Below are 110,000 nucleotides of genomic sequence, written 5' to 3'. Positions count from 1 at the left end.
CGTCCGGGCGCCGGTCGCGGTAGAAGGCCCACTGCTGCCGCACGGTGTCGATCAGGTCGAAGTCCAGGTCGCGTACGACGAGCTCCTCGGCCTTGTCGCTGGCCACCTCGCCGACGAACTGGCCGCGCGGGTCGACGAAGTAGCTCGTGCCGTAGAAGTCGTTGTCGCCGTACTCCTCCTCGCCGACACGGTTGATCGCGGCGATGAAGTACTCGTTCGCCACGGCCGCGGCCGGCTGTTCGAGCTGCCAGAGGTAGCTGGAGAGGCCGCGCGAGGTCGCCGAGGGGTTGTAGACCAACTGGGCACCCTGGAGGCCCAGTTGCCGCCAGCCCTCCGGGAAGTGGCGGTCGTAGCAGATGTAGACACCGACCTTGCCGACCGCGGTCTCGAAGACGGGCCAGCCGGCGTTTCCGGGCCTGAAGTAGTACTTCTCCCAGAATCCCTTGACCTGAGGAATATGGTGCTTACGGTATTTGCCCAGGTAGGAGCCGTCGGCATCGATCACGGCGGCGGTGTTGTAGTAGAAGCCCGCGCCCTCGATCTCGAAGACCGGGACCACGATGACCATGCCGGTCTCGCGGGCCAGCTCCTGCATCCGGCGGACGGTGGGACCGTCCGGGACGGGCTCGGCCCAGCGGTAGTGCTCCGGGTCCTGGACCTGGCAGAAGTACGGGGCGTTGAAGACCTCTTGGAATCCGATGACCTTGGCGCCCTGACGGGCCGCTTCCCGGGCATGTTCCTCGTGTTTGGCAATCATGGATTCGGTGTCGCCGGTCCAGGTCGCCTGGACGAGTGCGGCGCGTACGACAGTGGCCATGAGCTGCTCCTTCGGCCGAACGGCAGAGGGCCTCTACGCACGTAGACGAATGCGTAGATGGAGAACGTAAGCCCCGTCACACACTGGGGCAAGACCATCGTCGTCAACCCGCAGAGTCGATCGTGTTTCGCACCCGAGCGGTCGACACCGTACGGGTCAGGCGCCGAGGTGGCCCGAGACACGTAAGGCGTGGACAAGATCGCGCTCATGGGACGCGGATCCGGCACGGGCCGCGGCGAGCAGACGGGGGACGAGACGGGCGGGGTTCCGGTCGGCGATTCTCGCCGTGTCGGCGGGGGTGTGCAGCTGGAGGTAGGCGATGAGGAGCGCGAGCGCCTCGGGGGCACGGCCGTCCTCGTCGAGGGAGAGCACGGCGGCCGCGATCTCGTCGGCCGGGCGGGTCACGCCCTGGCGCAGGAGCTGGTGACCGTCCTGGGCGCGGCCGGCGCCGGTGAGGGCTCCGGCGATCGCCGCGAGCCGCAGCACGGGCTGCGAGGCGGCCTCCCACAGCAGCGTGGCCCAGTCGGCCTCCAGCCCGGCGCGGTGGAGCTCGGCGGCGAGCACGGGCAACCAGGTGGCGGGCAGGGTGGCGGCCTCGCAGAGCAGGGCATGGGCCTCTCCGCTGCGGCCCTCCGCACGCAGCCGCCCGAGGGTGCGCACGGTCTCGCGCGCGGCGCGCAGGGCGTCGTCGGGGTCGGCGAGGACGGGCTGCTCCTGTTCGGGATCCGCGCCCGCGCCGCCGTACCGTGCCCCGCGGGGCAGATCCCCGCCGACGGGGAGTTCGGGCACGGCGACGGCCTCCACGTCCTCCTCCATGCCGGCGAACCGGGCGCCGCGCGGGCGCCGGCGCTTGTCCTTCGTCTTGCCGCCGTCCTTGCTCCTGCCCTGGCCCACATCGGGCCAGGCGGGTCCGCCGGACGGCCCGGGCGGGTCCGCGTGCGGACCGCGCCGAGGTCCTTCCTGTGCCGGATGGGGCCACTGCGCAGGGTCCGGCCCGGACGCCTGCCGCGGCACACGCTCCGATGGTCCCGGGACGCCGGCCCGGCCGTGTTCCGGCGGGGGCAGGGCGGCCAGGCGCCGACGCAGTTCCGCGATCCTCGCGGTGGCCCGCGCATGGTCGTCCCGGACCCACTCCAGCTCGTACGCCAGCTGTTCCGCCGTCTCCGTGCCCTCCGGCTCGGAGACGATCAGCCGGATGAGCTCCTCGTTGCGACCGGAGGCGTGGATCAGTTCGCGCCGCATCAGCTCCAGGCGCTCCACAAGAGCCTCACGGCCGCCCGGCCGGCGGTCGTGGGCGGCGACCGAGGCCGTGTGCAGCTGTTTGGCCCGGAGCTGTTCCTGCTCCACGAACTCCCGTCCGCGCACCGCCGCGAGATCCTGGAGCAGCGATCCGACGACGTCCCACGGCGGGACCTCGAAGCCGTCCAGGCACGCCTGCATGCCCTGCGGGTCGCGGTGCAGGAAGACCGCGTACCAGCCGCCGTCACGGTCCAGCAGCGCGGCCAGCCCCTTGAGGTACCGCGCGAACACACCGGTCTGTGCCGGTACTTGATGCACCGCCATCACTGTCCCGCCCCACCCTCGACTGGGTGGCATTGGACATCAGGCGTGTTACGGCATTGCTACGCGCTGTTTTCAGACGGTTACCGCAATGCCGGTGTGCGGGCGCTTGCCGAGCCGCACCAGCGTGGCCGGCCAGTCGACCAGCCAGAACTGCCAGGTGTACTTGCGGGCCAGAAGTTTGCGGATCCGTGCGGTCGCCGCCGCGTCGAGGAGCTCGGCCGTCCCCTCGGCGGTGGGGGCGCCCTCGGCGATCCGGCCGCGCACGTCGCACACGCTCACCACGACGCGCGGGTCGTTGCGCAGCCGCTTGACCTTCCACGAGTCGGTCCGAGTCCAGGCGTACAGCTTTCCGCCGTCCTCGGCGAACCAGACGGGGGTGGCAACACCCGTTCCGTTCTTACGGAACGTGGTCACGCTGATGTACTTGGCGGCGGCGAAGTCCTCGGCAGTCACGTTCGCGAGACTACGCCGTGTCCGGGGCTCCCGGCGCGGCCGGTCCGGCTAGCCGCGCCCGTGTTCCGGGTCCGCATCCCTGGCCGCGACGAGCTCGGGCCGGTGCGTACGCGCCCAGTCGCACGCCGTGTTCATCGGCTGGAGGGCCGACCGGCCGAGCGCGGTGAGTTCGTACTCGACCCGTGGCGGATTCTCGTCGTACGACGTCCGCTTCACGAAGCCGTCGCGCTCCATCGCGCGCAGCGTCTCGGTGAGCACCTTCGGGGTCACCCGGTGCAGCGCGACGCGCAGTTCGGAGAAGCGGCGCCGTCCGTCCTCCAGACAGCGCATCACCATCCCGGACCACTTGTCGCCGAACCGGAACGCCTGCAACCCGGCCGAGCAGTCGGGATCGGCGAACATGTCCGGCCTCAGCGGCTCCGGCTTCGTCTCCATGCCCTCCATCCTGCGTCCTCCCCCGGGCCGGCTCGGTACCTTTGCAGTAACCGGCCACCTCCGTTCTACCGTCCGGGACATGAGCCACATCATGGTGTTCGGAGCAGGCGGACGGGTCGGCAGAGCGGCGGTGTCGGAGGCGGCGGCGCGCGGCCACAAGGTGACGGCGGTGGTGCGCGATCCCGGCAGACACCCGGATCTCGCGGCGGACGGCGTGACGGTCGTACCCGGCGACGCGACGGACGGAGCAGCGGTCGCCCGGCTCGCGGCGGGCCACGAGGCAGCGGTCAACGCGGCGGCGCGGCTGGACGTCCCGGCGGAGGAGTTCTTCGTGAGCGCGGCCGAGGCGATGGCTGCCGGGCTGACCGAGGCCGGCGTGCGCCGCTTCCTGACGCTGGGCATCGCCTCGACGCTGGAGACGTCACCGGGGGTACGGGTGATGGACGATCCGGGCTTCCCGGGGGCGTACCGGGCGTTCTCGCAGGGGCATGTCGCGGAGTTCGACGTCCTGCGCCGGGCGCCGGAGGCGCTGGACTGGCTGATGGTCGTCCCGCCGATGGACCTGGACGGGGAAGCTCCGCGCACGGGCCGCTACCGGACGGCGCAGGGACAGCTCATCGACGGCGGCGGCCGGATCGCGCACGGCGACCTGGCCGTGGCCCTGCTGGACGAGATCGAGCGGCCACGCCACCGCCGCATCCAGCTCGCGGTGGCGGGCTGAGGGCTGTCCCGTGGACTCCGTCAGGCCGCCGGCACCAGCGCGCAGCGCACCACCAGTTCGTCCATCGACAGACCGAGCACCCGCGCGAGTGCGGCGACCGTGAAGAACGCGGGCGTCGGGGCCCGGCCCGTCTCGATCTTGCGCAGGGTCTCGGCCGAGAGGCCGGCGGCCGCGGCGATCTCCACCATGCTGCGGTCGCCGCGGGCGACGCGCAGGATCCGGCCGAGCCGTTCGCCGCGTTCGCGCTCTTCGGGGGTGAGAGGGGTGCGCACCATGGCGGTATTCTAATGCTGGTATTCCAATACCGGTAGGACCGGTATAGTAATTGGCATGGTAGAGATCAAGACGGATGCCTCCATCGAGGCGATGCGCGAGGCCGGCCGCCTCGTGGCGCAGGCACTCACAGCGGCCCGCGAGACCGCGGCCGTGGGCGTCAGCCTGCTGGAACTGGACCGTGCCGCACGCTCGGTGCTGGACGAGGCCGGGGCGGGATCACCGTTCCTGGACTATCACCCCTCCTGGGCGCCCATCCCCTTCCCTGCCGTCATCTGCGCCTCCGTCAATGACGCGATCGTGCACGGCATCCCGGACGGATACCGCCTGCGGGACGGCGATCTGGTGAGCCTCGACTGCGGGGCGATCCGGGACGGCTGGGTGGGCGACTCGGCCGTCAGCTTCACGGTCGGGCGCGCCCGGCCCGAGGACCTGCGGCTGATCACCACCGCCGAGGAGGCCCTGGAGGCCGGCATCGCGGCCGCCGTCGTCGGCAACCGCATCGGCGACATCGCCCATGCCGTCGGCCGCGTGTGCCGGACGGCCGGGTACGGCATCCCGGACGGCTTCGGAGGTCATGGCGTGGGGCGCAGCATGCACGAGGACCCGGGCGTCCCGAACGAGGGACGCCCGGGCCGGGGCATGCCGTTGCGCCACGGGATGGTGCTGGCGATCGAGCCGATGGTGATCGGCGGCGGCACCGACGGCCACCACACGGCGGGCGACGGCTGGACGGTCCGCACGCTCGACGGCAGCCGCGCCTCGCACGCGGAGCACACGGTGGCGATCACGGACGACGGACCCCGCATCCTCACCGCACTCTGACCGCGCCCTCGCGGGCCGGGCCCCGCTGTCGGAACCCGGCGACGAACTGCTTGGCGAGCGTCTCGCCGAGGGTCACCGCCGCCTCGTGGTTCTCGATCGGCAGCACCGTGGTGTTGGGGAAGAAGATGTATGTGACCCCGGCGGCGGTGCCGCCCGTCGACGGGTCCGGGTCGATGCCCAGCGCCCGGGCGGTGGCGTAGGACGCCTCGCCGATGATCTGGCTGGGGCCGGTGTCCCCGACGACCGCGTACTGCACCTGGTTGTTGTGGATGACGGCGACCACCCCGCCGCCCTTGATGCCGGCGCTCGCGTAGTTCCAGATGGCACTGCTGGTCGGTACGACGACGTACGGCAGCCGCTCGGCGTCGAGGGCCCGGCCGTCGGACTGGTGGAAGGCCGTCGCGGCCTGGAACCAGGGGTCGGTACCGGTGTTGCACGCGCTCGTGACCTGGCCGTCGCAGTCGATGTCCATGTCGGCCGTCCAGTACACGACGCCGTCCTTGCCGCAGACCGGGATCGTCGCCGGGGCCTCGCTGTCCGTCCGGTACAGCCCGTTCGAGATCTGCGGACAGCCCGTCACCTTGGCGAGCAGGTCGGCCGCGGCGACCGTGCCTTCGCGGAAGGCACCGGTGCCGGTCGCCGCGGAACTCGCCGTGGCGGGCAGCGCGACCGCCGCGAGGAGGGCGGCGCCGGAGACGGCGAGCGCGAGTGTGCGAGTGCGCATGGGGGGTGTCGCCTTTCTGTAAGGAAAGCGTCCTTACCCGCTCACGCGCCCATCCGATCGCCCCAACCCGGCGCCCGCCGGCCCCCGGACGGCCAACGTCCGCCGCCCGTCCGGGGTTTGGGGCCCCGGACGGGCGGCGGACGTTGCGCCGTTCGGTCAGCGGCCGTACGGATCACCGCTGGGGCGGACGACCATGGCCGATCCGCCGCCCCTGCGGACCTTTTCGGCAGCGGCGAGCCAGCGGCCGTCGGGCAGCCGCTCGATGCCCGTCGCCGCGCCGATCTCCGGGTTCTGCCGGAAGGCGTGCCCGATCTTCTCCAGCTGTCCGCGGAGCGGGCTGTTCCACAGCGCCGGCTCGATCTCCGTCGTCGTCTGGTTGCGCTGGCTGGCGCGCGGCGCGGCGATCGCGTCCACCAGGGGCAGATCCCGGTCCAGACGGCCCGTCAGAGACTGGAGGACGGTGGTGATGATGGTCGCCCCGCCCGGGGAGCCGAGTGCGAGGACGGGACGGCCGTCGTCGAGGACGATCGTCGGCGAGATCGACGAACGCGGCCGCTTGCCCGGACCCGGCAGGTTCGGGTCGTGCACCGCCGGGCTCGCCGGTGCGAACGAGAAGTCCGTGAGCTCGTTGTTGAGCAGGAAGCCCCGGTCGGGCACGGTGATGCCGCTGCCGCCGGTCGACTCGATGGTGAGCGTGTAGGCGACGACATTGCCCCACTTGTCGGCCGCCGTCAGATGCGTGGTGTTCTCTCCCTCGAACGTGGTCGGGGCCGCCGTGCCCGATCCTCCGCACGCCGCCGGCCGGTTCGGATCGCCCGGCGCCAGCGGGCTGGTGAGCACCGCGTCGTCCTTGATCAGGCATCCGCGCGAGTCGGCGAACCGCTGCGACAGGAGCCCCTTCGTCGGCACCTTCTCGAACGCCGGGTCACCGACCCAGCGCCCTCGGTCCGCGAACGCGATCCGGCTCGCCTCGATGAAGCGGTGCAGATACTGCGTCTGCGTGGCCTTCGACAGGTTGCTCCGCTCCAGGATGTTGAGCGCCTCGCCGACGCTGGTGCCGCCGGAGGAGACCGGAGCCATGCCGTAGACGTCCAGGCCGCGGTAGGAGACCTTGGTGGGCGCCCGCCGGATCGTCTCGTACGCGCGCAGGTCGCTCGTGGTCAGATCGCCGGGCCGCACGACCCGGGTGACGCCCTTGGCCACCGGAGGCGTGCGGACGGTGCGCACGATGTCCCGGGCGAGGTCGCCGCGGTACAGCGTGCCGACGCCCTTGCGGGCGATCTCCTTGTACGTACGCGCCAGATCCGGGTTCTTGAAGACCGAGCCGACGACCGGCAGCTGCCCGCCGGGCAGGAAGAGCTCTGCCGAGGCGGGGAAGTCCGCGAAGCGGGCCTGGTTGGACTGGGTCTGCGAGCGGAAGGTGGCGTCGACGGTGAAGCCGTCCTTCGCCAGGCGTTCGGCCGGCTGCAACAGCTGCCCGAGCGGCCTGCTCCCCCAGGCGTCCAGCGCCGACTCCCAGGTCGCCGGGGTGCCGGGGGTGCCGACGCCCAGACCGCTCGTCACGCCCTCCTCGAAGGGGATGGGCTTGCCGTTCTCCAGGAAGAGGGAGGCGTCGGCCGAGCGGGGCGCTGTCTCGCGGCCGTCGATGGTGTGGACCGTGCGGGACTTGGCGTTGTAGTAGACGAAGAAGCCGCCACCGCCGATGCCGGCGGAGTACGGCTCGGTGACGCCGAGCGCGGCGGCCGTCGCGACGGCGGCGTCCACGGCGTTGCCGCCGCGGCGCAGCACCTCGATGCCCGCGGCCGATGCGTCCGCGTCGACACTGGCGACGGCGCCGCCGTAGCCCACGGCGACCGGTTTCTTGACCGGCGCCCCGCCCGGCGGCGAGGGGCTGGGCGGGGCCGCCGCCCCGATCGAGATGACGGCCGCGGTCACGGCCAGGGCCGACACATTCCGTGCGACGGAGCGACGCATCCGTACCTCCAGTCAATGTACGTCCGCGCAGCGTAACTTCACCGCGCACGTCTCGTCAGGACCGTCTCGAACAATGTCGCGACAACCCCGCTACCATGCGCGCCCATGACTGACGACGTACGCAACATCGTGCTCGGCGTGGTGGCCGCCGGCATCAGCGCCACGCTCGGCTGGCTCGCGCGCACGTATCTGTGGCGCCGCAAACTCCGTCGCAAGCAGGCATTCTTCGGTCTGCCCACGAACTCCGAGTCGCTGCTCGTGGTGAACCGCGAGGCCGGCCGGGACGGCTCCGTGCACCGTTTCGACGTCTTCGCCCTGCTGGAGCTCTCCGCGCTGATCAAGGGCTGCGGCGCGCACGCCCAGATCGTCTGGCACGACACGGCCCAGCAGGGCTTCGGCGAGCGCACCGAGTTCTGTGTGGGCGGACCCTTCTCGAACCGGCGGATGGCGGCGCATCTGCATTCGCTGCTGCCCGGTGTGCGGATCAACACCGATCCGGAGCCGGGGCCGGACCAGGGGGCGTTCCAGATCGGGTCGGAGCGCTACCGGATGGAGCCCGGCGTCGCCGAGTACGTGTTCCTCGCCCGGCTCACCGCGGGCCAGGACGCCCGGCCCGTGTTCCTCTTCTGCGGCCAGCGAGCGATAACCAACCAGGCGGCGACCCGCTATCTCGCCCGCAACCACGAGAAGCTCACCCGCAAGCACGGCGCCTCGTCGTTCTGCCTGCTGCTCAAGGTGGTCAACTCGCAGGCATACGGGCCGGACGTGGTCGAGCTGGTCGCGGACGTCACCCGTGCGGCACAGGCACCGCTGCCCACCCCGCGGCCCTCGGCCCAGGCAGCGAGCTAGACCAGGGCACGCGAGCCCCGGCAGGACCCGGACGACAGGCACTGGGACGGCGCTCGCGCCCGTCAGGACCGTCCCGTACGCACCGTGGTCCCCTGCGGGGCGTGCCGGGCGATCGCGTCGAGCAGATCGGCCGCCTCCAGGTCGAAGACGCGGGTCTCGAAGCAGAGCCCCTGACCGCCTGCGGGCCGTCCCAGGTCGGCCGCGCGTCTGCGGTACGCGGCCCGTGGCCGGCAGGTCGGCGGCAGGCCCCCGACGGGTGCGGCGCAGTCGACGACGACATGGTCCGGCGGGGCGCTCACGCCGGTGATCCGGGACCAGGGGACGGTCCTGGCCGGCCAGAGCGGCAGCCGTACCTCCAGCCCGTCGGCGTCGACGGTGAGGCGCATCGGCCGCACCAGATGCGCCGCGCAACTGACGGCGAACACGGCCACCGGGACTCCGACGACCGCGAGCGCGATGCCTCCGGAGGTGCCGTTGGGCCCGTCGACGATCGACGCCGTGGCGATGCCCCAGAGAACGAGCAGCACGATCGCGGCGAGCGGTACCCACTCGGCCCGCCGCCTCAGCCTCAGTCGCAGGATCGTTCCTGCCGGTGCCGGATCCATCAGGCGAGAGTGCCTGACGACCGGACAGAACACCAGGGGTCACGGCCCGCAGGGGGTCGTGGCGAGACCCCGGGCCCGGGTCTCGCCGTGGACCAAACGTCTCTTTCCCTGCGTTTCTCGTCACACCGGAGTTAGAGGGAAATCCGGGAAATTCCGGAACCTGCGACACCGGAGCGGACTCTCACTGCGCGACGAAGACCGCAACGGAGGTTTTGCCTTGAGCCGCACACGACCGCGCTTCCCGCTCGGCCGCCGACCCGTCCGACCCGTCGTGTCCGTCGGCGGCGCGGTGCTTGCCGTGCTGCTCACCGGATGTTCCGGCGGCACGGCGGATGCCGATGCCGACGGCAAGGACGGTCCCGCGATCTCGGTGACCCCGACAGGCAAGCAGGCCGCCGGCGAGCCCGTGCGGGTGACGCTCGCCGAGGGGAAGCTGAAGGAGGTCACGGTCACCGACGCCAAGGGCGGACGGCTGGACGGACGCATCGCCGAGGACGGCAGGAGCTGGACGTCGGTGCGCCCCGCGACCCCGGGCGCCCGGTACTCGATCGCGGCGAAGGACACCCGTGGAGGCGCCTCCACGGCGGCTTTCGCCACCGCCGCCCCCGCCAAGGTCAACAAGCTCGCGATGGCTCCGGGCAAGAACGCCACGGTCGGCGTCGCGCACCCCCTGTCGATCGTGTTCGACCACCCGGTGAAGAACAGGGCCGCGGTGGAGAAGCAGCTCAAGGTCACCACCTCGAACAACACCGAGGGCTCCTGGGGCTGGATGCGGGACTGGTCGGGCAGGGACAGGGTCGACTGGCGGCCCAAGGAGCACTGGCAGCCGGGCACGAGGGTCTCGCTCGACGCGAAGCTGAGCGGCATCGACTCGGGAGCGGGCGGGTGGTTCGTCCGCGACTACGCGACGACCTACACCATCGGCAGGAGCCAGTCGGTCGCGGTGGATCTGGACCGGCACCGCCTGACGCTCGTGCGCGACGGCCGCGCGGTCGGGGCGGTGCCGATGTCCGCGGGCACCCCGGGCGGCGAGAAGGCGTCCTGGCGGGGCAGGACCGTTCTGATGGCGAAGGAGGGCACGATCAACATGCGTTCCGAGACCGTGGGCCTCGGTGACGCCTACAACAAGATGGTCGACTACTCGATGCGGCTGACATGGTCGGGCATGTACGCGCACGCCGCGCCCTGGAACGCCGGCTACTTCGGGAACGCCAACCGGAGTTCCGGCTGCATCGGCATGAGCGACGCGGACGCCAAATGGGTCTACGGCCAGGTCCAGGTGGGCGATCCGTTCGAGGTCACGGGCAACGAGGCGAAGGGCACGCAGGCCCTCAACAACGGCTACGGCGAGTGGAATCTGCCGTGGGACGCCTGGCGGACGAAGAGCGCCCTGTACTGACGCGACGTCCAACAATCTTTACTCACACGTAACTTACCGAGGAGTTACCTCGCGTAAGTCGCTGACGTTACCGTCGGGTCACTTTCCCGTGACACGTGTGAGGAGTGACCTGTGGGACAGCCGCGCAAGGTTCTGCGTACCACCGCCATCGGCACCGTCTCCGCCGCGCTCCTCGCCGGGCCGGCCGCCGGTGTCGCGCCCGCCGCACCGGTCGCGGGAGTCACCGCACCGATCGGCGCCGAACAGCAGACCGGGGTACCCGGCGTACGTTTCGTCGACATCAAGGGCGACGGCGGCACGGTGCTCAAGTCGAACGTGGTCACCCCGGCCGGCGCGGACGGCAGCCGCACCTATCCCGTACTGATCCTGCCCACCAGCTGGGCGCTGCCCCAGATCGAGTACCTCGCACAGGCCAAGAAGCTCGCCGACGCCGGCTATGTGGTGGTCACCTACAACGCCCGTGGTTTCTGGCAGTCGGGCGGCTACATCGAGGTGGCGGGGCCGCCCGACATCGCCGACGCGTCCAAGGTCATCGACTGGGCGCTCGCCAACACCCCGGCCGATCCGAGCCGGATCGGCATGGCCGGTGTCTCCTACGCGGCCGGGATCAGCCTGCTGGCCGCCGCCCATGACAAGCGGATCAAGGCCGTGGCCGCCCTCAGCGGCTGGGCCGACCTGGTCGATTCCATCTACCGCGGCCGCACCCAGAACCGGCAGGCCGCTCTGCTTCTCAGCGGTGCCGGCTATCTCACCGGCCGGCCCAGCCCCGAATTCCAGCAGTTCACCCATGACTTCCTCGGCTCCCATCTCGACAAGGAGCAGGAGATGGTCGACTGGGGGAAGAAGCGCTCACCGGCCGCCTTCGTGGACCGGATCAACGCCAACGGAACAGCCGTCATGCTGGGCAACGCCTGGGGCGACACGGTCTTCCCGCCGAACCAGACCGCGGACTTCTACGAGAAGCTGACCGTCCCCAAGCGGCTGGAGTTCCGCCCGGGCGACCACGCCACCCCCGAGATCGGCGGTCTGCTCGGGCTGCCCAACGACACCTGGACCAGCACCCACCGCTGGCTCGACCACTACCTCAAGGGCGACGACAACGGCGTGGACCGCGAGCAGCCGGTCCGTCTCAAGTCCCGTTCCACCGGCGCGTACGAGAGCTACCCCGACTGGAAGTCGGTCGCGGCGGACCGGCGCAAGCTGAACCTCGACCGTACGAAGAAGATCTGGGCCAACGTCGACTCGGGCGCCAACGGCGGGCTCATCCTGCTGTCCAGCATGCTCGACCAGTTCGTGAAACTTCCCCCGATCGCGTCGATCCCGCTGCTGCCGCGGCCGTTCGCCGCGGTGTGGCAGTCGGAGCGGTACGACTCGACGCAGCAGATCCGGGGAACCGCGAAGCTGCACACCACACTCACCGGTACCAAGGAGAGCGGCACCCTCGTCGCGTACCTCTACGACGTGGGCCCGCTCGGCCTCGGCAAGCTGGTCAGCAATGCGCCGTACACCTTCCACGACAAGACGCCCGGCACGCCGTTCGCCGTCGACCTGGAACTGTTCTCCACGGCCTACGACGTACCGGCGGGCCACCGTCTCGCCCTGGTCGTCGACACTGTCGACCCGCTCTACATCGAGCACAACCCGTTCGGCGCGCAGCTGACCTTCTCCTCGTCCGCAGCCGACCCGTCGTATCTGTCGGTCCCGCTGCGCCAGAAGTGATCACCGGCTGCTGCCAGGGGCCCCCGCCCAGCGCGGGGAATTGGGTTGTGCCCCATGAGCTGCTGTCCTGTCCTCCGCACCTATCGAGGCTCGGGAGGACCCCCGGGCAGCAGCGTCCCTGGTTGGGCCGGGGCGATGTCCACGGCCTCTGTTCTCGGATTGCGCCGCTGTCGCCTGGCCATCCAGTTGGCGAACCAGGAGAGCAGCATGCACATCCCGATGTAGATCGGCGAAATCACCATCACCACAGGGATGAACGGCAAATCGTAGTCGAGATTCGACGCGATGAGCTTGCCCGCGTGGAGGAATTCCTCATAGGTGATGAGATAGCCGAGTGAGGTGTCCTTGAGGGCGACCACCAGCTGACTGATGATCGTCGGCAGCATCGCACGCACGGCCTGCGGCATCAGAACGTGGGCCATGACCTGTGTCTTGCGCATGCCCAGTGCGTACGAGGCCTCCCGCTGGCCCTTCTCCACGGAGTTGATGCCGGCCCGGAACACCTCGGCGAGCACCGAGCCGTTGTAGAGCGTCAGTCCGGCCACCAGGGCGGGCAGCGGCTGCACCTTCAGCGCCACGAAGATGAAGAAGATCATCACCAGCACGGGCATCGCCCGGAAGAACTCCACGAGCACCGTGGCCGGCCAGCGCAGGGCCCGGTGTTCGGAGAGCCGGCCGACGGCGAGGATCCCGCCGAGGAGGAGCGAGAGCACGGCGGCGCAGGCGAACGCCTTGAGGGTGTTGCCGAGCCCTCGCAGGAGCAGTTCCTGGATGCCCTTGTACTCGAAGGGGGTCCACTTGGCCGCGGTGAACTGGCCGGTGTCGAACAGCAGATAGACGATCCAGCCGACCAGGGCGAGGACGGCGACGGTGGAGATGACGCCGTAGAGCCGGTGCCGCCTGCGGGTGTGGGGTCCGGGGACGTCGTAGAGGGCGGTGGAAGTCATCGGGCGACTCCGAAGCGCTTCTCGAGCACGTTGAACAGCGCACTGATGGTCAGGGTGATGATCAGGTAGCCGACAGCGATCCAGACGAAGGACCAGATGATGCTGTAGCCCATCTCGCTCAGGGGCTTGTAGACGCCGAGGAGTTCGGTGACGCTGAACGCGCCCGCGATCGCGGAGTTCTTGGCGAGGGCGATGAGCGTGGAGCCGACCGGTGGGATGACGCTGCGGAACGCCTGGGGCAGCACCACGGTGTTCAGGGTCTGGCCGAAGCTCATCCCGAGACTGCGGGCCGCCTCGCCCTGCCCCGTCGGCACGGTGTTGATGCCGGAGCGCAGCGCCTCGCAGATGAACGCCGAGGTGTAGCAGCCCAGCGCGATCACCGCGAAGACCTGGAAGGGCAGGACCAGCCCGAAGCGCGGGAGTCCGAGCAGGACGGCGAAGAACAGCAGGGTGAGCGGGGTGTTGCGCAGCACGGTCACCCACACCGTGCCGACGACGCGCAGCGAGCCGACGGGGGCGGCGCGGAAGGACGCCATGACGAAGCCGAGGACCAGGGCGAGGAGCGAGGCGTACACCGTGAGTTCGACGGTGCCGAGAAAGCCCTTGCCGTACAGGGAGAAGTTGTCGGTCAGTACGTTCACAGGTGCCTCGCTCAGGACGCCGGATAGCGGTCGATCGGGGGCGGCTCCGGGGCCGGTACCCCGGACAGGCCGAGCGTCGCTGCGTAGGCCTTCTTCCAGTTCCCGTTCTTCTCGTTGGCCGCGAGCGCGTCGTCGATCGCGAAGCGCAGGGCGTTGTCGTTGCGGGGGACGCCGATGCCGTACGGCTCCTGGGAGAACGGCTTGCCGACGACCTTGAGTTCGTCGGGCACCTTGGCCGCGTAGCCGGTGAGGATCGCGTCGTCGGTGGTCACGGCGTCGACCTGATAGGTGAGGAGGTTGTCGACGCAGACGGAGTAGGTGTCGTACGCGACGAGGTCGGCCTTCGGGTAGTCCGTCTCGATGCGCTGGTAGGGGGTCGAACCGGCGGCCGAGCAGACGCGTTTGCCGTCGAGGTCCTGCGGGCCCTTGATGTCGTTCTCGTCCGCCCGTACGAGCAGCGACTGGCCGGCGAGATAGTACGGGCCCGCGAAGCCGACGAGCTTCTTGCGGTTGTCGTTGATGGTGTAGGTGCCGACGTAGTAGTCGATCTGGCCGTTCTGCAGGGCGGTTTCGCGGTTCGCGGAGGCGATCGTCCGGAACGTGATGGTCCGGGGGTCGAACCCCAGATAGGCGCCGACCATTTTGGCGATCTCGATGTCGAACCCGGTGTACAGGCCGGTGGCCGGGTCCTTCTCGCCGACGTACGGCTGGTCCTCCTTCGCCCCGACGACGAGGTGGCCGCGCTTCTTGGCCTTGCGCCAGGTCGGCGAATCGGGCAGCTGGAAGCCCTTGTTCACCTGGTAGTCCGGCAGTTGGTCGGCCTGCGGCCCCTTGACCGGTGGGCTGCCTTCCTTGCCGCAGGCCGTGACGGCCACGGCTGCCAGGACGAGCGTCAGCGCCGCCAGGGCGCGCCTCGTACGCATCATCGGTACTGCACCCCCCGTCAGTGCTTGAGGATCTTGGACAGGAAGTCCTTGGCGCGGTCGCTCTCCGGGTGGGTGAAGAAGTCCTCCGGGGCACGGTCCTCGATGATGCAGCCGTCGGACATGAACACCACACGGTTGGCGGCGGAGCGGGCGAAGCCCATTTCGTGGGTGACGACGACCATGGTCATCCCCTCGCGGGCGAGCTGCTGCATCACCTCCAGCACCTCGTTGATCATTTCCGGATCGAGGGCGGACGTCGGCTCGTCGAAGAGCATGACCTTGGGGTCCATCGCGAGCGCGCGGGCGATGGCGACGCGCTGCTGCTGGCCGCCGGAGAGCTGGGCGGGGTACTTGTCGGCCTGGGAGGCGAGTCCGACGCGGTCGAGAAGCTCATGGGCGCGTCGGTGCGCGTCGCCCTTCGAGCGGCCGCGGACCTTGACCGGTGCGAGGGCGACATTGGCCAGCACGGTCTTGTGCGCGAAGAGGTTGAAGGACTGGAAGACCATGCCGACGTCGGCGCGGAGTTTCGCCAGTCCCTTCCCCTCCTCCGGGAGGGGTTGACCGTCGATGGTGATGCTGCCGGATTCGATGGTCTCGAGTCTGTTCACGGTCCGGCAGAGGGTCGATTTGCCGGAGCCCGAGGGGCCGATGACCACCACCACCTCCCCGCGCCCGACGGTGAGGTTGATGTCCTGGAGGACGTGCAACTGTCCGTAGTACTTGTTGACGTCGCGCAGCTCGATCAACGGATCAACGGCCATAGACTGCCCTACCCACCCATCGCTGTGTCGAGGTCAGCGCAAACTATCCAGCCCGATAAGGGACTTCACACCCGACACGCATAAATGGGGCATAAGCCGTATTTACCAACTTCAGGCTTCGGCGGCCTCCGCGTAGACCTGGGAAAGCTCCGGCGAACCGTTGACGGCCCAGTCCAGACCGGCCTCCACGACGCTGATCTCACGGCCGGAGACGAGGCGCACCACCGGGCTGCCGCCCGGCCAGATGTGCCAGCTGGCGCCCGGGACGGTACGGACGATCACCGTGCCGAGGTAGAGCCCCGCGTCGTTGCCGAGCCAGGGCAGCTCCTCGGGGTCGTCGCGCCAGCGTGGCGGCAGCTGGTCGAGGGCGCTCAAGGATGCCGGTGAGTCGTCCAGTTCGAGCCCGGCCTGGCCCACTCGGACACGCAGCAGCTCGCACTCCGAGAGCAGCTCGGCGATGGCGGCCGCGCGCTCGGGGTCCTTCTCGGCGGCCGCGAAGTCACTCTCACCGGTGTCGGCGCTGTGCCGCTTGAGCCAGTTGTCCAAGAAAGGGATGTTCATACCGCTCAGCCTCGCATCTCGGCAGCCTGACGCACCACAGGGCACGCGTCGGCAGTCGTCAGATGTCCAGATCCACCACCACCGGCGCATGGTCCGACGCGCCCTTGCCCTTGCGCTCCTCACGGTCCACGAAGCTGTCCTTGACGGCCTTGGTGAACGGTTCGTTGCCGTAGACCAGGTCGATACGCATGCCGCGGTTCTTCGGGAAGGCCAGCTGGCGGTAGTCCCAGTAGGTGAAAGGCTGGTCGTACTTGAGCGGACGCGGCACCACGTCGGACAGACCGGCCTCGCGCAGCGAGGCGAGGGCCGCACGCTCGGGCTCGGTGACATGGGTGCTGCCCTCGAAGACCGACCGGTCCCACACATCGTCGTCGGTCGGCGCGATGTTGAAGTCGCCCAGCACCGCGAAGGGGCGGCTGCCCGCCGTGTCCTCGGCCACCGACAGCTTGAGCGCGTCGAGCCAGCTCAGCTTGTAGGTGTAGTGGTCGTGGGCGACCTCGCGGCCGTTGGGGACATAGACCGACCGGAGGCGGACCGGTCCGCAGGTGCCGGCGATCGACCGCGGTTCCTGCGTGCCCTCGTAGTCCGGGCCGTCGGGCAGGCCTTTGACCACGTCCTCCAGACCGACCCGGGAGACGAGCGCCACGCCGTTCCACCGGCCGGCGGCGTGGACCGCCGACTCGTAGCCGATCTCGCGCAGCGCGTCGGCCGGGAACTGCTCCTCGGTGCACTTGGTCTCCTGGAGGCACACCACATCGGTGCCGCTGCTCTCCAGCCAGGCCAGCAGCCGGGGCAGCCGGGCGGTGATCGAGTTGACGTTCCACGTGGCGATACGCATGAGGAGAAGCCTAGCCGCGGGGTGTGACAGTCACAGGTCCGCCGTCTCCCCCGGGCCGAGCCGGTCGTGCTCCGCGCCGCTGAGATTGCCGAGATGCTGGTCGTACAGAGGGCGTGCGAGGTCGGTGAGCAGGGCGTCGTGGATGTCGACGGACCGCCGCGGCTTCACCTCGCGTACATAGTCGATGATCTCCGCGATCTTGTTCCACGGCGCGTGCACCGGAAGCATCAGCGTCTCGACGGGGTGGTCCGGAACCGTCAGCGCGTCGCCGGGGTGGAAGACCGAACCGTCCACCAGGTAGCCGACGTTGGTGATCCGCGGCAGGTCCGGGTGGATCACGGCGTGCAGTTCACCGTGGACCTGGACGTCGAAGCCCGCCGCGGTGAAGGTGTCGCCGTGCCCGACGGTGTGGACACGCCCCGGGAACGCCGCCGAGATCTTCTCGGCGACGCTCCGCAGGGTCCAGATCTCCGCCTCGGCGTTGGCCTCCAGCGCCGCCCGCAGCCGTCCCTCGTCGAAGTGGTCGGGGTGCTCGTGGGTGACGAGGACCGCATCGGCTCCGACGGCGGCGTCCTCCTCACTGAAGGCGCCGGGGTCGACGACGAGGGTCCGTCCGTCCTTCTCCAGCCGGATGCACGCGTGCTTCTTCTTCGTGAGCCTCATGACTCCATCCTGCTACGGCCTCGGTGTGGTCTCCTCCTGGATGACGGCCTGGGCTACCTTGAAGGCGGAGTTCGCGGCGGGGACGCCGCAGTAGACGGCGGTGTGGATCAGCACTTCCTTGATCTCGTCGGGCGTGAGCCCGTTGCGCAGTGCCGCCCTGGTGTGGAACGCCAGCTCGTCCAGGTGACCGCCCGCGACCAGCGCGGTCAGGGTGATCACGCTGCGCGTGCGTCTGTCGAGTCCCTCCCGGGTCCACACCTCGCCCCAGGCGTAGCGGGTGATCAGCTCCTGGAAGTCGCCGGTGAAGCCGTCGGCGGCGGCCGTCGCGCGGTCGACGTGCGCGTCGCCCAGCACCGCGCGGCGTACCGTCATCCCCGCCTCGTACGGATCGGGGCGGCCGTGCGTCACCGCCTCGGGCTGTGCGTGACCGGCGGGGGCGATCTCGGCGACCGGGCCCATCGGCGCGGAGACCGCCGGTACCGCGTGCGGCACCGGGATGGCGGTCAGCGTGTCCTGCCAGGCACTGGAGAAGTGGCGCACGAGAAGGTCGGTGACGGCGGAGGGCTGCTCCACGGGCGCGAGGTGCGAGGCACCGGGCACCAGCGCCAGCCGGGCGTCCGGTATGCCGGCGACCAGGGTGCGGGCCTCGGCCGGTCCGGTCACCTGGTCCTCGGAGCCGACCAGGACGAGCGTGGGCACCCCGACACGGCCGAGTTCGGCGCGGACGTCGAAGGCCGCGAGCGCCTCGCAGGTGGCGATGTAGCAGCCGGGGTCGGTGGTGCGCACCATCTGGACCGCCCATTCCACGATCGCCGGCTGCGCGAGGGCGAAGCCCTGGGTGAACCAGCGTTCCGGCGCGCTGCGGGCCATCGGGTCGAGGCCGTTCGTCCGCACGATCACGCCCCGCTGACGGAACTCGTCCGCCGTGCCGAACCGGGGGGACGTGGCGACCAGCGCGAGCGACGCGAGGCGGTGGGGATGGCGCAGCGCCAGTTCGAGGCCGATCGCGCCGCCGACGGAGCAGCCCGCGTAACCGAAGCGCTGGATACCCAGCTCGTCGAGCGTCGTCAGCAGCCGGCCGGCGAGCTCGGCGACGGAAGGGGCGGGGTACGCGGGAGCGCCGCCGTGCCCGGGGAGGTCGAAGCGGAAGACCCGCCACTGGCGGGCGAGGTCCCCGATCTGGCGGTCCCACATGTGCCAGGTGGTCCCGAGCGAGGGCCCGAGGATGAGTACGGGGGCGTCGTCCGGACCGTCGATCCGGTACTGAAGGGTCTTCGGGGGCGTCTGCGTGTCACTCACCCGCTCCACGGTAGTGACTCCGGGGTCATGAGTGGACGGCCCCCCTCCGCTCACTGCCACGAGGCCCGGCCGCATGCCGGTCAGGGGGTGGTCGTGGAGACGACGTAGACCTTGGGACGGTCGGTACGGGTCATGTCGACCGTGATGTCCTGGCTGGGCAGCGGGTCCTTCTGCGTATGGCTGGCGCCCGCCCAGTCCCGGGACGGCGGGAACTTCCAGCCGACGGTGTCCGCGTCCCGGTCGCCGATGGTGATCTCGCCGTTCTTCAGCGCCGCACGGTTGATGCCGACGCCCTCCAGGAACAGGTCCAGCCCCGCGGACGTGGTCCGGAACTGCACGAACAGCCGGCTGGTCTTCCAGTTGCTGGTCTCGTAGTACGCGACCCCCTTGGACTTCGGAGGGATCGGCACCCCGAAGACCCGGCGCTTCATCTGCGACGGCCAGGTGTCCCGCAGCCCGCTGGCCGAGGACTCGGCCTCCTTGTCCCGGCCGCTGTCCCGGCTCTGCTCGGCGGAGACCACCAGATAGCCGGCCGGGACACCGACGAGCAGCACGATGATGATCGCCGTCAGCCAGCGGCGGCGGATCATGTGGCGTCGGTCCTCCGGCGGACGGAAGTTCTCGTCGGGGGCGGCGGACTGGCGGGGCACGGTCATGACTACGGTTCCTGGGTGGGGCCGGGCGATCCGGCGTTGCGGAGGGCCTGCGCATAGCGCTCGTACCGCTCGTGGCGCTCCACCCGTCGCCGGTTGGTGCGGCGGAAGCGGCGTGCCACGAGCCGAGCGAGGTCGGCCGCGCCGACCATACCCGCCTCGGGCCCGAGCTGCGCCTTCGCGATCTTGGCCTCGGGCCGGTATCCGCGGCCCGTGAGGTGGCGGCGGAAGGCTTCCCGGGCGGGTCCGATGAGCAGGTCGTCGGCGGCGCTGACGCCTCCGCCGATGACGAAGCAGGAGGGGTCGAGCGCGGCGGCGAGGTTGGCGATGCCGACACCGAGCCACTGGCCGATGTCCTGGAACAGTTCGACGCACATGGCGTCGCCCTCACGGGCGAGTTCGGTGATCAGCGGCCCGGTGATGTCGCCGACGTTGCCGCCCACCCGGTCGATGAGGCTGTAGGCGACCGGGGAGTCGGCGGCCGCCAGTTCCCGGGCCTCGCGGACGAGGGCGTTGCCGGAGCTGTACTGCTCCCAGCAGCCGCGGTTTCCGCAGGGGCAGCGGTGCCCGCCGGGGACGACCTGCATATGGCCGAACTCACCCGCGACCCCGTACTTGCCCCGCTTGACCTGGCCGTCCTCGAGGATCGCGCCGCCGATGCCGGTGCCGAGCGTGATCATGACGAGATGGTCCTCGCCGCGGCCCGCGCCGAAGCGCCACTCCGCCCATGCGGCGGTGTTGGCGTCGTTGTCGACGAGTACGGGGACGGCGAGCCGGGCCGTGAGCGCGTCACGCAGGGGTTCGTTGCGCCAGGCGAGGTGCGGGGCGAAGAGCACCGTGGACCGGTCGGCGTCGACCCAGCCGGCCGCTCCGATGCCCACCGCGTGCACGTCGTGCCGGTCGGAGAGGTCGAGCACGAGCTCGCAGATGGTGTCCTCGACGACCTTCGGGCTCTTGGACTTGTCCGGCGTCTCGGTGCGGACCTTCTCCAGGATGACCCCGTCGGCGTCGACGACGCCGGCCATCACCTTCGTGCCGCCGATGTCGATTCCGACGGTCGGCACACGCGGCGCCGTGAGGTGCGACCGCCGCTCCCGGGTGCCGACGGTACGCAGGACGGTGGCGCGGGCGGAGCCGCGGTGGGCGAAGTCGCGGTAGGTGCTCATGTCCCTGCGGGGTTTCGGGGGCGGCTGACGGGCCCGATTCTGCCATCCGGGCCGTCGGCCCGCGGCCCCGGCCGAAGGCCGGACCGGCCCGGAGCCCCTGGGCGGGAGCGCCGGGCCCGCGGTGCGGACGGTTACTGGTCGTGGCCGCCCAGGTGCGTCGGTACCGGCGCTCGTTCCAGTTCGTGGCGCAGGTCCTCCAGCTCGCTGCCGCCCGCCATCTGGCGGGTGAGCTCGTCGAGCGTGACGGAGTCCTTGGTATGGCTGGCGGACATGACACCGCGCTTGAGCAGGATGAAACGGTCGCCGACGAGATAGGCGTGGTGCGGGTTGTGGGTGATCAGCACGACCCCCAGCCCGGCGTCGCGGGCGGCGGCCACATACTTCAGCACCACGCCCGACTGCTTCACCCCGAGTGCGGCGGTCGGTTCATCGAGGACGAGGACCTTCGCCCCGAAGTAGACCGCTCGCGCGATGGCCACGCACTGGCGCTCGCCGCCCGACAACGTCCCGATGGGCTGGTCGACGTCGCGCAGGTCGATCCCCATGCGCAGCAGCTCCGACCTGGTGGTCTCGCGCATCTTGTCGACGTCGAGCCGCTTGAGGGGACCCTTGCCCCTGGTGGGCTCGGAGCCGAGGAAGAAGTTCCGCCAGACCGGCATCAGGGGCACCACGGCGAGATCCTGGTAGACCGTGGCGATGCCGCGGTCCAGCGCCTCGCGGGGGCTCGACAGGTCCGCCTCCTCCCCCTCGATGAGGAAGGTGCCCGCGTCGTGCCGGTGCAGGCCTGCGATGATCTTGATGAGGGTGGACTTGCCGGCGCCGTTGTCGCCGAGGACGCAGGAGATCTCTCCGGCGTGCACCTCCAGCGAGACACCTTCCAGCGCACGGATGTTGCCGTAGTACTTGCTGACGTCGTCGAGCTCGACGAGAGGCGTCCGCCCGGTGTCCGCGGGCTCCGTGGACTTCGGCGTGGTCATCGCGTTGCCTCCGCACGCTTGCGGACCCATGCGTTGAGCAGGGTGGCCAGAAGGAGCATCGCTCCCAGGAAGAACTTGAACCAGTCCGGGTTCCACTCGGCGTAGACGATGCCCTTGCTGGTCATGCCGAAGATGAACGCGCCGACCGCAGAGCCGATCGCGGAGCCGTAGCCGCCGGTGATCAGACAGCCGCCGATGACGGCCGCGATGATGTACGTCAGCTCGTTGCCGACACCCTCGCCGGACTGCACGACGTCGAAGGAGAACAGCAGGTGCTGTCCCGAGATCCAGGCGGCGAACGCGACGCCCATGTAGAGGCCGATCTTGGTCCTCGTGACCGGCACCCCGACCGCGCGGGCCGCGTCCGCGTTGCCGCCGACCGCGAAGATCCAGTTGCCGAAACGGGTGCGCAGCAGAATCCAGGTGGCGAGCGCGACCAGCGCGAACCACCACAGGATCGTCACCTTCAAGGTGATGTCGCCGAGGGTGAGTTCGGAGGCGAAGAGCTTCTGCGCGGAGGTGAAGCCGTCCATGTCGGCGATGGACTTGGTGGAGACCGTGCCGCTGATCAGCTTGGTGAAGCCGAGGTTGAGGCCGGTCAGCATCAGGAACGTGCCGAGCGTGATGATGAAGCTGGGCAGTTTCGTCCGGATCAGCATGTAGCCGTTGAAGACCCCGACGGCGAGCGTCACCACCAGCGAGACGAGCAGCCCGACCCAGACGTTGGCGGTCATCTGGTAGCTGAACATGGCCGAGATCAGCGCGGAGGTCGTCACCATCACACCGGCCGACAGGTCGAACTCGCCGCCGATCATCAGCAGCGCGACCGGCACCGCCATGATGCCGAGCGTGGAGGCCGCGTACAGCACGGTGGAGAAGCTGGACGCCCGCAGGAAGGAGTCCGCGACGATCGAGAAGAAGAGGAAGACCGCGACCGCGCCGACGACCGAGCCCAGTTCGGGCCTCGCCATCAGCTTGCGCAGGGGCGAGGTGCGCATCAGCCGCTCGTCGGTCTTCTCCGGCTGCCTGGTGCCGGCAGGTGGTGCGGTAGCACTCATCGGGTTCCCCGCTCGGTGTAGTCCTCGAGCTCGGCGGCGTTCTCCTTGGTGATGATCTGCGGCCCGGTGAGGACGGGCCGCCCGCCGCCGAGGACATCGGCGTTGTACTGGTAGAGCCACAGCAGGTCGACGGCCTCGTACCCCTGGAGGAACGGCTGCTGGTCGACCGCGAAGCCGAGGGTCCCCGCCTTGAGGCCGCTCGCGACCTTGGCGTTCAGATCGAAGGTGTCGATCTCGGCCTTGCTGTCCGCGGTCTTCTTCGCCTGGACGGCCGCGTCCGCGAACGGCGCGCCGAGGGTGACGACCGAGTCGATGGAGGGGTCGGCCTGGAGCTTGGCCTCGATGGAGGCCTGCACGTCGGGCATGTTGGTGCCGTCGACGTACAGGTTCTGCAGGGTGCCGTCGAAGGTCTTCTTGGTGCCGGCGCAGCGCTGCTCGTGTCCGACGTTGCCCTGCTCGTGCAGGACGCACAGGGCCTTCTTCTTGCCCCGCTTGTCCAGCTCGTCGCCGACGGCCTCGCCCGCGATGGTCTCGTCCTGGCCGATGTGCGTCAGCGCGCCGTACGGCAGGGACTGCTCGGATCCCGAGTTGACGGTGATCACGGGGATCCCGGCCGCGGTGGCCTTGGCGAGGACGCCCTTCATCGCGTCCGGCTTGGCGAGCGTCACGATCAGGCCGTCGACCTTCTTGTCGATGGCGGCCTGCACGAGCTGGGCCTGCTGCTGGCCCTCGTCGCTGTGGGAGTACAGGAAATTGATGTTGTCCTTGGCGGCGGCCTGCTTGGCGCCGTTCTGGACGATGTCCCAGAAGGTGTCGCCGTCGCCCGAGTGGGTGACCATCGCGAAGGTCCAGCGAGGGGTGTTCACGGCGGCCTTGCCGGCCGCGGCCTGTGCCTTGCGCGCGTCCTCGGCCCGCTTCCCGCCGGTGCTGCTGCATCCCGCGAGGGAGGCTCCGAGTACCGCCGCCAGCAGCGCGCCCAGTGCGCGTACCCCAGTCCTTGCCCTAGCCACGACGCCGTGCCCTTCTTGCCGATTCTCCCGGTGCGGCCGGGGGGCGTGTCCTCGCGCCCCGGCCGCCCAAGTATGTGTCACGGCAGGTGGGAGGGTCGGCATCGGGTGGGCCGGGTACGTCATCGGGTTCCGTCGGCGGTGAGCTTCTCCAGCGTGGGCACGTCCTTCTCGGTGACGAGCGCCGGGCCGGTGAGGACGGGCTTGCCGCCGCCGATGACGTTCAGGTTGGTCTTGTTGAGCCACAGCTCGTCGATGGCGAGGTAGCCCTGGAGGTAGGGCTGCTGGTCGACGGCGAAGCCGATCTCGCCGGCCTTGAGCTGTTTGACCACCTCGGCGTTGAGGTCGAAGGTGTTGACCTCCGCCTTCGAGCCCGCGCCCGACTTGGCCTTGACGGAGGCGGCGGCGAACGGGGCGCCGAGCGTGACCACGGAGTCGATGTCCTTGCCGCTCTGCAGCTTCGCCTCGATGGAGGAGGTGGAGGCGGGCATGTTGGTGCCCTCCACGTTGAGGTTCTCGACCGTGCCCTTGAAGGTCTTCTTGACTCCGGCGCAACGGGCTTCGAGAGAGACGTTGCCCTGCTCGTGGATGACGCAGAGCGCCTTCTTCTTGCCGCGCTTGTTGAGTTCCTCGCCGACCGCCTCGCCGGCGACGGCCTCGTCCTGGCCGATGTGGCTGAGTGCGCCGAGCGCCTCGGAGAACTCGGCGCCGGAGTTGATCGTGACGACGGGTATCCCGGCCGCGACGGCCTTCTTGACGACGGCGCCGACCGCCTCGGGCTTGGCGAGGGTGACGATGATCCCGTCGACCTTCTGGTCGATGTAGGTCTGGACGAGCTGCGCCTGCTCCTTGCCCTCCTTGTTGGCGGCGTAGAGGAACTCGACGTTGTCCTTCTTGGCCGCGACCTTGGCGCCGCTCTGGACGATGTCCCAGAAGGTGTCGCCCTCACCGGAGTGCGTGACCATGGCGATCTTGAGGCGCTCGGTGGCCGCGGGGACGCCGCCTCCGCCGTCCTTGGAGGTGTCCTCCTTGGCCTCCTTGCCGCCGGAACTGCTGCATCCTGCGACGGCGACCAGGGCGCATGCGGCGAGCACGGCTGCTGCCTTGCGGTGGGTTCGCATGGTGGGGTCCGCCTTCTCTCCCGGCCGCCCGGTTGCGGCTGGGTGAGTTTCTACGGCGACGGCCGCACCCCGTCAAGACTTTGTCCGAACATTCTTACCAGAAGGACATTCTTACGTGACCTGATCATGTCCGTCGTCCGCCGGAAGGTCTCCGGCCGCGCTCAGGGGCGTACGAGGAGCTGGAACTCGAAGGCGTAGCGCGAGGCGCGGTAGATGTGCGAGCCGAACTCGACGGCGCGGCCGGTGTCGTCGAAGGTGGTGCGCTCCATGGTCAGCACCGGCCCGCCGGCCTCCTCGGTGAGGAGTTCCGCCTCGGGGCCGCTGGCGGCCCGCGCCCCGACGGACTGGCGGGCACTGTGCAGAGTGATGCCCGCGGAGCGCATCATCCGGTACAGACCGGTGGCCTCCAGCCGCGCGGTGTCGTAGTCGAGCAGTCCGGCGGGCAGGTGGTTGCGCAGCAGGGCCATGGGCTCGCCGTGGGCGTACCGCAGCCGCTCGATCAGCTGGACCTCACTGCCCTCCGTGACGCCGAGAGCCGCGGCGACCTGGGCACTCGCGCTCTCGACGGCATTGCTCAGGACGATCGTGGCGGGCCGCTGACCGGCCGCCTCCAGATCGTCGTAGAGGCTACTGAGCTCCAGCGGACGCTTGACCTGGCTGTGCACGACCTGGGTGCCGACGCCGCGGCGGCGCACCAGCAGGCCCTTGTCGACGAGGGACTGGATCGCCTGGCGGACGGTGGGTCGGGACAGCCCGAGCCGGCCGGCCAGCTCGATCTCGTTGCCGAGCAGACTGCCGGGGGTGAGGGTTCCTCTCTCGATGGCCGCTTCCAGCTGCTGCGACAGCTGGAAGTAGAGCGGGACCGGACTGGTGCGGTCCACGCTCAGCTGGAGAGACAGGGACGAGTCCGTCACGTGTCTGGGCTGCTTGGGCACGGGCCGAGCGTAGTCGCCGCTCATGTTGACGGGAAGTCGTGAAGTTCGGTTGTCAGGACAAAGTCTTGACACAGTGCCCGGCCCGGCTCCATTTTTGGGCCATGCGCATCGGACTGATCGGAACCGGACGAATCGGCACCTTCCACGCGGGCGTGCTCGCCCGCCACCGGGAGGTCGGATCCCTGGTCGTGGCGGACGCCGACCCGGCGAGGGCGGCCGCGGTCGCCGAGCGGACCGGGGCCACGGCGGCGCCCAGCGCGCACGAGATCTTCACCTGGGGCGTGGACGCGGTGGTGATCGCCTCGGCGACGGCCTCCCACGCGGAACTGATCGGCCGCGCCGCCCGGGCCGGGCTCCCCGCCTTCTGCGAGAAGCCGATCGCGGTGGACCTGCCGGGCACGCTGGGTGCGCTGCGCGAGGTGGAGACGGCGGGTACGGAGCTCCAGCTCGGCTTCATGCGCCGCTTCGACGCCGGGTACACCGTGGCCCGCGACCTGGTGCGGTCGGGAGCCCTCGGCCGCCTGCACACGGTCCGGGCGATCACCTCCGACCCGGCGCCGCCGCCCGCCGACTATCTGCCGCTGTCGGGCGGCCTGTACCGGGACTGTCTGGTCCACGACTTCGACATCCTGCGCTGGGTCACCGGGCGCGAGGTGGTGGAGGTCTACGCGACCGGCTCGGACGCGGGACCGCCGATGTTCCGCGAGGCGGGCGACGTCGACACGGCGGCCGCGGTGCTGACCCTGGACGACGGGACGCTCGCCACGGCCACGGCCACACGGTGCAACGGCGCCGGCTACGACGTCCGGATGGAGCTCGCGGGCGAACTGGACCAGGTCGCGGTCGGTCTCGACGACCGCACCCCGATCAGCTCGACCGAGCCGCAGGGCGCCCCGGCGGCCGACAAGCCGTGGCCGGGCTTCCTGGAACGCTTCGCCCCCGCGTACGAGGCGGAGCTGGACGCGTTCGTCCGGATGGTCCAGGGCGAGGGCACGAATCCGTGCGACGGACGGGAGGCGCTGACGGCTCTGCGGATCGCGGAGGCGTGCGAACTGTCCCGCCGTGAGCACAGGCCGGTGCGGCTGGAGGAGATCGCGGGCGCCTGAGGGGTCCGCGGTCGGGACGTCCGGGGCACCTGAGCCGGCCCACGGTCAGAACATCCGGGCACGTGAGGGGGCCTCAGAACGTCCGGGGCACGTGCGGCAGCCTCAGGGCGTCTGGGCCGAGAGCACCGTGCCCTGGGCCACCGCGCACAGTGTCTCCTCGCCGCCCTCCCCCACCGCCAGAAGATCGCACCGCACCACGGCCTGCCGCCGCCCGCTGTGCACGACGGTGGCCCGTGCCCGGAGGATCACCCCGGTGGCGGGCCGGACGTACTGCACGGAGAACCCCGCGGTGAGGACGGCGGGCCCGAGGGTGGTGCCGGCGGCGAAGGTGATCGAGTTGTCGGCGGCGTAGGCGAGGACACCGCCGTGCAGATACCCGTTCTGCTGCCGCAACTCGTCCCGTACATCGAGCTCCAGCACGGCGGCCCCGTCCCCGAACGCGGTGATGCGCGCCTGGAGCAGCCGGCTGAAGGGCTGGCTGTCGAGGACCTTCTGCGCGAGGCCGAGGTCAAATCCGGTCATGGTGGGGCTCCTCGGTATCCGTTGCCGCTCTCGTGCTTCTGCCGCCGTCGGTCACGACGACCTACCGCGCCCGGTGCGCCATCGTCGCCCTACCAGCGCACGGGGAGGCTGCGTACGCCCCGCATCAGCAGCCCCGGGATCCACTCCGGCGGGCCCGCCGACGGGTCCAGGGAGAGGTCGGGGCAGCGGATGAGCAGCGACTGGAGAGCGATCCGGGTTTCCAGGCGGGCCAGGGGCGCGCCCAGGCAGAAGTGGATGCCGTGGCCGAACGCCACATGGCCGCGGGTGTCGCGGCGGATGTCGAAGGTGTCCGGGGCCCCGTAGCGGGCCGGGTCGCGGTCGGCCGCCGCGAGGCCGACCAGGACCATCGCGCCGGCCGGGAGCGTCCGGTCGCCGATCCGCAGGGACTCGGCGGTGAAGCGCACGGTCGCCGCCTCCACCGGTCCGTCGTAGCGCAGCATCTCCTCGACCGCGCCGTCCAGGAGGGAGAGGTCGGCGCGCAGGGCGGCCAGTTGATCGGGGTGCGCGAGCAGGGCCCGTACGCCGTTGCCGATCAGATTGACCGTCGTCTCGTGGCCCGCGATCAGCAGCAGATAGGCCAGTGCCCGCAGTTCGGCGGCCGAGAGCCGGTCGTCGTCCTCCGCGCGGGCGGTTATCAGGGCGGACAGCAGGTCACCCGTCGGCCCCTGGCAGCGTTTGTCCTCGATCAAGTCGTCGAGATAGACGGCCAGTTCGTCGACGGCCCCCTCCAGCTCGGCCTGCCCGGAGGGTGCCACCACCTCGTTGGACCAGGCGCGGAAGGCGTCACGGTCCGCGGCCGGCACGCCCAGCAGCTCACAGATGACGATGATCGGCAACGGGAAGGCGAGGGCGTCGACCAGGTCGCCCCGCCCCGCAGGCAGCATCGCGTCGAGCAGCTCATCGGTGATCTGCCGGATGCGCGGGGCCAGTTGCTCCACGCGGCGTCCGGTGAACTCCCGCGCCACCAGTCTGCGCAGCCGTGTGTGGTCCGGCGGGTCCAGGACCAGCAGATTCGGCCCGATGACCCGCTCGTCCAGCATCATCCGGCCGACCACGGCCGGTGACTTCAGCAGCCTCGGGTCGGCCAGCGCGGCGCGCGCCTCCTCATGGCCGACGATCAGCCAGAACTCGTCGCCCTGCGCCCCGCGCATCTGATGGACGGGACCGGCCTCGCGCCACTTCGCGTAGTACGGATACGGATCGGCGACGAAGTCCGCCCCGTACTCCCCCAGATCGATGATCGCCACCCCGCCAGCCTACGTCGGCCCCTCCTCGTCCAGCAGGCCCGCGTCGTGCGCGAGCAGCGCGATCTGGACACGGTTGTTGAGATCCAGCTTGGCGAGGATGCGCGACACATGGGTCTTCACGGTCGGCACGCTCATGTACAGCGTCGCCGCGATCTCCGCGTTGGACTGGCCGCGGCCCACCGCGACCGCCACCTCCCGCTCCCGTTCCGCGAGCGAGTGCAGGCGCTGGGCCGCGGTGCCGCGGCGCGGGTCGGGCACCCGGTCGGCGACGTGCGACATCAGCTGGCGGGTCACGGCCGGGGAGAGCACCGGGTCCCCGGAGGCCACCCGCCGCACCGCGGCGACGATCTCGGCCGGCGGGGTGTCCTTGAGGACGAACCCGGCCGCCCCGGCCCGCAGCGCCCGCAGCACCTGCTCGTCCGCGTGGAACGTGGTGAGCACGACGACCTCGGGGGCGTCGGGCCTGCGCCGCAGCTCCTCGGTGGCGCGCAGTCCGTCCACCGTCGGCATCCGGATGTCCATCAGCACGACGTCGGGCGAGAGGCGGTCGATCAGTTCCGGTACCTCGGAACCGTCCGCGCCCTCCCCGACGATCTCGAGGTCGTCGGCCCCGCCGAGCATGAACGAGAGGCCGGCTCGGACCAGGGGGTCGTCATCGACGACGAGCAACCGGATAGTCATGCGGCCCACGGTAGCCAGGCCCGGACGTGGAATCCGCCGTCTCCGGTGGCTCCGTGCTCGAGGCTGCCGCCGGCGAGCGAGGCCCGTTCGGTGAGCCCGATCAGCCCCTGGCCGGAACCGGGCACGGTGCCGACGTCATCGACCGGAGCGGGATTGTCGACCGCGACGGTGACCCCGTCGCCCGGGCCTCCGCCGACGGCGACGGTGACCTCGGCGCCCGGCGCGTGTTTGCGGGCGTTGGTGAGGCCCTCCTGGGCGATGCGGTAGACGGTGCGCCCCACGATCGCCGGGACGGATGCCGTGTCGGTGATGCGGTTGTCGAGGGTCACCTTCATCCCGGCCTCGCGGGACTCGGCGACCAGCGCCTCGAGCGTGGCGAGCGTCGGCTGCGGACGGTCGCCGTGGTCGCCCTCGCCGGGTGCCCGGAGCACGCCGATGATCTCGCGGAGGTCCTGGAGCGCGTCGTGTGCGCTGTCGCGGATCACCCCGGCGGCCCGTGCGACCTCGGCGGGTGGCGCGTCCGGCCGGAATTCGAGGGCGCCCGCGTGCACGCTGAGCAGGGTGAGCCGGTGGGCGAGCACGTCGTGCATCTCGCGGGCGATGGCCTCACGGGCCAGCCGCTGGGCCTGCTCGGCCCGGAGCTCTGCCTCCGTCTCGGCCCGCAGGGCCCGCTCCCGCAGCGCCACGACCAGCTGGCGCCGGGCGCGTACCAGCATGCCCCAGCCGATCGCCAGCAGCAGCAGGACGACCCCGGCGATCATCGACACCCAGTAGTTCACCGTCGGGTCGGGGCGCACCAGCGGCTGCACGACGGAGCCGACCAGCGCGACCAGTCCCACCAGGGCGACCGGCCTGAACAGCCGGTGCACGGCGAGGCTGAAGACGGCCACCAGCATCGCGCCCCCGGCGACCGGCGTGAGCACGGTGGCGACGGTCAGGACCAGGGCCAGGCCGACCGGCCAGCGCCGCCGCACCCACAGTGCGCAGCACGCCGCCGCACCCAGCAGCTGATCGGCGAGGACCACCATCTCGGAGGTGTTGTACTGGTCGCTGGCCTCCGCGGCGATCAGTCCGAACAACGCGGCCAGCACGAAGGCGCAGGTGTCCACGATCCAGTCGCGCACGGTCCGCCGGCGCCGGCCCGTGGACGTCTCCCCCCGTGGATCGGGCTCCTGGGGGTCCGCCATGGCCGAGGGCAGCAGCCAGGGGTATTCCGTACGCGTCATACCGACCAAGTTACGCAGGTGGGAGGCGTCGGACAGGCCGGGACGGACGGGAAGCTACCAAAGTCGCCGACGTGGAGACTTTCGGAGCAGGAGTGCATGCCGAGGGCCGACGCGCCGGGGCACGGTGCGGCACGACGATCGCGGGCATGAAGAAGATTCTCGAAGGCGCCGGCCTGATCATGCTCGTGCTGGGGGGCTGCGGCGTGATCCGCGAGCTCACGGGCTGGTTCCGCTTCATGGCCTTCACCCGCTTCCTGACGGAGAACGTCTCCTTCCTCGGGGATGCGGCCCTGCTCACGAACATCGTGATCGCCGTGGTCGGCTTCGCGGTGATGATGATGGCCGACAACCTCAAGTGACGACGGACGCCGGAAGCCGGCGATGCCGGCGGACGGGAACCGTCAGGCCTTCGCCTCGTTGAGCCGGGTCACCTCCGCCAGGTGCTCGCTCATCCGGTTGCTCACCGTGCCGCTGGTGAAGAGCACCGCGCCGACGACGGAGACGGGAACGGACAGCCCGAGCACAGCGATGAGTTCGGGCCAGTCCCGCTCGGCGGGGCACCAAGAGCCGTTGCCGAGCCCTTCGTTGGCGGTGGACCGGTCCGTGAACAGACGTGCCTCGCACTCGTAGCTCGTACCGTCGGCGTCGTAAGGCGTCAGAAGCAGCACCCCGAACCACACCCACAACAGGCTGGAGAGCGCGAGCAGTCCGACGCCCCAGGCCTGAACACGCCGTGCTCGGCTGCGGAATTCGATGTCGTACGGGAGTGATCGCATGGCGGTCCAACCTAGCAACCGTGCACTCCCGGGCTGTCAGGCCCCGTACGTCCCGTACTCGGGGCGGCCGGCCAGTTCGTAGGTCTGGATCGTCACGCCGCTGCCGGTGGTGCGGGCGTCCGTGTGCCGGAACGCCGTGGGCACCGCGCCCTCCGGGAAGAGCCGCAGCCCTTTGCCCAGCACGACGGGGTAGGTCAGCACGTGGAGGGTGTCGATCAGATCGTGCTCCAGCAGCGAGTGGGCGAGCCGGCCGCTGCCGTGGACCTGCACCTCACCGTCCGTGCGCTCCTTGAGCGCGGGGATCTCCTGGGCGAGATCGCCGCGGATGATCGTGGACGGCTCCCAGTCGGCCCGCTCCATCGTGGTGGAGACGACGTACTTCGGCTTGGAGTTGAGCTTCGAGGCGATCGGGTCGTCGGGGTCGGTCACCGTCGGCCAGAACCCGGCGAAGATCTCGTACGTCCGGCGGCCCAGCAGAAACGCACCGACGCGGCCGAAGACGCTGTCCATGAAATGGCCGAAGTCGTCGTCCGCGTAGGGAACGGTCCAGCCACCGAGGTCGAAGCCGTCACGGCGGTCCTCCTCGGGCCCTCCCGGTCCCTGCATGACGCCGTCGAGAGAGACGAAGGTGGTGATCGAGAGCTTCCCCATGAGAGGCACCTGCTTCCGTTGCTCGTGTTCCCCCGGTGGTGATGCGGTCATCAGCTACGACCCTGCCGGCGCCGGGATCTCATCGGTCACCCGGTGTGAGGACGCCCGCCGAAGGGTCACACCGGGATTCAACGTCCGTTTGCCGCCAGCAGCGGGGAGGCCGGGCCGCTTTGCTTGATGTCATCAGTCGTTACGACACGTCATGACACATCATCACAAGGGGAACTCATGTCCAGGACAGCTCTGGTGACCGGTGGCAGCCGCGGAATCGGTGCGGCGATCGCGCTGCGACTCGCGCAGGAAGGCGCCGATGTCGCCATCACCTATGTGCGGAGCGAGGAGGCAGCCCAGGAGGTGGTCCGCAAGATCGAGGCGGCGGGCCGCCGGGGCGTCGCGCTCCGGTCGGACGCCGCCGGTTCGGAAGGCGCCGCCTCTGCCGTCGGCCGCGCGGCCGACGCGCTCGGCCGGCTGGACATCCTGGTCAACAACGCCGGTGTCGGCGTACTCGGACCGGTCGACAGCCTGGCGACGGCCGATGTGGACCGGGTGCTGGCGGTGAACGTCCGCGCGGTCTTCCTCGCCTCCCAGGCGGCAGCGGCCCGGATGGAGCGCGGCGGGCGGATCGTCTCCATCGGCTCCTGTATGACGAAGTACGTGCCGGGGCCGGGAGGCTCGCTCTATGCGATGAGCAAGTCGGCCCTGACGGGCCTGACGAAGGCGCTGGCCCGCGAACTGGGCCCGCGCGGCATCACGGCGAACCTGATCCACCCGGGCCCGATCGACACGGACATGAACCCGTCGGACAGCCCGTACGCGCCTGCCCAGAAGGCGGGCACGGCACTGGACCGCTTCGGTACCGCGGAGGAGGTGGCGTCGCTGGTCGCGTATGTGACGAGCGACGAGGCGTCGTACATCACGGGAGCGGAACTGGCGGTGGACGGCGGCCACGCGGCGTAACGCCGGGGGCGGAAATCAAGCCCGTCCCGCCCGGCATGACGAACCCGGGCGGAAACCCAGCCCGTCCGCCCCGGATCGACGAACCCGGGCGGAAACCCAGCCCGTCCCGCCCGGCATGACGAACCGGGTCGGAAATCAAGCCCGTCCCGCCCGGCATGACGAACCGGGTCGGAAATCCAGCCCGTCCGGCCCGGATTGACGAACCGGGTCGGAAATCAAGCCCGTCCGGCCCGGATTGACGAACCGGGTCGGAAATCAAGCCCGTCCGGCGATTGAGGACACGGCCGAAGGCCGTACCCCGGCGCGGCCGGGCGCCCGGGCCGAGCCGCGGACAGAAATCCACGGCTCGGCCCGGACCGCGAAGGTCAGAACCGGAGCAGCCTCAGCCCCCGAGTTCCTGGTGCCGCGCCCTCAGCCGCGCCGCCCCGTCCGCCGTCAGCGACCCGAACAACCGCAGTCGCGAGATCCCGCCGTCCGGATAGATGTCGATCCGCACCCGGCTGCCCACCGCCGGCGCGGCCAGCACGAAGCGGTGGTTCGTGTCCGGATGGAGCCGGGTCCGCGGGAGGATCTCCGCCCACTCCCCCGTCTCACCGTCGCTCAGCGAAATCGCCGCCCAGCCCGCGCTGTTGCCCTTCAGATACGCCGTGTCGATCTCCACCGCGCGGATCTCGGACTGCTCCACGAGCTGGTAACGGATCCAGTCGTTGCCCTTGTCCCGGCGGCGGCGGGTCTCCCAGCCGTCGTCCATCTTGCGGGAGCGGCCCGGCTGGATGGTGTTGGTGGCCGGGGAGTAGAAGCGGTCGGACGCGTCCTCCACCCGGCCGCCGTTCTCCAGCGCGACGAGGTCGAAGGTGCCGAGCACGTCGAGCCACGCCGGGTCGGGTGTCACCTCGCCGTACACCCGCAGGCGCGCGATGCCGCCGTCGGGGTGCTGGTTGACGCGCAGGTGGGTGAAGCGCTGCTCGACGTCGACGACGAAGCCGTTGGCCGCGTGGCCGCCGATGGCCGTCCGCGGTACGAGCGCGGTCCACTTCACGTCGTCCGCGAGCAGGTCCTCCGGCGAGGGGGACCCGGCCACCGCGGTCGCCTCGACGGAGACGGCCTGCGGGTAGTTGCCGCGGAAGTGCGCGGTGTCGATGACGATGCCGCGTACGACACCGGGCGCCCCGAGGCGTACGAGCGCCCAGTCGTGGTCGTCGTCGGTCGGGTGCGGCTGCTCCGCGCCCACGCCACGGCGGCGGCGGGTCTCCCAGCCGTCCATGATCTTGCCCTTGTGGCCGAAGTGCTCCGGGTCGAACTCCGCCGCCTCGGGCTTCAGCATGTTCTCGCGCTCGGCGAAGAACTCGTTGTTGGCGGCGATGACGCCCGCGCCCAGGCGCCGGTCGGCGAGGTCGGCGTGGTGCGTGAAGGGGAAGTCGGCCGTGCGGTAGTCGGCATACGGGTCGCCGCCGCCGTAGGGGCTGGCGTCACCGGTGAAGGAAGGGATGGACACGGTCAGTTGTTCCTTTCGAGCAGACGGCCGGTCGGCTCCGCCAGGGTGCCGTTCTCCACGATGCGCTCGCCCCGCAGCCAGGTCGAACGGACGACGCCGTAAAGGGTCTTGCCCGCGTACGCGGTGACCTGGTTGCGGTGGTACAGCTCGGCCGGGTCGACGGTGAAGGTCTCGTCCGGGGCGAGGACGGCGAAGTCGGCGTCGCGGCCGGCCTCGATGGCGCCCTTGTGGGTCAGCCCGGCGAGTTCGGCCGGGCCTGCGGACATCCACCGCACGACGTCCTCCAGGGAACGGCCGCGCCCGCGTGCCGCGGTCCAGATCGCCGGGAGTCCCAGCTGAAGCGAGGAGATACCGCCCCAGGCCGAGGCGAAGTCGGGAGTCTTGAGGTCGGTGGTGCAGGGTGAGTGGTCGGAGACGATGCAGTCGATGGTGCCGTCGGCCAGGCCGGCCCAGAGCGCGTCCTGGTTCGCGGCTTCACGGATGGGCGGGCAGCACTTGAACTCCGTGGCGCCGTCCGGGACTTCCTCGGCGGTGAGGGTGAGGAAGTGCGGGCAGGACTCGACGGAGATCCGCACCCCCTCCGCCTTGGCGGCGGCGATCAGCGGCAGTGCGTCGCTGGACGACAGATGCAGGACGTGCACCCGCGCGTTCAGCCGTTTGGCGTGGGCGATCAGGTTCTCGATGGCGGTGTTCTCGGCGTCGCGGGGCCGGGAGGCGAGGAAGTCCGCGTACCGGGGGCCGGGCTCCTGGGGAGCGGCGGCCAGGTGGTGCGGGTCCTCGGCGTGCACGATGAGCAGTCCGCCGAAGCCGGCGATCTCGGCCATGGAGCGGGCGAGCTGCTCCTGGTCGAGTTCCGGGAACTCCTCCACCCCGGACGGCGACAGGAAGCACTTGAAGCCGAAGACACCGGCGTCGTGCAGTGACCGCAGATCCTTGGTGTTGTCCGGGATCGCGCCACCCCAGAAGCCCGTGTCGACGTGGGCCTTGGGCCGTGCGACGTCCTGCTTGGTCCGCAGGTTGTCGACGGTCGTGGTGGGCGGAAGGGAGTTCAGGGGCATGTCGAGCAGCGTGGTGATACCGCCCGCGGCGGCGGCGCGGGTGGCGGTCCAAAAGCCCTCCCACGCGGTGCGGCCGGGGTCGTTCACATGGACGTGGGTGTCCACCAGGCCGGGAAGGACGACGTCGTCGCCGACGTCCTCCAGCCCGGCCCCGGCCGGCACCTCGGCGTCGTACGGGAGCACGGCCGCGATCTTGCCGCCGGCGACGGCGACCGCCGCGGCCCGCGTTCCGTCCGGGGTGATCACCCGCGTCGAGCGCAGTACCAGGTTCACGTCCACATCGGCCACCCGTGCCCCTCACTTCCGTTCCGTGCGGCAAAAATTCAACGAACTGTTGAAGGAGTCTTCACTCCTCGGTGCGGTCCGTCAAGACCCCTCCCGACCGCCGGAGCCGCCCGTGACCTGCGAAGGGATCATCCCCCCGGACCGCAGGCGCGCGAGCGAACCACCCCGGAGGCGTCGATCCGACGAGCCCGAAGCGGCACCTTGGACGTTTCCACAAAGTGGAAGTAAGATTTCACAGAGCAGAACGTTGCTTCAACCAAGGCGGGCGCCACGGCCCCTCGGAGGTGTCCGCCGACACAGGGACAAACAACCCCTGACCGGCAGAGACGCCGTGAAGGGAGCAGTGTGCCGGTCACAGCCGCCCGGTAGGCTGCTGACTTGCCCGCCCTGCCCGAAAGGACCGTTGCCGTGCCGACGTCCAGCGCCAGCACCACCGATGCAGCCAAGGCCGCGAACAGCGGCGGCGTGCAGTCCCTGGAGCGTGCCTTCGACCTGCTCGAGAGAATGGCCGACGCGGGCGGCGAGGTCGGACTGAGCGAACTCTCCGCCAGCAGCGGTCTGCCGCTGCCCACGATCCACCGCCTGATGCGCACGCTCGTGGCCTGCGGTTATGTACGCCAGCAGTCCAACCGCCGCTACGCGCTCGGCCCCCGGCTGATCCGTCTCGGCGAGTCCGCGTCCCGGCTGCTCGGGACCTGGGCGCGTCCGTATCTGGCCCGTCTGGTCGAGGAGACCGGCGAGACGGCGAACATGGCGCTGCTCGACGGCGACGAGATCGTCTACGTGGCCCAGGTGCCGTCCAAGCACTCCATGCGCATGTTCACCGAGGTCGGCCGGCGGGTCCTGCCGCACTCCACGGGTGTGGGCAAGGCGCTCCTGGCGCACACCCCGCCGGACGAGGTGCGGGCCCTGCTGGCGAGGACGGGCATGCCGGCCGCCACCGAGAAGACGATCACCACACCCGAGGGCTTCCTGGAGGCGCTGGAACTGGTCCGGGCCAGCGGGTACGCGGTGGACGACAACGAGCAGGAGATCGGCGTGCGCTGCCTCGCGGTGTCCGTGCCGAACTCACCGACAGCCGCGGCGGTCTCCATCTCGGGCCCCGCCGGACGGGTCACCGAGGCGGCCACGGAGAGGATCGTGCCGATCCTCCAGGAGGTCGCGCAGGACCTGTCGACGGCGCTGGCGAACACGGCCGGCGGGAACGGCTGACGGATCCCGGCGGACTGCCACTGCCCCACGCGTCGCGCCGGGCGCTCAGCGCCCCGGGAGTTCAGCCACGTGCCTGGAGGCGCCGGCGGAGCAGCTTGTTCCGGGTGGCGAGCGTGTCCGGGTGCCTCGGACCCAGCACCCGCTCCTGCACCGGAAGCAGCTCGGCCCAGGCTTCCACCTGACCGGGCACATCCCCGAGCACACCCCGCAGACCGGCGAGCTCGTGCCGGGTGGCGAGCGTGCGCGGATGCTCCGGACCCAGCACCCGCTCCTGCACCGGAAGCAGCTCGGCAAACGCTGCGACCGCACCGGCCACATCCCCTGCCAGGCCTTCGTACCGCACCAGGTGGCGCCGGTTCTCCAGAGTGACCGGGTGATCCGGCCCCTGCATCCGCTCGCGCACCTGGAGCAGTTCGGCCAGGGCCCGTACCGCGCCGACGGCGTTGCCGGCCTCACCCTGCCAGCGAGCGGCCTCGTGCCGGGTGGCGAGCGTGCGCGGATGCTCCGGACCCAGCACCCGTTCCTGCACCGGAAGCAACTCGGCCAGGGCCGCGACAGCGCCGGACACATCTCCCACCTCGCCCCGCCACCTGCCGAGAAGGTGCCGGGTGGTGAGCACCTCCGGGTGCTCCGGGCCCAGCACCCGCTCCTGCACCGGAAGCAGCTCGGCGAGGGCCTCCACCGCGTCGACCGCATCCCCCGCCTCACCGTGCCAGACGGCGAAACTGCTCCGGAGGGCCAGCGTGTCCGCGTGCTCCGGGCCCAACACCCGCACCACCACGGGAAGCAGCTCGGCGAAAGCCTCCACCGCGCCGGCCGCATCCCCCGCCTGCCCGCGCCAGTTGGCGAGATTGTGCCGGGTGGCCAGCGTGGCGGGGTGTTCCGGACCCAGCACCCGGTCGAGCAACGGGACCAGCTCGGCGAATGCCTCGACCGCGCCGGCCAGGTCGCCCGCCTCGCCTCGCAGACCGGCGAGGTTGTGCCGGGTGGCCAGCGTGTCGGGGTGTTCCGGACCCAGTACGCGCTTGCGCACGGCGAGCAGCTCGGCGAAGGCCTCGGCCGCGCCGGAGGTGTCACCCGCCTTGCTCCGCCAATGCGCGAGCGTGTGCCGCACTGCGAGGGTGAGCGGGTCCTCCGGCCGGCCCGTCTTCTCCGACGCGGCGACAAGGAGGGTGCTCAGCCGGACGGCTTCCCGGTAGTCGCCCCTGATCTGTCCGGCCGCGACGATGGCGGGCCAGATGGTCTGGACGTTGTCCTCGGAGAAGTGGCTGCCTGCGGGGTTGTCCGGCTCCTTCTCCGGGACAACTCCGGCGGAGTCCGGGGCAAAGTCCTGCGCGATGTCCCGCAGTACGTGGCCGTCCTGCTCGTTGACGGCGGATGCCCTGCGGAGAGCCTGCTCGATGTCGTCGCCGACCGGGTCCGCGGTTCCGCAGGCCCGCTCAGGCCGGGGCACCGGGGGGCGATCTTCGTCCCGTGTTCCGTCGGTGGCGCCGGAGCGCAGCCGGTCCAGCTGGTCGGTGAGTTCGTCGACGCGGGCCTGAACCCGCTCGGCGAGCTGCTCTGCCTGGCGCTGCTTCTCCTGGGCGCGCTGCAGTTCCGCTTCGGCCCGCTGCTCCTGCTCCCGGGCACGGGTGAGCTGATGCTGCGTCTGCCGCAGGACCGTGGGATCGGCGTGGGAGGCGCGGAGCTGGTCGCGTTCGTCGGTCAGGTCGCTGATCCGCCCCTCCAACTTGTTGATCATCGTCAGCAGGACCATGACGAGCTTGGCGGAGTTGCCGCCGGCTTCCCGGAGCTGGTTCTGCTGTTCCAGCGAGCGGGTGAGCCGGTCGTAGACGTCGACCTGCTGGGCACGTACCTCGGCGAGCTCCAGAGCCGGTGAACGCACGGGGGCGGGAGGCGTCCTGTCCGGCGAGGGGCTGAGAGCGGCCCGGAGGAGTCTCCCGGCCTCGTCCAGTCGCCGCTCGCGCAGCCGTGGCTCGGGAATCGTGGCGCGGATCAGGTCGGTGACGAATCGCCGGCCGGGGACCTTCCCGGCCAGTTGCTGACTGATCTGCGACTTGGACACATGGACCTGTTCGGCCAGCGTCTTCAACGTCTTGCCGCTGGCGTCGACCTGTGCGCGCAGAAAGAGGGCGAGCTCCTCGGCCTCTTCGCTCTCTGCCCGGATCGGCCCCCAGGGCCTGCCTCCCCGATTGCGCGCGGTCACATGTCCCCCTGCGTGGCTGCCCCGGTTGTCCACCCTGTCCCGGGACAACATCACCGTTTTCCGGACCTTACCTGCGAGAACACACCGGACAAGTCCGAACCGTACGATCCGGCGGCACAGTCTTCCCGTGCCGGCATCCCGACAGCCCGGCAGCACGGAGAAGGAGTTCAGCGATCAGCATGCCGACGCACCGAGTCCCCGCCGCCCACGGCGAAGCAGGTTCCGAAGAAGCAGGTTCCGAAGAAGCAGGTTCCGACGAAGCAGGTTCCGACGATGTCAGGGGGAGCCGCCGATGAACGGCCTCGACACCCGTACCGCCGTCCTGATGCTCGCCGGTGCCGGCGCGACGTACATCGCGTTCGTTCACCCCGCGGTCGGTACGGCGCTTCTCGTCGGCATCGCCGTCGTCACGATCCTGCACCTGCTCGTGAAGTGACTCCGCCTCCGGCCGGGTTCCTCGCCCGGCCGGCGGCGGGTACGGCCCAAGTGCGGGCCTGCCCGTTCCGGGTACGCACCCGCCCTGCGCGGCGCGGCGCGGCGCGGCGCGGCGCGGCGGCGCGAACGGGCCGTACCGGCACGTCTAGCGCGGCACCTCGCCGAAGAGGTCCATCGCGTTGCGCACCTGCATCAGCGCCGGTGCCAGCGCGCTCACCGAACCGATCGCCCCGGCGATCAGGAGCAGCGACCGCCGCATCCGGGGGACCTCCGGGTCGCCGGCCGCGACCATCGCCGCCAGCACGGCGAGTTCGTCCTCGGCGATGTCCCGGTCGGGGAACTCCGGCGGGTGACCGGCGAGTTCACGGCGGAGCCGGGCGACGGCAGCGCGCAGCTCCGTCGTTCTCGGGTCCTCGCCGCTCCCTGTCACCCGCGTCTGCCCCACGCTCCGCAACAAAGCTCTCCCCCTCGCACGTCGTGGTGCCGGCCTCTGACCGACCGTTGTTGGCCGGACACCCAGGGTCGCGGGCAAGTTAACGCCATACGGGTCCGTGCGCGCCACCGCACGGACCGAATTCAGGACGTCGGGGTCGGAGGCGGCGGGCCCCTGATCGCCCGTGTCCTCGCCCGTGTCCTCGCCCGTGTCCTCGCCCGTGCCCTGGCTCTGCGACGCGTCGTTCTTGTCGTCGTTCCGGCCGGAGAGCGCCAGGAACACTCCCCCGCCGGCCAGCGCGCCGAGCACGACGGTGGCGACGTCGGCGATGACCGGATTCCGACCGGTCTTCCTCTTCGCCGTGGCGGGCGCGAGGTGACCGGCGGGCCTGCCGAACGTGTACTGCTGCGGCGGACAGGCGTACCGCGGCGTGGGTGCGGTGGGCGTGCCGGTGGGGCCGCCGGGCGTGTGCCGTCCGCGTGTGGGCAGGAGCCGGGGGCTGGGCCGGCGGCTGCGCGGGCGCCCATATTTGAGGTAGGGAGTCCTCATGGCACACGCACCGAACGAACCCGTCGTCGCCGGACTGCTGCTCGCCGCGGGCGGCGGGCGGCGCCTCGGCGGCCGCCCGAAAGCACTGCTGTCGCACCGCGGGCGGCCACTGGTGGAGCATGCGGTTCGGGTGCTGCGCGAGGGCGGCTGCGACACCGTGCACGTGGTCCTCGGCGCGGCGGCCGACCGCGTACGGCAGGAGGCCGATCTGTCCGGCTGCGTCGTCGTCGACAACGCGGACTGGCAGGACGGCATGGGGTCGTCGCTGCGCACCGGACTGGAGTCCCTGTCCGCGACGCCCGCGGACGCCGCGCTCGTCTGTCTGGTGGACCAGCCGGGGATCGGCGCGCCCGCGGTGGCGCGGGTGCGGGCCGCGTACCGGTCCCGGGACGCGCTCGCCGCGGCCTCGTACGCGGGGGAACGGGGACATCCGGTGCTCTTCGGGGCGGAGCACTGGAAGGCGATCGCGGCGAGTGCGGTGAGCGATCGTGGCGCCCGCGCGTATCTGAAGGAACACGCCGACGCGATCGAGCTCGTCGAGTGCGGCGACATCGCGGAGGCGTACGACATCGACACGACGGAGGATCTGGCGCACCTCGAATGACCGGCACGCGGCGAGCGGCCGGGACACCTCGAGGGCAGGGCACACCTTGAGTGAACGGCGTGGCACTCAGAGCCATGGTCTGTCGACCCGGAGAATCTCGATATCAACAAACCATTGAACTTCCACCATGAGGAAACTACTATCCACTGGTCAGAAGCGCCCGACACCACACAAGCGCCCGCGACCGCATCTCGGCTCTTGCGGCACCGAGTGCCGCACCCCTGCGCCCGGCGGCCGTCAGGCATCGCCCGCTGAAGGAAGTGACAGCTCATGTCCGCACCAGCGCCGTCCCCGCTGGCCATCGTCGAAGCCGAGCCCCTGCCCCGGCAGGAAGAGGTCCTCACGGACGCGGCACTCACCTTCGTGGCCGAGCTGCACCGTCGGTTCACGCCCCGGCGTGACGAACTGCTCGCCCGCCGCGGCGAACGCCGCGCCGAGATCGCCCGCACCTCCACGCTGGACTTCCTCCCGGACACGGCCGCCATCCGCGCCGACGACTCCTGGAAGGTCGCCCCGGCACCCGCGGCGCTGAACGACCGCCGCGTGGAGATCACCGGTCCGACCGACCGCAAGATGACCATCAACGCCCTCAACTCGGGCGCCAAGGTCTGGCTCGCCGACTTCGAGGACGCTTCGGCCCCCACGTGGGAGAACGTGGTCCTCGGCCAGCTCAATCTGATCGACGCCTACGAGCGCCGTATCGACTTCACCGACCCCAAGTCCGGGAAGTCGTACGCCCTGAAGTCCGCCGACGAGCTCGCGACCGTCGTGATGCGCCCCCGCGGCTGGCACCTGGACGAACGCCACCTCCAGCTCGACGGCCGCCCGGTCCCCGGCGCGCTGGTCGACTTCGGCCTCTACTTCTTCCACAACGCCAAGCGGCTGATCGACCTGGGCAAGGGTCCGTACTTCTATCTGCCGAAGACGGAGTCGCACCTGGAGGCCCGCCTCTGGAACGAGATCTTCGTCTTCGCCCAGGACTACGTCGGCGTCCCGCAGGGCACCGTCCGCGCGACCGTCCTGATCGAGACGATCACCGCCGCGTACGAGATGGAGGAGATCCTCTACGAACTGCGCGATCACGCCTCCGGGTTGAACGCGGGCCGCTGGGACTACCTCTTCTCGATCGTCAAGAACTTCCGGGACGGCGGCGAGAAGTTCGTACTGCCGGACCGCAACGCGGTGACGATGACGGCGCCGTTCATGCGCGCGTACACCGAACTGCTCGTCCGCAGCTGCCACAAGCGCGGCGCGCACGCCATCGGCGGCATGGCGGCGTTCATCCCGTCCCGGCGTGACGCCGAGGTCAACAAGGTCGCCTTCGAGAAGGTCAAGGCCGACAAGGACCGCGAGGCGGGCGACGGCTTCGACGGCTCCTGGGTCGCGCACCCGGACCTGGTCCCGATCGCGATGGCCTCCTTCGACGCGGTCCTGGGCACCAAGCCCAACCAGAAGGACCGGCTGCGCGAGGACGTCTCGGTGGCGGCCGGCGACCTGATCGCGATCGACTCCCTGGACGCCAGGCCGACCTACGACGGCCTGCGCAACGCCGTCCAGGTCGGCATCCGCTACATCGAGGCCTGGCTGCGGGGCCTGGGCGCGGTCGCCATCTTCAACCTGATGGAGGACGCGGCCACCGCCGAGATCTCCCGCTCGCAGATCTGGCAGTGGATCAACGCGGGCGTGGTCTTCGAGAACGGCGAGCGGGCGACGCCGGAACTGGCACGCACGGTCGCGGCGGAGGAACTGGCCGCGATCCGCGCCGAGTTGGGCGACGATGCCTTCGAGTCCGGCAACTGGCAGCAGGCGCACGACCTCCTGCTGAGGGTCGCGCTGGACGAGGACTACGAGGACTTCCTGACGCTGTCGGCGTACGAGCAGCTCCGCGGCTGATCCTCTTGGCTTCATCGACGCCCCCGGTACCGCACAGCACCGGGGGCGTCGTCATGTCCGGCCGGGCCGGACGTCTACTCCGCCGACCTGTCGGAGTGCCCGAGCGTCCGCCCGGGCGCCACGCGGTCCCGCACGAGCCGCTTGACGGCGGTCGGCTCGGGAAACCCGTGCTCGCGCCGGTCCCACACGACGTCACCGTCGACCCGCACGACGAACACCCCACCGGTCCCGGGCTTGAGAGCGAGCTCGTCCAGCTCGGCCTCGAAGGTCGTGAGCAACTCCTGCGCCAGCCACGCGGCACGAGGGAGCCAGCGGCACTGGGTGCAGTACTCGATCTGGACGCGGTGGGTGGGGGCGGGGGCGGCTGGGGTGTTCACGGGGTGACGCCTTTCGGCTGGTGAGGGGCGGGGCCGACACCATTGTGCCGAGGGTGGCGTCCCCCTACCGCACCACGACCGTCCGCTGCGCCGAGAAGTCCCCCCACTTCCCGTCCGGCAGCTTCGCCCGCAGCTTGATGCTGTAGCGCGTGCCCGGCTTGTCGGTGACCGTCATCGTGTACGTCGCCGTCGGCCCCGTCGGCATCGCGCCCCACACGATCGTCGTGGCCGGCTTCCCGTTGAGGTACAACTCGTGGGCCTCCACGGGCTCCCCTCCGGTGTCCGGCGGGGTCCAGGTGAGGTCGATGCTGCCCTTGCGGGCCGTCGCCTCGAGGTCCGTGGGAGCCGTGCTCGGGCCCTTGCCGGGCGCGGCGGGGGTGGTGACGTCGACAGCGGTGCTGTCGGGGGACGAGTTCTCCGCCGCGTCGCGGGCGCGCACGGTGAAGGTGTAGACCGTCCCCGGCCGCAGTCCGCCGACCTGGGCGGTCGTCTCGGTGCCGGACACGCTGTGGATACGGGTGTCCTCCTGGTAGATGTCGTACGAAGTGACCTGGATGTTGTCCGCAGACTTCCCCCAACTGAGGGTCACCGCCCGGCCTCCGTCGACCCTGCCCTTCAGTGTGGCCGGCCGCGTGGGCGCCTTCTTGTCCTCCGGCGTGGGGGCCGGAGTGATGACGGCCATCGCGGCGCTCGCCTTCGACAGATTCCCGGCGGCATCACGCGCTCGCACGGTGAAGCTGTACGCGGTCTTCGGCGCCAGCCGGTCGATGTCCACCATCTGCTTGGTGGCAGGCAGCGACTTGACCTTGGTGCCCTTCTGGAAGACCTCGTATCCGGTGACGGCCGTGTCATCGGTGGCGTGCTGCCACATGACATGGACGGACGTGGCACTGCCCGCCTGCGCGCTGACGCCGGAGGGGGTGCTCGGGCTGGTGGTGTCCTTCTCCTCGCCGCCGCAGGCCGTGAGGAGCAGCGCGGCCGCACAGATCAACGCGGCGAGTGTGGGGGGACGTTGCACGGTCGGGCCTCCGCGGACGACGGGCAATGGTCCAGACCTATATGCCACAGTCGGGGGCCGCTCACAAGGGGTGGGACGTCCAAGCTCCCCGACGGCGCGCACCAAGACTCCGCGGTCCGGCCGATTCCGCCGTACCCGGATCACCCCGCAGCACGAGCAACGAAAGGGGCTCCGCTTCCACCGGACCTGGATGGCGTCGAGCGCTGCTCCTCCTTGCTGGTCGCAGCGGGGGGCGTCAGGCCCGGCTCGATACATGGATGCGCGTACTGCCCGGCTTGAAGCCGTGGGTACCGCCTTGTGCGGGTCGGCAGAAGCACGCCCGCCCACATGGGGCACACGCCCTCCCCCACACCCCGCCCGCCCGATCGAAGTCTTATGGCTTCCTTAGGGCTTGTTGAAGAAGCCCTTCCGGGCCCCCTCCCCGGCTCCCGTCCGCCATAGGCTCTCTCGGCAACCCCCCACAGTCCCGGTGGGCGCGTCCGCGCGCCTACCGGGGTTACCGGCTCGCCGAATCGACGAGGTGCCTGACGCATGAGTTCCCACCGTGCCGCTGGATCCCGCTCCCACGCCCGCCGCAAGGACGGGCCCGGCAAGCGGAACCTCGTCCTGGCACTGGGCGCGCTCACCGTCACGGCCGGCGTAGGGGCCACCCTGCTCACCGGCGGCGGGGAGCAGGGCGGCAAGGGGGAGCGCGTGACGACCAGCGCCGCCGACAGCGTTCCCGACACGACCGCCGGTGAGGACGCCGCGGGCAGCGCATCTGCCTCGCCGTCCGCGTCCGCGAGTCCCAGTCCGTCGGCCACGCCGAGCCCGACCGCGAGTGTGCCGGTCAAGCCGAAGGCGAAGAAGACCCCGACGACCGCCCCGAAGACCAACGCGAAGAGCGCCAAGGGCACGGGCGGCAGCGGCGGAGGGCGCGCGCCGGGCCCGGTGTCCGGTGGGTCCGGCTCCGGGTCCGGCGGGTCGGGCAATTCGGACGGCGGCAGCTCGAACGGCGCCGAGGCGCAGGTCCTCGCCCTCGTCAACAAGGAGCGCGCGTCGGCCGGTTGTTCGCCGCTGACCGCGAACGCGCAGCTGACCAAGGCCGCCGACAACTACAGCGACACCATGGCCGCGAGCGGCGTGATGTCCCACACCGGCCCCGACGGATCCACCATGACCAGCCGGGTGGAGGCCGCCGGATACGCCTGGTCCACGCTGGGCGAGAACATAGCCCGCGGCCAGGCGGACGCCGCCTCGGTCATGGACTCGTGGATGAACAGCCCCGGCCACCGCGCCAACATCCTGAACTGCTCGTTCAAGGAGATAGGCGTCGGCGTACACGTCGGCGACGGCGGCCCCTGGTGGACCCAGAACTTCGGCGCCCGCCGCTGACCGGGCCCGGTCAGCACCACCCAGGGCCTGATCGGCTACTCCCCTGCCTCCGCCAGCGCGAACGACACCCGTACCCGCCCGCCCCCCATCGGCCCGCGCGATATCTCCAGCTCCCCGCCCGCGTCACGGGCCGCCCTGGCCACGATGTCCAGGCCGAGACCCGTGGAGCCGCCGACGCTGACCCCGCGGGTGAGCGCGGTCTCCGGGTCGGCGAAGCCCGGTCCCGCGTCGTCCACCGTCAGCCGCACGCTCCGGTCGTCGCGCTCCACCCGTACGGCGAAGGCGGTGCCCTGCGGGGTGTGCCGGAAGACATTGCCGATCAGCGCGTCGACGACGGCCGCGAGATCGTCCTCCGGGAAGCGGACCGGCGTACGCCGCGGGGTGAAGGAACGCTCGCACAGCCGCTCCTGCTGGGCCGCCAGCACGGACCAGAAGTCGAGCCGCATCGCGACCACTTCGGCCATCTCCGACGATCTCGACGACACCGTCCCGCCCGCGTGGCCGGCGGCCAGCGGGGTCCGGGCCGCCGTGATGATCGAGTCGAGCTCGGTCTCGAGCTGCTCGACGGCCGCGGTGATCCGTCCGGCTCCGGGCGAGCCCCTGATCAGGTCCACTTCCAGGTACAGCGCGGTCAGCGGCGTTCTGAGCCGGTGCGAGAGGTCGGCCACCATCTCCCGCTCGATGGCGAGCAGTTGGACGACACGGTCGGCCATGTGGTTGAACGCCGCGCCGGCCTCCTGGAGTTCCGGCGGCCCGTCCGGATCCACCCGTACGTCGAGGTCGCCCGACCCCAGGGCCAGTGACGCGCTCTTCAGGCTCCGCGACGAGCGGACCACCCGGGCGCCCAGCCGGTCGGCGACCAGCACCGAACCGCCCACCAGTCCGATGGCCAGCAGCGCCATCACGCCCCACGACGCCCACACCCCGCGGGTCAGATCCGCGCCGGGCACGTACGACTCGACGACGGCGACCCGGTCCTCGGCGAGGACCACGGGCTGCAAGTAGATCCAGCCGTCGGCGGTGTTCATCGCCAGCGTCTCGCGCTTGCTCACGGCTCGTTCCAGCGCCTGCCGCGGGGCGTGCACCGTGCCGACGAGATCGCCGTCCGGGAGCCGTACGGCCAACTGGTCGTCGGAGCCCAGGCCCGAGACCGCCTGCTGCACATCGGCCGGCTTCGTCGTCAGGGCGAGTACCGGCGAGAGGGCGGCCGCCCGCTGCTCGGCGGCGGTGGTGACCCGGTCCCGGGCCTGTTCGCGTACGAGCAGGGCCAGCGGGATGAGGAAGGACAGCGCGACCATCGTGGTCACGGCGAGGGCGATTCCTGCGAGGGCACGTCTCATGGCGCGCTGACCAGCTTGATCCCGATGCCGCGCACGGTGTGGAGGTACCGGGGCCGCGAGGCCTTCTCGCCCAGCTTTCTGCGCAGCGAGGAGAGGTGGACGTCGACCGTCTGGTCCTCCAGATACGGCTGCTGCCACACCTCGGAAAGTATCCGCGTACGGGACATGACCTGGTCGGCGTTGGCGGCGAGGTAAGCGAGCAGGTCGAACTCACGCCGCGTGAGCGAGAGCTCGTGGTCGGCGAGGTGCACGGTGCGGGCGAGCGTGTCGATGCGGAGGTCGGCGATCTGGAGGACGGGGTCCCGGTCCCGGTTCGCGTCGGGCGCGGACCGCCGCAGCACGGCGGCGATCCGGGCGGCGAGCTGCCCTCCGGAGAACGGCTTGACCATGTAGTCGTCGGCCCCCGCGTTGAGGAGCCTGATGACCTCCCGGTCGTCGTCGCGGGCCGTGGCGACGAGCACCGGCACCCGGGAGATCCCGCGGATCATCCGCAGCACGTCGAGACCGTCCAGATCGGGCAGTCCGAGGTCGAGCACGACGATGTCCGGCGGGCCCTGAGTGATCTCGCGCAACGCTTCGAACCCCTGGTGAGCGGTCTTGATCGCATACCCGTGCGCACTGAGGACCTCGGTCAGTGCGGCACGGATCACAGGGTCGTCCTCGACGACAAGTACGGAGGCCATGGGCAGGAACGTTAGCCGGTCCGCCACTATGGTGCCGTGCCCCGGTACCTGCGCTATCTGCTCATCTGGCTGTCGTGCACGACAGCCAGCGTCACGGCCGTGATATTCACGGTCCACTTCGTGGTCGGCTCGACCAGGCCCACGGCGCCGGTGGCGCAGTCGGCACCCGAGGACTTCGCCGCCTCCCCCACACCCTCGGCGCGCCCCTCGCGCTCCCCGAGCCCCACGCCCTCTCCGAGCGCCTCCCGGCGGCAGCCGGAGCCGACGCCGACGAAGACGGCCGACAAGCCGCGGGAGTCACGGCCGCCGACACCGCGCGCGACGCCGAGCCCGCAGGATCCGCCGTCCGACACGACGCCGCCCGGGAACCAGGGCTGCCAGGAGGGCGGATCCGGAGTGCACACCATCTCGTCCCGGGGCGGCAGGGCCACGGTGCGCTACGGCAGCGGCGGTGTGTGTCTGATCTCGGCGGTGCCGAACCAGGGCTTCACGGCGAGTACGACGCAGAGTGCCCCGGAGACGCTGACGGTGACGTTCGCGGCCGAGCGGCAGCGCTCGGAGGTCACGGCGACGACGGAGCCGTCGGACCGGGCGAGTGTGCGCGAGACGTCGTTCTAGGCACACGACCTGGCCCCAGGGGTGGGGCGAGGGTCAGGTCATCACCGCGCCCGCCCACACAAAGCCGCAGATCAGGATGAACAGGATCCCCAGCAGCGGCGCCACGAACCGCAGGTACTTGTTGTAACCCACCTTCGCCAGCGCCACGCCGCCGATGGTGACCGCCGTCGTCGGGACCCACAGGTTCATCCAGCCGCTCGCGGACTGCCAGGCCGTCACGACCACCGCGCGCGAGACGCCGGCGAAGTCCGCCAGTGGGGCGAGGATCGGCATCGCGAGGGTGGCGTGGCCCGAGGTGGAGGGGATCAGGAAGGCCAGGGGGAGGTTGACGATGAAGACGATGACGGCGAACAGCCCCGACGAGGTGCCCTGCACGACGCCCTCGATCGAATGCAGGACCGTGTCCGTGACCTTCGAGTTGTTCATGATCACCGTGACGCCGCGTGCCAGCACGATGACGAGCGCCGGGGAGATGAAATCGGCCGCGCCCTGGATGATCGTGGAGCTCAGTTTCTGCTCGCCGAAGCGCGCGACCAGGCCGACCACGACCGCGGCGACCAGGAACATCGCCGCCAGTTCGGGGAAGGACCAGCCGAGTTCGAAGCCGTACGGCTCGGCGTCGGCGTCGCCGGTCAGGGCGCCGGCCCAGGGGACGACCGAGAAGATCATGAAGGCGAAGACCAGCGTCACGACCACGAGGACGGCCTTGTGGAGGGCGGTGAGTTCGGGCGGCTCCTCGGCGTCGCCGGTCGCGCGGTGCTCCCGGTCGCCCGGGAGGAATCCGGAGAGCGAGCGCCCCGGATCCTTCTGTACGCGCTTCGCGTAGTGGATGACGTACGCGATGGTCACCGCGGTCAGCACCACCCACATGATCGCGCGCAGCACGATGCCGTCGCCGAGGGAGATACCGGCGGCGGAGGAGGCGACGCCGGTGGCGAAGGGGTTGACGGTGGAGCACAGCACGCCGATGCCCGCGCCGAGGATGATCGTGCCGGTGGCCACCATGCGGTCGTAGCCGAGGGCGAGCATCAGGGGCACCATCAGCCCGTAGAAGCCGAGCGTCTCCTCGGCGAACCCCTCCACCGAGCCGAGAAGGGAGAAGACCAGCATGACGCCGGCGATCAGCAGTGCTCCGCGGTGGCGCAGCCGGTGGGCGAGCCGGCCGATGCCGCGGTCCAGCGCACCGGTGGCGAACACGACGGTGATGAACGCGCCGATGGCGAGGACGAAGAGGAACACGCCCGCGCTGCCGTAGAGCTCGCCGGCCAGACCGGGGCCGACCTCACCGGTCTTCGCGTCCTGGATGCCGTAGAGGCCGTTGACCGGTGCGAGGAACAGGTCGTTGAGCCGGTCGACGAAGCTCTGGCCGCTGTCGACGCGGTGGTACGTGCCCTCGATCGGCGCGCCGTCGGCATTGCGGTCGTACTGTCCCGAGGGGATCAGGAAGGCCAGCGCCCAGACGGCGACGGTGACCACCGCGAGGACGGTCAGCGCACTGGGGAAGATGAAGCGCTTCTGTGCCGGGGGCTCTTCAGGGGCCTGTTCGGGGGCCGACGTCGTCATGCGGTCCTCCTGAACCCGGCGGCGTCCTCAGGCCCGCCGGTGGCCGCCTCGAAGCCCGGGCCGGTGTCCCCCGCGGTGACGGGCTCGGGCGGGAAACCAAGGAAGGCGACCGAGGGGACACGGGTGAGCCGTTCCAGGTCCGCGCTGAGATCCTCCACCAGGACGTCGACCGTCGACCCCAGGTCCGTTCGCCTCCGGTCCGTCGGCCCCAGGTCAGTAGACCCCCGGTCTGTCGACCCCCGGTCTTGGGACGGCGGAATCGTCGGCCGCGAACCCCCGGACGCCGGATTCGCCGGGCCCGGATCATTCGCTGCGGGATCCGTCTCTCCCCATCTCATCGCCGCGCCCCTGTCCCTCGCTGTCAGGCAGTCTGCTCAAAGGGATCATGCAGGGGCATACGCCGCATCTCGGCCCCGGCGTCGCGGAGAGGCCGATCCGTCCGTGATGTTTTCCCGTCGATCAGCCCCTGCGGCGATGAGTTTCCGGGCGCCCGTGGGTCTCCCCTGGTATGGACTCCACAGCGCAGACCTCTGCCCCCGACCTCCGTCCCGCCGCCGAGGCGGTGGCGTGGCTCATCGCCGGCATCTCGGACGAGCGGCTCGGCGATCCGACCCCCTGTCCCGAGTACGCCGTGCGGGAGCTGCTGGCCCATGTCGTCCTGCTGTCCACCGCTTTCCGCGATGCCGCACGCAAGGACCTCGGGCCGCTGACCGCCTCCAGTCCCGGCGATTCGCGGCCCGTCCTCGGCGACGACTGGCGGGACGTGCTGCCTCAGCGGCTGGACGAACTGGCCGACGCGTGGACCGTGCCCGAGGCGTGGGAGGGGGATACCCAAGCCGGCGGGATCACCTTCCCGGCCGCGATCGCCGGCCGGGTGGCGCTGAACGAGCTCGTCGTCCACGGGTGGGATCTGGCCCAGTCCACGGGACAGAAGTACGCGTGCGACGAGGCGAGCCTGCGCGAGTCGTACGCGATGATGAGGCCGGCACCCGGGGACGAAGAGGCTCGCGGCGACGCGTTCGGACCCGTGGTCGACGTCCCTGCCGAGGCGCCGCTGCTCGACCAGGTCATCGGGTTCAGCGGGCGGCGTCCCGACTGGCAGCCGGGGAACTGACCCGGCCGCTCTCGTACCGCAGCCGGGCGGGCGGTCCCCCCGGGGGGCCGCGGCCGGGCGGGAGACACCCCGGTAAGTGCCGCGTGGTGGCGGGCCGGAGCCCGGTCCGCCACCGATCGAATCCGGCACCACCCGTGACGCCGCCGGCAGCCCGCGATGCGCCGTCAGGCCCCGAGCAGCTTCCGCGCGCGCTCCCTCAGCCGCTCGTCCGCCGGGACCATCTCCGGCTCCACTCCCGACGTCACGACCCGCAGATCCCGTTCGGCCAGCGCCTTCAGCCGGGCGCTCACGGTGGGCGTCAGGGCCTCGGGGCCGAGCGCGCCCAAGGCGTCGAGTGCCGTGTCGGCGTCGGCGTTGCGCTCGACGGAGGTCAGGAGTATCTCCGCCGTACGGACAGGGTCCGGCCCGCCGCTGATCGCCTGGAGGGCACTGATCGCGGCCGGAGCGTGGGAGGGGTCGTCCAGCAGACCCTCCAGGGCGGGCGTCAACGCCTGTGCCGCCGGGCCCACATGGGCGGCCGCGAGGGCCGCCTCACGGAGCGACCAGCGCGTCCAGGTTCCGTCCGACGCCTCGGCCAGGACACCCCCGAGCACGTCGACCGCCTCGGTCGCCTCGCCGGTCAGCCGCCACAGCGCGAGCGCCGTCTGGATGTCCGCGTCGAGCTCGGGAACGGTGCGCTTGCGGCCCGCGGGCGTCAGGGCCGAGCGCAACTGCGGGACCAGACAGGCGCCTTCCTCGCCGAGCGCGCCCGCGGTGCGGCAGGCTTCGGGCCCCGCGCTCTGCTCCAGCCGGCGCCGGAGCTCGTGCACCAGCGGGCCGGTCTCACCGGTCAGGTTCCACAGGGCGTCGGCTGCCGCGTACCGGCCCTCCGGTGGTCCCGTGGCGGCTGCCCGCCGCAGGACGGCCGCGGTGGCGTCGCGGCTGTCGGGTGGGCAGACCGCCGCGAGCGCCCGGGGCACGGCTGCCGGGAAGCGGTCCATCACCGCGGTCAACTCGGGCAGGGCGGCCGCCGCCTGCACACCCCAGTCCGCCAGCAGGCCGGTCAGCCACACCGGTTCGTTCCCCGCCAGCTCGTCGTCGGTCAGCCGGATACGGATGGCGTTGAGCAGCTCCGGTGCGTACGGCATGTCACGCTCACGCCGGTTGCCGGGGAATCCGCACGCTGCCGCCAGGGCACGTGAGCGGTCGGGGAGGTCGCGGGCGAGGAGCGGGGCCGCCTCCTGCGGGGCGACCCGCACCAGCACCGCGAGTGCCCGGTCCGCCAGGTCGCCGCCCGCGGCGGCGAGCGCGGCCAGCGCCGGGGCCGCCGGCTGCGCGTGGACGCCGAGCTTGTCGAGGATGGGCAGCAGGGAGGCCGTGTGCTCGCCGGCCTTCAGCAGGGACAGCAACGAGGGAGCCAGCCGGCCGGGGGCGCTGCGGGAGATCGTGCAGGCGTGCTCCGCCGCCCACAGCGCCTCCTTCCGGGCCTCGGGGTCCCCTGCGGCCAGAGCGGCCTGGATCAACTCGTAGGCCGAGGAACGGTCCTGGTCGGTGTCGCGCCGCAGCAGCGTGTCGACGACATGGTGCAGCGGCTCGGTGCGTGCCTGGTCGAAGCGGCCGGCGACATGCCGGTCCGCCGGGAGCAGCGACACCAGGGTGTCCCGGTGCGCGGGCGTCCACGGCAGACCGGCGTCCAGGCAGGCCATGGCCGCGACGACCCGCAGCTCGGCGGGTTCGCCGGGCGCGATCGCCGTCCGGGCGGCATCCACGGCATCCGGGTGGCCGAGCCGCACCAGCGCCGCGAGCAGCTCCGCCCGGACACCCGGTTCGGGCTCCTCGTCCCACCGTCGGCGCAGCTGCGGCAGGGCCGAGGCGGCACCGGTGCTGCCCGCCGCCCAGACCGCGGCCTGACGCACCCGTGCGTCCGGGGACGCGAACAGCGGCAGGATCAGCGGGAGTTGAGCCGCGACGGCTGCCCGGCACGCGCCGGGACCGGGCAGTCCGTACGCGTCGTCGCTCTCGGCTGCGCCGCCGAGCAGAACCAGCAGATCGACGGTCCGTGTCCCCGCCGCGGCCAGCTGCGCCAGGAAGGGCACGGCCTGCACGGTGGCGGCATACACCGTGCCCTGGTGCAGGATGCTGCTCCACAGCTCGTCGAGCGCCTCGGCCGCCTGCTCGTCGTCGCCCGCGAGGGCACGCAGCATGCCGGGGAGGTCGTCGGCTTCGCCGTACGCATGCTCCAACTCGGCCCAGCGCACGCTGTCCAGACCGGCGAAAACCTGCTCGTGATCCATGCTTCCGAGCATGTCACGGGGGTCTGACAACGCCCCCGACGCCGGTTCCCGCCCCCGATGCGCTCTGCGGGCCGAGCCCGTGTCCGTACATACCGTGCTCCGTAAATGCGGATGTGCCGGCAGCCACCCCGCTGCGATGCTCCCCGTATGGCCCGACGTACGCCACCACGCGTGAAACCCAGCCTCTACATCTCTGTCGACATCGAAGCCGACGGTCCGATCCCGGGTCCCTACTCGATGATCAGCTTCGGTGCCGCCGTGGCGGGCCGCCAGGACGCCGACGGCTATGAGCCGGCTGACCCGCAGGCGCGGACGTTCTACCGCGAACTGCGCCCCATCAGCGAGGACTTCGTACCCGAGGCCCTCGCGGTGAGCGGGCTGGACCGGGACAGGCTGATCGCCGAGGGCTGCGAACCGGGCGACGCCATGGCCGAGTTCGGCGCCTGGGTGCGGGAGGTCTCCACCGGTGCGCAGCCGGTCATGTGCGGCTACCCCGCCTCGTACGACTGGACGTTCCTGTACTGGTATCTGATCCGGTTCACCGGCGCGAGCCCGTTCGGTCACTCCGGCTGCTTCGACATGAAGACCCTGTACGCCACCAAGGCGCGGCTTCCGCTGCGCGCGGTCGCGAAGGGAACCATGCCGCCGGAGCTCCACTCCAAGAGGCGGCACACGCATCACGGACTGGACGACGCGATCGAGCAGGCGGAGCTCTTCAACACCCTCATGGCGTGGCCGGGGCGCTGACCTCGCGGGTCTTCCGCCGCGGGGCTCACGGCCCGCAGCACGGTCGAATTTCCTTGCGGGGAAAGGGTGTACGAGTCGTTCCCGGCTCTGATAGGAAAGCTTCCTAACAGAACACGGAACGACGAACTCCCCATGGAGGCAAGGTGCCCACCCCCCACCAGCGCGCCAAGAGTCCGCTCAGGTTCCTCCCCCGCGTGGCACTCGGCGTGACACTCATCGCGGTGCCCGCCACCGCCTTCGCGGCCAACTCCCCTTCGGACGCGGGCGACGGTCGCTCCGCGACCGCGGTGGCCCCGGCCGCCGTCGGTCTCGACGACCCGGCGAAGAAGGAAATCGCCATGAAGATCGTCTCCAGCGCGGAGAACTCCTCGCTGGACTGGAAGGCCCAGTACAAGTACATCGAGGACATAGGCGACGGGCGCGGCTACACCGCCGGGATCATCGGGTTCTGTTCCGGCACCGGCGACATGCTCGACCTGGTCGAGCTCTACACGCAGCGCAAGCCGGGCAACGTCCTCGCGAAGTACCTGCCCGCGCTGCGCAATGTGGACGGCAGCGACTCGCACGCCGGCCTCGACCCGAACTTCACGAAGGACTGGAAGAAGGCCGCCGAGGACTCCGCGTTCAAGACCGCGCAGAACGACGAGCGGGACCGGGTGTACTTCAACCCGGCGGTGAGCCGCGGCAAGAGCGACGGCGTCGGCGTGCTCGGCCAGTTCATCTACTACGACGCCATCGTGATGCACGGCGACGGCGGCGACCCGACCAGCTTCAGCAGCATCCGCAAGCGGGCGCTGGCCAAGGCCAAGCCCCCGGCCCAGGGCGGCAACGAGAAGACCTACCTCAACGCGTTCCTCGACGCCCGCGTCTGGGCGATGAAGCAGGAGGAGGCGCACGAGGACACGAGCCGGGTCGACACCGCTCAGCGGGTCTTCGTGCAGAAGAACAACCTCAACCTGAACACGCCGCTGGACTGGAAGGTCTACGGCGACAGCTTCCACATCGACTGACGGCCGAGCACCGGCCGCACCGAGCGCGGCACCGGCCGAAGAGGGCGCGTACCCGTCGTGGGGTACGCGCCCTCGCGCGTCTCCGCTGCCCTGCCGTCACCGGCGAGGGGCCGCTCAGTGCACCGCGGCCGCCGGTGCGGGCACCGTCGCCCCGTCCGGCTTTCCACTGCCCTGCGTGTCCTCCTGGACCTCGTCCGAACTGCCCTTCTTCCCCAGGTGGTTGAAGGCGAGGTTGAGCGCGATCGCCACGATGCAGCCGGTGGAGATACCGGAGTCGAGGACGACGAGCGCGTCCTTCGGGAAGGCGTGGTAGAACTCCGGGGCGGCGATCGGGATCAGTCCGATGCCGACCGACGCGGCGACGATCAGCGCGTTCTCGCCCTTCTCCAGGGCGGCGGTGGCCAGCGTCTGGATGCCGCTCGCCGCGACCGAGCCGAAGAGGACGATGCCCGCGCCGCCGAGGACCGGCAGCGGTACGAGCGCGATCACCGAGGCGGCGACGGGGCACAGGCCCAGCAGGATCAGGATGCCGCCGCCCGCGGCGACGACGAAGCGGCTGCGGACCTTCGTCATCGCGACCAGGCCGATGTTCTGGGCGAAGGCGCTGCACATGAATCCGTTGAACAGCGGGCTGATGGCGCTGCCGAGGGTGTCGGCCCGCAGCCCGCCCTCGATGACCCGCTCGTCGGCGGGCCGGTCCACGATCCTGCCGAGGGCGAGCATGTCGGCGGTCGACTCCGTCATACAGACGAGCATCACGATGCACATGGAGACGATCGCGGCGATCTCGAACTGCGGCGCGCCGAAGTGGAAGGGCGTGGGGAAGCCGACGATGTCGGCGTTCTTGATGGCATCGAGGTTCGCCATGCCCAGCGGCGCCGCGATCACCGTGCCCGCGACGAGGCCGAGCAGGATCGCGATCTGCTGGAGGAAGCCGCGCAGGACCTTGCGCAGGGCCAGCACGATCACGAAGGTGAGGGCGGCCATGCCGATGTTCTTCATCGAACCGTAGTCGTCGGCCGTGGAGTTGCCGCCCTGCGACCAGTTGAAGGCCACGGGCAGCAGCGACACGCCGATGAGGGTGATGACGGTGCCCGTGACGACGGGCGGGAAGAAGCGGACCAGCTTCGAGAAGTACGGCGTGAGGACGAAACCGAGCACGCTGGCGACGATGATCGCGCCGAAGATGACGGTGATACCGTCCGCTCCTCGGTCCCTGCCGATGGCGACCATCGGGGTCACACCGGCGAAGGAGACTCCGTTGACGAACGGGAGCCGGGCGCCGACCTTCCAGAAGCCGAGCGTCTGCAGAAGGGTGGCTATGCCGGCGGTGAAGAGGCTGGCCCCCATCAGGAAGGCCGTGTCCGTGACGCTCAGCCCCACGGCGGGTCCCACGATCATGGGCGGGGCCACCACACCCGCATACATCGCGGCCACATGCTGAAGGCCGCTGGTGAACATCTTCACAGGAGGCAGGGTCTCGTCGACCGGATGCTTCTCTGCCGGTACGTCCGGCGCTGCCGGTACCGCGTCTGCGTCTGCCTCTGCGTCTGCGGGTGTGTCTGCATCGTTCGGAAACCTGGGCTGTGCGGCCACGGTCGGTTCCTCCGGTCGGGTACACGTCGGCGGTGACGCGGGTGTCAGGGAGGTGGTGCGAAGTGGTGCAGCGGTGAGCCCGGTGCTTCGGGGGTGTGAAGACACGAGTCACCGTCCCGGGAGGCGCGGCACCGATATGCGGTGCCGCACCCCCCGGTCACGGCTGCCATGGACCCCGCTCGGGTCCACGGCTTCCGGTCGAGGGCCGTCCCCCTCGACCGGACGCTTGGGTCAGTCCTGCGCGGCGATCCGCGCCAGGCGCTGTGCCTCGTCCCGCGCGGAGCGGGCGATGGCGTCCTCGTCCACCGTGGTCAGGTGGTTGTCCTCGACGACGGTCTTGCCGTTCACGAGGGAGAGGGATACGGGGGCTGCCGCGCCGAACACGAGCGCGATCACCGGGTCGGCGATGGAGGAGTGGGCGAGCGTGTCCAGCTTCCACAGCACGAGGTCGGCGAGCTTGCCGGCCTCCAGCGAGCCGATCTGCTCGGCGCGGCCGAGGACCTGGGCACCGCCGTACGTGCCGAGGCGCAGGGCCTGACGCGCGTTCAGGGCGGCCTCGCGGTGCGGGCCGAGGCGGTTGACGAGCAGCGCGTTGCGCAGCTCGGTGTGGAGTTCGCCCGACTCGTTGGAGGCGGTGCCGTCGACGCCGAGACCGACGGGGACGCCCGCCTTCAGCATGTCGGGGACCCGGGCGATGCCGGCGCCGAGCCGTGCGTTGGAGGACGGGCAGTGCGCGACGCCCGTGCCCGTACGGCCGAAGGCGGCGATGTCCGAGTCGTTCATGTGGACGCAGTGGGCCATCCACACGTCCTGGCCGAGCCAGCCGGTCGACTCGAAGTAGTCGGTGGGGCCCATCCCGAAGAGTTCCTTGCAGAACTCCTCCTCCTCGACGGTCTCCGAGCCGTGCGTGTGCAGCCGTACGTTCTTGCGGCGTGCCAGCTCGGCGCCCTGCCGCAGCAGTTCGGTGGAGACGGAGAAGGGGGAGCACGGCGCGACGGCGACCTGCGTCATCGCGTCGAAGGAGGCGTCGTGGTGCTTGTCGATGGTCTCCTCGGTGGCGGCGAGCGCACCCTCGAGGGACTCGACGGCGAAGTCCGGCGGCAGTCCGCCGGCGGACTTGCCACGGTCCATGGAACCGCGGGCGAGCGTGAAGCGGACACCCATCTCGCTCGCCGCGCCGATGATCGCGCCGGACAGGTCACCGGTGCCCCGCGGGTAGACGTAGTGGTGGTCCATGGCGGTGGTGACTCCGCCGCGGGCCATCATGGCGAGGGAGCCCTGGGCGGCCGCGCGGGCCATCGGCTCGTCGATCCGCGCCCACGTCGGGTACAGCGCCACCAGCCAGTTGAACAGGTTGTGGTCGGTGGCGAGGCCCCGGGTGATCCACTGGTAGAAGTGGTGGTGCGTGTTGATCAGACCGGGCGTGGCGAGATGGCCGGTGCCGTCGATGCGGCGGACCACGTTCTCCAGTCCGGCGGGGGCCTGTCCGGCGCCCACCGACTCGATCCGGTTGTCGGCGACGACGATGTACCCGGACGCGTACTCGGTGTCGTCCGCGTCCACGGTCGCGATGGCACAGTTCTCGATGACGATGCGCGAAGCCGCCATGGCGGTTCCTCGTTCTTCCCATTGATGGAACGGGCCCGGGGGTCGAGCGGGGTGACGACCGGGTCCGCGGTTCTGTTGTTGCGCAGATGCCCCCGCTCTCCCCCTGGGACCTGGGGGTGTCTCTTCGGATCCTGCCGGGTTCGCGTGCCCCGGTGCGGCACCTCGCTGCGTTGTCGTCAGTCGCCGACGCTCCGCGTCGGCTCCTTCCTCCGCCTTGCGATGCACCGCACCGGACCCCGCTCACTGATCCGGCTCGATCCGAAGAGACACCCCCCAACGCCGGCGCACGCGTCGGGGGTTCAAGCGGTTCGTCTACAGGTTGGTCATGTCGACCGGGATCCGCGGCTCCACGCCGTCCCGCAGGATCGTGGCCTCGATCAGGCCGTACGGACGATCTGCCGCAAAATACACCTCATTGTCGTTCTTCAGCCCGAACGGCTCGAGGTCCACGAGGAAGTGATGGTTGTTCGGCAGCGAGAAGCGGATCTCGTCGATCTCGCTGCGGCTGTTGATCACCCGCGAACCCATCTGGTACAGGGTCTGCTGGAGCGAGAGGGAGTACGTCTCGGCGAAGGCCTGCAGGATGTGCTTCTTGGCCTGCTCGTACGACTTCTCCCAGTTGGGCATCCGGTCGTCGTCGCTGGTCCAGTTGTGGCGCCAGACCGAGGAGACGTCGGTGCACAGGATGCGGTCGTACGCCTCCTTGAGCGTCGTGTACTTGTCCTTGACGTAGCCCCAGAACTCCGAGTTGGTGGAGTTCATGACGGTGAGGTCCTTCAGACCGGACAGGACCTCCCAGCTCTCACCGTCGTAGGTGATCTGAGCGGTGCGCAGTTCCTGGCCCTTGCGGGCGAAGGAGTGCCGTACCTCGTCGGAGCCGATGAACTTGGAGTTGGCGTCCGAGGTGGCGATGCGCTCCCAGGAGTACTCCTCGATACGGATGCGCGCCCGGTGGATCGGCTCCTGGGAGGTCACGAAGTGACGGGCCAGGTGGATGCCGAACTGCTCGGCGGACTCGATGCCGTGCTCCTTGGCGAACGCGTACACCGTGTTCTTGGTGGTGTCGGTCGGCAGGACGTTGGCGTTGGAGCCGGAGTAGTGGACGTCGTCCATGTCGCCGGAGAGGGCGACCGAGACGTTCAGGTCCTTGATGTGGTGGGTGTCGCCGTCCCGCGTGATCTTGACGACGCGGTTCTCTGCTTTGCCGTACTGGTTCTGGCCGAGAATCGTGGGCATGTCTGCTAGCTCCCTCGGTAAACGGAGTAGCCGAACGGGTTGAGCAGCAGCGGTACGTGGTAGTGCTCGCCCGGTACGACGGCGAAGGTGATCGCCACCTCCGGGAAGAACGCACCGCTGTCCCTTACGCGGGGGGCGTCCTGCTGCGCCTCGGCTTGCTGGTTGGCGTTGTTCCTGCGTGAGAAGTACGCCTCGGTCTCGAAGTCGAGACGTACATGGGTGGTGCCCTCCGGCAGCGCCGGCAGGTCCTTGCACCGCCCGTCGGCGTCGGTGGCGGAGCCGCCGAGCGCGGTCCACTCCGTGCCGGGGCCCGGGCGGGCCGACAGCGCGATGGCGACGCCCTCGGCGGGGCGGCCGATGCTGGTGTCCAGGATGTGGGTGGACACGGAAGCGGTGGTCTCGGTGCTCACAGGTCACTCTCCTTCTACGAGTCGGGCCAGCCGGATCCTGTTGATCTTGACGAGCTCTCCGCGGGCGATCTCCCGCTCCTTCTCGTCGGAGTTCTGGATCCGGACCCTGACCGCGTCCCGCATCTGCTCACCGGTGGCGCCGGTGGCGCAGATCAGGAAGACGTGACCGAACTTCTCCTGGTAGGCCAGGTTCAGTTCGAGCAGTTCGGCCTTCAGTTCCTCGGAAGCGCCGGCCATCCCCCGCTGTTCGCGGGCGGAGGTCGGGTCGCCCGGCTTCGGCCGGCCGATCGGCGGGTGTCCCGCCATCGCCTCGGCCAGATCCGCGGCTGTCAGCTCGGCCATCGCGGCGTCACTGGCGGTGCAGAGGGCCTCGGCGGTGGCGTAGGGACGCTGCGCGAGCAGCTTGTTTCCCCAGGCCGAACTGGCGCACACCTCGTGGAGCGCGGCAGTCGCGTCGCTCTCCGCCGATGTGTTGAACCGGGCGAGGCCCGGCGTCGAGTTCGAAGTCACGGGAGCCTCCGTGGCTGTTTTTCGCTGTGCATTGGACGGGGCTGCGGACAGCTAACGCCCTCCGGCAACATAACGTCAACACTTTGTTGAAAACTCGGTGACACGCGAGCCGCCGCCCGGAGATCGCCGCCACGGGCCGTGACCGCGAGCGATCACAGGGTGAAGGGGGGCCGTACTCACTCGCTCTTGGTGCCGTTTTCGCGGTTCAGATAGTTGTAGACGGTGAAGCGGCTGACGCCGAGCGCCCCGGCCACCGTCTCGACACCGTGTCGCACCGAGAAGGCGCCGCGAGCCTCCAGGGAGCGCACGACCAGCTGCTTCGTCCTGCGGTCCAGGGCGGACAGCGGCATGCCGTGACGGCGCTCCAGGGCGGCCAGGATGTGATCGAGGGAGTCGGAGAGCTGCGGCAGCCGAACCGCTATGACGTCCTCGCCCTCCCAGGCGAGCACCACGTCGTCCGGGCTCGCCTGCCCGGGCTCGACCATCTCCGCGCCCATGGCATCGACGAGCGGCTTGACCGCGCGGGCGAGGGGGTGCTCCGAGGGGCCGGTCACTTCTCGCCCTCCCCGACCACGTTGATCTGGAGCGAGACCCGGGTGGCGCCGGCCTCCAGGGAGCGGCGCACGAGCGCGTCGACCGCGGTGAGCACGGCGTCGGCATCACCCTCGGCCGTGTTGCCGAACGGCCCCACGTCGACGGCGTCGAGTTCGGCCGACTGGACGACCTCACGGGCCACCACGGCATGGGCGGGCGCCTCGTCCAGGTCGAAGGGCTCGGTCGTGAACTCCACTCTCAATCGCACGCGCACAACCTAACGCGAGAGAGGCGAAATCGGAGATGGCCCCTTGACAAGTTCGACGAACCGACTGCAATCTTCCGTTAAGCAGAAACTGACTTCCGCCATACGGAAGGAGCACCCACCCCTCATGGCCCCCTCTTCCACGGACAAGCACGGCACCGACCAGCGCTTCGATGTGAACCTTTCGATCCTCTTCACGGAACTCCCGCTCCTGGAGCGCCCCGCGGCAGCCGCCGCGGCGGGCTTCACGGCGGTCGAGCTGTGGTGGCCCTGGATCGAGACCCCCACCCCGGCGCAGGCCGAGCTCGACGCCCTCAAGAAGGCGCTCGACGACGCGGGCACCCAGCTGGTGGGGCTGAACTTCTACGCCGGGCAGCTGCCGGGCCCCGACCGCGGCGCGCTCTCCGTGCCCGGCAAGGAGTCCGACCGCTTCCGCGCCAACATCGAGGTGGCTGCCGACTTCGCCGCCTCGGTGGGCTGCAAGGCGCTCAACGCCCTCTACGGCAACCGTGTCGAGGACGTGAACCCGCAGATCCAGGACACCCTGGCCCTGGAGAACCTGGTGCTGGCCGCCCGCGCGGCCGACCGCATCGGGGCGATCCTGCTCGTCGAGACCCTCAACAAGCCGGAGTCCCCGCTCTACCCGCTGGTGAGCGCCCCGGCCGCGATCGAGGTCATCGACCGGGTCAACGCGGCGACCGGCCTCGGGAACGCCAAGTTCCTGCTCGACATCTACCACCTGTCGATGAACGGCGAGGACGTCAGCCAGGTCATCGCGGCCTACGCCGACAAGACCGGCCACGTGCAGATCGCCGACAACCCCGGCCGCGGCGCCCCGGGCACCGGCTCGCTCCCGCTGGAGCAGCTCCTCGAAGAGCTGACGAAGGCCGGATACGAGGGCTGGGTGGGCCTGGAGTACAAGGCCGGCGACCGCCCGAGCGCCGAGTCCTTCGACTGGCTCCCGGCCGAGGCGCGCGCGGCGCGCTGAACTCGCAGACGTACGGAAGTTTTCAGGAAGGCACCCTCATGAGCAATCTCGCAGACTCCTCCCGATCCACCCGCCCGACGATCGCGTGGATCGGTCTCGGCATCATGGGCTCCCCCATGTCCGAGAACCTGCTGAAGGCCGGCTACTCCGTCACCGGCTTCACGCTGGAGCAGGACAAGCTCGACCGGCTCGCCGCGGCCGGCGGCGCCGTGGCGTCCTCGATCGCCGAGGCCGTCAGGGACGCCGACGTGGTCATCACGATGGTGCCGGCGTCCCCGCAGGTCGAGGCCATCGCGTACGGTCCGGACGGCATCCTGGAGAACGCCCGGTCCGGCGCGCTGATCATCGACATGTCGTCGATCACCCCGCAGACCTCGGTCGACCTGGCGAAGGCCGCCGCCGAGAAGGGCCTGCGCGTCCTCGACGCCCCGGTCTCCGGCGGCGAGGCCGGCGCGATCGAGGCCGTGCTGTCCATCATGGTCGGCGGCGAGCAGAGCGACTTCGACACCGCTCTGCCGATCCTCGAAGCCCTCGGCAAGACCATCGTGCTGTGCGGCCCCCACGGCTCCGGCCAGACGGTGAAGGCCGCCAACCAGCTGATCGTCGCCGTGAACATCCAGGCGTGCGCCGAGGCCGTGGTCTTCCTGGAGAAGTCCGGCGTGAACCTCCAGGCCGCGCTCGACGTGCTCAACGGCGGCCTCGCCGGCTCCACCGTGCTGACCCGCAAGAAGGACAACTTCCTGAACCGGGACTTCAAGCCCGGCTTCCGGATCGACCTGCACCACAAGGACATGGGCATCGTCACCGACGCCGCCCGCAATGTCGGTGCCGCGCTCCCCGTCGGCGCCGTGGTCGCCCAACTGGTCGCCTCCCTGCGCACGCAGGGCGACGGCGGCCTGGACCACTCGGCCCTGCTGCGCGCCGTCGAGCGGCTCTCCGGCCAGCAGGTCTGAGCAACCGGCCCTCGCTCGGGGCCCCTTGATTTCCGGGCGGCGTCGGCGCTGACACCTGTCCTGTCGCGCCCAGGCGCCGGCGCCGTCCGGAACACCACACTTCGTTTTCAACAAACTGTTGACGCTGCCTCCGGGGCGAAATTACGCTCCTCGCACCGCCGGCCACCTCAACAGCTTCAGTACGGAAGGTCAGACCCGCCACCATGACGCAGCGTGTGCTTACGACCGAGTCAGGCGCCCCGGTCGCCGACAACCAGAACTCCGCCACCGCCGGCGTCGGTGGCCCGCTCCTCCTCCAGGACCAGCACCTCCTGGAGAAGCTCGCCCGCTTCAACCGCGAGCGGATCCCGGAGCGCGTGGTGCACGCCCGCGGCTCCGGCGCACACGGCTACTTCGAGGTCACCGACGACGTCACCGGCTTCACCAAGGCGGACTTCCTCTCCGCGGTGGGCAAGCGCACCGAGACCTTCATCCGCTTCTCCACCGTCGCCGACTCGCTCGGCGGCGCGGACGCGGTCCGCGACCCGCGCGGCTTCGCCCTGAAGTTCTACACCGAAGAGGGCAACTACGACCTCGTCGGCAACAACACCCCGGTGTTCTTCATCAAGGACCCGATCAAGTTCCCCGACTTCATCCACTCCCAGAAGCGCGACCCCTTCACGGGCAAGCAGGAGCCGGACAACGTCTGGGACTTCTGGGCGCACTCCCCCGAGTCCACCCACCAGATCACCTGGCTGATGGGCGACCGCGGCATCCCCGCCTCGTACCGCCATATGAACGGCTACGGCTCACACACCTACCAGTGGACCAACGCCGAGGGCGACGCCTTCTTCGTCAAGTACCACTTCAAGACCAACCAGGGCATCCGCTGCCTCTCCTCGGAGCAGGCCGCCGAAGTCGTCGGCTCGGACGCCAACTCGCACCAGACCGACCTGCTCCAGGCCATCGAACGCGGCGTCAACCCGTCCTGGACGCTGTACGTGCAGGTCATGTCGGCGGCCGAAGCGGCCGACTACCGCTTCAACCCGTTCGACCTCACCAAGGTCTGGCCGCACGCCGACCACCCGCTCCAGCGCGTCGGCCGGCTGGTGCTCGACCGCAACCCCGAGAACGTCTTCGCCGAGGTCGAGCAGGCGGCGTTCTCCCCCAACAACTTCGTTCCCGGCATCGGCCCCTCGCCGGACAAGATGCTCCAGGGCCGGCTGTTCGCCTACGCGGACGCACACCGCTACCGCCTCGGCGTCAACCACACCCTGCTGCCGGTGAACGCCCCCAAGGCGACGACGGCACAGAACTACGGCCGCGACGGCATCATGGCCACCCGCAACGGCTCGCGCCACGAGAAGAACTATGAGCCCAACTCGTACGCGGGACCGGCGCAGAGCGACGGTGCCCAGTCCGCACCGCTCGCCGTCCAGGGCTGGACGGGCACCCACGCGGCCCCCGCCCACGTCAAGGACGACGACTTCTTCCAGGCCGGCGAGCTGTTCCGGCTGATGTCCGAGGACGAGAAGCAGCGCCTCGTCGCGAACATCGCCGGCGGTCTGTCCCAGGTCGGCCGTGACGATGTCATCGAGAAGAACCTCGCCCACTTCCACGCCGCCGACGCCGACTACGGCAAGCGCGTCGAGGAAGCGGTCCGCGCCCTGCGCGAGGACTGAGGGCACGACTGCGCCCAGGATCTGACGGGAGGTCATGTCCTGGGCGCCGAGCCCGCACGGCGGACCCGAATGAGGGGTGGTCCGCGGAGCGGGTGAAGGCGAGGACCGCGGCGGTCGTGCGATGCCAGTGCGGTGGTGAAGGCTCCGGAAGCCGCTTCTTGACCAGAAGGAGGCGGCCTCCCGGGACCAATCGCCGCCGCCGCGGTCCCAGCCAGACCACAGACTCCGTCCGGCGGTGCGAATGTCCTGTCGCGCCAGCCTCGCTCCGTCGGGCGGCACCACATACGTGAGGGCGTGGAGTACGGACGGTCCCGTACTCCACGCCCTCACCTCATTTCTCGGCGTACACCCCGGCCGTACGCGACAATCACCCCATGCCCACGTCGACATTCGCCGCGGTCAACGCCCTCGACGGGCTTCTCGACGAGCTCGGCGTCGGCGCGGCACGCCGACGGCAGCTCGACATGGTCCGCGGCGAGATGGACCGGGCGCTCGCCCGCGGCGCACTGCCCGTCGGCGCACGGCGCAGCCTGCGACGCCTCCTCGAAGAGGACGCCATCACCCCGTATCTGCGCCTCGCCGAATCCGGTGCTCTGCGGGCCCGCCGCGTCGCGGGCGGCCTCCCGCCCACCTCCGGGCCGACGAACGAGATCCGCCGCCGGTGCATCGACCTGCTGCGCGAGGCCCACGGCATGCCCGCCCCACAACTGGCAGGCGGCGAGGTCGCGTTGCGCCCCGTCCCGCGGCAGGCGACGCTCTCGGCGCTGCGCCGGCAGCTCGACAGGTACCTCGGCGGCGCCATGTCCCCCGCGCAGACCCGGCTGACGGCCGTCCTCTGCGTGGAGCTGGACACCGCCGCACGCAGCGGCGAGTTGACCGGACAGCGCCTGACCCATCTGGCGGACGGCAACGCCGCCGTCTACATCGAGCGGCACCCCCAGGGCGGGGCCGTCGTCGGCGCGGAGCCGGGTGAGTGGATCGACACCTCACCGCTGACCCGCGCTGCCCTGGAGAGATGGCTGCCGCTGCGCGCGGAACTCGTCCGGCGCACCCACGGCACCAGCAAGCTCTGGGTCTCGCTGTGGATGAACCACGACGGGATCCTCGACGAGGACGGCCGTACCGTACTGCGCCCCGCCGGCATGCCCCTGGAGGAGAACGGCCTCATCACCTCCTACCGCGTCGGCCGTTTGCGCTACGACGGCCTGCGCCCGCTGCTTCCCCTCAAGCTGGAGGCCCTGCGCCGGGCGATCGCCGCGGAACGGGAGCGCACCGCCGCATAGGGGCCGGGGCACACCGGAGCGACGCCGCCGCCGCGGACCTGTCGGCCCGGGTCGGTGGCTGACGGAGCGACGGCGGAGGCGGAGAGGAGCGTCGCACCGGCCAGGGTGCCCCAGAGCGCGGCCGGGCCCTGGGGTGCGAGAGCGGTGATGACCGCCGGGGAGACAGCCAGACCGAAGCCCGTGGAGAGCTCGAAGCGGGCGAGCGTGCGTCCGAGGACATGCGCCGGAGCGAGAGCGGTGGCGAGCGCGGTCGCGCTGCCGGCATAGAGGATCTCGCCGAGGGTGCAGACCACGGACACCGCCGCGACGGCCGGGGCGCCCCAACCGGGTACCAGCGACATCGCCGCCAGGAAGCCGAGGTAGGACGCGGCGAGGACCACCCCCGCGAGAGCCAGCACGGTCCGCCGGGGGAAGCGGGACATCAGGACGGTGAGCGGTACCTGGAGGGTGACCACCAGCACCGTGTTGGCCACGAAGATCGCTGCCGACCACACCGGGGACGCGTGCAACTGGGTCACCAGGACCAGCGGGAGCGCGATTTCGGGGACATTGAGGCAGAAGGCGTACACCACGTTGGCCGCAAGCAGCGCCCCCATCCGGGGCGGCGGCCCGTCGTCACCGCCCTCGGGCGGGGCGGCGGCCGGATCGGCGTGCAGTCGGACCGACCACGCCAGGGCCGCCGCGGTGAGATACGCCAGCCCGGTTATGGCGGCCAGCGCCTGCAAGGCGGTGGCGCCGCCCGCCAGGCATGCGGTGGCGAGGAGCGCGCCCACACCCATACCGGCGTTGCGCAGGGCGCGGCCCGCCGCGAGAGCGGTGTCGCGTTGCCGGCCGTGGGCGACCGTGGCCACAAGAGCCGCGTGGGCGGCCGGCCATGCCTGGTTGCCGATGCCGAGGAGGAGCGCCGCCGCCGCGAACGGCCAGACGTACCCGGCCGGAGTGGCCAGCAGCAGCACAACACCCAGCACGCGCACCAGCATCGACGCCGCCACGACCGTGCTGCGCGCGCCCCGGTCCAGCCATCGGCCGACCGCGGGCATGCACCCCAGGCCCACGACGACACCCGCCGTCATGGCGATGCCGGTGGCGGGCGCGGACAGCCTCAGCACCATCACCCCGTAGAGCAGCAGAAAGGGCCGCAGCAGGCCGGTGCCGAGTGCGTCCACGACCAGCGCGACGGCATAGCGGGGGCCTCCCGTGGCACGGACGAGGGCCCGGGGCTGGATCTTGGTGGTGGTTGTCATGGCGTCAACGGTGCGTTCGGCCACCGGGCTTGCTGCGTCGGTTGACGGACTACGTCAACCGACACCGTCGCCGGCCGCCCGGTCGGTGATGATGAGGCGATGACGTTGAGGATCGACATCAGCGGCCTGCCGTCCGAGCGACTGCGGTTCGCCGCCTCCCCGCTGGCCGAGCTGACCGCGATGCTGCACGTGCTGGCCGAACCCGGGCATCATCCGCAGTTCGCCGGCTGGGCAGGCGACGTCTGGGCCGGGCTGCGTCCGGAGTCGGCCGAGCGGCTCAGGGAGGCCGAGTTCCTCTGGCGTTCCTCACAAGCAGACTTCCTGCTCCCCGCCCGACCTCGGCCGACCCTCGCCGAGGAGTTGGACGACGTGGACCGCATCGACGACGAGACGTATGTGACCGCCGCGCTCGTTACCACGTGCGGCAGCAGCCGGGTCCATTTCGCCGCGCCGTCGCCGCTCACCGACGCGACGGCGCGCGAGCGGGCCCTGGACCTCGCCCAGGCCCGCGGCGCGCTGCAAGAGGCTTTCGCGGAACGGCTGCTCGCGGACCCGGCCGCTGTGCGGGCGCGGGTGCGTCACACCCTCGAACAGTGCGCCGAGGCCTTCTTCGACGCCGCCTGGGCGGGCGTCGCCGTGCAGCTCGCCACCGACCTGCGCGTGAAGAACGACCTGCTGAAGCGCCACGGCATCGGGCCGGCACTCGCATCCGTCTCCGCCGCAGTCACCCTGGCACCGGACGGCGACTGCATCATCGTGGACAAGGTGCAGGACAAGGCGACCGCCGCTCATGGCACCGGAGTCACCTTCATCCCGAGTGTCTTCGGCCGCCCGCACCTGGTGGCGGTCCACGCGCCCGGGTGGCAGCCGGTGGTGCAGTACCCCGTGGCCGAGCCGACTCCATCGGAGCCGGTATCACTGGAAACGGTCACGCTCCGGCTGGAGGCGCTCGCCCATCCGGTACGGCTGCGGCTGCTGCGCACCCTGGCCCGCGGCCCGCACACCACCAGCGAACTGGCCCACGCCTGGGAACTCTCACGCCCGGAGGTCTCCCGCCACCTCGCCGTCCTGCGCCGCGCGGGCCTGCTCACGGCCCAGCGGGACGGCCGGTACGTCCGTCACACCCTCAAACCGGCCGAACTGACCGCGCTGGGCTCCGACCTGCTGGCGGCCGTCCTGCGCTGACTGCGCCGGAACGCCGGCCCCCGCCCCGTCCTTGCGGCACGGTCCGGCTTCTGTCGGCTGCCGGGCAGCCGACCACCGGAAGAGGGCCAAGGGGCTTGTTATCGGATGATCAGATGGGGGAGGCGTCCCGACAGCACCCCGGAAAACCCCGGAAAAGGGAAACGGTCCCCGCCCCGGGGTCAGGACCGGGGCGGGGACCGTTGGTGCGGGGAGGGATCAGACCTTCAGGGGCTTGATGGACGTGGGAGCGTGGCCCGGCTCGGTGGCCAGGTCCTCCCACTCGTTCACGCCGTCGATCTGGACACCCATCGAGATGTTGGTGACGCGCTCCAGGATCGCCTCGACGACCACCGGCACCCGGTACTCGGCCGCCAGCTTCTTGGCCTCCTCGAAGGCCGGCAGCAGCTGGTCCGGCTCGGTGACGCGGATGGCCTTGCAGCCGAGGCCCTCGACGACCTTGACGTGGTCGACGCCGTAGACGCCCAGCTCCGGGGAGTTGATGTTCTCGAACTCCAGGTTGACCTGGAAGTTGATGTCCAGGTTGCGCTGCGCCTGGCGGATCAGGCCCAGGTAGGCGTTGTTGACCAGGACGTGGACGTACGGGATCCGGTGCTGCGCGCCGACCGCCAGCTCCTCCAGCATGAACTGGAAGTCGTAGTCGCCGGACAGCGCGACCACCGGGGTCTCCGGGTCGGCGGTGGCGACACCCAGCGCGGCCGGGATCGTCCAGCCGAGCGGGCCCGCCTGGCCGCAGTTGATCCAGTGGCGCGGCTTGTAGACGTGCAGCATCTGCGCGCCGGCGATCTGGGAGAGGCCGATGGTGGTGACGTAGCGCGTCTCCGGGCCGAAGGCCTTGTTCATCTCCTCGTACACGCGCTGCGGCTTCATGGGCACGTTGTCGAAGTGCGTACGGCGCTGCAGCGTGGCCTTGCGCTCCTGCGCGGAGGCGGCCCACTCGCTGCGGTCGGGCAGCCTGCCCTCGGCCTTGAGCTCCTTGGCGACCTCGACGAACAGCTCCAGCGCGGCGCGGGCGTCGGAGACGATGCCGTAGTCGGGCGCGAAGATCTTGCCGATCTGGGTGGGCTCGATGTCGACGTGGACGAACGTGCGGTCCTTGGTGTACACGTCGAGGCCGCCGGTGTGGCGGTTGGCCCAGCGGTTGCCGATGCCGATGACGAAGTCCGACTCCAGGAACGTCGCGTTGCCGTAGCGGTGCGAGGTCTGGAGTCCGACCATGCCGGCGTTCAGCTCGTGGTCGTCGGCGATGGTGCCCCAGCCCATCAGGGTCGGGATGACGGGCGTGCCGGTCAGCTCGGCGAACTCCACGAGCAGGTCGGACGCGTCGGCGTTGATGATGCCGCCGCCGGCGACGATCAGCGGCCGCTCGGAGGCCAGCAGGAGGGACAGCGCCTTCTCGATCTGCGGGCGGCTCGCGAACGGCTTGTAGACCGGCAGCGGTGTGTACGTCTCCGGGTCGAACTCGATCTCGGTCAGCTGGACGTCGATCGGCAGGTCGATGAGGACCGGGCCGGGACGGCCGGAACGCATCAGATGGAAGGCCTGCTGGAAGACGCCGGGGACCTGCGCGGCCTCCAGGACGGTGGTCGCCGCCTTGGTCACCGGCTTGGCGATCGACGCGATGTCGACGGCCTGGAAGTCCTCCTTGTGGATCACCGCGGTCGGCGCCTGGCCGGTGATGCACAGGATCGGGATCGAGTCGCCGATCGCGGAGTAGAGGCCGGTGATCATGTCGGTGCCGGCAGGGCCGGACGTACCGATGCAGACACCGATGTTGCCCGGGTTGGCCCGCGTGTAGCCCTCCGCCATGTGGGAGGCGCCCTCGACATGGCGGGCGAGCGTGTGGTCGATGCCGCCGCCCTGCTGGAGGGCCTTGTAGAAGGGATTGATCGCCGCGCCGGGCACGCCGAACGCGTTGGTGACGCCTTCGCGCTTGAGGATCTCAACTGCCGCTCGGGCAGCGGTCATACGAGGCATGGGTGCTCCTGCTTCGGCCTGGCGGATCCCGGCTCCTCGCGCCCCTCAGAGCCAGATTCCGTAATGCGGAAGAATAGTTCTGCTATATGGAAGCAATGTAGGCGGCGGGCCTGACGTCGTCAAGGGATGCCCGAAGTCCCTCCCCAAGGCCGCGCTCTTGATGGACGATGGACGGCAGCAGGACAGACCAAGGGGGAAGTGATGGCCGAGCCGGTCCCGGTGCGCTGCCCGTGCTGCCGCCGCGACCATTTGTTCGCCTCACCGGTGTATCCGTGCGCGTGCGGCGCGCCGCTCGCACCGCCGCTGGTGCGCGCCGCCCCGCCGGAACGCATCACGCACCGCACCTGGACCGACGACTGGGTGACCGTCCGCTGCACGGAGTGCGGGCGGCAGGACCAGTGGCCGCAGCCGGAGCTCGGCTGCCCCTGCGGCACCGTGCTGCGCATTCCGGTGCGCCCGGTGAGCACCCCCGTCCCGGCCGGCCGCTCCTTCCCGGCGCCGGCCGCGCACATACCACTGCCCCGCACGGCGACGGTGCCGCGGCCCTCGTTCCGCCCGGTCACCATCCGTACGGCGCGCGACGCGGTGACGGCTGCGACGCGCTATCTCCAGTGGCTGGGGTTCCGCGATGTGGTCCAGCCGGACACCCGGCCCGCGTCCGGCACGGATCTGCGCGCCCAGGGCCTGATCGCCCGGGTCGATCCGTCGACGCGGCCCGCCACCCTGCGCGATGTCGAGTGTCTGTGGCTGAGCGGTATGAGCGCCTCGGCCTCGACCGTCTTCTTCTCGCTCGCGGGCTACGAGAACGACGCCAGATCCCGGGCGGACGGCGTGGGCGTCCCGCTGTTCGTCATGGACCTCACGGGCAGTCCGCAGCCGGTCAACGGCCCGGCGGACGCGCTGGTCTCCACCGGCGCGTAGGCCCGCGGGTCGTGGACCGCGCGGCCCCGCGGCCCGGCGCCCGCGCCGGAAGCCCCCCAACGACGCTCGGTCATACTGCCCCCATGGGCATCCGACCGGCAGCGGCCGCCGAACTCCCCCTGCTCCAGGACATCGAGAGGGCGGCCGGCGATCCGTTCCGCTCCCTCGGCATGGCGGCGATCGCCGACGACGAGCCTCCGGCGCTCGACCTGCTGGAGCACTGCCGTCGCGAGGGCCGCGCATGGGTGGCCGCCGACGACGAGGGCCACCCCCTCGCCTATCTGATCCACGACGAGGTGGACGGGACGGCCCATGTCGAGCAGGTCTCGGTCCACCCGGCCGCCGCCCACCGGCGGCTCGGGCGCGGCCTGATCGACCATCTCGGCGGACGGGCCGCCGGGAGCGGCCTGGACGCGCTCACGCTGACGACGTTCGCCGAGGTCCCGTGGAACGCCCCCTACTACGCGCGCCTGGGCTTCCGGGTCCTCGACGAGGCGGAGCTCACCGAGGGCCTGCGGCGGATCAGGCGCGCGGAGAAGGAGTGCGGCCTCGACCGCTGGCCGCGGGTGTGCATGCGCCGGGAGCTGTGAGCCTCAGCCCCGGGTGTACCGCTCACGCAGTTCGATCTTCCGCACCTTGCCGCTGACGGTCATCGGGAAGGTGTCGACGATCTCCAGCCGGCGCGGGACCTTGTAGTGCGCGAGGCGCTCGCGGCAGAACGCGGCGATGTCCTCCAGGGCGGGCGGATCGGCCGGGTCGCGGGGGACGACGCAGGCCAGGATCTCCTCGCCGTACTTCTCGTCCGGGACGCCGACGACCTGCACGTCCGCGATCTGGGGGTGACTGTAGAGGAACTCCTCGATCTCACGCGGATAGACGTTCTCACCGCCCCTGATGATCATGTCCTTGATCCGGCCGACGATCTGGAGACAGCCGTCCTCACGCATCGTCGCCAGGTCGCCCGTGTGCATCCAGCGTCCGGCGTCGACCGCCTCGGCGGTCTTCTCCGGCTCGTCCCAGTAGCCGAGCATCACGCTGTAGCCGCGGGTGCAGAGCTCGCCGGCCTCGCCGCGCGGCACCGTCACCCCGGTTGCCGGGTCGATCACCTTGACCTCGACATGGGGCAGCACCCGGCCCACGGTGCTGGTGCGGCGCTCCAGGTCGTCGTCGCGGCGGGTCTGGGTGGAGACCGGGGAGGTCTCCGTCATGCCGTAGCAGATCGACACCTCGGCCATGTTCATCTCGGAGACGACCCGCTTCATCACCTCCACCGGGCACGGCGAGCCCGCCATGATGCCGGTGCGCAGCGAGGTGAGGTCGTAGGAGGCGAAGCCGGGGAGGTTCAGTTCGGCGATGAACATCGTCGGCACCCCGTACAGCGAGGTGCAGCGCTCGTCCTCGACCGCGCGCAGGGTCGCCTCCGGGTCGAAGGAGGGCGCCGGGACGACCATGCACGCGGCGTGCGAGGTGGCCGCAAGATTTCCCATGACCATGCCGAAACAGTGGTAGAAGGGCACCGGGATGCAGACCCGGTCCTGTTCGCTGTAGCCGATCATCTCCCCCACGAAATACCCGTTGTTGAGGATGTTGTGGTGCGACAGCGTCGCGCCCTTGGGGAAGCCGGTGGTACCCGAGGTGTACTGGATGTTGACCGCGTCGTCGCAGGACAACTCGGACTCACGGGCCGCCAGTTGCGCGTCCGTGACGGCCGGGGCCGCGTCGGTGAGCGCGTCCCAGGAGCTGTCGTCGATGTAGTGGACGGAGCGCAGGCCGGGGCAGTTCGCCCGTACCTGCTCGACGAGCGCCCGGTAGTCGCTGCTCTTGTGGCGCTGGGAGGCGCACAGCACCGAGACACCCGCCTGCCGGAGGACGAACTCCAGCTCGTGCGCCCGGTACGCCGGGTTGATGTTCACCATGATCGCGCCGATGCGGGCGGTGGCGTACTGCACGAGCACCCACTCCGCGCAGTTCACCGCCCAGATCCCGACCCGGTCGCCCTTGGCGACACCGATGCCCATGAACCCGCGGGCCAGCCGGTCCACCGCCGCGCCGAACTCGGCGTACGTCCAGCGGCGGCCGGAGGGCACGTCGACGAGTGCCTCGCGGCCCGGGTGCGCGGCGACCGCCCGGTCGAGGTTCTCCCCGATGGTGTCGCCGAGCAGCGCCGTGCTGCCCGTGCCGTGGGCGTAGGAGAGGCTCATCGCAGGTCTCCCTCGGTGTACTCGGCGGACGAACCCTCGGCCGTGCGCTCACGCAGCTCGATCCGGCGGATCTTGCCGGAGACCGTCTTCGGCAGCTCGGCGAATTCGAGGCGGCGGATGCGCTTGTACGGGGCGAGCACCGCACGCGCGTGCTCGAAGATCACTTTCGCCGTGTCCGGTCCCGGTTCCCAGCCCTCGGCCAGCACCACGTACGCCTTCGGGACCGCGAGCCGCAGCGGGTCCGGGGCGGGCACGACAGCTGCCTCGGCCACCGCCTCGTGCTCCAGCAGCGCGCTCTCCAGCTCGAACGGCGAGATCTTGTAGTCGGACGCCTTGAAGACGTCGTCGGAGCGGCCGATGTAGGTGATGTATCCGTCCCCGTCACGCGCGCCGATGTCGCCGGTGCGGTAGAAGCCGCCGGCCATCGACTCGTCCGTACGCTCCTGGTCACCGTGGTAGCCGGTCATCAGGCCGACGGGCCGGGCCGACAGGTCGAGCGCGATCTCGCCCTCCTCCGCGCCGGGTTCGCCGGTGACCGGGTCGAGCAGTTCGACGCGGTAGCCGGGACAGGGCCGGCCCATGGAACCGGCCTTCAGCAGCTGGCCGGGGCTGTTGGCGACCTGCACGGCCGTCTCCGTCTGTCCGAAGCCGTCCCGGATGGTCACGCCCCACTCGCGCCGTACCGTCTCGATGACCTCGGGGTTCAGCGGCTCCCCCGCCGCGACGACCTCCCGCGGCCGGGTCCGCAACTGGCCGAGGTTCGCCTGGATCAGCATGCGCCACACGGTGGGCGGCGCGCAGAAGCTGGTCACACCGGCCCGGTCCATCTCCGCCATCAGACGGCCCGCGTCGAAGCGCGTGTAGTTGTGGATGAAGACGGTCGCCTCGGCGTTCCAGGGGGCGAAGAGATTGGACCAGGCGTGCTTGGCCCAGCCGGGCGAGGAGATGTTCAGATGCACGTCGCCGGGCTTCAGCCCGATCCAGTACATCGTGGTGAGATGCCCGATCGGATACGACACATGGGTGTGCTCGACGAGCTTGGGCCGGGCGGTCGTGCCGGAGGTGAAGTACAGCATCAGCGGGTCGTCGCAGCGGGTGATCCCTTCGGGTGCGAAGCCGGGATCGGCGTCGTACGCCTCGGCGTACGGGAGCCAGCCCTCCGTCTCCTCGCCGACGGCGATCCGGGTGTAGTCGCCGGGCACCTCGGCGAACTTGGCCGTGTCCTCGGACCGTACGAGCACGTGCGAGGCCCGGCCCCGCTCGATGCGGTCGCGCAGATCGACCGGACCGAGCAGCGGGGTGGCGGGGATGACGACGGCCCGCAGCTTCATCGCGGCGAGGGCGGTCTCCCACAGCTCGTGCTGGTTGCCGAGCATGACGACGATGCGGTCGCCGGCTCCGACGCCCTGGGCGCGCAGCCAGTTCGCGGCCCGGTCCGAGCGCTCGGACATCTCGGCGAACGAGATCCGGGTCTCGGTGCCGTCCTCGTCGACGATGTGCAGCGCCGTGGCGTCGTTGCCCTCCGCGATCACGTCGAACCAGTCGAGGGCCCAGTTGAACCGCTCGGGGCGCGGCCAGACGAAGCCCTGGTAGGCCGTCGTGTAGTCGTCCCGGTACCGCAGCAGGAAGTCCCGTGCCGCCCGGAACTCCTCCGTCGCGCCGCTTGCCGCCATGTGTCCTCCTCGTTGCCACACCACTGCGTAGCATCGTGTAATCAGTGACCCAGGTCTCACTACCCCCTTTCGGGGGTGACCCGCCGAGGGAGATGAGCAGTGTCCGAGCCTGCCGACGCGGTCGAGATGCGAGCGGCGCTGCTGCGGCTGCGCCGGACGAGCGGGCTGCCCATCGCGTTCGGCGGTCTGCTGCACGACAGCCGCCAGCTGCGGATAGCCGAACTGAGCGGGGCACAGACCGGGGCGCTGCGCGGGCTCGCGATCTGTGCGGGCAACGGTCTCGGCGGAAAGTCCATGGCGCTGTCCCGGCCGTGCGCGGTGACCGACTACCGCGAGGCGCGCCACATCAGTCATGAGTACGACGCGGCGGTCTCCACCGAGGGGCTGCGCTCGGTGCTCGCGGTACCGGTCGTCGTCCGCCGCAAGGTGCGGGGCGTGCTGTACGGCGCCCTGCGCCGGCCGGTGCCGCTGGGCGACCGGACCTTCGACGCCGCCGTGGCCGCGGCCCGTGACGTGGAACAGACCCTGGTCGTACGGGACGAGGTGCGGGAACTGCTGGCCGTGGCACGGGAGCCGGCCGCCGGCAACGGGGCGTGGGAGGAGGTGCGCGAGGCGCACGGCCAGTTGCGTGCGCTCGCGCCGCGAGTCGTCGACCCGTCGCTGCGCGCATCGCTGCTGGAGGTCTGCGGCAGGCTGGCCGCTGCCACGGGCGGCCGGTCTGCGGACCCCGCGATCGCCCTGGCACCCCGCGAGCTGGATGTGCTGGCGTGTGTGGCGACGGGCGCGACGAACGCGGGCGCGGCGGAGCGGCTGGGTCTGAAACAGGAGACGGTGAAGGGATATCTGCGGGCCGCGATGCGGAAGCTGGGTGCGCACACCCGGACAGAGGCGGTGGTGGCGGCACGCCGCGCGGGACTGCTGCCGTGAGGTGATCCGCCGGGGCCTCGGGAATCTTGGGGACCCGCGGACAGGATCCGTGGGGGCTCGGGCCTCGCGGGTACGAGCCTTGGAGGCACGATCTGTGGGGGACACGATCTGTGGGGGCGCGAGCCTCGCGGGTACGAACCCTGCGGGCACGACCGAGGAGTGGCGATGAGCGGGCTGTTCTCACTGGAAGGACGTACGGCGCTGGTGACGGGCGCACGTTCCGGCATCGGCCGGGCGATCGCCCTCGGGCTGGCGGAGGCGGGAGCCGATCTGGTGCTCGTCGGCCGTGGCGGGCCGCTGGAAGAGACCGAGAAGGCGGTGCGCGCCCTCGGACGGGACGCCGAGACGCTGGTGCTCGATCTGGCCGTGCCGAGCGCGATCCCGTCCACGGTGCGGGAGTTGCTGGCCCGGCGGCCCGTCGACATCCTGGTCAACAACGCGGGCGCCATCCACCGCTCACCGGCCGAACACACTGCCTACGAGGAGTGGCGCGGTGTCCTCGCGGTCAATCTCGACGCCGTGTTCCTGCTCTGCCGGGAGATCGGCACGGCGATGGCGGCGCGCGGCAGCGGGAAGATCGTCAACGTGGCGTCGCTGCTGTCGTTCCAGGGCGGTGTCGGGGTGCCTTCGTACGCCGCGAGCAAGCATGCGGTCGCCGGGCTGACCAAGGCGCTGGCCACCGAGTGGGGCCCGCGCGGAGTGCAGGTCAACGCGGTCGCGCCGGGCTACATCGCCACCGGTTTCACCAGGTCGCTGCGTGAGGACGGCGAGCGGAACACCGAGATCCTCGGCCGCATCCCGGCCGGCCGGTGGGGCAGCCCCGAGGACCTCGCGGGCAGCGTGGTCTTCCTCTCCTCGTCGGCGGCGGACTACGTGAATGGGCATGTGCTCGTCGTGGACGGCGGCTGGATGGCACGGTGAGCCGCCGCGGGCCGGTGAACAGCACACGGGCGGATCCCGGCCCTGGAGGAGCCGCCCCGACGTCGGGTTGAATGACGCCCATGGTGTCGACCGAACGCTTCCTGGCCTTTGCCGCGATGTCCCTCCTCGTGATCGTGATTCCCGGCCCGAGCGTGCTGTTCGTGATCGGGAGGGCGCTCGCCCATGGCCGCCGTACCGCGGTGGCCACGGCTCTGGGCAATGTCGTCGGCTCCTACGCGCTCGTGGTGTTCGTCGCCCTGGGCGTCGGCTCGCTCGTCGAACGCTCCGTCCTCGTGTTCATGGCGGTGAAGCTCGCCGGCGCGGCCTATCTCATTCACCTCGGCATCCAGGCGTTCCGGCACCGCAAGGACATGTTGGTCTCCGACATGTCGGCACCCGCCGGCCCCGCCCGCAGCGATGTGCGGACCGTCGTGGACGGCATCCTCGTCGGCGTCACCAACCCCAAGGGCATCGTCTTCTTCGCCGCGGTGCTGCCGCAGTTCGTGGACCACTCGGCGGGCAGTCTGCCCGCGCAGATGCTGCTGCTGGGGCTGGTCCCGATCTGCATCGGCCTGGTCACCGACACGCTGTGGGGTCTGGGCGCCGCCGCGGCCCGCGGCTGGTTCGCCCGCTCCGAGCGGCGGCTGTCGATGGTGGGCGGCGCGGGCGGGTTCGCGATGATCGGCCTGGGTGTGACGGTCGCGGCGACGGGCCGCGCGGACTGACGGGGACGGTGCCCGGGGGCGGCGCGGACCGACCGGAAGGCGCCCGTTCCCGCCGTCGCACGGCCTGCCCGTCGTCCCCTGCCGTCGCACTGCTGCCCTTAATCCCCTTGGGCCGTCGCGTCGCCGCCCCTACTGTGGCGCGATGACTCGGTTGATCGTTCTCAACGGTGGTTCCAGCTCGGGGAAGACGGGGATCGCCCGGTGCCTTCAGGCGGTCCTGCCGGATCCCTGGCTGGTCCTCGGGGTCGACACGCTGGTCGACGCGATGCCCGCGTCCCTGCGGACGTCCGGCGCGGGGATCGACTTCGCCCCGGACGGCGGGGTGCACGTCGGGGACGCGTTCCGCGCGGTGGAAGCGGCGTGGATCGAGGGGGTCGTCGCCATGGTGCGGGCGGGCGCCCGGGTCGTCGTCGACGAGGTGTTCCTCGGCGGAGCGGCGTCGCAGCAACGGTGGCAGCGGGCCGCGGGCGAGCTGCCGGTGCTGTGGGTCGGTGTCCGGTGCGAGAGCGCGGTCGCGGCGGGCCGTGAGGTGGCGCGGGGCGACCGGATCGCCGGGATGGCCGCGGCGCAGGCGGACCTGGTCCACGCGGGCGTCCGCTACGACCTGGAGGTGGACACGACGCACACCGAGTCCATGGAGTGCGCGCGGGCCATTGCCGCCCGGGTCGGGTGAGGGCCATCGCCCATCGCCTCGGGTGAGAGCCATCGCCGCTCGGGGTGGTAATGGTCGCGTGAGGTCCGGCAGTGGCTGTCCGCATCCCGCAGCGTGACACCGGGTGATCGCCTCCGGGCACGCCGCCAAAGGCGCGTCAAAGAGCGGCTCCGCACGATCAGCAGCGCGTCAGGGAACCGCCGTTCCGTGTCCGGGCGGGCATAGCTTCGAGTGGTCAGGAAAGCGCTCGACTCCCCCAGCGGAGGACATGATGAACACCCTCACCCGTGAGGACGCGGACACCGCCGACCCCGACGAACGCCGCCCGGCAGGGCCGCTCTACGTGCCGGTTCGGCTCGGCTCTGCCGGAGGACACCAGCTGCGTTTCGTGCGCAACCCGCTCGGCGTCCGCACCGCGGTCGGCTTCACCAGCAAGGAACGGCTCCTCGCCGTCCTCGGCGACGGGCAGCAGTGGATCCGCCTCGCGGAGCCCGCGCTGCGGGCACTCGCCGAACCGCTGGGCGTGACGCTCGTGACGGTCGACCCCCAGCTCTCCGCACGGCCGCCCCGGCGGGCGCCCGCTCCCCCCGCTGTCCAGCCCTGCCCGCGCCGCGGCGGCTGGGACCCCGACGCGGTCGGAGTGCTCCGGGTGACCGGGGCGACCGCGTTCGTGTGGACCGCGGTCACCGCCGTCCACGCTTTCCTCGACTGAACCACTGGAGGTGTACGGATGACTGCCATCCCCGCAGTACCGGTGTCGATACCCGAACTCGCCGCACCCTCGGTGTGGCCCGTGTCCGCCGTCTCCGCGCCCGGGGGCGACGTGGCGGTCGGCGGAGTCCCGCTCACCGAGATCGCCGAACGGTACGGCACCCCGGCCTACGTCCTCGACGAGGACGAGGTCCGCTCCCGGGCCCGTGCGTGGCTGCGCGCCCTGCCCGACGCCGAAGTGGTGTACGCGGCGAAGGCGTTCGTGTGCCGGGCCGTCGTCGACTGGATGGAACAGGAGGGCCTCGGCCTGGACGTCTGTTCCGCGGGCGAGTTGGAGCTGGCCGCGGTCCGCGGCTTCCCCGCCGAGCGGATCGTGCTGCACGGCAACGCCAAGTCGCCCGAGGACCTGCGCACCGCGCTGCGGCTCGGCGTCGGCCGGATCGTGATCGACTCGGACTGCGAGATAGCCCGGCTCGCCGCTCAGGTGACGGGGCCCGGGGCGCAGCAGGTGATGGTGCGCGTGCTGCCCGGCATCGAGGCCGGCGCCCACGCGAAGATCCGTACGGGCGCGGAGGGGCAGAAGTTCGGCCTGTCCATCGCCGACGGCGACGCCGAGGACGCGATCGCCCGTATCCTCGGGCAGCCGCGGCTCGAACTGACCGGTCTGCACAGCCATCTGGGCTCGCAGATCTCCTCCCCGGAGCCGTACGCGCAGAATGTTCGGCGGGTGGTCGCCTTCATGGCCCGCATCCGCGAGCGTCATGGGATCACCCTGCCCGAGCTCGACCTCGGCGGCGGCTTCGCCGTGGCGTATCTGCCGGGAGACCCGGCGCCCCTTCCGGCGGCGTACGGCCGTCGTATCAACGACGAACTGGTCCGCAGCTGCGCGGAGTTCGACTATCCACTGCCCCGGCTCACGGTGGAGCCGGGCCGCTCGATCATGGCTCCCGCGGGCATCGCCCTCTACCGGGTGCTGGCGGTCAAGCGGACCGGCGGGCAGGTGTTCGTGGCCGTCGACGGCGGAATGAGCGACAACCCGAGACCGGCGCTGTACGGGGCGCGGTACACCGTCCGCCTGGTGGGGCGCGCTTCGGCCGCCCCGATGCGCGCGACGACGGTGGTCGGCCGGCACTGCGAGGCGGGCGACGTGCTCGCGGAGGCGGTGGAACTGCCGGAGGACGTACGGCCCGGGGACGTCCTGGCCGTGCCGGCGTCGGGCGCGTACCAGGTGTCGATGGCGTCCGGCTACAACATGACGGGGCGGCCGCCGGTGGTGGCCGTGTCGGGTGGCCGGTCGCGACTGCTGGTCCGCAGGGAGACGTTCGACGACCATCGCAGCCGGGACGTCGGCCTCTGATCAGGACGTACCGATCGGGCAGTCGGCTCTGATCAGGAGGTACCGACCAGGACATCGGGCTGACCAGGACGCCGGGTGACCGGGACTCCCCTCCCGGCGCCCGGCCGTCAGCCGAGAACGTCCCCGAAGCGGATGTCGTGCGCGGTGGCCGTGGACAGGGTGGAGAGCATCGACTCCCCCTCCGCGGCCACCGTGTCGCGCTGCGCGCGGGTGAGCTTCCCGAAGGCCTGGATCGTCAGGCTCACCGTGTCCTTCTCCTCCACCGACCGCCAGATCCCGGCGAGGAAGCCGTCCACGAGCAGCGTGGAGTACGCCTGGTTGCCGCGCCAGGTCAGGCTCTTGTGGTCGTCGGCCACCACGCGGCTGCGGTCGGCGTGCGAGAGCAGCAGATTGTCGAACTCGGGCAGGAAGCGCGGCGGGGCGGGCGTGTCCTCGTCGGGCCGGGGCGCGTCCGGGAGGTCGAACAGCTCCACGCCCTTCTCGTCCTGGAAGACGGCGAGGCCGGGCCGCAGCCGCTCGAAGACCTGCCGCATCCGGGTCAGCCCGCACCACGTCTGCATGTCCTTGACCGACGCGGGCCCGAAGGCGGCCAGATACCGCCGTACGACCTCGTCGGCGGACGCCGCGGGCGACGGCTCCCGGCCGAACCACCGCTCGGCCGTGGTCAGCACGATCTGGCCGCTGCGGCCCCACTCGCCGCGCGGCGTGATCTGCACCAGGGGCAGTACGCAGCGGGCGGCGACCGACAGGGAGAGGGGATCGGCGTCCGGCCACTGCTTCAGCAGTTCCTCGCGCAGTTGCTTGAGAGTCCGCGGCTCGTCCTCGACCACCTCGCGGGCGACGGTACGGAGCCGGTCGGGATCGACCCCGTCCAGCCCGCCGCGGGACTGGAACATCCTCAGCTCCCGGTCGGGGCCGCCCGCCTGCGCGAACGGCCGCAGGCTGAGGCAGTCGTCCGCGGAGTGCGTGTGGATGGTGGAGCGCAGGGTCACCAGGCGCGCGACCTCGCGGGACGCCATCAGCGCGGAGAGCTCCTCGGGGCGGAAGCCGTCGAGCCTCGCGGCGAGGGCGTAGTACGGCGGTTTCACGTTCTGCGCCTGGAGGCCGACGAGGTGCTCGACGGCGCCCTTGACGGACATCTCCGAACGGGGAGCGCGGCGCAGCAGGAGCTGACGTTCGAGGGTGGCGCGGTTGAGGGCGCGCCTGCCGAGTACGGGATGCGTCGTCTTCGTGGCCATGGACCACACGCTACTCAGACTTGCGGACACCTTCCGTCCTCAAGGGCGTGCGGTGATCGGGTGGTGCCGAGCCGCAGGCACTCCCCCGGCGGCGCCACGGACGCCTCTCGGTCGTACCTGCTGATGCGACGTGGATATCCTGCACCGAGGCCGTGGCGGCGCCTTTCTCCCTGCGCGCCGCCGACCGACGTGGGAGGTGAGACGCCGATGCCGTTGACGCCGAAGCGACCCCAGTGGCGCCGCCGGCCCCAGTCCCCGGGCGGCTCTTCACCGGAGAACGCGGCGGGCACCGAGTCCCCCGGCGCCGGACCGGTGCACAAGGACCAGGGCAGCGTCGTCCAGGCGTCGCTGTACCGCGAGGGCCGTCGTGTCTCGACCCCCGACTCGCTCGCCGAGACCTACCGCGAGCTGCACGAGTACCCCGACGGCATGGCCTGGATCGGACTGCACCGCCCGTCCGAGGCCGAACTCCTGTCGCTGGCCGCCGAGTTCGACCTGCACGAACTGGCCGTCGAGGACGCGATGGAGGCCCATCAGCGCCCCAAGCTGGAGCGCTACGGCGACACGCTCTTCGTGGTCCTGCGCGCCGCGCGCTATCTCGACGCCCAGGAGGAGGTCGACTTCGGCGAGCTGCATGTGTTCGTGGGAAAGGACTTCCTCATCACGGTCCGCCACGGCGCGGCCCCGGACCTCTCCGCGGTACGCCGCCGCATGGAGGAGAACCCCGAACTCCTGGCGCTGGGACCGGAAGCGGTGCTGTACGCCATCCTGGACAGCGTGGTCGACGGGTACGCCCCGGTCGTCACGGGTGTCCAGAACGACATCGACGAGATCGAGACCGAGGTCTTCGGCGGAGACCCGGCGGTCTCCCGCCGCATCTACGAACTGTCCCGGGAAATGGTCGAGTTCCAGCGCGCCACCCGTCCGCTGGTCGGGATGCTGCACGGTCTGATGGCCGGCTTCGCGAAGTACGGCACGGACGAGGAACTCCAGCGCTATCTGCGGGACGTCGCCGACCACGTGACCCACACCAGCGAGCGCGTCGACGGCTTCCGCCAGGCGCTCTCGGACATCCTCACGGTGAACGCGACGCTGGTCACGCAGCAGCAGAACGCGGAGATGCGGGCACTGGCGGAGGCGGGCTTCGAGCAGAACGAGGAGATCAAGAAGATCTCCAGCTGGGCCGCCATCCTCTTCGCGCCGACCCTGGTCGGCACGATCTACGGCATGAACTTCGAGAACATGCCGGAGCTGGGCTGGGGGTTCGGCTATCCGTTCGCGATCGGGCTGATGGCAGTGGTGTGCGTGAGCCTGTACTTCATCTTCAAACGGCGGGACTGGCTCTGACCCGGGCCTCCCCATCGTTCTGCGGCCCGCACCCTCCTGTCGGGGTGCGGGCCGCAGACGTTGTCCGGCGATCAGCGTCCGCCGGTGAGCTCCTTGAGTGCGATGTTGAGTTCGAGGACGTTGACCGTGGGCTCGCCGATGAAGCCGAGGGTCCGGCCGTCGGTGTGGTCCTTGACCAGCTTTTCGACCTTGTCGACGTCGAGGTTGTTCTTCTCGGCCACCCGGTGGACCTGGAGTTCCGCGTACTGCGGCGAGATGGCCGGGTCCAGGCCGGAGCCGGAGGAGGTGACGGCGTCGGCCGGCACCTCGGAGGGCTTGACCTTGTGGGTGGCGGTGGAGTTGTCCTTGACGACCGCGGCCTTGGCGTCCTTGACCCACTGGATCAGCTCGGGGTTGTCGCCGGAGCGGTTGGTCGCTCCGGAGAGGATCAGCGAGTACTGGGTGTTGACGCTGTTGCTGCCCAGGCCGTTGGACGGGCGCGGCTGGAACCACTTCAGGTCCGGGACCGCGGCCTCCTCCGGGTCGTTCGGGTTCTTCGGCGGCAGGTTGTACGTCTGCCCGATCAGTTCGGAGCCGACGACCTTGCCGTTCGAGGACACCTCGGAACCGTTGGCCTTGTTGTTGAACAGGGCCTGGGCGACCCCGGTGATGGCGAGCGGGTAGATCACGCCGCAGATGACGGTCAGGACGAGGAGGGCGCGCAGCCCTGCCCCGATCAGCCGTGCCGTACTGCCGACAGAGTTGTTCATGACGTCACCCGATGCCAGGGATGAGGGAGATGAGCAGGTCGATGAGTTTGATGCCGATGAACGGGGCGATGAGGCCGCCGAGTCCGTAGATCCCGAGGTTGCGGCGGAGCATCTTGTCGGCGCTGGTCGGACGGTACTGGACGCCCTTGAGGGCGAGCGGCACGAGCGCGACGATGATCAGCGCGTTGAAGATGACCGCGGACAGGATCGCGGACTCGGGTGAGGAGAGGCCCATGATGTTGAGCTTGTCGAGGCCCGGATAGACCACCGCGAACATCGCGGGGATGATCGCGAAGTACTTCGCGACGTCGTTGGCGATCGAGAAGGTCGTCAGAGCGCCTCGGGTGATGAGGAGCTGCTTGCCGATCTCGACGATCTCGATCAGCTTCGTCGGGTTGGAGTCCAGGTCCACCATGTTCCCGGCCTCCTTGGCGGCCGAGGTACCGGTGTTCATGGCCACGCCGACGTCCGCTTGGGCCAGCGCGGGGGCGTCGTTGGTGCCGTCGCCGGTCATCGCGACCAGCTTGCCGCCGGCCTGCTCCCGCTTGATGAGCGCCATCTTGTCCTCGGGCGTGGCCTCGGCGAGGAAGTCGTCGACACCCGCCTCCTCGGCGATCGCCCGGGCGGTGAGCGGGTTGTCACCCGTGATCATGACGGTCTTGATGCCCATGCGGCGCAGTTCGTCGAACCGCTCGCGCATGCCCTCCTTGACGACGTCCTTGAGGTGGATGCCACCGAGGATCCGGGCGCCCTGGTCGTCCTCGACGGCGACCAGCAGCGGGGTGCCGCCGGCCTGCGAGATCGTGCCTGCGAGGGTGTCGGCGTCGTCCGAGACATCGCCGCCGCGCTCGGTGACCCAGGAGATGACCGAACCCGCCGCGCCCTTGCGGACCTTGCGTCCGGACCCGTTCTCGACGAGGTCGACGCCCGACATCCGGGTCTGGGCGGTGAACGCGATCCACTCGGCGTGCGCCAGTTCGCCCTGGTGACGCTCCCGCAGGGCGTACTTCTCCTTCGCCAGGACGACGATGGAGCGGCCCTCGGGGGTCTCGTCGGCGAGCGAGGAGAGCTGGGCGGCGTCCGCCAGATCGGCCTCGGCGACCCCCTTGACCGGGACGAACTCGGCGGCCTGGCGGTTGCCGAGGGTGATGGTGCCGGTCTTGTCGAGCAGCAGCGTGGAGACGTCACCCGCGGCCTCGACCGCGCGGCCGGACATCGCCAGCACATTGCGCTGGACCAGCCGGTCCATGCCCGCGATGCCGATGGCCGAGAGCAGGGCGCCGATCGTGGTCGGGATCAGACAGACCAGCAGTGCGGTCAGCACGATCATGGTCTGTTCGGCGCCCGCGTACTTCGCGAACGGCTGGAGGGTGACGACCGCGAGCAGGAAGACGATGGTCAGCGAGGCGAGCAGGATGTTCAGCGCGATCTCGTTGGGCGTCTTCTGACGGGCGGCGCCCTCGACGAGCGCGATCATCCGGTCGATGAACGTCTCACCGGGCTTCGCCGTGATCTTGACGACGATCCGGTCGGACAGCACCTTCGTGCCGCCGGTGACCGCGCTGCGGTCGCCGCCGGACTCACGGATGACCGGGGCCGACTCGCCGGTGATGGCGGACTCGTCGACCGATGCCACGCCCTCGACGACGTCACCGTCGCCGGGGATGATGTCGCCGGCCTCGCAGACGACGAGGTCGCCGATGCGCAGGTCGGTGCCGGGCACCCGCTCCTCCGCCCTGCCGTCCTTGGTCAGACGGCGGGCGACGGTGTCGGTCTTGGCCTTGCGCAGGGTGTCGGCCTGCGCCTTGCCGCGGCCCTCGGCCACGGCCTCCGCCAGGTTGGCGAAGATCGTGGTCAGCCAGAGCCAGGCGGCGATCGCCCAGCCGAACCAGTCCGTCGGGTCGGTGATCGCGAAGATCGTCGTCAGCACGGAGCCGACCAGGACGACGAACATCACGGGGGACTTGATCATCACCCGCGGGTCGAGCTTCCTGAGGGCGTCCGGCAGGGACGTGATCAGCTGCTTCGGGTCGAAGAGACCCCCGCCGACGCGGGCCGCGTCGGGCTTGTGACCGGTGGGCGCATCGCTGTGAGGCGCCCGGGTCGGTGTGGCAGTGGACATGGAGCCGGGCTCCTCGTGCTTCTTCGTTGCGGGGGTCATGACGCCAGTCCTTCGGCGAGGGGGCCCAGCGCCAGGGCCGGGAAGTAGGTCAGACCCGCGATGATCAGGATGGTGCCGACCAGCAGGCCCGCGTAGAGGGGCTTGTCGGTCCGCAGGGTGCCCGCGGTCGCCGGCACCGGTTTCTGCTCGGCGAGCGAGCCCGCCAGAGCCAGCACGAACACGATCGGCAGGAAGCGGCCCAGGAGCATCGCGAGACCGAGTGTGGTGTTGAACCACTGCGTGTCCGCGTTCAGACCCGCGAAGGCCGAGCCGTTGTTGTTGGCCGCCGACGTGTACGCGTAGAGGATCTCGGAGAAGCCGTGCGCACCCGAGTTGGTCAGCGAGTTCACCGGGGTCGGCAGGACCATCGCCGCGGCGGTGAAGCACAGCACCAGCGCCGGGGTGATGAGGATGTAGCAGGCCGCGAGCTTGATCTCGCGGGTGCCGATCTTCTTGCCGAGGTACTCGGGGGTACGGCCGACCATCAGGCCCGCGATGAACACCGCGATGATCGCCATGATCAGAATGCCGTAGAGACCGGAACCCGTACCACCGGGGGCGATCTCGCCCAGCTGCATCCCCAGCATGGTGATACCGCCGCCGAAGCCGGTGAACGAGGAGTGGAAGGAGTTGACCGCGCCGGTCGAGGTGAGCGTCGTGGCCACCGCGAAGATCGACGAACCACCGACTCCGAAACGGGTCTCCTTGCCCTCCATCGCACCGCCGGCGATGTCGAACGCCGGGCCGCCGTGGTGGAACTCGGTCCACATCATCAGCGCGGTGAACCCGATCCAGATCGCCACCATCGTCGCCAGGATCGCGTAGCCCTGCTTGACCGAGCCGACCATCTGGCCGAAGGTGCGCGTCAGGGCGAACGGGATCAGCAGGATCAGGAAGATCTCCAGCAGGTTGGACAGGCCGTTCGGGTTCTCGAAGGGGTGGGCCGAGTTGGCGTTGAAATACCCGCCACCGTTCGTGCCCAGCTCCTTGATGGCCTCCTGCGAGGCCACCGCGCCGCCGTTCCACTCCTGCGTGCCGCCCATGAACTGGCCGACCTCGTGAATCCCGGCGAAGTTCTGGATCGCGCCGCACGCGACCAGGAGGATCGCACCGATCACGGCGATGGGCAGCAGGATGCGGACGGTGCCGCGGACCAGGTCGGCCCAGAAGTTGCCGAGTTCACCGGTGCGGGCACGGGCGAAGCCCCGCACGAGAGCCACCGCGACGGCGATGCCGACGGCGGCGGAGACAAAGTTCTGCACCGCCAGGCCACCGGTCTGGACGACGTGGCCCATGGCCTGCTCGCCGTAGTACGACTGCCAGTTGGTGTTCGCGACGAAGGACGCGGCGGTGTTGAACGCCTGGTCCGGGTCGATCGAGGCGAAGCCGAGCGAGCCGGGCAGGCCGCCCTGGAGCCGCTGGAGCAGATAGAGGAACAGGACGCCGACCGCGGAGAAGGCGAGCACACCGCGCAGATAGGCGGGCCAGCGCATCTCGGCGGACGGGTTGGCACCGATGGCCTTGTAGATCCACTTCTCGACCCGCAGATGCTTGGTCGAGGAGTAGACCCGGGCCATGTAGTCGCCCAGCGGGCGGTACGCCAGCGCCAGCGCGACGATCAGCGCGAGCATCTGGAGCACGGCGGCGAGGATGGGACTCATGACGGGGCTCAGAACCTCTCCGGGTACACAAGGGCGAGGACGAGGTAGCCCAGCAGGGCGACGGCCACGATCAGGCCGACGATGTTCTCTGCAGTCACAGCTTCGCCACCCCCTTGGCAATGAACGCCACCAGCGCGAAGACCGCGATCGTGATGACGACGAAGGCCACGTCGGCCATCGTGAGCTCCTCAAAGAGAGGCGGAAAATTTTCGGACCTCTTGAGGAAACCTCGTCTCCTGGCGGACATGCCCGTCGTTGACGGGTCCCTTACGGCCATGGGCGCTCCCTTGACGGCACTCTGACGTCCACGTCTCCGACCTGTGCGAATGCCGTCCGTCGCTCCTCCGTTCGGGGGTCCTCGGCCTCGCTGCAAGGGCGGTTTTCCGCCACCGGACCGACGTCCGGGCGACACGGCCGGGCACCCGTGGACAAGGCCGCCGCCCGCCCGGCACCCGCCCCACGTCCCCTGACTCCGTCGCTCGGGGAAAGGGACGGCACGGCCCCGCGGCATTCCACGATTCCGGCCGACCATGGGTCACACTGACGGTCAGTCAATGCCCGACCGGAAGGCTCTGGACGTGCTGGTCAGAAATCGCACTCGCGCATTTCTTCTCGCTTTCTCCTGCGCCGGACTTCTGCTCACGGGATGCTCGGCGGGGCCGGGCACCGGCGGCGCTCCCGACCCGGCGAACGCCCCACGCGCCACCGCGTCGCCGCGCGGACAGGCAGGGGCGCAGGTCAAGAAGGCGGACGCGGGTGTGATCCGGGGGCTGGGCCCCATCACCAGCTCCCGCGTCCCCGCCGACACACGGCAGGCACTGGTCGTCACCGGCGCCGGCGTTGATTCCTCCATCGCCTCGGCGGTCCTGTACCAGCGCGAGGCGGGCCGGCCGTGGGCCCCGGTGGCGGGCCCCTGGCCCGCGCACAACGCACTGCGCGGGTGGACGGACGACCACGTCGTGGACGACCTGCGCTCGCCCGTCGGCGTCTTCTCCCTGGGTGACGCCGGCGGACGGCTCCCGAATCCCGGTACGAAACTCCCCTACGACCAGGACGAGCAATTCACGGAATCCGGTATCGGCTTTCTGGGTGAATCGCTGGAAGGCTCTTTCAACTACGTCGTCGCCATTGATTACAACCGTATTCCCGGAACGTCACCGCTGGACCGGAACCGGCCCGAGGGCGAGGAAAAGGGCGGCGGTATCTGGATCCACGTGGATCACGGCGGACCCACGCGCGCGTGCGTTTCGCTGGAGCAGCCCCATATGGAGGATCTGCTGCTCCGGCTCGACCCGGCCAGGAACCCGGTCATCGTCATGGGCGATGTGGCCTCACTGGTGCGCTGACTGACCCGGCGGACGGCCGCCCGCTCGTCACGGGCGGCCGTGCCAGTCGAGGCACACCACCATCGCGTCGTCGTCCGCCTCGCCCACCCCGCGGTGCCCGGAGAGCTCCTTCAAAACGGCGCCGGGCACCTGGGAGGGCGGCAGCAGACGGGTGGAGGTGATGGCCCGGGCCAGGGCCTTCTCGCCGTAGCGTTCGCCAAGCGGTGAGAGGACGTCGTAGACGCCGTCGCTGGCGAACAGCAGGCGGTCACCCGGCTGCACCTGGAAGCGCTGGGCCGTGTAGATCGTCTCCTCGAACATGCCGAGCGGCAGCTGGGGTTCGAGTTCGACGGGCTCGATCCTGCCCTGCCGCATGCGCCACATCTTGGGGGATCCGGCGTCGACGATCTCCACGTCTCCGGTGGCGAGGTCGAAGCGCAGCAGGAGCGCCGCGACATGGACGATGCCGTGGTAGTGCCCGTAGACCGCCTGATCGGCCAGGAACGCCTGGTCCACGAGCGAGAGTCCCGCGCGGCGGGCGTTGCGCAGTCCGTTGATGGCGAGGTTGGTGAGCAGGGCGGCCTCGATGCCCTCGCCCATGCCGTTGGTGAGCGTGAGGGTGAACTGGTCCGCATCGCCCGACCAGTCGAAGTTGTCACCGTGCATGGAGTACGCGGGCTCCAGCTGGGCGCCGATCTCGTACTCGGGGCGGGTGCGGGAGCGGCCGGGCAGGAGCTGCCACTGCATCTCGGCGGCGAGCGTGAGCCTGCTGGCGCGGCTCGCCTCGAGGAAGCGGTCGGTGTCCCGCCCGGCCACGATGATCTCGTGGCCGAGAATCTCCGCGATGTCCGTCAGTTCCCGCTCGACATCGGGTGTGAACCGGTCGGCGGCGAGCTTGACGGTGAGGACCCCGAGACGGTCACCGCGGACGCTGACCGGCAGGTGGGCGGTGCGCTCCCCGGACCTCTCGTCCTTCTCCACATGGGGCTGCTGGGCCCCGAAGGCGCGGCCCGGTCCGTTGGCGTGGGCCGGGACCGAGCGGTCGGCGCCGGAGGGGACGTTCACGGGCTGCAGTATGGTCATCGCGTAGTCGGCGAGGAGCAGATCGACGGAGACGGCCGCGTAGTGGGCGGCGAGCGCGCCCTGCACTGCCTCGAGGAGTGCGTGAGGCGCAGCCCCGCGCAGTGCACGTTCCACGGCCGTGAATCTGTCCACCGTTCGATTACCACCTGTTCGGGAAGAATGAGCAAAAGGACCGGATGGCCTCTTATGTCTCAGCGACTGACAAGGCCGTTGCGAAGTGTCACAGTTGGGGTCATGCATTCCGAGACTTCTTCGAACGACGATCGGGCTGCCGCCGTCCACGCAGCCCGTGAGGTCATCGAACTTCTCGAAGTGCTCTGGCACCAAGGCCGCGACGCGACGTCCACGGCCCCCGTCTCGTCCTCGCAACTGCGCGTGCTGTACATCCTCGACCGCGACCAGCCCATCAACCTGCGCACGCTCGGCGAGGTCCTCGGGTCGGCACCCTCGTCGGTGAGCCGGATGTGCGATCGACTCGAAGCCTTGGGCTTCATCCAGCGATCTCCCAGCTCAGCCAGCCGCCGCGAGCTGGAGCTGCGCCTGTCGGGCCGGGGTGAGAGCTACCTCCGGGATCTGCGGATCCGGCGCGAAGGCGCACTGCTCGAGGTCATCTCCAGCATGACACCCGCGGAGCGTACGGCGCTCGTGGACGGCCTCGGCGGCTTTCGCTTCGCCTTCGAGGGCGCGCCCTCGAAGGACGGACGGGCGGGCACCGCGGCGGAGTCCGCCTGACCGGGACGTCAGAGAGCGGGATCCCTGCACGGTTCACCTGCCTTGTTCCGGAGCGTAGGGACGGCGCGGACGCTGATCCGCACGAGGTCAGATTGTTTCCTTTGGTGGACAGTTGTCAAACGACAACCGTTGACCCTGCGCCACTGTCATCAGCCGCCACTGGACGACAGCGCCCGGATGAGGTGGGTGCGCGCGATGTCGCACGCGGCCGCGAAGGCCTCCACCTCGGACCCCGACGCGGGCAGCGCCACCCCGATCAGATCCGCCGTGCGCGCGTGATGGCTGCGCACCTCCTCCGCGCCCGCCGGGCTGAGCTCGACCAGCGTCTTGCGCCGGTCCCTCGGATCGACGTGTCGCGCGAGCAGCCCCGCACTCTCCAGCCGGGCGCACAGCCGGCTCGTGGAGGGCGCGGTGGTACCCAGGGCACGCCGCAGCTCGCCGGGGCAGTCGGCCCCGGCCTGCACGGCCAGCAGAGCCCGCAGCCACAGGTGGGGAGGGGGCGCGGTGAGGCCGGCGTGCTCGGACAGGGCCATCAGAGCCGCTACCACTGTCTCGGTGCCCGCCGGAGCCTCGCCTTCCACTTTGGCTGCATCTCTGCCTTCCCGGGGTATCAGCGCTTCACTGTCGCTCATCACACGTTCGGGTCGAGGTTCGGTGTCGCACTGCGCCTGCCCGGCATCGCGAGCGGCATGCGCGGGGCTGTCGGGGCCACCTTGGGCCCCTACGACCCCTCCGCTAACATTTTCCGCGCGACAACCATGACGAGGTGGACCGAATGAACGCCAGTGAGCCTGAGGCCCGGCTCGACATCTGCGCAGTCCTGCGCGAGCAGGGCGAGAAGGTGGCCGACCGGTGGGTGCAGCTTCAGCTGGAGCAGACAGCGCTCGGAACCGGAATCACCGAAGCCGAACTCCGCGAGGAGGCCGACGCCCTGGTCGACGCGCTGCGGGCCGGGCTGGAGAGCGACCAGCCGGTCGAGCAACTGGTCGAGGCCCACCAGGGCCTGCACCAGGCGATCACCGAGCTGTCCCTGCTGCGGGCCCGGCGCGGAGCCTCGCCCGCCGTGATCGCGTCGGCCGTGCGGGCGCTGAAGGAAGCACTGCTGGAAGCCGTGCAGGACCTCTCGCGCGACAGCGCGTCCCTGTATGCCACCGCCCGGCTGACCGACCGCCTGCTGGACGCCGCGGCCGCGGTGTCCTTCGCCACGTTCGTGGAGGGGCGCGAGGAGATCATCCGGCGGCAGAGCCGCCAGCTGCTGGAGGTGTCCACGCCGGTCGTGCGGCTGTGGGACAAGGTGCTCGCGGTCCCGCTGATCGGCACGCTGGACACCGCCCGCACCCAGGTGGTGATGGAGAACCTGCTGGAGGCCATCCAGCAGTACGAGGCGCAGGTCGCGATCATCGACATCACCGGGGTGCCGACGGTGGACACCGCGGTGGCCCATCACCTGATGCAGACGGTCAACGCCGTACGGCTCATGGGCGCGGACTGTGTCATCAGCGGCATCCGCCCGCCCATCGCCCAGACCATCTCCCAGCTCGGCATCGACCTGTCCGCCATCCTCACCCGTGCCACCCTCGCCGACGCCCTGGCCGCCGCCATCCCTCTCACCGAGGCGTCCGGGCAGGCGACCGGTACCGCGGCTCTCCGGTGAGCGGCGGCGGTACCGCGGGCGTACCGGTTCTGCGCCTGGGAGACGTCCTGATCACCGGGCTGCTCAACGAGCTCGACGACAAGGCGGCCATCGACTTCACCGACGAACTCACCGAGCGGATCGTCGCCGACCGGGCCGCCGGCGTGCTGATCGACATCTCCCGGCTGGAGATCATCGACTCGTTCGTCGCGCGCACCCTGATGGAACTGACCACCACCGCAAGCCTGCTCGGGGCCCGCGTCGTGGTCGCCGGAATGCGGCCCGCCGTCGCCATCACGCTGGTGGAGCTCGGTCTTCAGCTCGACGGCGTCGAGACCGCGCTCAACGCCGAACAGGGCCTCGCCGCCCTGGGCTGGCGCCGGGTTCCCCAACTCCAGAAGGGGACTGCCGGTGCTTCCACACGGTGATGTCAACGCCGGGCCGGCCGCATCGCCGGGGCGTTCCACCGGTACGGAGAAGGACGGCGACGAGACGTACGAGATCCGGACCGCGGAGGACCTGCTCGTCGTCCGCCACGCGGTGCGTGCGGCCACCCAGCGTGCGGGTTTCGGCCTGGTGGACCAGACGCGCATCGTCACCGCCGCCAGCGAACTCGCCCGTAACGCCTACGTCCACGGCGGTGGCGGCACCCTCGCGATCGAGCACGTCCGACGCACCGGGCAGTGCGGTCTGCGCCTGTCCGTCACGGACCAGGGACCGGGTATCGCCGATGTCGACCGGGCTCTCACCGACGGGTACACGACGGGCGCGGGGCTCGGGCACGGCCTGGGCGGCGCGCGGCGCCTGATGGACGAGTTCCAGGTGGACACCGCCCCCGGGCAGGGCACGGTCGTCGTCGCGCTGCGATGGAACGCGCGGACGTGACGCCTGCCGTACCCCGGCCGACCGTGCAGATCCCCGTCGACCACCACAGTGCCGTGCAGGTCGCGGCGGACCGGGCGCGCTCTCTCGCACGGGAGTGCGGCCTGCCCGGGGCGCTGCCGGACCACGCGGCCGTCCTGGCCAGCGAACTCGCCACCAACATCGACAAGCACGCCCGTGACGGCGCGATCTACCTCCAGCCGTCCCCCCGCGGGGACGGGCTGGACGTCGTCGCGGTGGACCGGGGACCCGGTATCGCGGACATCCCGCTGAGCTTCACCGACGGCTACACCACGACCCGCACGCTGGGCGCCGGCCTGGGCACGGTGCTGCGTACCGCCACCGACTTCACGCTGCGTTCGGAACCCGGGCACGGCACCCTCGCCCACGCGTGGCTCGCAAAGACGCCTGGACAACAACACCCCGTCGCCGTGGGCGGGTTGTGCCTGCCGGCGACCGGGGAAGAGGTGAGCGGGGACGGCTACGCCGTCGCCCGGCACGACGGTCACTGGACCGGACTCGTGCTCGACGGACTCGGGCACGGCCCCGAGGCGGCCACGGCCACCCGGCGCGCGGTGCGGACGTTCCGGGCGCACCCCGACCTGCCACCGGCCGAACTCCTCACGGCCCTCCACAAGGCGCTGCGGCACAGCCGGGGCGCCGCGGCCACCGTCGTCCGGGTGCATCCGGGGTACGTCGAACACTGTGGGATCGGCAACATCCGGGTGGTGATGTGCTCCCGCGAAGGCATTGCCCAGCAGTTCACCGGGCAGCCGGGGATAGTGGGATACAACATGCCGACACCACGCACCGTGCAGCTCGAACCCGCTGCCGCGGTGCTCGTGCACACCGACGGGATCGACCACCGCTGGACGCGTGACGTCCCGCCGGCACAACTGCGCCTGCCGCCCACGCTGCTGGCGGCATCCCTGATGCACTCCCACCGCCGGCACCGGGACGATGCCACGGCCCTCGTCCTCGGCGGTCTCCCCCAGGGGCAGTCATGATCCGCGACACGTTCCGTACGGTGCACGCACTGCGCCGTACGGCCCGCAGGATCGCCGTCACCCACCGCCTCAGCGCCGAGCAGCGGGCCCGGCTGGTGATGTCGCTCAGTCAGGTCGCCGCCCCGCCCCTGAACAGCGGGCGTCTGGTCACGCTCACCGCCGCGCAGGAGTCCGGCCGCGGCGGCGACCAGGTGGTCGTCACCCTGCGGTTCACCCACCCGGGAGCCCCGTGCGGCACCGACCCCGAGACCCTGCCGCTGCCGGGGAGGGCCACCTCCGACGGCACGCTGGTCTGGCGTCTGAGCGCCCCTCCCACGGCGCAGCAACCACCCGGCGGGGAGCAGCCGGGCCGGATCGTGCTGCCGTCGCCGGGCGAGCGGTCGCACAACGGCCGGGCACACTCCGCCACCGCCGTCGCCGGCGCGGAGGCCGATCTGGCGCTGGTCGAGGAGGAGTTGCAGGCCACCCTCGCCCGCGCGGACGCCCTCGCGGTCGAGCACCGCCGTCTGGAGGAGGAGCTGGCGGAGACCAACAGTGGTGTCCTCGCCCTCTACGTGCAGCTGGAGGAGCGGGACGAACAACTGCGTGCGGCCCACGGACACACCCTGCGCGCCCTGGAGGACGCGCTGCGCCCGCGCCCGCTGCGTACGGACGGCGTCGAACTGGCCGTGCACTACGCCCCCGCCAGCGATGACGCACCCACCGGCGGAGACCTCTACGACTGGTTCACCCTGCCGGACGGCACCGTGCACATCACCATCGTCGACGCGCTCGGCCACGGCGTCACCAGCACCCGGACCGCTCTGACCGTCACCCACGCGGTGCGCACGCTGGCGCTGGAGGGGCACTCACTCGGCAGCATCGTGGCGCGTACGGACGAGATCCTCGCGCCGTTCGACCAGAACGTGATGGCGACCCTGCTGCTGGCCCGCCTCGACCCCGCGTCCGGCGAACTCGCGCTGGCCAACGGCAGCCATCCGCCCGCGCTGCTGGTGCGCGCCGACGGGACCGCGTCCTACCTGGAGGTCCGGGGCCGCGGCGTCGGCTACCCCCAGCCGGGCAGCGAGCGGGTCCTCACGACCGAGCTGGAGCCGGACGACCTGGTCGTCCTCTACACCGACGGGCTCACCGAGTGCCGGCGCGATCCCTACGAGGGCGAAGCGGCCCTGATGACCTCCGCCCTCCGCCACCGCGCCCGGCCCACCGACCGCATCCCCGGCGCCATCGCCGCGGACATACTGGTCGACGTGCTGCACAGCGACGACACCCTCGCCATCGCCGCCCGCTTCACCTCCGCAGGAGCCGGGAGTGACGACGGAGAACCGGGGTAGACGAGCAGGGCCGCAGAGCGCGGAACACACAGGGCGCAGGAGCAGCATGGAACAGATCCGACTGACCGGCAGGGACGCGGTGCTGTCGTCCGGTACGACGCCGTGGGCGAGCGTCTGTTACGACGGTGCGCCGGAGAGCATCGCCGCCGCGCGGTTGTTCACCAAGGAGTTCCTGACGCGTGTGCAGGCCGAGTTCGGCCTTCCCGTGTCGGCGCACGCGATCGGGACGGCCCAGCTGGTCGTCAGCGAGCTGGTGACCAATGCCTGCAAGTACGCTCCCGGTCCCTGCCTCATGGACCTGGAAGTGACCGGTGATCTCCTGGAGATCACCGTGTGGGACACCAGCACCGTCCTGCCGGTCGCCCGGGCGGCCGAGCCGGGAAGGGTCGGCCAGCACGGACTGGAGATCGTCCTCGCCCTGTGCGAGGGCTTCGACGTCAGGCGCGATCCGGTCGGAAAGCGGATCAAGGTCCGCACGGCCCTCGGCCTGTAGACCGCCTCCGGTCCGCAGCACGGGCGCCTGGCCTGTTCTGTCACTGCCGCGCACTCCTGCTCCGCCGGCCGCGGGGGTGCTCCCGATCCCCGAGGGACGAACCACCATGGATCATCAGTCCACCCAGTCCTCCGCCGCCGATGCGCCGGACCTGCCGAGAGTGACCCTGCTGTCGGACGCGGCCGATCCGGTCCGTGTCATCTCCGCGGCCGGGGCGTTCGACCTCGGCTCGCTCCAGCAGCTTCAGGACGTCCTCGCCGAGCCGGCCGGGGATGCGGCCGTACGGACCGTGCTCGACCTCTCGCGTGTGACGTTCGGCGACTCCAGCCTGCTCAACCTCCTGCTGAGCACCCACTCCGAGCAGAATCTGGTGCTGGCCGGCCCGCTCAGCCCTCCGGTGCACAGGCTCTTCGAGGTGACCGGCACGGACACGATCTTCGCCATCGCCCCCGACCTGGACGCCGCTCGCTCCGCCTGACGGGATCCCCGGCCCTCGGGTGCACCGACGGACAGTGGGAGAGCGCATGCAGCGGCCGATCGACGTACTGGTGATCGGGGCGGGCCTGGCAGGCCTGGCCTGTGCTCACGACCTCGGCATGGCCGGGCTCGCCGTCCAGGTCCTGGAGGCCTCGGACGGTGTCGGTGGCCGGATGCGCACCGACCGCCGTGACGGCTTTCTGCTCGACCGCGGGTTCCAGGTCTTCAACACCTCCTATCCGCAGGTCAAGAAGCGGCTGACGCTGCGGGACCTGCGACTGCACCCCTTCACGCCCGGCTTCCTGCTGCACCGGGGCGGCGAGCTGCTGCGGGTCGTGGACCCCACCCGGCGGCCGCGGGCGGTGGCCGACCTCCGGCCGGGACGTCTCGCTCCGGCCCGGGACATGGCAGCCCTCGGCGTGCTGACGGCACGGGACATGCTGGCGCCCGCGGCCCTTGTGAAGCGGGGGCCGGACCGGACCACGTGGACCGCTCTCGCCGAGGCCGGGGTCGGTGACGAAACGATCGACACCGTGCTGAGGCCGTTCCTCTCCGGGGTGTTCCTGGAGGACGAACTGGAGACGTCCGCCCGCTTCTTCCATCTGGTGTGGCGCAGCATGACGCGCGGCAGTCTGTGTCTGCCCGAGGAGGGCATCGGGGCCGTGCCGGCGCAGCTCGCCGACCGGCTGCCGCCCGGCACGGTGAGTCTCGGGACGCCGGTCACGGCCGTCACGGACAGCGGGGTCCTGCTCGACGACGGAAGTGAGCGGTCCGCACCTGCCGTCGTCGTGGCCACCGGTCCGCGGGCGGCGTCGCGTCTGCTGCCCGGGCTGGAGGTACCGGGGACGCGGACGGTCACGACGTACTACCACGCCGCCTCCACCCCGCCGCTGGCCGAGCCGACCCTGGTCACCGACAGCACGCACCGGTTCCTCAACACCTGTGTGCTCAGCGAGGTCTCCCGGTCGTACGCGCCCGAGGGCCGGTCGCTGATCTCCACCTCGGTGCTCGGCGGTGACGAGCCAGGACGCGAACGGGCCCTGCTCGCCGACCTCGCGGACGTCTACGTCACCGGCACCGGCTCCTGGGAGCGGGTGGCCACCTGCACCATCGAGGACGCGCTGCCGGCGATGCCGCCGCCGTGGCCGCTGAGCCGCTCCTCGCGCTTCGGTCCCGGGCGCTACCTGTGCGGCGACCACCGTGCCACCGGCTCGGTGCAGGGTGCTCTGGCCTCCGGGTCGCGGGCGGCCCGTGAGATCCTGGCCGACCGGTGCGCCGGGCCGCGGGGGCGCGGGTAGTCCCCGGCGCCCGGCACCCCGCCTGAACGTCGCGAACGTCAGGCGCCCAGCGCCGATTCCAGGGCTCCGAGCGCCTCGCCGAGCCCCAGCGGACGCACCGTGCCCTCGACGCGCGGGCCCGCCCACCCCGGTCCGGCGGTCAGGACCACCGGCTTTCTGCGCGCGCCCCGGACCCCCCAGGTGATCCGGGCGACGTGCTGGGCCAGCGGCGCGCTCGCGGTCGTCCGCGACTGCGCCCAGAGCACCACCGCCGCCGGCCCGGTCCTGCGGACGGCACCGTCGAGCGCCTCGACCGGCAGGGCGGGCCCGTACATCCGCACCGGCAGATCGCGTTCGGCGAGGGCCGCCGCGAGGGCTTCGAGCGGCAGGGTGTGGTTCTCCCCCGGCACACAGGCCAGCAGCACGGGTGCGCCCGGCTCCTTCCCGGACGCGGGGCCGACACTCCGCCGCAGTGCGCTGGAGACGTGCCACGAGAGGAGGTGCTCGACCTCGACGTACTGCTCGCCGGAGCGCTCCCACTTGCGCCCGACGGCGCGCAGCGTGGGCACGATGACCTCGTCCCAGGCGGTCACCAGCCCGTGCTCCGCGATCACCGCGGCCAGCAGGGTGTCGACGGACCGGGCGTCGAGACGGAGCGCGGCGCGTGCGAGGCCCCGGCACTCCTGGCGTACGTCGCCGAGCTGCAGACCGGTGCGGGCCCCGCGCCGGCGGCCCGGCTCCTTGCGGACCGGCGACTCCGGACCCGCCTCCGCCGCCTCGGCAGCGCCGGCCACCACGGCCCCTGACGACGCCGCGGCGAGGGCGACGCGGGCGGCCTCGGCGGGCGGGAGACCGGTGCTGGTCAGCGCGCACATGCGCTCCAGCAACGCGATGTCCTCGTCCGTCCAGCGGCGGTGTTTCCTGCCGTCGCGCCCGGCGGGGCCGATGCCGTAACGCCGGTCCCACGAGCGCAGCGTGGTGGGCGCGACCCCGAGCCGGCGCGCGACCGCTCCGGTGGTGAGGCCGCCGGCCCGCCGTGGTCCGTCAGCTGCGGATGTGTCCACGCCTTCGAGCATACGACGCACAAACGATGCGTGTTGCCCGCGTCGATTCGCCCGTCCAAGACTGAGTCACCCCGCGGGACACCGGCCCGGTGACCCGGGGGGCGAGCCGCGGACAGCGGCGTCGGACCTGTTCGACGCACCAACCGGCCGGGATCCGGCGGAAGGAGCGAGACCATGACCACGTCAGCACTGGCCGGCCCGGCCGGGCAGTTGCATCCACCGGCCGAGGAGACCCACGAGTCCGGGCAGCTCGCCGAGGGACTGCTGCGCGGCGACGAACAGAGCTTCGCCGCGATCTACCGCCACTGGGCACCGCTGGTGCACACGCTGGCCGCCCGCACCCTCGGCGACGCGCGGGAGGCCGAGGACGTCACCCAACAGGTCTTCCTCGCGGCTTGGCGGGGCCGGTCGGGATTCCGGCCGGAGCGCGGCCCGCTCGGCGCCTGGCTCGTCGGGATCACCCGGCGCAAGACGGTGGACGCCCTGGCCGCGCGGACCCGTCGCACCGAACTCGCCGCGGCCGCCGCCCATGTACCGGCGCAGACCGCCGAGCCGAAGCCCGGCGTCTCGCCCGAGGAGTGTCTGGACCGGGTGCTCCTCGCGGACGAGCTGGCGAAACTGCCGCTCCCCCAGCGGGAGGTGCTGTGCCTGGCCTTCTACGAGGACCTGACGCAGGTGCAGATCGCCGAGCGCACCGGCATCCCGCTCGGCACGGTGAAGAGCCACGTACGGCGCGGGCTGCACCGGCTGCGGCGGCGGATCACCGAGACCTACGGCCCGGCCCGGTCCGGTGTGGCGCTGTGAGGTCCACGGCGCCCGCCGGCCGGGGGAACACCTGACGGCCGACGGGTTGCGCGCCGGCCCCTCTACTCCTTGCCGCGTGCGTGCTTGAAGCGCGCCAGGCCCTCGGACAGTTCGACGATCGGCTCCGGGTAGTCGTACTGCTCGCGGTCCAGCCCCTCCAGCCGCCACGGCTCGTGCACCGCGGAGCCGCGCAGATCCGCCAGCTCCGGGACCCAGCGGCGTACATAGGCGCCGTCGGGGTCGAAGCGCTTGCCCTGGACGACCGGGTTCAGCACACGGTTGGGGCGGGTGTCGGTGCCGGTGCCCGCCACCCACTGCCAGTTGAGCTGGTTGTTGGCGATGTCGCCGTCCACCAGCTGTTCCAGGAAGTAGCGGGCGCCGATGCGCCAGTCGACGTAGAGCGTCTTGGCCAGGAAGGAGGCGGCCAGCAGCCGGCCGCGGTTGTGCATCCATCCCTCGTGCCGCAGCTGGCGCATCGCGGCGTCGACCACGGGGTATCCCGTGCGGCCCCGCTTCCAGGCCTCGATCTCCTCGGCCGCGTCCTCCTCGGTGCGCCATGCGTCGCCGTGGGGCCGGTAGTCGTCCCGGGAGACAGCCGTACGCGCGGCCAGCACCTGGTGGTGGAAGTCGCGCCAGCACAGCTGACGGACGAAGGCCTCCGCCCCCGCGCCACCATGGTCCCGCGCGCGGTGCACGAGTTCGACCGGGGACAGCGCGCCGAAGTGGAGGTACGGGGAGAGCTTCGACGTGTCGTCGCCCGGCAGGTCGTCGTGGTGGTCCGCGTAGCCGGCCAGTCCCCGCCGCTTCCAGGTGAGGAACTGTTTGCGGGCCGCCGTCTCGCCGCCCTCGGCCAGTCCGGGTGCCACCCCCTCCACGTCCTGGCGCGGCGGAAGCCGGTAGGAACCGACGTTGTCGGGGACCGTGACGCGCCGGGGTGCGCCGTAGGCGGTGCGGAGGTGTTCCTGGGCCCAGCGTCTGAAGTACGGGGTGAAGACGGCGAAGTGGTCGGAGCCCGCGGGCACCACCGCCCCCGGCGGTACGGCGGTGATCACGGCGTCGTGGACCTCCAGACGGCAGCCCTGCCCGTCCAGTTCGCGCCGCAGCTCCTCCTCGCGGCGGCCCGCGTACCCGGAGACGCCGGCAGCGGTGTGGACGGTCGACGCTCCCGTTTCCGCGACGACCTTGCACACCTCCTCCGCCGTACGGCCGGACCGCAGCACGAGCCGGCCTCCCCGCTCTCCGAGCCCGGCATCGAGATCCGCCAGGCAGTCCGCGAGGAACGCCCGGCGGTTGGGCGCGTCGAAACCGGCGGCCTGGATGCCCGGGTCCAGGACGAACAGCGGGACCACCTCGTCCGCGGATTTCACGGCCGCGCGCAGGGGCGGATGGTCGTGCAGCCGCAGGTCCGACGTGAACAGGACGACGGAGACCGTCATGGGCGCCTCTCCTGGTGGGAATGTCGATGTCGACGGGGAGCCATGGAGCTCTACGGGGATGATTCGGGCGCAGGCGGCCCGGCGGATGCACCCTTCGGAGGGAAATGCACCGCTCAGAGGGAGACCGGATGCACCGCTCAGCGGGAGACCGGCCGCCGGGAGGCCTCGGTGGGCATGCCCTTCACCGCCGCCTGCGCGATGTTGCGGGCCATGCCGCCGAAGACGATCGCGTGGAAGGGCGACACACTCCACCAGTAGGCGTGGCCGAGCAGGCCCCGGGGGTGGAAGAGAGCGCGCTGCCGGTAGCGGGTGCGTCCCCCGTCGTCGTCCTCGGCGTACATCTCCAGCCATGCCAGACCCGGCAACCGCATCTCGGCCCGCAGCCGCAGCAGACGACCGGGCTCGATCGCCTCCACCCGCCAGAAGTCCAGGGAGTCACCGACCCGCAGGCGTTCGGCATCCCGCCGTCCGCGCCGCAGGCCGACCCCGCCCACGAAGCGGTCGAGCCATCCCCGTACCGCCCACGCGAGTGGGAAGGAGTACCAGCCGTTGTCGCCGCCGATGCCCTCGATCACCCGCCACAGCGAGGCGCGCGGTGCGTCCACGACCAGCTCCCGGCAGTCCTTGTAGAGGCTGCCGCCCGCCCAGTCGGGGTCCGTCGGCAGCGGGTCGCTGGGGGCGCCGGGCACCGAGGCCGACGACCAGCGCGTGGTGACCTGGGCCTCGCGGACCCGTCGCAGGGCGAGGGTGAGGGCCTGTTCGAAGGTGAGCGGCCGGCCCGGCACGTCGGGCACATGGCGCGCGATGTCGTGCTCGTCGCACACCACTTCGTGCCGCAGCGACTCGGTGAGCGGCCGGGCGATGGAGTGGGGCACGGGCGTCACCAGCCCGACCCAGTGGCTGGAGAGCCGGGGCGTGAGGACGGGGACGGGCACGATGAGCCGCCGCGGGAGTCCGGCCACGGCGGCGTAGCTGCGCATCATGTCGAGGTAGGTGATGACGTCCGGACCGCCGATGTCGAAGGCGCGGTTCACCTCCTCGGGCATACGGGCCGACCCGACGAGATACCGCAGGACGTCGCGTACGCCGATCGGCTGAATACGGGTCCGCACCCAGCTGGGGGTCACCATGACCGGCAGGCGCTCGGTCAGATAGCGCAGCATCTCGAAGGACGCCGAACCGGAGCCGATGATCACGGCAGCGCGCAGGAAGGTCGCGGGGACCTCCGCGTCGAGGAAGATCTGTCCGACCTCGGCACGGGAGCGCAGATGCGCGGAGAGCTCGTGCCGGGGGACACCGGCGGGTGTGAGACCGCCCAGATAGACGATGCGCCGCACGCCTGCCGACCGCGCCGCGTCGGCGAAGATCCTGGCGGCCTCGCGGTCGGTGTCCTCGAAGTGCGAGCCGGTGCCCAGGGCGTGGACCAGGTAGTAGGCCACGTCGATGTCCTGCATCGCGGCCTTGACGGACTCGGGGTCGGTGACATCGCCCCGGACCACGTCGGTGTCCTCGGCCCACGGGTGGCCGCGCAGCTTGTCGGGAGAGCGGGCGAGACAGCGTACGGAGTGTCCGGCTTCGAGCAGCTCGGGCACCAGCCGGCCGCCGATGTACCCGGTGGCCCCGGTGACCAGGCACCGCAGCGGCGAGGTGTCCTGTCCCGTCTCCGGCTGGTCACGCGTCACCGGTCGGTACCCGGACTCCTGCCGGTCCTGCGCCCCCGTATGTCCGTTGTGCCCATCCGTCGGCATCGGCGCCTCCTGTGCCCGTGGTCCGCTCGTCCGTCGCATGATCCGCGACCGTGCTGTCGCCGAGCTGCACCGACTCTTCCGGCGAAGGACGGCGAACGGATGCGGTCGCGGGACGGCGAGTGGCAGGTCACCCAGGACCGATCATGTCGCGGACGACGCCGGGACGCGCGGGGACACGGGCCCGGCAGGGCCCAGGAGCGCGCCTGCCGGGACCGCGTCATCACTTCGCCGCGACCGGGGGCGGCGGATGCACAGATACGGATGCCGCGCCCGCCGTCGTCCGGCGGGCGCGGCATCCGCGCGGAATTCGTTGCCGATGCTCGGGCTCAGCGATCGGTGAGCATGCCCGCCCGGAGCTTCGCCAGGATGCGGGTCAGCAGACGGGAGACGTGCATCTGGGAGATGCCGAGCTCCTTGCCGATCTCGCCCTGCGTCATCTCCTGGCCGAAGCGCATCTGCAGGATGCGGCGCTCACGGTCGTCCAGCTGTCCGAGCAGCGGTGCGAGCGTGTGCAGATCCTCCGTCAGTTCCATCGCCGGATCGATGTCGCCGAGCATCTCGGCGTACGCACGGCCGCTTCCGGCGCCGGTGGGCGCGTCGTCGCTGTCGGCGTTCGGGGTGTCGAGGGAGCCCGCGGTGTAGCCGTTGGCGGCGACCAGGCCCTCGATGATCTCGTCCTCGCTCAGGTCGAGCAGCTCGGCCAGTTCCTTCACCGTCGGGTCGCGGTCGAGCACACCGGCCAGTTCGTCGCGGGCCTTGGCGAGTTCGGTACGCAGCTCCTGGAGCCGGCGCGGGACGTGGACCGCCCAGCTGGTGTCACGGAAGAAGCGCTTGATCTCGCCGACGATGTACGGCACCGCGAAGGAGGTGAACTCGACCTCGCGGCTCAGTTCGAAGCGGTCGATGGCCTTGATGAGACCGATGGTGCCGACCTGGATGATGTCGTCCATCTCGCCGTTGCCGCGGCTGCGGAACCGGTTGGCCGCGAACCGCACCAGCGAGAGGTTCATCTCGATCAGGGTGTTGCGCGCGTACTGGTATTCGTGCGTGCCCTCTTCGAGGGTCTGCAGCCGGTCGAAGAACACCTTGGACAGGCTCTTCGCATCCCGCGGCGCGACCTTGCCGGCATCCTCGACCCACGGCAGGTCCCCCACCCACTGCGGGGCCCCGGCCGTCGACACTGAGTCCGACAGGCTGCGGTGCGTGGACGGTATGACGCTCGGCATGTCAGGTCCCTCCCCTGAAGACGGTGTGACGAAGAGGCGTGTGCCCCCTATCCGCCCGCTCACACACCCGATCCCGAAGAGATGGAGGCAAAAGCTCCAGGAAATCGACCTGGATCCCCCATCCCTGTCGGGCAGGTACCGGGTCAGTATGCGCGATGCGCGCGGATCAGCTCAACGGGACCAGCGGGACCAGAACGGAGATCCGCTTGCCGCCGCCGTCATGGCGCGTGATGGCCACGTCCCGCGCGATCCGGCTGATCACACGCCAGCCGTGTCCCCCGATTCTGAACCGGCCACGAGAGTCGGTGCGTTCCAGGACGGTCGGTATCTCGTCGCTGTGATCGCTCACACTCACACGGACACCTTCCTTCGTCAGCTCCGCCTCGAAGTCCGTGACCCCGCCACCGTGCAGAAGAGCATTCGTCACCAATTCAGAGGTCACCAGCAACGCATCCGTCAGGGCGAAGTCGTCGCGATCGGAATCGGGCCGGCAGAATCGCTCGTGCAGCAGGAACTCCACTTCCCTGCGCGCTTCGGCGGGACCTTGCGGAACCGGGTGCACCGGTCCCGTCAATTCATCAGCAGACACGCTCCAGCACTCCTTGGGCATCGTCCTGGTGGGGCCCTGGGCCCCGAAGGACAAGGGCCCGTCGCACAGCGGGGTGCGACGGGCCCGACAGTGTGTGCAGACCTCAGTGGTCGAACGCGTTCTTGGTCTTTTCCTTGGCCTGGCGGGCGTCGCCCTTCGCCTGCTCGGCGCGGCCTTCCGCGGTCATCCGCTCGTTGCCCACGGTGCGTCCGACCGCTTCCTTGGCCTTGCCCTTGGTCTGTTCCATCTTGGCCTTGGCCTTCTGGTTCTCAGCCACAGCTGTTCACTTCCAAGTCGGCTAGACAACAGGTCCTGACATTCGCGTCACCGCTCACAGGGCCGGTAAACCCGTGAGCTTCACGGAAAAGGCGGAGGGCATGTTCGGTTGCCGTGGGGGCATGCGGCGGACCGGGGGGCTGGACAGAGGGTTCCTCGATCTCGGGTACCCGCCGGCATCCTCGTGGCCCCGACCGGAGCGGTCGGGGTCCCTTGCTGGGTACCGTCTCGGCGTCGCCGCCCCCTGGCGCGGCGCCCCTCTTGCACCGGAGCAGTGAATCGATGACGAGCACACAGGACCAGCCGCGGATACGTCCCGACAGACGTATCGCGAGATCCGGCGAGGCATTCGGCGCCGAGGCATCCACGCCCGAGCAGCGGATCCAGCGTCTGCGGCGGCGTCTGGAGCGCCTGATCGGCATCGCCGCCACCGAGGGCAACGGTCTCGTCCCGCTCCGCAACGGGGACGAGATCTTCGCGGCCATGCTGGAGAGCATCAGGTCCGCGCAGCACACCGTGGACATGATGACCTTCGTGTACTGGCGGGGGGACATCGCCCGGGAGTTCGCCGAGGCCCTGTCCGAGCGAGCACGCGCCGGTGTGCGGGTGCGGCTGCTGCTGGACGGCTTCGGCTGCCGGCTGATCGAGAAGGATCAGCTGACGATGATGGAGCGGGACGGCGTACAGGTGGCCTGGTTCCGCAAGCCGCTGTATCTGTCCCCGCTCAAGCAGAACCACCGCTGCCATCGCAAGGCGCTCGTCGTCGACGAGTCGACGGCCTTCACCGGCGGTGTGGGCATCGCCGAGGAGTGGTGCGGGGACGCCCGCGACGAGAACGAGTGGCGTGACACGCATGTCCGGCTCCAGGGCGCGGCGGTGGACGGCATCGCCGCCGCGTTCGCACAGAACTGGGCGGAGTGCCACGACGAACTCTTCGACGGACGCGACCGGTTCGTCGAGCACGAGCGGCAGGGCTCCGCGATCGTGCAGGTGGTGCGCGGCTCGGCGAGCTTCGGCTGGCAGGACATGCAGACGCTCATGCGCGTCATGCTGGAGTCGGCCGAGGAACGCTTCCGGCTGACCACCGCGTACTTCTCACCGGACGCCTACTTCATCGACCTGCTGTGCGCGGCGGCGCGGCGGGGCGTGGAGGTGGAGATCCTGCTGCCGGGCCCGTACACCGACAAGCGCGTCTGCCAGCTGGCCGGGCAGCACCACTACGACGAGCTGCTCGCCTGCGGCGTGAAGATCCTCCAGTACCAGCCGACGATGCTGCACGCGAAGGTGATCACGGTCGACTCGGTGGCCTCGCTCATCGGGTCCACCAACTTCAACCGCCGGTCGCTCGAACACGACGAGGAAGTCATGCTGGCCGTCCTCGACGAGGCGTTCACCGCGACCCTGGACGGCCATTTCGACGAGGACGCCGCCCGGAGCGAGCCGATCAAGGGCGGCCGCTGGAAGCGGCGGTCGGTGCTCCAGCGGGCCCGGGAGGCCGCGGTGCAGCCCATCCGCCGGTATCTGTGAGCGGTGCCGGTGTGCGTGACCGCGGTCCGGGGTCCGGGGTCGGTGAGGAACCGGAGGTAGCCACTCCGTCACCCGGGGTGTTTACGCACCGGCACATTGGTAACACGCAGTGACACACAGAAGCCGTGGAGACCTCGTCGAAAGGCAGGAACCATGTCCGTGAGCATCCTGGTGATTCTGGGACTGGTGGCAGCGATCATGGCGGTACTCCTGCTCGCCCGGCCGGTGAAGCTGTACAGCACGGCCACGCTCACGCGCCGCTTCGGACCCGAGTACGACCGGGTGGTCGCTCTGGCGGGCGGGGACATGCGGGCGGCGGAGCGCGAACTGGCCGACCGGCTGCGGCGCTTCGGCGGTCTCTGCCCCTTCTCGCTCACCGACACCACCCGGCGGCAGTATCTGAGCCGCTGGTCAGGACTCCAGGAGCAGTTCGTCGACGCGCCCGGAGCGGCCGCGGCGCGGGCCAACCAACTGCTGAGCCGGCTCGCCTCCGACCGGGGCCTCGCGGCCGAGTCGCGCGAGCGCCAGCTCGACGCCCTGTCGGTCCACTTCCCGCGGCACGTCGACGGTGCCCGTCTGCTGCACGCCGCCGCGCAGCAGGCCGCGGCGGGCGTCACCGATGCCGACGCGATGCGCCGCGCCATGGTCGCCGGCCGGGCGCATCTCGAGGAGCTCCTCTGCGACCAGGGCCCGCGGGTGCCGTCCGGCGGCGCGGCGGGCCGGCGGACCGGTGCCCGTCACCCGCTGCGACTGCCGTCGCAGCGCACCATCCACTCCACCCATCTCTGAACCCGTCCCGGCCGCCGCCCTCATCCGGCCGGGTGCCCCGCGGCGCTCGGGCCCGTTTACTGGTGTGTACCGGCAGGGCGTTTCCATCCCTCCACGGCTGCGAGACAGGTGACGTTTGTGAGTGACGCACACGACCGGGACGACCAGCACAGCCTCCTCGACGGCCTGACGGTGGACGAGAGCAGGCCCGAGCATCCGGTTCTGCTGGACGAGCAGGGCCGCCCCATCAAGACCTGGCGCGAGAACTATCCCTACGACCGCAAGCTGCCGCGTTCCGAGTACGAGCGGCGCAAGCGGCTGCTCCAGATCGAGATGCTGAAGCTCCAGCGGTGGGTCAAGGACACCGGCCGGCGGCTGGTCGTCATCTGCGAGGGGCGTGACGCGGCCGGGAAGGGCGGCACGATCCAGCGCTTCACCGAGCGGCTGAATCCGCGTGGCGCGCGCGTCGTGGCCCTGGAGAAGCCGACGGAGCGCGAGGCGGGCCAGTGGTACTTCCAGCGCTATGTGGCCCATCTGCCCGCGGCCGGCGAGATCGTCTTCTTCGACCGCTCCTGGTACAACCGGGCCGGTGTGGAGCGGGTCATGGGCTTCTGCACCACGGAGCAGTACGAGCTGTTTCTGCACGAGTGCCCGCGCTTCGAACAGATGCTGGTGGACGACGGCATCGTGCTGGTGAAGTTCTGGTTCTCCGTGTCCAAGGCCGAGCAGCGCACCCGTTTCGCGATCCGCCAGATCGACCCGGTACGGCAGTGGAAGCTCTCCCCCACCGATGTCGCGTCGCTGGACCTGTGGGACGACTACACCGCCGCCAAGGTCGACATGTTCCGGGCCACCGATACCAGCCATGCCCCGTGGACCGTGGTGAAGAGCAACGACAAGCGGCGGGGACGGCTGGAGGCGATGCGCAGCCTGCTCTCGCAGCTGGACTACGCGAGCAAGGACAAGGAGACGGTCGGCCGTCCCGACCCCTTGATCGTCGGCCCGGCGGACACCCTGCTGGAGCCGGGTGAGGAGAGCACCGCGCTGTCCCCCACCCCTCTGGCCAGCCACACCGAGGGGCCGGGCGAGCACCCGGGTAAGCCGGACCGGCGGGACACGTATCGCCCGGAGCGTCCCGGCAGGTGAGGCGGACGGCGGGTGAGCGGGCCGGGCCCCCTGACGACCTGCCGGGTACATCTCCCCGTCCCTGGACGGGGAGATGCGCCGCAGAGGAAAATGAGCCTCCGTCGGATCCAGCCGTTTTTCCGAGGAGGCCCACCCGCCGTGACCACCAGCGACCAGGAGTTCGGCTCCTACGGGGAACGGCTGGCCCAGAAGCAGTTCGGCACCGCCGAGCGGGCTGCCGACTTCTACGACCGGCAGATGCACGACGTTCTCACGCCTCCCATGCGGGAGTTCATCGGCAACCAGACCATGGTGTTCCTGTCCACGGCGGACGCCGGCGGTGCCTGTGACGCGACGTTCCGCGGCGGCCCGCCCGGGTTCGTCACCGTGCTGGACGACCGCACGCTGACCTATCCCGAGTACCGAGGCAACGGCGTCCTGGCCGGTGTGGGCAACCTCGTCGAGAATCCCCATCTCGGCCTGCTGTTCGTCGACTTCACGCGGCATCACATAGGTCTGCACGTCAACGGCGCGGCCGCACTGCGCACCGACGAGGAGCAGCGCGCCGCGCACCCGGGCCTTCCCCGGGACGCGGCTCCGGGACGGCAGGCGCAGTTGTGGGTGCATGTGACGGTGCACGAGGCGTACGTCCACTGCTCCAAGTACATTCCGCACCTGGAGCCGGCGCCGAGGCCGCGGACCACGGAGATGGGCCGCCCGAAGGACGCGGAGTACTTCCTGCGGCGTGAGTCGGCCCATCCGGCGTCTGCCGGTGAGACGACCAGGGCGGGTGGTGTCCCGCAGCCTCGTGGACTGCGGCGGCTCTGGCGCCGCTGACGTGCTCTGCGCCGGCATGCTCTACGACTGACGTGCTCTGCCGCTGACCCGCCGGGCCGCCGACAGGTCGCCCGGCTGACATGCTGGGCGGGTGAAGCCACCCTCTCCCGGCGCATGGCTGCGCGCCGGAATCAGCCGTGACGGCGGGCCGTTGCGGGAGAACGAGCACGTGGTCTGGCTCCAGGCCGGCGACTGGTACGCCGACAGCCGGGGTTTCGCCGGCGTCACCGCCTACGACGACGGCCTGGTCCGGTTCCATCACGA

112 protein-coding genes (2 of these 112 only partly in view) are annotated in these 110,000 nt (G+C 70.7%); 47 read left to right on the top strand and 65 right to left on the bottom strand.

Features of this window, described 5'->3' with window-relative positions; all coding sequences use genetic code 11:
- The 4 genes from ACQPWZ_RS29100 to ACQPWZ_RS29085 all read right to left on the bottom strand — a co-directional run.
- Positions 1 to 817, bottom strand: partial view of a nitrilase-related carbon-nitrogen hydrolase gene (locus ACQPWZ_RS29100; protein WP_340476243.1) — the 5' portion only. It extends 26 nt beyond the left edge of the window; 817 of the gene's 843 nt are visible here — the first part of the coding sequence; its start codon is at positions 815 to 817; its stop codon lies off the left edge, out of view.
- 156 nt (positions 818 to 973) lie between these two features.
- Positions 974 to 2,380, bottom strand: coding sequence for a hypothetical protein (locus tag ACQPWZ_RS29095; protein WP_433572778.1), 1,407 nt, complete (start codon positions 2,378 to 2,380; stop codon positions 974 to 976).
- A gap of 72 nt (positions 2,381 to 2,452) precedes the next feature.
- Positions 2,453 to 2,833, bottom strand: a complete 381-nt coding sequence (locus ACQPWZ_RS29090; protein ID WP_328862169.1) for a PPOX class F420-dependent oxidoreductase — start codon at positions 2,831 to 2,833, stop codon at positions 2,453 to 2,455.
- A 48-nt stretch (positions 2,834 to 2,881) separates the two neighbouring features.
- Positions 2,882 to 3,268, bottom strand: coding sequence for a winged helix-turn-helix transcriptional regulator (locus tag ACQPWZ_RS29085; RefSeq protein WP_433572777.1), 387 nt, complete (start codon positions 3,266 to 3,268; stop codon positions 2,882 to 2,884).
- Positions 3,269 to 3,347: 79 nt separating this feature from the next.
- Here ACQPWZ_RS29085 and ACQPWZ_RS29080 point away from each other — a divergent pair, with 79 nt between their 5' ends.
- Entirely contained in the window at positions 3,348 to 3,989 is a 642-nt protein-coding gene (locus tag ACQPWZ_RS29080) for an NAD(P)-dependent oxidoreductase (RefSeq protein ID WP_433572776.1), read from the top strand.
- A 20-nt stretch (positions 3,990 to 4,009) separates the two neighbouring features.
- Here ACQPWZ_RS29080 and ACQPWZ_RS29075 read toward each other — a convergent pair whose 3' ends face one another.
- Positions 4,010 to 4,264 carry a helix-turn-helix domain-containing protein gene (locus tag ACQPWZ_RS29075; protein ID WP_313943265.1) on the bottom strand — a complete coding sequence of 85 codons (255 nt, stop codon included), beginning with the start codon at positions 4,262 to 4,264 and terminating at the stop codon, positions 4,010 to 4,012.
- Between the two features lie 55 nt (positions 4,265 to 4,319).
- Here ACQPWZ_RS29075 and map point away from each other — a divergent pair, with 55 nt between their 5' ends.
- Positions 4,320 to 5,087: a type I methionyl aminopeptidase gene (gene map / locus ACQPWZ_RS29070; RefSeq protein WP_433572775.1), complete on the top strand. Its 768-nt coding sequence runs from the start codon at positions 4,320 to 4,322 to the stop codon at positions 5,085 to 5,087.
- Here the strand turns inward: map and ACQPWZ_RS29065 are convergent.
- Together ACQPWZ_RS29065 and ggt are read right to left on the bottom strand one after the other, a co-directional pair.
- A complete protein-coding gene (locus ACQPWZ_RS29065) occupies positions 5,074 to 5,811 on the bottom strand; it encodes a glycoside hydrolase family 75 protein (RefSeq protein ID WP_433572774.1) in 738 nt (245 codons plus the stop codon). The genes map and ACQPWZ_RS29065 overlap by 14 nt on opposite strands.
- A 156-nt stretch (positions 5,812 to 5,967) precedes the next feature.
- A complete protein-coding gene (gene ggt, locus ACQPWZ_RS29060; protein ID WP_433572773.1) occupies positions 5,968 to 7,785 on the bottom strand; it encodes a gamma-glutamyltransferase in 1,818 nt (605 codons plus the stop codon).
- A gap of 105 nt (positions 7,786 to 7,890) precedes the next feature.
- On the opposite strand from ggt, the gene ACQPWZ_RS29055 reads away from it, so the two are divergent.
- Positions 7,891 to 8,634 (top strand): hypothetical protein, encoded by a 744-nt coding sequence (locus ACQPWZ_RS29055; RefSeq protein ID WP_313943270.1) that lies wholly within the window; start codon positions 7,891 to 7,893, stop codon positions 8,632 to 8,634.
- A 62-nt stretch (positions 8,635 to 8,696) separates the two neighbouring features.
- On the opposite strand, the gene ACQPWZ_RS29050 is transcribed toward ACQPWZ_RS29055, so the two are convergent.
- Positions 8,697 to 9,239 (bottom strand): PH domain-containing protein, encoded by a 543-nt coding sequence (locus tag ACQPWZ_RS29050; protein ID WP_433572772.1) that lies wholly within the window; start codon positions 9,237 to 9,239, stop codon positions 8,697 to 8,699.
- Positions 9,240 to 9,456: 217 nt separating this feature from the next.
- Between ACQPWZ_RS29050 and ACQPWZ_RS29045 the strand changes: the two genes are divergently transcribed.
- A complete protein-coding gene (locus ACQPWZ_RS29045; protein WP_433572771.1) occupies positions 9,457 to 10,638 on the top strand; it encodes an Ig-like domain-containing protein in 1,182 nt (393 codons plus the stop codon).
- A gap of 111 nt (positions 10,639 to 10,749) precedes the next feature.
- Positions 10,750 to 12,357, top strand: a complete 1,608-nt coding sequence (locus tag ACQPWZ_RS29040) for a CocE/NonD family hydrolase (protein WP_433572770.1) — start codon at positions 10,750 to 10,752, stop codon at positions 12,355 to 12,357.
- 80 nt (positions 12,358 to 12,437) lie between these two features.
- Here ACQPWZ_RS29040 and ACQPWZ_RS29035 read toward each other — a convergent pair whose 3' ends face one another.
- The 15 genes from ACQPWZ_RS29035 to ACQPWZ_RS28965 all read right to left on the bottom strand — a co-directional run bounded on the left by ACQPWZ_RS29035 (position 12,438) and on the right by ACQPWZ_RS28965 (position 25,856).
- Positions 12,438 to 13,304, bottom strand: coding sequence for an amino acid ABC transporter permease (locus ACQPWZ_RS29035; protein WP_340476233.1), 867 nt, complete (start codon positions 13,302 to 13,304; stop codon positions 12,438 to 12,440).
- Positions 13,301 to 13,945 carry an amino acid ABC transporter permease gene (locus tag ACQPWZ_RS29030; RefSeq protein WP_340476232.1) on the bottom strand — a complete coding sequence of 215 codons (645 nt, stop codon included), beginning with the start codon at positions 13,943 to 13,945 and terminating at the stop codon, positions 13,301 to 13,303. Before ACQPWZ_RS29030 ends, ACQPWZ_RS29035 begins: the two co-directional genes overlap by 4 nt.
- Positions 13,946 to 13,956: 11 nt before the next feature.
- Entirely contained in the window at positions 13,957 to 14,871 is a 915-nt protein-coding gene (locus ACQPWZ_RS29025) for a glutamate ABC transporter substrate-binding protein (protein ID WP_356702518.1), read from the bottom strand.
- A gap of 17 nt (positions 14,872 to 14,888) precedes the next feature.
- Positions 14,889 to 15,632, bottom strand: a complete 744-nt coding sequence (locus tag ACQPWZ_RS29020; RefSeq protein ID WP_340476230.1) for an amino acid ABC transporter ATP-binding protein — start codon at positions 15,630 to 15,632, stop codon at positions 14,889 to 14,891.
- Positions 15,633 to 15,743: 111 nt separating this feature from the next.
- On the bottom strand, positions 15,744 to 16,193 hold the full coding sequence (locus ACQPWZ_RS29015) for a DUF6278 family protein (protein ID WP_327678842.1): 450 nt from the start codon (positions 16,191 to 16,193) through the stop codon (positions 15,744 to 15,746).
- Positions 16,194 to 16,251: 58 nt separating this feature from the next.
- Complete coding sequence (locus ACQPWZ_RS29010; protein WP_340476229.1) at positions 16,252 to 17,031, bottom strand: exodeoxyribonuclease III; 780 nt, start codon at positions 17,029 to 17,031, stop codon at positions 16,252 to 16,254.
- A gap of 30 nt (positions 17,032 to 17,061) precedes the next feature.
- Positions 17,062 to 17,694, bottom strand: a complete 633-nt coding sequence (locus ACQPWZ_RS29005) for an MBL fold metallo-hydrolase (protein ID WP_356702513.1) — start codon at positions 17,692 to 17,694, stop codon at positions 17,062 to 17,064.
- 12 nt (positions 17,695 to 17,706) lie between these two features.
- On the bottom strand, positions 17,707 to 18,993 hold the full coding sequence (gene pcaC, locus ACQPWZ_RS29000) for a 4-carboxymuconolactone decarboxylase (RefSeq protein ID WP_433572769.1): 1,287 nt from the start codon (positions 18,991 to 18,993) through the stop codon (positions 17,707 to 17,709).
- Between the two features lie 80 nt (positions 18,994 to 19,073).
- Positions 19,074 to 19,649 carry a hypothetical protein gene (locus ACQPWZ_RS28995; protein ID WP_383234559.1) on the bottom strand — a complete coding sequence of 192 codons (576 nt, stop codon included), beginning with the start codon at positions 19,647 to 19,649 and terminating at the stop codon, positions 19,074 to 19,076.
- 2 nt (positions 19,650 to 19,651) lie between these two features.
- Positions 19,652 to 20,812, bottom strand: a complete 1,161-nt coding sequence (locus tag ACQPWZ_RS28990; RefSeq protein ID WP_340476225.1) for an ROK family glucokinase — start codon at positions 20,810 to 20,812, stop codon at positions 19,652 to 19,654.
- Between the two features lie 131 nt (positions 20,813 to 20,943).
- The gene (locus ACQPWZ_RS28985; protein WP_313943284.1) at positions 20,944 to 21,789 is read right to left on the bottom strand and encodes an ATP-binding cassette domain-containing protein; all 846 of its coding nucleotides are present in this window, start codon (positions 21,787 to 21,789) and stop codon (positions 20,944 to 20,946) included.
- On the bottom strand, positions 21,786 to 22,847 hold the full coding sequence (locus tag ACQPWZ_RS28980; protein WP_313943285.1) for an ABC transporter permease: 1,062 nt from the start codon (positions 22,845 to 22,847) through the stop codon (positions 21,786 to 21,788). Before ACQPWZ_RS28980 ends, ACQPWZ_RS28985 begins: the two co-directional genes overlap by 4 nt.
- Positions 22,844 to 23,857: a sugar ABC transporter substrate-binding protein gene (locus ACQPWZ_RS28975; RefSeq protein WP_433572768.1), complete on the bottom strand. Its 1,014-nt coding sequence runs from the start codon at positions 23,855 to 23,857 to the stop codon at positions 22,844 to 22,846. The genes ACQPWZ_RS28980 and ACQPWZ_RS28975 overlap by 4 nt, the downstream gene beginning before the upstream one ends.
- A 119-nt stretch (positions 23,858 to 23,976) precedes the next feature.
- Positions 23,977 to 24,975: a sugar ABC transporter substrate-binding protein gene (locus ACQPWZ_RS28970; protein WP_433572767.1), complete on the bottom strand. Its 999-nt coding sequence runs from the start codon at positions 24,973 to 24,975 to the stop codon at positions 23,977 to 23,979.
- 161 nt (positions 24,976 to 25,136) lie between these two features.
- Positions 25,137 to 25,856 (bottom strand): GntR family transcriptional regulator, encoded by a 720-nt coding sequence (locus ACQPWZ_RS28965; protein ID WP_405576022.1) that lies wholly within the window; start codon positions 25,854 to 25,856, stop codon positions 25,137 to 25,139.
- Positions 25,857 to 26,011: 155 nt separating this feature from the next.
- Between ACQPWZ_RS28965 and ACQPWZ_RS28960 the strand changes: the two genes are divergently transcribed.
- Positions 26,012 to 27,016: a Gfo/Idh/MocA family protein gene (locus ACQPWZ_RS28960; protein WP_405573767.1), complete on the top strand. Its 1,005-nt coding sequence runs from the start codon at positions 26,012 to 26,014 to the stop codon at positions 27,014 to 27,016.
- A gap of 102 nt (positions 27,017 to 27,118) precedes the next feature.
- On the opposite strand, the gene ACQPWZ_RS28955 is transcribed toward ACQPWZ_RS28960, so the two are convergent.
- The 4 genes from ACQPWZ_RS28955 to ACQPWZ_RS28940 all read right to left on the bottom strand — a co-directional run bounded on the left by ACQPWZ_RS28955 (position 27,119) and on the right by ACQPWZ_RS28940 (position 30,713).
- Positions 27,119 to 27,538, bottom strand: coding sequence for a PaaI family thioesterase (locus ACQPWZ_RS28955; RefSeq protein WP_340476221.1), 420 nt, complete (start codon positions 27,536 to 27,538; stop codon positions 27,119 to 27,121).
- Positions 27,539 to 27,627: 89 nt separating this feature from the next.
- Positions 27,628 to 28,806: a cytochrome P450 family protein gene (locus tag ACQPWZ_RS28950; protein WP_433572766.1), complete on the bottom strand. Its 1,179-nt coding sequence runs from the start codon at positions 28,804 to 28,806 to the stop codon at positions 27,628 to 27,630.
- A 9-nt stretch (positions 28,807 to 28,815) separates the two neighbouring features.
- Positions 28,816 to 29,487 (bottom strand): response regulator transcription factor, encoded by a 672-nt coding sequence (locus ACQPWZ_RS28945; RefSeq protein WP_340476219.1) that lies wholly within the window; start codon positions 29,485 to 29,487, stop codon positions 28,816 to 28,818.
- On the bottom strand, positions 29,484 to 30,713 hold the full coding sequence (locus ACQPWZ_RS28940; RefSeq protein ID WP_433572765.1) for a sensor histidine kinase: 1,230 nt from the start codon (positions 30,711 to 30,713) through the stop codon (positions 29,484 to 29,486). The genes ACQPWZ_RS28945 and ACQPWZ_RS28940 overlap by 4 nt, the downstream gene beginning before the upstream one ends.
- A 146-nt stretch (positions 30,714 to 30,859) precedes the next feature.
- Here ACQPWZ_RS28940 and ACQPWZ_RS28935 point away from each other — a divergent pair, with 146 nt between their 5' ends.
- Positions 30,860 to 31,072 carry a hypothetical protein gene (locus tag ACQPWZ_RS28935; RefSeq protein WP_384434160.1) on the top strand — a complete coding sequence of 71 codons (213 nt, stop codon included), beginning with the start codon at positions 30,860 to 30,862 and terminating at the stop codon, positions 31,070 to 31,072.
- Between the two features lie 42 nt (positions 31,073 to 31,114).
- Here ACQPWZ_RS28935 and ACQPWZ_RS28930 read toward each other — a convergent pair whose 3' ends face one another.
- Both ACQPWZ_RS28930 and ACQPWZ_RS28925 read right to left on the bottom strand, forming a co-directional pair.
- Entirely contained in the window at positions 31,115 to 31,489 is a 375-nt protein-coding gene (locus ACQPWZ_RS28930) for a hypothetical protein (RefSeq protein WP_340476216.1), read from the bottom strand.
- A gap of 36 nt (positions 31,490 to 31,525) precedes the next feature.
- A complete protein-coding gene (locus ACQPWZ_RS28925) occupies positions 31,526 to 32,140 on the bottom strand; it encodes a dihydrofolate reductase family protein (protein WP_433572764.1) in 615 nt (204 codons plus the stop codon).
- Between the two features lie 228 nt (positions 32,141 to 32,368).
- Between ACQPWZ_RS28925 and ACQPWZ_RS28920 the strand changes: the two genes are divergently transcribed.
- Positions 32,369 to 33,097 (top strand): SDR family NAD(P)-dependent oxidoreductase, encoded by a 729-nt coding sequence (locus tag ACQPWZ_RS28920; protein WP_433572763.1) that lies wholly within the window; start codon positions 32,369 to 32,371, stop codon positions 33,095 to 33,097.
- 382 nt (positions 33,098 to 33,479) lie between these two features.
- Here ACQPWZ_RS28920 and alc read toward each other — a convergent pair whose 3' ends face one another.
- Positions 33,480 to 34,598 carry an allantoicase gene (alc, locus tag ACQPWZ_RS28915; RefSeq protein ID WP_433573883.1) on the bottom strand — a complete coding sequence of 373 codons (1,119 nt, stop codon included), beginning with the start codon at positions 34,596 to 34,598 and terminating at the stop codon, positions 33,480 to 33,482.
- Entirely contained in the window at positions 34,595 to 35,938 is a 1,344-nt protein-coding gene (gene allB / locus ACQPWZ_RS28910) for an allantoinase AllB (protein WP_340476213.1), read from the bottom strand. Before allB ends, alc begins: the two co-directional genes overlap by 4 nt.
- A gap of 405 nt (positions 35,939 to 36,343) precedes the next feature.
- On the opposite strand from allB, the gene ACQPWZ_RS28905 reads away from it, so the two are divergent.
- Positions 36,344 to 37,147, top strand: coding sequence for an IclR family transcriptional regulator (locus ACQPWZ_RS28905; RefSeq protein ID WP_340476212.1), 804 nt, complete (start codon positions 36,344 to 36,346; stop codon positions 37,145 to 37,147).
- A gap of 61 nt (positions 37,148 to 37,208) precedes the next feature.
- Here ACQPWZ_RS28905 and ACQPWZ_RS28900 read toward each other — a convergent pair whose 3' ends face one another.
- A complete protein-coding gene (locus ACQPWZ_RS28900) occupies positions 37,209 to 39,353 on the bottom strand; it encodes a tetratricopeptide repeat protein (RefSeq protein WP_433572762.1) in 2,145 nt (714 codons plus the stop codon).
- A 292-nt stretch (positions 39,354 to 39,645) separates the two neighbouring features.
- Here ACQPWZ_RS28900 and ACQPWZ_RS28895 point away from each other — a divergent pair, with 292 nt between their 5' ends.
- The gene (locus ACQPWZ_RS28895) at positions 39,646 to 39,789 is read left to right on the top strand and encodes a hypothetical protein (RefSeq protein WP_340476210.1); all 144 of its coding nucleotides are present in this window, start codon (positions 39,646 to 39,648) and stop codon (positions 39,787 to 39,789) included.
- Positions 39,790 to 39,933: 144 nt separating this feature from the next.
- On the opposite strand, the gene ACQPWZ_RS28890 is transcribed toward ACQPWZ_RS28895, so the two are convergent.
- The gene (locus ACQPWZ_RS28890; RefSeq protein WP_340478055.1) at positions 39,934 to 40,245 is read right to left on the bottom strand and encodes a DUF5955 family protein; all 312 of its coding nucleotides are present in this window, start codon (positions 40,243 to 40,245) and stop codon (positions 39,934 to 39,936) included.
- A gap of 523 nt (positions 40,246 to 40,768) precedes the next feature.
- Here ACQPWZ_RS28890 and ACQPWZ_RS28885 point away from each other — a divergent pair.
- Positions 40,769 to 41,374 (top strand): nucleotidyltransferase family protein, encoded by a 606-nt coding sequence (locus ACQPWZ_RS28885; RefSeq protein ID WP_433572761.1) that lies wholly within the window; start codon positions 40,769 to 40,771, stop codon positions 41,372 to 41,374.
- 270 nt (positions 41,375 to 41,644) lie between these two features.
- Positions 41,645 to 43,267, top strand: coding sequence for a malate synthase A (gene aceB / locus ACQPWZ_RS28880; RefSeq protein WP_433572760.1), 1,623 nt, complete (start codon positions 41,645 to 41,647; stop codon positions 43,265 to 43,267).
- Between the two features lie 74 nt (positions 43,268 to 43,341).
- Here the strand turns inward: aceB and ACQPWZ_RS28875 are convergent, their stop codons facing one another.
- Both ACQPWZ_RS28875 and ACQPWZ_RS28870 read right to left on the bottom strand, forming a co-directional pair.
- A complete protein-coding gene (locus ACQPWZ_RS28875; RefSeq protein WP_313943304.1) occupies positions 43,342 to 43,644 on the bottom strand; it encodes a SelT/SelW/SelH family protein in 303 nt (100 codons plus the stop codon).
- A 64-nt stretch (positions 43,645 to 43,708) separates the two neighbouring features.
- A complete protein-coding gene (locus tag ACQPWZ_RS28870) occupies positions 43,709 to 44,662 on the bottom strand; it encodes a fibronectin type III domain-containing protein (protein ID WP_433572759.1) in 954 nt (317 codons plus the stop codon).
- Between the two features lie 531 nt (positions 44,663 to 45,193).
- Between ACQPWZ_RS28870 and ACQPWZ_RS28865 the strand changes: the two genes are divergently transcribed.
- Positions 45,194 to 46,036: a CAP domain-containing protein gene (locus ACQPWZ_RS28865; protein WP_405573743.1), complete on the top strand. Its 843-nt coding sequence runs from the start codon at positions 45,194 to 45,196 to the stop codon at positions 46,034 to 46,036.
- A gap of 35 nt (positions 46,037 to 46,071) precedes the next feature.
- Here ACQPWZ_RS28865 and ACQPWZ_RS28860 read toward each other — a convergent pair whose 3' ends face one another.
- Together ACQPWZ_RS28860 and ACQPWZ_RS28855 are read right to left on the bottom strand one after the other, a co-directional pair.
- Entirely contained in the window at positions 46,072 to 47,376 is a 1,305-nt protein-coding gene (locus tag ACQPWZ_RS28860; RefSeq protein WP_356702476.1) for a HAMP domain-containing sensor histidine kinase, read from the bottom strand.
- Entirely contained in the window at positions 47,373 to 48,059 is a 687-nt protein-coding gene (locus ACQPWZ_RS28855; protein WP_433572758.1) for a response regulator transcription factor, read from the bottom strand. Before ACQPWZ_RS28855 ends, ACQPWZ_RS28860 begins: the two co-directional genes overlap by 4 nt.
- Positions 48,060 to 48,095: 36 nt before the next feature.
- Between ACQPWZ_RS28855 and ACQPWZ_RS28850 the strand changes: the two genes are divergently transcribed.
- Positions 48,096 to 48,677, top strand: coding sequence for a hypothetical protein (locus ACQPWZ_RS28850; protein WP_433572757.1), 582 nt, complete (start codon positions 48,096 to 48,098; stop codon positions 48,675 to 48,677).
- A 33-nt stretch (positions 48,678 to 48,710) separates the two neighbouring features.
- Here ACQPWZ_RS28850 and ACQPWZ_RS28845 read toward each other — a convergent pair whose 3' ends face one another.
- Both ACQPWZ_RS28845 and ACQPWZ_RS28840 read right to left on the bottom strand, forming a co-directional pair.
- Positions 48,711 to 50,240 (bottom strand): YfcC family protein, encoded by a 1,530-nt coding sequence (locus tag ACQPWZ_RS28845; RefSeq protein WP_433572756.1) that lies wholly within the window; start codon positions 50,238 to 50,240, stop codon positions 48,711 to 48,713.
- Positions 50,237 to 50,398 carry a hypothetical protein gene (locus ACQPWZ_RS28840; RefSeq protein WP_433572755.1) on the bottom strand — a complete coding sequence of 54 codons (162 nt, stop codon included), beginning with the start codon at positions 50,396 to 50,398 and terminating at the stop codon, positions 50,237 to 50,239. Before ACQPWZ_RS28840 ends, ACQPWZ_RS28845 begins: the two co-directional genes overlap by 4 nt.
- A gap of 350 nt (positions 50,399 to 50,748) precedes the next feature.
- On the opposite strand from ACQPWZ_RS28840, the gene ACQPWZ_RS28835 reads away from it, so the two are divergent.
- A complete protein-coding gene (locus tag ACQPWZ_RS28835; RefSeq protein ID WP_405573733.1) occupies positions 50,749 to 51,354 on the top strand; it encodes a TIGR03086 family metal-binding protein in 606 nt (201 codons plus the stop codon).
- Between the two features lie 164 nt (positions 51,355 to 51,518).
- On the opposite strand, the gene ACQPWZ_RS28830 is transcribed toward ACQPWZ_RS28835, so the two are convergent.
- On the bottom strand, positions 51,519 to 53,627 hold the full coding sequence (locus tag ACQPWZ_RS28830) for a HEAT repeat domain-containing protein (RefSeq protein WP_433572754.1): 2,109 nt from the start codon (positions 53,625 to 53,627) through the stop codon (positions 51,519 to 51,521).
- Positions 53,628 to 53,774: 147 nt separating this feature from the next.
- Between ACQPWZ_RS28830 and ACQPWZ_RS28825 the strand changes: the two genes are divergently transcribed.
- Together ACQPWZ_RS28825 and ACQPWZ_RS28820 are read left to right on the top strand one after the other, a co-directional pair.
- Positions 53,775 to 54,374 carry a 3'-5' exonuclease gene (locus ACQPWZ_RS28825; RefSeq protein ID WP_433572753.1) on the top strand — a complete coding sequence of 200 codons (600 nt, stop codon included), beginning with the start codon at positions 53,775 to 53,777 and terminating at the stop codon, positions 54,372 to 54,374.
- Between the two features lie 143 nt (positions 54,375 to 54,517).
- Positions 54,518 to 55,384: a chitosanase gene (locus tag ACQPWZ_RS28820; protein WP_433572752.1), complete on the top strand. Its 867-nt coding sequence runs from the start codon at positions 54,518 to 54,520 to the stop codon at positions 55,382 to 55,384.
- Positions 55,385 to 55,498: 114 nt separating this feature from the next.
- On the opposite strand, the gene ACQPWZ_RS28815 is transcribed toward ACQPWZ_RS28820, so the two are convergent.
- From ACQPWZ_RS28815 to ACQPWZ_RS28785, 7 genes are all read right to left on the bottom strand, one after another.
- Entirely contained in the window at positions 55,499 to 56,980 is a 1,482-nt protein-coding gene (locus ACQPWZ_RS28815; protein ID WP_433572751.1) for a nucleobase:cation symporter-2 family protein, read from the bottom strand.
- 231 nt (positions 56,981 to 57,211) lie between these two features.
- Positions 57,212 to 58,588: an 8-oxoguanine deaminase gene (locus ACQPWZ_RS28810; protein WP_383246008.1), complete on the bottom strand. Its 1,377-nt coding sequence runs from the start codon at positions 58,586 to 58,588 to the stop codon at positions 57,212 to 57,214.
- A gap of 312 nt (positions 58,589 to 58,900) precedes the next feature.
- A complete protein-coding gene (pucL, locus tag ACQPWZ_RS28805; protein ID WP_433572750.1) occupies positions 58,901 to 59,824 on the bottom strand; it encodes a factor-independent urate hydroxylase in 924 nt (307 codons plus the stop codon).
- Positions 59,825 to 59,829: 5 nt separating this feature from the next.
- Positions 59,830 to 60,234, bottom strand: a complete 405-nt coding sequence (uraH, locus tag ACQPWZ_RS28800; protein WP_433572749.1) for a hydroxyisourate hydrolase — start codon at positions 60,232 to 60,234, stop codon at positions 59,830 to 59,832.
- 3 nt (positions 60,235 to 60,237) lie between these two features.
- The gene (gene uraD / locus ACQPWZ_RS28795) at positions 60,238 to 60,744 is read right to left on the bottom strand and encodes a 2-oxo-4-hydroxy-4-carboxy-5-ureidoimidazoline decarboxylase (protein ID WP_340476192.1); all 507 of its coding nucleotides are present in this window, start codon (positions 60,742 to 60,744) and stop codon (positions 60,238 to 60,240) included.
- Between the two features lie 176 nt (positions 60,745 to 60,920).
- Complete coding sequence (locus ACQPWZ_RS28790; RefSeq protein WP_433572748.1) at positions 60,921 to 61,298, bottom strand: helix-turn-helix domain-containing protein; 378 nt, start codon at positions 61,296 to 61,298, stop codon at positions 60,921 to 60,923.
- On the bottom strand, positions 61,295 to 61,546 hold the full coding sequence (locus ACQPWZ_RS28785; protein WP_328862136.1) for a thiamine-binding protein: 252 nt from the start codon (positions 61,544 to 61,546) through the stop codon (positions 61,295 to 61,297). The genes ACQPWZ_RS28790 and ACQPWZ_RS28785 overlap by 4 nt, the downstream gene beginning before the upstream one ends.
- Before the next feature lie 124 nt (positions 61,547 to 61,670).
- Between ACQPWZ_RS28785 and ACQPWZ_RS28780 the strand changes: the two genes are divergently transcribed.
- The 4 genes from ACQPWZ_RS28780 (at position 61,671) to ACQPWZ_RS28765 (ending at position 66,428) form a co-directional block, all read left to right on the top strand.
- Positions 61,671 to 62,531 (top strand): TIM barrel protein, encoded by an 861-nt coding sequence (locus tag ACQPWZ_RS28780; protein ID WP_313943338.1) that lies wholly within the window; start codon positions 61,671 to 61,673, stop codon positions 62,529 to 62,531.
- A gap of 38 nt (positions 62,532 to 62,569) precedes the next feature.
- The gene (locus ACQPWZ_RS28775) at positions 62,570 to 63,484 is read left to right on the top strand and encodes a 2-hydroxy-3-oxopropionate reductase (RefSeq protein WP_433572747.1); all 915 of its coding nucleotides are present in this window, start codon (positions 62,570 to 62,572) and stop codon (positions 63,482 to 63,484) included.
- A gap of 203 nt (positions 63,485 to 63,687) precedes the next feature.
- Positions 63,688 to 65,145, top strand: coding sequence for a catalase (locus ACQPWZ_RS28770; RefSeq protein WP_433572746.1), 1,458 nt, complete (start codon positions 63,688 to 63,690; stop codon positions 65,143 to 65,145).
- A gap of 374 nt (positions 65,146 to 65,519) precedes the next feature.
- Entirely contained in the window at positions 65,520 to 66,428 is a 909-nt protein-coding gene (locus ACQPWZ_RS28765) for a hypothetical protein (protein WP_433572745.1), read from the top strand.
- On the opposite strand, the gene ACQPWZ_RS28760 is transcribed toward ACQPWZ_RS28765, so the two are convergent.
- On the bottom strand, positions 66,341 to 67,672 hold the full coding sequence (locus ACQPWZ_RS28760; protein WP_433572744.1) for an MFS transporter: 1,332 nt from the start codon (positions 67,670 to 67,672) through the stop codon (positions 66,341 to 66,343). The two genes, ACQPWZ_RS28765 and ACQPWZ_RS28760, sit on opposite strands and share 88 nt — an antisense overlap.
- 99 nt (positions 67,673 to 67,771) lie before the next feature.
- On the opposite strand from ACQPWZ_RS28760, the gene ACQPWZ_RS28755 reads away from it, so the two are divergent.
- Positions 67,772 to 68,857 (top strand): helix-turn-helix domain-containing protein, encoded by a 1,086-nt coding sequence (locus ACQPWZ_RS28755; protein ID WP_356702452.1) that lies wholly within the window; start codon positions 67,772 to 67,774, stop codon positions 68,855 to 68,857.
- A 216-nt stretch (positions 68,858 to 69,073) separates the two neighbouring features.
- Here ACQPWZ_RS28755 and gcl read toward each other — a convergent pair whose 3' ends face one another.
- Positions 69,074 to 70,852, bottom strand: coding sequence for a glyoxylate carboligase (gene gcl, locus ACQPWZ_RS28750; protein ID WP_340476185.1), 1,779 nt, complete (start codon positions 70,850 to 70,852; stop codon positions 69,074 to 69,076).
- A 201-nt stretch (positions 70,853 to 71,053) separates the two neighbouring features.
- Here gcl and ACQPWZ_RS28745 point away from each other — a divergent pair, with 201 nt between their 5' ends.
- Positions 71,054 to 71,773: a hypothetical protein gene (locus ACQPWZ_RS28745; protein WP_433572743.1), complete on the top strand. Its 720-nt coding sequence runs from the start codon at positions 71,054 to 71,056 to the stop codon at positions 71,771 to 71,773.
- Positions 71,774 to 71,856: 83 nt separating this feature from the next.
- Positions 71,857 to 72,363, top strand: a complete 507-nt coding sequence (locus tag ACQPWZ_RS28740) for a GNAT family N-acetyltransferase (protein WP_340476183.1) — start codon at positions 71,857 to 71,859, stop codon at positions 72,361 to 72,363.
- A gap of 3 nt (positions 72,364 to 72,366) precedes the next feature.
- Here the strand turns inward: ACQPWZ_RS28740 and ACQPWZ_RS28735 are convergent, their stop codons facing one another.
- The gene (locus tag ACQPWZ_RS28735) at positions 72,367 to 73,974 is read right to left on the bottom strand and encodes an AMP-binding protein (protein ID WP_433572742.1); all 1,608 of its coding nucleotides are present in this window, start codon (positions 73,972 to 73,974) and stop codon (positions 72,367 to 72,369) included.
- On the bottom strand, positions 73,971 to 75,647 hold the full coding sequence (locus ACQPWZ_RS28730; RefSeq protein ID WP_433572741.1) for an AMP-binding protein: 1,677 nt from the start codon (positions 75,645 to 75,647) through the stop codon (positions 73,971 to 73,973). The genes ACQPWZ_RS28735 and ACQPWZ_RS28730 overlap by 4 nt, the downstream gene beginning before the upstream one ends.
- Positions 75,648 to 75,746: 99 nt before the next feature.
- On the opposite strand from ACQPWZ_RS28730, the gene ACQPWZ_RS28725 reads away from it, so the two are divergent.
- The 6 genes from ACQPWZ_RS28725 to lysA all read left to right on the top strand — a co-directional run bounded on the left by ACQPWZ_RS28725 (position 75,747) and on the right by lysA (position 80,940).
- The gene (locus tag ACQPWZ_RS28725) at positions 75,747 to 76,574 is read left to right on the top strand and encodes a response regulator transcription factor (protein ID WP_340476180.1); all 828 of its coding nucleotides are present in this window, start codon (positions 75,747 to 75,749) and stop codon (positions 76,572 to 76,574) included.
- 165 nt (positions 76,575 to 76,739) lie between these two features.
- Positions 76,740 to 77,495 (top strand): SDR family oxidoreductase, encoded by a 756-nt coding sequence (locus ACQPWZ_RS28720; protein ID WP_340476179.1) that lies wholly within the window; start codon positions 76,740 to 76,742, stop codon positions 77,493 to 77,495.
- A gap of 80 nt (positions 77,496 to 77,575) precedes the next feature.
- On the top strand, positions 77,576 to 78,220 hold the full coding sequence (locus ACQPWZ_RS28715; protein WP_356702440.1) for a LysE family translocator: 645 nt from the start codon (positions 77,576 to 77,578) through the stop codon (positions 78,218 to 78,220).
- Between the two features lie 142 nt (positions 78,221 to 78,362).
- Positions 78,363 to 78,893, top strand: a complete 531-nt coding sequence (cpt, locus tag ACQPWZ_RS28710; RefSeq protein ID WP_433572740.1) for a chloramphenicol phosphotransferase CPT — start codon at positions 78,363 to 78,365, stop codon at positions 78,891 to 78,893.
- 250 nt (positions 78,894 to 79,143) lie between these two features.
- Positions 79,144 to 79,584 carry an SAV_915 family protein gene (locus ACQPWZ_RS28705; RefSeq protein WP_383238067.1) on the top strand — a complete coding sequence of 147 codons (441 nt, stop codon included), beginning with the start codon at positions 79,144 to 79,146 and terminating at the stop codon, positions 79,582 to 79,584.
- Between the two features lie 18 nt (positions 79,585 to 79,602).
- On the top strand, positions 79,603 to 80,940 hold the full coding sequence (gene lysA, locus ACQPWZ_RS28700) for a diaminopimelate decarboxylase (RefSeq protein WP_433572739.1): 1,338 nt from the start codon (positions 79,603 to 79,605) through the stop codon (positions 80,938 to 80,940).
- Between the two features lie 107 nt (positions 80,941 to 81,047).
- Here the strand turns inward: lysA and ACQPWZ_RS28695 are convergent, their stop codons facing one another.
- The gene (locus tag ACQPWZ_RS28695; RefSeq protein ID WP_340476174.1) at positions 81,048 to 82,178 is read right to left on the bottom strand and encodes a winged helix DNA-binding domain-containing protein; all 1,131 of its coding nucleotides are present in this window, start codon (positions 82,176 to 82,178) and stop codon (positions 81,048 to 81,050) included.
- A gap of 207 nt (positions 82,179 to 82,385) precedes the next feature.
- Here ACQPWZ_RS28695 and ACQPWZ_RS28690 point away from each other — a divergent pair, with 207 nt between their 5' ends.
- The gene (locus ACQPWZ_RS28690) at positions 82,386 to 83,525 is read left to right on the top strand and encodes a magnesium and cobalt transport protein CorA (RefSeq protein WP_433572738.1); all 1,140 of its coding nucleotides are present in this window, start codon (positions 82,386 to 82,388) and stop codon (positions 83,523 to 83,525) included.
- Positions 83,526 to 83,596: 71 nt separating this feature from the next.
- On the opposite strand, the gene ACQPWZ_RS28685 is transcribed toward ACQPWZ_RS28690, so the two are convergent.
- The 5 genes from ACQPWZ_RS28685 to ACQPWZ_RS28665 are packed head-to-tail and all read right to left on the bottom strand — an operon-like array spanning position 83,597 to position 88,373.
- Positions 83,597 to 84,274, bottom strand: a complete 678-nt coding sequence (locus tag ACQPWZ_RS28685; RefSeq protein ID WP_340476172.1) for a potassium-transporting ATPase subunit C — start codon at positions 84,272 to 84,274, stop codon at positions 83,597 to 83,599.
- Positions 84,275 to 84,278: 4 nt separating this feature from the next.
- Entirely contained in the window at positions 84,279 to 86,435 is a 2,157-nt protein-coding gene (gene kdpB, locus ACQPWZ_RS28680) for a potassium-transporting ATPase subunit KdpB (RefSeq protein ID WP_433572737.1), read from the bottom strand.
- Positions 86,432 to 88,096, bottom strand: coding sequence for a potassium-transporting ATPase subunit KdpA (gene kdpA / locus ACQPWZ_RS28675; RefSeq protein WP_356702427.1), 1,665 nt, complete (start codon positions 88,094 to 88,096; stop codon positions 86,432 to 86,434). The genes kdpB and kdpA overlap by 4 nt, the downstream gene beginning before the upstream one ends.
- Positions 88,097 to 88,104: 8 nt before the next feature.
- On the bottom strand, positions 88,105 to 88,194 hold the full coding sequence (gene kdpF / locus ACQPWZ_RS28670) for a K(+)-transporting ATPase subunit F (protein ID WP_063801986.1): 90 nt from the start codon (positions 88,192 to 88,194) through the stop codon (positions 88,105 to 88,107).
- Positions 88,191 to 88,373 carry a hypothetical protein gene (locus tag ACQPWZ_RS28665; RefSeq protein WP_433572736.1) on the bottom strand — a complete coding sequence of 61 codons (183 nt, stop codon included), beginning with the start codon at positions 88,371 to 88,373 and terminating at the stop codon, positions 88,191 to 88,193. Before ACQPWZ_RS28665 ends, kdpF begins: the two co-directional genes overlap by 4 nt.
- A gap of 277 nt (positions 88,374 to 88,650) precedes the next feature.
- Here ACQPWZ_RS28665 and ACQPWZ_RS28660 point away from each other — a divergent pair, with 277 nt between their 5' ends.
- The gene (locus ACQPWZ_RS28660) at positions 88,651 to 89,442 is read left to right on the top strand and encodes a hypothetical protein (RefSeq protein WP_340476165.1); all 792 of its coding nucleotides are present in this window, start codon (positions 88,651 to 88,653) and stop codon (positions 89,440 to 89,442) included.
- A 27-nt stretch (positions 89,443 to 89,469) separates the two neighbouring features.
- Here ACQPWZ_RS28660 and ACQPWZ_RS28655 read toward each other — a convergent pair whose 3' ends face one another.
- The gene (locus tag ACQPWZ_RS28655) at positions 89,470 to 90,636 is read right to left on the bottom strand and encodes a PP2C family protein-serine/threonine phosphatase (protein ID WP_356702421.1); all 1,167 of its coding nucleotides are present in this window, start codon (positions 90,634 to 90,636) and stop codon (positions 89,470 to 89,472) included.
- A gap of 102 nt (positions 90,637 to 90,738) precedes the next feature.
- On the opposite strand from ACQPWZ_RS28655, the gene ACQPWZ_RS28650 reads away from it, so the two are divergent.
- Positions 90,739 to 91,236 (top strand): MarR family transcriptional regulator, encoded by a 498-nt coding sequence (locus ACQPWZ_RS28650; protein ID WP_313943372.1) that lies wholly within the window; start codon positions 90,739 to 90,741, stop codon positions 91,234 to 91,236.
- Between the two features lie 149 nt (positions 91,237 to 91,385).
- Here ACQPWZ_RS28650 and ACQPWZ_RS28645 read toward each other — a convergent pair whose 3' ends face one another.
- Entirely contained in the window at positions 91,386 to 91,769 is a 384-nt protein-coding gene (locus ACQPWZ_RS28645) for a MarR family winged helix-turn-helix transcriptional regulator (RefSeq protein ID WP_433572735.1), read from the bottom strand.
- Between the two features lie 242 nt (positions 91,770 to 92,011).
- Here ACQPWZ_RS28645 and ACQPWZ_RS28640 point away from each other — a divergent pair, with 242 nt between their 5' ends.
- The 8 genes from ACQPWZ_RS28640 (at position 92,012) to ACQPWZ_RS28605 (ending at position 98,357) form a co-directional block, all read left to right on the top strand.
- Complete coding sequence (locus ACQPWZ_RS28640) at positions 92,012 to 92,890, top strand: STAS domain-containing protein (RefSeq protein ID WP_383237416.1); 879 nt, start codon at positions 92,012 to 92,014, stop codon at positions 92,888 to 92,890.
- The gene (locus ACQPWZ_RS28635; RefSeq protein ID WP_356702414.1) at positions 92,887 to 93,297 is read left to right on the top strand and encodes an STAS domain-containing protein; all 411 of its coding nucleotides are present in this window, start codon (positions 92,887 to 92,889) and stop codon (positions 93,295 to 93,297) included. Before ACQPWZ_RS28640 ends, ACQPWZ_RS28635 begins: the two co-directional genes overlap by 4 nt.
- Positions 93,275 to 93,754: an anti-sigma regulatory factor gene (locus ACQPWZ_RS28630; RefSeq protein ID WP_433573882.1), complete on the top strand. Its 480-nt coding sequence runs from the start codon at positions 93,275 to 93,277 to the stop codon at positions 93,752 to 93,754. Before ACQPWZ_RS28635 ends, ACQPWZ_RS28630 begins: the two co-directional genes overlap by 23 nt.
- Entirely contained in the window at positions 93,751 to 94,758 is a 1,008-nt protein-coding gene (locus ACQPWZ_RS28625; RefSeq protein ID WP_340476157.1) for a SpoIIE family protein phosphatase, read from the top strand. The genes ACQPWZ_RS28630 and ACQPWZ_RS28625 overlap by 4 nt, the downstream gene beginning before the upstream one ends.
- The gene (locus ACQPWZ_RS28620; protein WP_433572734.1) at positions 94,755 to 96,089 is read left to right on the top strand and encodes a PP2C family protein-serine/threonine phosphatase; all 1,335 of its coding nucleotides are present in this window, start codon (positions 94,755 to 94,757) and stop codon (positions 96,087 to 96,089) included. Before ACQPWZ_RS28625 ends, ACQPWZ_RS28620 begins: the two co-directional genes overlap by 4 nt.
- A gap of 46 nt (positions 96,090 to 96,135) precedes the next feature.
- A complete protein-coding gene (locus tag ACQPWZ_RS28615; RefSeq protein WP_340476153.1) occupies positions 96,136 to 96,582 on the top strand; it encodes an ATP-binding protein in 447 nt (148 codons plus the stop codon).
- 106 nt (positions 96,583 to 96,688) lie between these two features.
- A complete protein-coding gene (locus ACQPWZ_RS28610; RefSeq protein ID WP_340476152.1) occupies positions 96,689 to 97,060 on the top strand; it encodes an STAS domain-containing protein in 372 nt (123 codons plus the stop codon).
- Positions 97,061 to 97,106: 46 nt separating this feature from the next.
- Positions 97,107 to 98,357, top strand: a complete 1,251-nt coding sequence (locus ACQPWZ_RS28605) for an NAD(P)/FAD-dependent oxidoreductase (protein WP_433572733.1) — start codon at positions 97,107 to 97,109, stop codon at positions 98,355 to 98,357.
- 38 nt (positions 98,358 to 98,395) lie between these two features.
- On the opposite strand, the gene ACQPWZ_RS28600 is transcribed toward ACQPWZ_RS28605, so the two are convergent.
- A complete protein-coding gene (locus ACQPWZ_RS28600; protein WP_433572732.1) occupies positions 98,396 to 99,412 on the bottom strand; it encodes a MerR family transcriptional regulator in 1,017 nt (338 codons plus the stop codon).
- 162 nt (positions 99,413 to 99,574) lie between these two features.
- Here ACQPWZ_RS28600 and ACQPWZ_RS28595 point away from each other — a divergent pair, with 162 nt between their 5' ends.
- Positions 99,575 to 100,204, top strand: coding sequence for an RNA polymerase sigma factor (locus tag ACQPWZ_RS28595; RefSeq protein WP_433572731.1), 630 nt, complete (start codon positions 99,575 to 99,577; stop codon positions 100,202 to 100,204).
- Positions 100,205 to 100,266: 62 nt separating this feature from the next.
- On the opposite strand, the gene ACQPWZ_RS28590 is transcribed toward ACQPWZ_RS28595, so the two are convergent.
- From ACQPWZ_RS28590 to ACQPWZ_RS28570, 5 genes are all read right to left on the bottom strand, one after another.
- Positions 100,267 to 101,640: a cryptochrome/photolyase family protein gene (locus ACQPWZ_RS28590; protein WP_433572730.1), complete on the bottom strand. Its 1,374-nt coding sequence runs from the start codon at positions 101,638 to 101,640 to the stop codon at positions 100,267 to 100,269.
- A gap of 137 nt (positions 101,641 to 101,777) precedes the next feature.
- A complete protein-coding gene (locus ACQPWZ_RS28585) occupies positions 101,778 to 103,322 on the bottom strand; it encodes an SDR family oxidoreductase (RefSeq protein ID WP_433573881.1) in 1,545 nt (514 codons plus the stop codon).
- A 392-nt stretch (positions 103,323 to 103,714) separates the two neighbouring features.
- Entirely contained in the window at positions 103,715 to 104,614 is a 900-nt protein-coding gene (locus tag ACQPWZ_RS28580) for an RNA polymerase sigma factor SigF (protein WP_433572729.1), read from the bottom strand.
- A gap of 166 nt (positions 104,615 to 104,780) precedes the next feature.
- Positions 104,781 to 105,224 carry an ATP-binding protein gene (locus tag ACQPWZ_RS28575; protein WP_433572728.1) on the bottom strand — a complete coding sequence of 148 codons (444 nt, stop codon included), beginning with the start codon at positions 105,222 to 105,224 and terminating at the stop codon, positions 104,781 to 104,783.
- 82 nt (positions 105,225 to 105,306) lie between these two features.
- Positions 105,307 to 105,480 (bottom strand): CsbD family protein, encoded by a 174-nt coding sequence (locus tag ACQPWZ_RS28570; RefSeq protein ID WP_433572727.1) that lies wholly within the window; start codon positions 105,478 to 105,480, stop codon positions 105,307 to 105,309.
- Positions 105,481 to 105,761: 281 nt separating this feature from the next.
- On the opposite strand from ACQPWZ_RS28570, the gene ACQPWZ_RS28565 reads away from it, so the two are divergent.
- The 5 genes from ACQPWZ_RS28565 to ACQPWZ_RS28545 all read left to right on the top strand — a co-directional run.
- Entirely contained in the window at positions 105,762 to 107,006 is a 1,245-nt protein-coding gene (locus ACQPWZ_RS28565) for a phospholipase D-like domain-containing protein (protein WP_433572726.1), read from the top strand.
- A 153-nt stretch (positions 107,007 to 107,159) separates the two neighbouring features.
- Complete coding sequence (locus ACQPWZ_RS28560; RefSeq protein WP_433572725.1) at positions 107,160 to 107,795, top strand: hypothetical protein; 636 nt, start codon at positions 107,160 to 107,162, stop codon at positions 107,793 to 107,795.
- A 117-nt stretch (positions 107,796 to 107,912) separates the two neighbouring features.
- Positions 107,913 to 108,920, top strand: coding sequence for a polyphosphate kinase 2 (ppk2, locus tag ACQPWZ_RS28555; protein WP_433572724.1), 1,008 nt, complete (start codon positions 107,913 to 107,915; stop codon positions 108,918 to 108,920).
- A 138-nt stretch (positions 108,921 to 109,058) separates the two neighbouring features.
- Positions 109,059 to 109,736, top strand: a complete 678-nt coding sequence (locus tag ACQPWZ_RS28550) for a pyridoxamine 5'-phosphate oxidase family protein (RefSeq protein WP_433572723.1) — start codon at positions 109,059 to 109,061, stop codon at positions 109,734 to 109,736.
- Positions 109,737 to 109,827: 91 nt separating this feature from the next.
- Positions 109,828 to 110,000, top strand: partial view of a hypothetical protein gene (locus tag ACQPWZ_RS28545; RefSeq protein ID WP_356702383.1) — the beginning only. It continues 247 nt past the right edge of the window; 173 of the gene's 420 nt are visible here — the first part of the coding sequence; the start codon lies at positions 109,828 to 109,830; the stop codon falls past the right edge of the window.

Origin of the sequence: Streptomyces sp. CA-251247 (genome assembly GCF_050952975.1) — a bacterium.
GTDB lineage: Bacteria > Actinomycetota > Actinomycetes > Streptomycetales > Streptomycetaceae > Streptomyces > Streptomyces achmelvichensis.
Note: the sequence above shows the minus strand (reverse complement) of the source record. Positions and strands in the feature narration are given on the sequence as shown.

Excerpts from the sequence above, each read along its gene's own strand:
- kdpA (WP_356702427.1), bottom strand. The coding sequence starts at position 88,096 with ATGAGTCCCATCCTCGCCGCCGTGCTCCAGATGCTCGCGCTGATCGTC.
- ACQPWZ_RS28735 (WP_433572742.1), bottom strand. The coding sequence starts at position 73,974 with ATGAGCCTCTCCTACGCCCACGGCACGGGCAGCACGGCGCTGCTCGGC.
- ACQPWZ_RS29065 (WP_433572774.1), bottom strand. The coding sequence starts at position 5,811 with ATGCGCACTCGCACACTCGCGCTCGCCGTCTCCGGCGCCGCCCTCCTC.
- ACQPWZ_RS29095 (WP_433572778.1), bottom strand. The coding sequence starts at position 2,380 with ATGGCGGTGCATCAAGTACCGGCACAGACCGGTGTGTTCGCGCGGTAC.
- ACQPWZ_RS28780 (WP_313943338.1), top strand. The coding sequence starts at position 61,671 with ATGGCCCCCTCTTCCACGGACAAGCACGGCACCGACCAGCGCTTCGAT.
- ACQPWZ_RS28830 (WP_433572754.1), bottom strand. The coding sequence starts at position 53,627 with ATGGATCACGAGCAGGTTTTCGCCGGTCTGGACAGCGTGCGCTGGGCC.
- ACQPWZ_RS28665 (WP_433572736.1), bottom strand. The coding sequence starts at position 88,373 with ATGGCCGTAAGGGACCCGTCAACGACGGGCATGTCCGCCAGGAGACGA.
- ACQPWZ_RS28765 (WP_433572745.1), top strand. The coding sequence starts at position 65,520 with ATGCCCACGTCGACATTCGCCGCGGTCAACGCCCTCGACGGGCTTCTC.
- ACQPWZ_RS28835 (WP_405573733.1), top strand. The coding sequence starts at position 50,749 with ATGGACTCCACAGCGCAGACCTCTGCCCCCGACCTCCGTCCCGCCGCC.
- ACQPWZ_RS28640 (WP_383237416.1), top strand. The coding sequence starts at position 92,012 with ATGAACGCCAGTGAGCCTGAGGCCCGGCTCGACATCTGCGCAGTCCTG.
- ACQPWZ_RS28995 (WP_383234559.1), bottom strand. The coding sequence starts at position 19,649 with ATGACCGTGCCCCGCCAGTCCGCCGCCCCCGACGAGAACTTCCGTCCG.
- ACQPWZ_RS28600 (WP_433572732.1), bottom strand. The coding sequence starts at position 99,412 with ATGCTCGAAGGCGTGGACACATCCGCAGCTGACGGACCACGGCGGGCC.
- ACQPWZ_RS28925 (WP_433572764.1), bottom strand. The coding sequence starts at position 32,140 with ATGGGGAAGCTCTCGATCACCACCTTCGTCTCTCTCGACGGCGTCATG.
- ACQPWZ_RS28610 (WP_340476152.1), top strand. The coding sequence starts at position 96,689 with ATGGATCATCAGTCCACCCAGTCCTCCGCCGCCGATGCGCCGGACCTG.
- ACQPWZ_RS28590 (WP_433572730.1), bottom strand. The coding sequence starts at position 101,640 with ATGACGGTCTCCGTCGTCCTGTTCACGTCGGACCTGCGGCTGCACGAC.
- ACQPWZ_RS28760 (WP_433572744.1), bottom strand. The coding sequence starts at position 67,672 with ATGACAACCACCACCAAGATCCAGCCCCGGGCCCTCGTCCGTGCCACG.
- ACQPWZ_RS28845 (WP_433572756.1), bottom strand. The coding sequence starts at position 50,240 with ATGACGACGTCGGCCCCCGAACAGGCCCCTGAAGAGCCCCCGGCACAG.
- ACQPWZ_RS29015 (WP_327678842.1), bottom strand. The coding sequence starts at position 16,193 with ATGAACATCCCTTTCTTGGACAACTGGCTCAAGCGGCACAGCGCCGAC.
- ACQPWZ_RS28660 (WP_340476165.1), top strand. The coding sequence starts at position 88,651 with ATGCCCGACCGGAAGGCTCTGGACGTGCTGGTCAGAAATCGCACTCGC.
- ACQPWZ_RS28920 (WP_433572763.1), top strand. The coding sequence starts at position 32,369 with ATGTCCAGGACAGCTCTGGTGACCGGTGGCAGCCGCGGAATCGGTGCG.
- ACQPWZ_RS29005 (WP_356702513.1), bottom strand. The coding sequence starts at position 17,694 with ATGAGGCTCACGAAGAAGAAGCACGCGTGCATCCGGCTGGAGAAGGAC.
- map (WP_433572775.1), top strand. The coding sequence starts at position 4,320 with ATGGTAGAGATCAAGACGGATGCCTCCATCGAGGCGATGCGCGAGGCC.
- ACQPWZ_RS28615 (WP_340476153.1), top strand. The coding sequence starts at position 96,136 with ATGGAACAGATCCGACTGACCGGCAGGGACGCGGTGCTGTCGTCCGGT.
- ACQPWZ_RS28810 (WP_383246008.1), bottom strand. The coding sequence starts at position 58,588 with ATGGCGGCTTCGCGCATCGTCATCGAGAACTGTGCCATCGCGACCGTG.
- ACQPWZ_RS28955 (WP_340476221.1), bottom strand. The coding sequence starts at position 27,538 with ATGACCGGATTTGACCTCGGCCTCGCGCAGAAGGTCCTCGACAGCCAG.
- gcl (WP_340476185.1), bottom strand. The coding sequence starts at position 70,852 with ATGCCTCGTATGACCGCTGCCCGAGCGGCAGTTGAGATCCTCAAGCGC.
- ACQPWZ_RS29035 (WP_340476233.1), bottom strand. The coding sequence starts at position 13,304 with ATGACTTCCACCGCCCTCTACGACGTCCCCGGACCCCACACCCGCAGG.
- ACQPWZ_RS28595 (WP_433572731.1), top strand. The coding sequence starts at position 99,575 with ATGACCACGTCAGCACTGGCCGGCCCGGCCGGGCAGTTGCATCCACCG.
- ACQPWZ_RS28980 (WP_313943285.1), bottom strand. The coding sequence starts at position 22,847 with ATGAGTGCTACCGCACCACCTGCCGGCACCAGGCAGCCGGAGAAGACC.
- ACQPWZ_RS28745 (WP_433572743.1), top strand. The coding sequence starts at position 71,054 with ATGGCCGAGCCGGTCCCGGTGCGCTGCCCGTGCTGCCGCCGCGACCAT.
- ACQPWZ_RS28755 (WP_356702452.1), top strand. The coding sequence starts at position 67,772 with ATGACGTTGAGGATCGACATCAGCGGCCTGCCGTCCGAGCGACTGCGG.
- kdpB (WP_433572737.1), bottom strand. The coding sequence starts at position 86,435 with ATGACCCCCGCAACGAAGAAGCACGAGGAGCCCGGCTCCATGTCCACT.
- lysA (WP_433572739.1), top strand. The coding sequence starts at position 79,603 with ATGACTGCCATCCCCGCAGTACCGGTGTCGATACCCGAACTCGCCGCA.
- ACQPWZ_RS28575 (WP_433572728.1), bottom strand. The coding sequence starts at position 105,224 with ATGCCCAAGGAGTGCTGGAGCGTGTCTGCTGATGAATTGACGGGACCG.
- ACQPWZ_RS28605 (WP_433572733.1), top strand. The coding sequence starts at position 97,107 with ATGCAGCGGCCGATCGACGTACTGGTGATCGGGGCGGGCCTGGCAGGC.
- ACQPWZ_RS28895 (WP_340476210.1), top strand. The coding sequence starts at position 39,646 with ATGAACGGCCTCGACACCCGTACCGCCGTCCTGATGCTCGCCGGTGCC.
- ACQPWZ_RS28690 (WP_433572738.1), top strand. The coding sequence starts at position 82,386 with ATGCCGTTGACGCCGAAGCGACCCCAGTGGCGCCGCCGGCCCCAGTCC.
- ACQPWZ_RS28645 (WP_433572735.1), bottom strand. The coding sequence starts at position 91,769 with ATGGCCCTGTCCGAGCACGCCGGCCTCACCGCGCCCCCTCCCCACCTG.
- ACQPWZ_RS28580 (WP_433572729.1), bottom strand. The coding sequence starts at position 104,614 with ATGCCGAGCGTCATACCGTCCACGCACCGCAGCCTGTCGGACTCAGTG.
- ACQPWZ_RS28715 (WP_356702440.1), top strand. The coding sequence starts at position 77,576 with ATGGTGTCGACCGAACGCTTCCTGGCCTTTGCCGCGATGTCCCTCCTC.
- ACQPWZ_RS29075 (WP_313943265.1), bottom strand. The coding sequence starts at position 4,264 with ATGGTGCGCACCCCTCTCACCCCCGAAGAGCGCGAACGCGGCGAACGG.
- ACQPWZ_RS28940 (WP_433572765.1), bottom strand. The coding sequence starts at position 30,713 with ATGACGCGTACGGAATACCCCTGGCTGCTGCCCTCGGCCATGGCGGAC.
- ACQPWZ_RS29080 (WP_433572776.1), top strand. The coding sequence starts at position 3,348 with ATGAGCCACATCATGGTGTTCGGAGCAGGCGGACGGGTCGGCAGAGCG.
- ACQPWZ_RS28860 (WP_356702476.1), bottom strand. The coding sequence starts at position 47,376 with ATGAGACGTGCCCTCGCAGGAATCGCCCTCGCCGTGACCACGATGGTC.
- ACQPWZ_RS28945 (WP_340476219.1), bottom strand. The coding sequence starts at position 29,487 with ATGACTATCCGGTTGCTCGTCGTCGATGACGACCCCCTGGTCCGAGCC.
- ACQPWZ_RS29050 (WP_433572772.1), bottom strand. The coding sequence starts at position 9,239 with ATGGATCCGGCACCGGCAGGAACGATCCTGCGACTGAGGCTGAGGCGG.
- ACQPWZ_RS28985 (WP_313943284.1), bottom strand. The coding sequence starts at position 21,789 with ATGACCACGCCGAAGTCCACGGAGCCCGCGGACACCGGGCGGACGCCT.
- aceB (WP_433572760.1), top strand. The coding sequence starts at position 41,645 with ATGTCCGCACCAGCGCCGTCCCCGCTGGCCATCGTCGAAGCCGAGCCC.
- ACQPWZ_RS28885 (WP_433572761.1), top strand. The coding sequence starts at position 40,769 with ATGGCACACGCACCGAACGAACCCGTCGTCGCCGGACTGCTGCTCGCC.
- ACQPWZ_RS28730 (WP_433572741.1), bottom strand. The coding sequence starts at position 75,647 with ATGGCGGCAAGCGGCGCGACGGAGGAGTTCCGGGCGGCACGGGACTTC.
- ACQPWZ_RS28770 (WP_433572746.1), top strand. The coding sequence starts at position 63,688 with ATGACGCAGCGTGTGCTTACGACCGAGTCAGGCGCCCCGGTCGCCGAC.
- ACQPWZ_RS29085 (WP_433572777.1), bottom strand. The coding sequence starts at position 3,268 with ATGGAGACGAAGCCGGAGCCGCTGAGGCCGGACATGTTCGCCGATCCC.
- ACQPWZ_RS28685 (WP_340476172.1), bottom strand. The coding sequence starts at position 84,274 with ATGAACAACTCTGTCGGCAGTACGGCACGGCTGATCGGGGCAGGGCTG.
- ACQPWZ_RS28565 (WP_433572726.1), top strand. The coding sequence starts at position 105,762 with ATGACGAGCACACAGGACCAGCCGCGGATACGTCCCGACAGACGTATC.
- ACQPWZ_RS28935 (WP_384434160.1), top strand. The coding sequence starts at position 30,860 with ATGAAGAAGATTCTCGAAGGCGCCGGCCTGATCATGCTCGTGCTGGGG.
- ACQPWZ_RS29010 (WP_340476229.1), bottom strand. The coding sequence starts at position 17,031 with ATGCGTATCGCCACGTGGAACGTCAACTCGATCACCGCCCGGCTGCCC.
- ACQPWZ_RS28990 (WP_340476225.1), bottom strand. The coding sequence starts at position 20,812 with ATGAGCACCTACCGCGACTTCGCCCACCGCGGCTCCGCCCGCGCCACC.
- ACQPWZ_RS28930 (WP_340476216.1), bottom strand. The coding sequence starts at position 31,489 with ATGCGATCACTCCCGTACGACATCGAATTCCGCAGCCGAGCACGGCGT.
- ACQPWZ_RS28970 (WP_433572767.1), bottom strand. The coding sequence starts at position 24,975 with ATGCGAACCCACCGCAAGGCAGCAGCCGTGCTCGCCGCATGCGCCCTG.
- ACQPWZ_RS28705 (WP_383238067.1), top strand. The coding sequence starts at position 79,144 with ATGAACACCCTCACCCGTGAGGACGCGGACACCGCCGACCCCGACGAA.
- pucL (WP_433572750.1), bottom strand. The coding sequence starts at position 59,824 with ATGCCCACGATTCTCGGCCAGAACCAGTACGGCAAAGCAGAGAACCGC.
- ACQPWZ_RS28865 (WP_405573743.1), top strand. The coding sequence starts at position 45,194 with ATGAGTTCCCACCGTGCCGCTGGATCCCGCTCCCACGCCCGCCGCAAG.
- ACQPWZ_RS28720 (WP_340476179.1), top strand. The coding sequence starts at position 76,740 with ATGAGCGGGCTGTTCTCACTGGAAGGACGTACGGCGCTGGTGACGGGC.
- ACQPWZ_RS28740 (WP_340476183.1), top strand. The coding sequence starts at position 71,857 with ATGGGCATCCGACCGGCAGCGGCCGCCGAACTCCCCCTGCTCCAGGAC.
- ACQPWZ_RS28560 (WP_433572725.1), top strand. The coding sequence starts at position 107,160 with ATGTCCGTGAGCATCCTGGTGATTCTGGGACTGGTGGCAGCGATCATG.
- ACQPWZ_RS28650 (WP_313943372.1), top strand. The coding sequence starts at position 90,739 with ATGCATTCCGAGACTTCTTCGAACGACGATCGGGCTGCCGCCGTCCAC.
- ggt (WP_433572773.1), bottom strand. The coding sequence starts at position 7,785 with ATGCGTCGCTCCGTCGCACGGAATGTGTCGGCCCTGGCCGTGACCGCG.
- ACQPWZ_RS29020 (WP_340476230.1), bottom strand. The coding sequence starts at position 15,632 with ATGGCCGTTGATCCGTTGATCGAGCTGCGCGACGTCAACAAGTACTAC.
- ACQPWZ_RS28825 (WP_433572753.1), top strand. The coding sequence starts at position 53,775 with ATGGCCCGACGTACGCCACCACGCGTGAAACCCAGCCTCTACATCTCT.
- ACQPWZ_RS28855 (WP_433572758.1), bottom strand. The coding sequence starts at position 48,059 with ATGGCCTCCGTACTTGTCGTCGAGGACGACCCTGTGATCCGTGCCGCA.
- ACQPWZ_RS28695 (WP_340476174.1), bottom strand. The coding sequence starts at position 82,178 with ATGGCCACGAAGACGACGCATCCCGTACTCGGCAGGCGCGCCCTCAAC.
- ACQPWZ_RS28775 (WP_433572747.1), top strand. The coding sequence starts at position 62,570 with ATGAGCAATCTCGCAGACTCCTCCCGATCCACCCGCCCGACGATCGCG.
- ACQPWZ_RS29055 (WP_313943270.1), top strand. The coding sequence starts at position 7,891 with ATGACTGACGACGTACGCAACATCGTGCTCGGCGTGGTGGCCGCCGGC.
- ACQPWZ_RS28620 (WP_433572734.1), top strand. The coding sequence starts at position 94,755 with ATGATCCGCGACACGTTCCGTACGGTGCACGCACTGCGCCGTACGGCC.
- ACQPWZ_RS28960 (WP_405573767.1), top strand. The coding sequence starts at position 26,012 with ATGCGCATCGGACTGATCGGAACCGGACGAATCGGCACCTTCCACGCG.
- ACQPWZ_RS29025 (WP_356702518.1), bottom strand. The coding sequence starts at position 14,871 with ATGATGCGTACGAGGCGCGCCCTGGCGGCGCTGACGCTCGTCCTGGCA.
- cpt (WP_433572740.1), top strand. The coding sequence starts at position 78,363 with ATGACTCGGTTGATCGTTCTCAACGGTGGTTCCAGCTCGGGGAAGACG.